The sequence below is a fragment of the Pseudoalteromonas issachenkonii genome, from assembly GCF_002310795.1.
In the GTDB taxonomy this organism is placed as follows: Bacteria; Pseudomonadota; Gammaproteobacteria; order Enterobacterales; family Alteromonadaceae; genus Pseudoalteromonas; species Pseudoalteromonas tetraodonis.
In genome coordinates, this window is the sequence record NZ_CP011030.1 from 2,883,567 (window position 1) to 2,998,909 (window position 115,343).

99 protein-coding genes (2 of these 99 cut by a window edge) are annotated in these 115,343 nt (G+C 40.7%); 46 read left to right on the forward strand and 53 right to left on the reverse strand.

The genetic code is table 11. The annotated features are described in order from the left end of the window. The 15 genes from PISS_RS13390 to PISS_RS13460 form a co-directional block, all read right to left on the reverse strand. Positions 1-864: the 5' portion of a copper resistance D family protein gene (locus PISS_RS13390; protein ID WP_024596191.1), read on the reverse strand. 24 nt of this gene lie to the left of the window's left edge; only the first 864 of its 888 coding nucleotides appear in the window; its start codon is at positions 862-864; the stop codon falls past the left edge of the window. A gap of 19 nt (positions 865-883) precedes the next feature. Continuing rightward, positions 884-1,231: a copper resistance CopC family protein gene (locus tag PISS_RS13395; RefSeq protein WP_004589258.1), complete on the reverse strand. Its 348-nt coding sequence runs from the start codon at positions 1,229-1,231 to the stop codon at positions 884-886. 24 nt (positions 1,232-1,255) lie between these two features. Next, positions 1,256-3,088 (reverse strand): 2Fe-2S iron-sulfur cluster-binding protein, encoded by a 1,833-nt coding sequence (locus PISS_RS13400; RefSeq protein ID WP_058155252.1) that lies wholly within the window; start codon positions 3,086-3,088, stop codon positions 1,256-1,258. Beyond that, on the reverse strand, positions 3,088-3,699 hold the full coding sequence (locus PISS_RS13405; RefSeq protein WP_232311327.1) for a PepSY domain-containing protein: 612 nt from the start codon (positions 3,697-3,699) through the stop codon (positions 3,088-3,090). The genes PISS_RS13400 and PISS_RS13405 overlap by 1 nt, the downstream gene beginning before the upstream one ends. 88 nt (positions 3,700-3,787) lie before the next feature. Then, positions 3,788-6,952, reverse strand: coding sequence for an efflux RND transporter permease subunit (locus PISS_RS13410; protein WP_004589255.1), 3,165 nt, complete (start codon positions 6,950-6,952; stop codon positions 3,788-3,790). A gap of 14 nt (positions 6,953-6,966) precedes the next feature. Continuing rightward, positions 6,967-8,709 carry an efflux RND transporter periplasmic adaptor subunit gene (locus PISS_RS13415; RefSeq protein WP_004589254.1) on the reverse strand — a complete coding sequence of 581 codons (1,743 nt, stop codon included), beginning with the start codon at positions 8,707-8,709 and terminating at the stop codon, positions 6,967-6,969. Further along, on the reverse strand, positions 8,709-10,136 hold the full coding sequence (locus PISS_RS13420; RefSeq protein ID WP_004589253.1) for a TolC family protein: 1,428 nt from the start codon (positions 10,134-10,136) through the stop codon (positions 8,709-8,711). Before PISS_RS13420 ends, PISS_RS13415 begins: the two co-directional genes overlap by 1 nt. Then, the gene (locus tag PISS_RS13425) at positions 10,136-10,633 is read right to left on the reverse strand and encodes a DUF411 domain-containing protein (RefSeq protein ID WP_004589252.1); all 498 of its coding nucleotides are present in this window, start codon (positions 10,631-10,633) and stop codon (positions 10,136-10,138) included. Before PISS_RS13425 ends, PISS_RS13420 begins: the two co-directional genes overlap by 1 nt. Before the next feature lie 107 nt (positions 10,634-10,740). After that, positions 10,741-11,100 (reverse strand): hypothetical protein, encoded by a 360-nt coding sequence (locus PISS_RS13430; protein WP_004589251.1) that lies wholly within the window; start codon positions 11,098-11,100, stop codon positions 10,741-10,743. Between the two features lie 157 nt (positions 11,101-11,257). Then, positions 11,258-11,605, reverse strand: coding sequence for a hypothetical protein (locus tag PISS_RS13435; RefSeq protein WP_016899198.1), 348 nt, complete (start codon positions 11,603-11,605; stop codon positions 11,258-11,260). 12 nt (positions 11,606-11,617) lie between these two features. Beyond that, the gene (locus PISS_RS13440) at positions 11,618-11,935 is read right to left on the reverse strand and encodes a hypothetical protein (protein ID WP_008109627.1); all 318 of its coding nucleotides are present in this window, start codon (positions 11,933-11,935) and stop codon (positions 11,618-11,620) included. Further along, a complete protein-coding gene (locus PISS_RS13445) occupies positions 11,932-12,969 on the reverse strand; it encodes a hypothetical protein (protein ID WP_013465892.1) in 1,038 nt (345 codons plus the stop codon). Before PISS_RS13445 ends, PISS_RS13440 begins: the two co-directional genes overlap by 4 nt. A gap of 208 nt (positions 12,970-13,177) precedes the next feature. Next, a complete protein-coding gene (locus PISS_RS13450; protein ID WP_024595179.1) occupies positions 13,178-13,540 on the reverse strand; it encodes a hypothetical protein in 363 nt (120 codons plus the stop codon). 192 nt (positions 13,541-13,732) lie between these two features. Then, complete coding sequence (locus PISS_RS13455) at positions 13,733-15,115, reverse strand: PhoH family protein (RefSeq protein ID WP_058155253.1); 1,383 nt, start codon at positions 15,113-15,115, stop codon at positions 13,733-13,735. Then, complete coding sequence (locus PISS_RS13460) at positions 15,112-16,473, reverse strand: PhoH family protein (RefSeq protein ID WP_058155254.1); 1,362 nt, start codon at positions 16,471-16,473, stop codon at positions 15,112-15,114. Before PISS_RS13460 ends, PISS_RS13455 begins: the two co-directional genes overlap by 4 nt. A gap of 299 nt (positions 16,474-16,772) precedes the next feature. On the opposite strand from PISS_RS13460, the gene rapA reads away from it, so the two are divergent. From rapA to PISS_RS13475, 3 genes are all read left to right on the forward strand, one after another. Continuing rightward, entirely contained in the window at positions 16,773-19,667 is a 2,895-nt protein-coding gene (rapA, locus tag PISS_RS13465; RefSeq protein ID WP_058155255.1) for an RNA polymerase-associated protein RapA, read from the forward strand. Between the two features lie 142 nt (positions 19,668-19,809). Beyond that, positions 19,810-20,463, forward strand: coding sequence for a bifunctional tRNA pseudouridine(32) synthase/23S rRNA pseudouridine(746) synthase RluA (gene rluA / locus PISS_RS13470; RefSeq protein ID WP_083494664.1), 654 nt, complete (start codon positions 19,810-19,812; stop codon positions 20,461-20,463). 92 nt (positions 20,464-20,555) lie between these two features. Next, positions 20,556-21,485: a DUF3530 family protein gene (locus tag PISS_RS13475; protein ID WP_058155257.1), complete on the forward strand. Its 930-nt coding sequence runs from the start codon at positions 20,556-20,558 to the stop codon at positions 21,483-21,485. Here PISS_RS13475 and djlA read toward each other — a convergent pair. The 3 genes from djlA to PISS_RS13490 are packed head-to-tail and all read right to left on the reverse strand — an operon-like array spanning position 21,468 to position 24,013. Then, positions 21,468-22,325: a co-chaperone DjlA gene (djlA, locus tag PISS_RS13480; protein ID WP_008113211.1), complete on the reverse strand. Its 858-nt coding sequence runs from the start codon at positions 22,323-22,325 to the stop codon at positions 21,468-21,470. The two genes, PISS_RS13475 and djlA, sit on opposite strands and share 18 nt — an antisense overlap. Positions 22,326-22,358: 33 nt before the next feature. Then, entirely contained in the window at positions 22,359-23,015 is a 657-nt protein-coding gene (gene murU, locus PISS_RS13485) for an N-acetylmuramate alpha-1-phosphate uridylyltransferase MurU (protein ID WP_058155258.1), read from the reverse strand. Continuing rightward, positions 23,012-24,013 (reverse strand): aminoglycoside phosphotransferase family protein, encoded by a 1,002-nt coding sequence (locus tag PISS_RS13490; RefSeq protein WP_058155259.1) that lies wholly within the window; start codon positions 24,011-24,013, stop codon positions 23,012-23,014. The genes murU and PISS_RS13490 overlap by 4 nt, the downstream gene beginning before the upstream one ends. Positions 24,014-24,107: 94 nt before the next feature. Here PISS_RS13490 and lptD point away from each other — a divergent pair, with 94 nt between their 5' ends. The 7 genes from lptD (at position 24,108) to PISS_RS13525 (ending at position 33,070) form a co-directional block, all read left to right on the forward strand. Then, positions 24,108-26,354: an LPS assembly protein LptD gene (gene lptD, locus PISS_RS13495; RefSeq protein WP_008464121.1), complete on the forward strand. Its 2,247-nt coding sequence runs from the start codon at positions 24,108-24,110 to the stop codon at positions 26,352-26,354. A gap of 96 nt (positions 26,355-26,450) precedes the next feature. After that, positions 26,451-27,746 carry a peptidylprolyl isomerase SurA gene (gene surA / locus PISS_RS13500; protein WP_008464120.1) on the forward strand — a complete coding sequence of 432 codons (1,296 nt, stop codon included), beginning with the start codon at positions 26,451-26,453 and terminating at the stop codon, positions 27,744-27,746. A 2-nt stretch (positions 27,747-27,748) separates the two neighbouring features. Beyond that, positions 27,749-28,741, forward strand: coding sequence for a 4-hydroxythreonine-4-phosphate dehydrogenase PdxA (pdxA, locus tag PISS_RS13505; protein ID WP_058155260.1), 993 nt, complete (start codon positions 27,749-27,751; stop codon positions 28,739-28,741). Next, the gene (rsmA, locus tag PISS_RS13510; RefSeq protein WP_008113221.1) at positions 28,738-29,544 is read left to right on the forward strand and encodes a 16S rRNA (adenine(1518)-N(6)/adenine(1519)-N(6))-dimethyltransferase RsmA; all 807 of its coding nucleotides are present in this window, start codon (positions 28,738-28,740) and stop codon (positions 29,542-29,544) included. The genes pdxA and rsmA overlap by 4 nt, the downstream gene beginning before the upstream one ends. Beyond that, the gene (gene apaG / locus PISS_RS13515; protein ID WP_008113223.1) at positions 29,528-29,917 is read left to right on the forward strand and encodes a Co2+/Mg2+ efflux protein ApaG; all 390 of its coding nucleotides are present in this window, start codon (positions 29,528-29,530) and stop codon (positions 29,915-29,917) included. Before rsmA ends, apaG begins: the two co-directional genes overlap by 17 nt. A gap of 15 nt (positions 29,918-29,932) precedes the next feature. Continuing rightward, the gene (locus tag PISS_RS13520) at positions 29,933-30,751 is read left to right on the forward strand and encodes a symmetrical bis(5'-nucleosyl)-tetraphosphatase (protein WP_058155261.1); all 819 of its coding nucleotides are present in this window, start codon (positions 29,933-29,935) and stop codon (positions 30,749-30,751) included. 303 nt (positions 30,752-31,054) lie between these two features. Then, positions 31,055-33,070: a methyl-accepting chemotaxis protein gene (locus PISS_RS13525; RefSeq protein ID WP_013465904.1), complete on the forward strand. Its 2,016-nt coding sequence runs from the start codon at positions 31,055-31,057 to the stop codon at positions 33,068-33,070. Between the two features lie 358 nt (positions 33,071-33,428). On the opposite strand, the gene rpmG is transcribed toward PISS_RS13525, so the two are convergent. The 3 genes from rpmG to radC form a co-directional block, all read right to left on the reverse strand. Further along, positions 33,429-33,584 carry a 50S ribosomal protein L33 gene (gene rpmG / locus PISS_RS13530; protein ID WP_004587947.1) on the reverse strand — a complete coding sequence of 52 codons (156 nt, stop codon included), beginning with the start codon at positions 33,582-33,584 and terminating at the stop codon, positions 33,429-33,431. Positions 33,585-33,595: 11 nt separating this feature from the next. Beyond that, complete coding sequence (gene rpmB / locus PISS_RS13535) at positions 33,596-33,832, reverse strand: 50S ribosomal protein L28 (RefSeq protein WP_008464111.1); 237 nt, start codon at positions 33,830-33,832, stop codon at positions 33,596-33,598. A 272-nt stretch (positions 33,833-34,104) separates the two neighbouring features. Then, a complete protein-coding gene (radC, locus tag PISS_RS13540) occupies positions 34,105-34,779 on the reverse strand; it encodes a RadC family protein (RefSeq protein WP_013465906.1) in 675 nt (224 codons plus the stop codon). Between the two features lie 141 nt (positions 34,780-34,920). On the opposite strand from radC, the gene coaBC reads away from it, so the two are divergent. The 5 genes from coaBC (at position 34,921) to PISS_RS13565 (ending at position 42,475) form a co-directional block, all read left to right on the forward strand. Further along, positions 34,921-36,114, forward strand: a complete 1,194-nt coding sequence (coaBC, locus tag PISS_RS13545) for a bifunctional phosphopantothenoylcysteine decarboxylase/phosphopantothenate--cysteine ligase CoaBC (RefSeq protein ID WP_013465907.1) — start codon at positions 34,921-34,923, stop codon at positions 36,112-36,114. Positions 36,115-36,335: 221 nt separating this feature from the next. Continuing rightward, entirely contained in the window at positions 36,336-36,923 is a 588-nt protein-coding gene (gene slmA / locus PISS_RS13550) for a nucleoid occlusion factor SlmA (RefSeq protein ID WP_008113236.1), read from the forward strand. A 344-nt stretch (positions 36,924-37,267) separates the two neighbouring features. Further along, a complete protein-coding gene (locus tag PISS_RS13555) occupies positions 37,268-40,015 on the forward strand; it encodes a S9 family peptidase (protein WP_058155262.1) in 2,748 nt (915 codons plus the stop codon). A 284-nt stretch (positions 40,016-40,299) separates the two neighbouring features. Continuing rightward, entirely contained in the window at positions 40,300-41,388 is a 1,089-nt protein-coding gene (locus tag PISS_RS13560) for a GGDEF domain-containing protein (RefSeq protein ID WP_058155263.1), read from the forward strand. A 157-nt stretch (positions 41,389-41,545) separates the two neighbouring features. Further along, on the forward strand, positions 41,546-42,475 hold the full coding sequence (locus tag PISS_RS13565) for a Fic family protein (RefSeq protein WP_083494665.1): 930 nt from the start codon (positions 41,546-41,548) through the stop codon (positions 42,473-42,475). A 102-nt stretch (positions 42,476-42,577) separates the two neighbouring features. Here the strand turns inward: PISS_RS13565 and PISS_RS13570 are convergent, their stop codons facing one another. Continuing rightward, entirely contained in the window at positions 42,578-43,762 is a 1,185-nt protein-coding gene (locus PISS_RS13570; RefSeq protein ID WP_013465912.1) for a BaiN/RdsA family NAD(P)/FAD-dependent oxidoreductase, read from the reverse strand. A 407-nt stretch (positions 43,763-44,169) separates the two neighbouring features. On the opposite strand from PISS_RS13570, the gene PISS_RS13575 reads away from it, so the two are divergent. After that, on the forward strand, positions 44,170-46,299 hold the full coding sequence (locus PISS_RS13575; RefSeq protein ID WP_028835617.1) for a S8 family peptidase: 2,130 nt from the start codon (positions 44,170-44,172) through the stop codon (positions 46,297-46,299). Between the two features lie 73 nt (positions 46,300-46,372). Here the strand turns inward: PISS_RS13575 and PISS_RS13580 are convergent, their stop codons facing one another. From PISS_RS13580 to rplU, 7 genes are all read right to left on the reverse strand, one after another. Continuing rightward, positions 46,373-46,846, reverse strand: a complete 474-nt coding sequence (locus PISS_RS13580; RefSeq protein WP_013465916.1) for a peroxiredoxin — start codon at positions 46,844-46,846, stop codon at positions 46,373-46,375. 74 nt (positions 46,847-46,920) lie between these two features. Continuing rightward, complete coding sequence (locus tag PISS_RS13585) at positions 46,921-48,861, reverse strand: methyl-accepting chemotaxis protein (protein ID WP_058155265.1); 1,941 nt, start codon at positions 48,859-48,861, stop codon at positions 46,921-46,923. Between the two features lie 183 nt (positions 48,862-49,044). Continuing rightward, positions 49,045-49,419: a DUF3718 domain-containing protein gene (locus tag PISS_RS13590; protein WP_013465918.1), complete on the reverse strand. Its 375-nt coding sequence runs from the start codon at positions 49,417-49,419 to the stop codon at positions 49,045-49,047. Between the two features lie 82 nt (positions 49,420-49,501). Continuing rightward, complete coding sequence (gene folA, locus PISS_RS13595; RefSeq protein WP_024601745.1) at positions 49,502-49,993, reverse strand: type 3 dihydrofolate reductase; 492 nt, start codon at positions 49,991-49,993, stop codon at positions 49,502-49,504. Between the two features lie 71 nt (positions 49,994-50,064). Next, positions 50,065-51,216, reverse strand: coding sequence for an Obg family GTPase CgtA (gene cgtA / locus PISS_RS13600; RefSeq protein ID WP_058155266.1), 1,152 nt, complete (start codon positions 51,214-51,216; stop codon positions 50,065-50,067). Positions 51,217-51,370: 154 nt separating this feature from the next. After that, on the reverse strand, positions 51,371-51,628 hold the full coding sequence (gene rpmA, locus PISS_RS13605; protein ID WP_008114963.1) for a 50S ribosomal protein L27: 258 nt from the start codon (positions 51,626-51,628) through the stop codon (positions 51,371-51,373). Positions 51,629-51,644: 16 nt separating this feature from the next. Next, positions 51,645-51,956 carry a 50S ribosomal protein L21 gene (rplU, locus tag PISS_RS13610; RefSeq protein ID WP_004587921.1) on the reverse strand — a complete coding sequence of 104 codons (312 nt, stop codon included), beginning with the start codon at positions 51,954-51,956 and terminating at the stop codon, positions 51,645-51,647. Between the two features lie 423 nt (positions 51,957-52,379). Between rplU and ispB the strand changes: the two genes are divergently transcribed. Continuing rightward, positions 52,380-53,351 (forward strand): octaprenyl diphosphate synthase, encoded by a 972-nt coding sequence (gene ispB / locus PISS_RS13615; protein WP_058155267.1) that lies wholly within the window; start codon positions 52,380-52,382, stop codon positions 53,349-53,351. 76 nt (positions 53,352-53,427) lie between these two features. Here the strand turns inward: ispB and mdh are convergent, their stop codons facing one another. Further along, positions 53,428-54,360, reverse strand: a complete 933-nt coding sequence (gene mdh, locus PISS_RS13620; protein ID WP_013465922.1) for a malate dehydrogenase — start codon at positions 54,358-54,360, stop codon at positions 53,428-53,430. A gap of 215 nt (positions 54,361-54,575) precedes the next feature. Here mdh and argR point away from each other — a divergent pair, with 215 nt between their 5' ends. Beyond that, entirely contained in the window at positions 54,576-55,043 is a 468-nt protein-coding gene (argR, locus tag PISS_RS13625; RefSeq protein WP_008114955.1) for a transcriptional regulator ArgR, read from the forward strand. Positions 55,044-55,100: 57 nt separating this feature from the next. On the opposite strand, the gene PISS_RS13630 is transcribed toward argR, so the two are convergent. The 11 genes from PISS_RS13630 to ampD all read right to left on the reverse strand — a co-directional run bounded on the left by PISS_RS13630 (position 55,101) and on the right by ampD (position 70,829). Continuing rightward, positions 55,101-56,000, reverse strand: coding sequence for a Dyp-type peroxidase (locus PISS_RS13630; RefSeq protein ID WP_013465923.1), 900 nt, complete (start codon positions 55,998-56,000; stop codon positions 55,101-55,103). Between the two features lie 39 nt (positions 56,001-56,039). Then, positions 56,040-57,092, reverse strand: a complete 1,053-nt coding sequence (locus PISS_RS13635; protein ID WP_058155268.1) for an ABC transporter ATP-binding protein — start codon at positions 57,090-57,092, stop codon at positions 56,040-56,042. Then, positions 57,093-58,724 (reverse strand): ABC transporter permease, encoded by a 1,632-nt coding sequence (locus PISS_RS13640; protein WP_058155269.1) that lies wholly within the window; start codon positions 58,722-58,724, stop codon positions 57,093-57,095. Then, on the reverse strand, positions 58,724-59,728 hold the full coding sequence (locus PISS_RS13645; protein WP_058155270.1) for a Fe(3+) ABC transporter substrate-binding protein: 1,005 nt from the start codon (positions 59,726-59,728) through the stop codon (positions 58,724-58,726). Before PISS_RS13645 ends, PISS_RS13640 begins: the two co-directional genes overlap by 1 nt. Before the next feature lie 884 nt (positions 59,729-60,612). Then, the gene (locus tag PISS_RS13650) at positions 60,613-61,299 is read right to left on the reverse strand and encodes a tRNA-uridine aminocarboxypropyltransferase (protein ID WP_033103968.1); all 687 of its coding nucleotides are present in this window, start codon (positions 61,297-61,299) and stop codon (positions 60,613-60,615) included. A gap of 327 nt (positions 61,300-61,626) precedes the next feature. Then, complete coding sequence (lpdA, locus tag PISS_RS13660; protein ID WP_013465928.1) at positions 61,627-63,054, reverse strand: dihydrolipoyl dehydrogenase; 1,428 nt, start codon at positions 63,052-63,054, stop codon at positions 61,627-61,629. Between the two features lie 163 nt (positions 63,055-63,217). Beyond that, positions 63,218-65,143: a pyruvate dehydrogenase complex dihydrolipoyllysine-residue acetyltransferase gene (gene aceF / locus PISS_RS13665; protein ID WP_058155272.1), complete on the reverse strand. Its 1,926-nt coding sequence runs from the start codon at positions 65,141-65,143 to the stop codon at positions 63,218-63,220. Positions 65,144-65,153: 10 nt separating this feature from the next. Beyond that, the gene (aceE, locus tag PISS_RS13670) at positions 65,154-67,820 is read right to left on the reverse strand and encodes a pyruvate dehydrogenase (acetyl-transferring), homodimeric type (RefSeq protein ID WP_013465930.1); all 2,667 of its coding nucleotides are present in this window, start codon (positions 67,818-67,820) and stop codon (positions 65,154-65,156) included. 84 nt (positions 67,821-67,904) lie between these two features. Beyond that, complete coding sequence (gene pdhR, locus PISS_RS13675) at positions 67,905-68,654, reverse strand: pyruvate dehydrogenase complex transcriptional repressor PdhR (protein WP_008114937.1); 750 nt, start codon at positions 68,652-68,654, stop codon at positions 67,905-67,907. A 490-nt stretch (positions 68,655-69,144) separates the two neighbouring features. Further along, entirely contained in the window at positions 69,145-69,996 is an 852-nt protein-coding gene (gene ampE, locus PISS_RS13680) for a beta-lactamase regulator AmpE (RefSeq protein ID WP_058155273.1), read from the reverse strand. A gap of 287 nt (positions 69,997-70,283) precedes the next feature. After that, complete coding sequence (ampD, locus tag PISS_RS13685; RefSeq protein ID WP_058155274.1) at positions 70,284-70,829, reverse strand: 1,6-anhydro-N-acetylmuramyl-L-alanine amidase AmpD; 546 nt, start codon at positions 70,827-70,829, stop codon at positions 70,284-70,286. 191 nt (positions 70,830-71,020) lie between these two features. Between ampD and nadC the strand changes: the two genes are divergently transcribed. From nadC to yacG, 7 genes are all read left to right on the forward strand, one after another. Next, positions 71,021-71,866 carry a carboxylating nicotinate-nucleotide diphosphorylase gene (nadC, locus tag PISS_RS13690; RefSeq protein WP_058155275.1) on the forward strand — a complete coding sequence of 282 codons (846 nt, stop codon included), beginning with the start codon at positions 71,021-71,023 and terminating at the stop codon, positions 71,864-71,866. A 507-nt stretch (positions 71,867-72,373) separates the two neighbouring features. Beyond that, a complete protein-coding gene (locus tag PISS_RS13695) occupies positions 72,374-72,808 on the forward strand; it encodes a pilin (RefSeq protein WP_157066903.1) in 435 nt (144 codons plus the stop codon). A gap of 73 nt (positions 72,809-72,881) precedes the next feature. Continuing rightward, positions 72,882-74,111: a type II secretion system F family protein gene (locus tag PISS_RS13700; RefSeq protein ID WP_058155276.1), complete on the forward strand. Its 1,230-nt coding sequence runs from the start codon at positions 72,882-72,884 to the stop codon at positions 74,109-74,111. Between the two features lie 197 nt (positions 74,112-74,308). Next, positions 74,309-75,220, forward strand: coding sequence for a prepilin peptidase (locus tag PISS_RS13705; RefSeq protein ID WP_058155277.1), 912 nt, complete (start codon positions 74,309-74,311; stop codon positions 75,218-75,220). Between the two features lie 2 nt (positions 75,221-75,222). Further along, positions 75,223-75,852 carry a dephospho-CoA kinase gene (gene coaE, locus PISS_RS13710; RefSeq protein ID WP_058155278.1) on the forward strand — a complete coding sequence of 210 codons (630 nt, stop codon included), beginning with the start codon at positions 75,223-75,225 and terminating at the stop codon, positions 75,850-75,852. Between the two features lie 133 nt (positions 75,853-75,985). Further along, positions 75,986-77,662 (forward strand): type IV-A pilus assembly ATPase PilB, encoded by a 1,677-nt coding sequence (gene pilB, locus PISS_RS13715; protein ID WP_024601729.1) that lies wholly within the window; start codon positions 75,986-75,988, stop codon positions 77,660-77,662. Between the two features lie 64 nt (positions 77,663-77,726). Next, a complete protein-coding gene (gene yacG, locus PISS_RS13720) occupies positions 77,727-77,957 on the forward strand; it encodes a DNA gyrase inhibitor YacG (protein ID WP_024601728.1) in 231 nt (76 codons plus the stop codon). A gap of 59 nt (positions 77,958-78,016) precedes the next feature. Here yacG and PISS_RS13725 read toward each other — a convergent pair whose 3' ends face one another. Then, a complete protein-coding gene (locus PISS_RS13725) occupies positions 78,017-78,505 on the reverse strand; it encodes a Spy/CpxP family protein refolding chaperone (protein ID WP_036956691.1) in 489 nt (162 codons plus the stop codon). 167 nt (positions 78,506-78,672) lie between these two features. Here PISS_RS13725 and PISS_RS13730 point away from each other — a divergent pair, with 167 nt between their 5' ends. The 3 genes from PISS_RS13730 to PISS_RS13740 are packed head-to-tail and all read left to right on the forward strand — an operon-like array spanning position 78,673 to position 81,701. Further along, complete coding sequence (locus PISS_RS13730) at positions 78,673-79,362, forward strand: response regulator transcription factor (RefSeq protein ID WP_016899750.1); 690 nt, start codon at positions 78,673-78,675, stop codon at positions 79,360-79,362. Then, entirely contained in the window at positions 79,340-80,767 is a 1,428-nt protein-coding gene (locus tag PISS_RS13735) for an ATP-binding protein (protein ID WP_036956692.1), read from the forward strand. The genes PISS_RS13730 and PISS_RS13735 overlap by 23 nt, the downstream gene beginning before the upstream one ends. Beyond that, positions 80,757-81,701, forward strand: a complete 945-nt coding sequence (locus PISS_RS13740; RefSeq protein ID WP_036956693.1) for an alpha/beta fold hydrolase — start codon at positions 80,757-80,759, stop codon at positions 81,699-81,701. Before PISS_RS13735 ends, PISS_RS13740 begins: the two co-directional genes overlap by 11 nt. Here the strand turns inward: PISS_RS13740 and PISS_RS13745 are convergent. Then, positions 81,698-82,579, reverse strand: coding sequence for a cation diffusion facilitator family transporter (locus tag PISS_RS13745; protein WP_470381968.1), 882 nt, complete (start codon positions 82,577-82,579; stop codon positions 81,698-81,700). The genes PISS_RS13740 and PISS_RS13745 overlap by 4 nt on opposite strands. A gap of 106 nt (positions 82,580-82,685) precedes the next feature. Between PISS_RS13745 and trmL the strand changes: the two genes are divergently transcribed. After that, positions 82,686-83,150, forward strand: a complete 465-nt coding sequence (gene trmL / locus PISS_RS13750) for a tRNA (uridine(34)/cytosine(34)/5-carboxymethylaminomethyluridine(34)-2'-O)-methyltransferase TrmL (RefSeq protein ID WP_058155279.1) — start codon at positions 82,686-82,688, stop codon at positions 83,148-83,150. Between the two features lie 70 nt (positions 83,151-83,220). Here the strand turns inward: trmL and gpsA are convergent, their stop codons facing one another. The 4 genes from gpsA to PISS_RS13770 are packed head-to-tail and all read right to left on the reverse strand — an operon-like array spanning position 83,221 to position 85,480. Then, positions 83,221-84,228, reverse strand: coding sequence for an NAD(P)H-dependent glycerol-3-phosphate dehydrogenase (gpsA, locus tag PISS_RS13755; RefSeq protein ID WP_058155280.1), 1,008 nt, complete (start codon positions 84,226-84,228; stop codon positions 83,221-83,223). Between the two features lie 3 nt (positions 84,229-84,231). Then, the gene (secB, locus tag PISS_RS13760; protein ID WP_013465945.1) at positions 84,232-84,720 is read right to left on the reverse strand and encodes a protein-export chaperone SecB; all 489 of its coding nucleotides are present in this window, start codon (positions 84,718-84,720) and stop codon (positions 84,232-84,234) included. A gap of 38 nt (positions 84,721-84,758) precedes the next feature. Beyond that, positions 84,759-85,016, reverse strand: a complete 258-nt coding sequence (grxC, locus tag PISS_RS13765; protein ID WP_058155281.1) for a glutaredoxin 3 — start codon at positions 85,014-85,016, stop codon at positions 84,759-84,761. A gap of 32 nt (positions 85,017-85,048) precedes the next feature. Then, a complete protein-coding gene (locus PISS_RS13770; protein ID WP_013465947.1) occupies positions 85,049-85,480 on the reverse strand; it encodes a rhodanese-like domain-containing protein in 432 nt (143 codons plus the stop codon). 447 nt (positions 85,481-85,927) lie between these two features. On the opposite strand from PISS_RS13770, the gene gpmM reads away from it, so the two are divergent. The 4 genes from gpmM to PISS_RS13790 all read left to right on the forward strand — a co-directional run bounded on the left by gpmM (position 85,928) and on the right by PISS_RS13790 (position 90,734). Continuing rightward, complete coding sequence (gene gpmM / locus PISS_RS13775) at positions 85,928-87,472, forward strand: 2,3-bisphosphoglycerate-independent phosphoglycerate mutase (RefSeq protein WP_058155282.1); 1,545 nt, start codon at positions 85,928-85,930, stop codon at positions 87,470-87,472. Between the two features lie 3 nt (positions 87,473-87,475). Further along, positions 87,476-88,615, forward strand: a complete 1,140-nt coding sequence (locus PISS_RS13780) for a murein hydrolase activator EnvC family protein (RefSeq protein ID WP_058155283.1) — start codon at positions 87,476-87,478, stop codon at positions 88,613-88,615. Positions 88,616-88,648: 33 nt separating this feature from the next. Further along, on the forward strand, positions 88,649-89,914 hold the full coding sequence (locus PISS_RS13785; protein ID WP_058155284.1) for a S41 family peptidase: 1,266 nt from the start codon (positions 88,649-88,651) through the stop codon (positions 89,912-89,914). A 67-nt stretch (positions 89,915-89,981) separates the two neighbouring features. After that, the gene (locus tag PISS_RS13790) at positions 89,982-90,734 is read left to right on the forward strand and encodes a divergent polysaccharide deacetylase family protein (protein ID WP_013465952.1); all 753 of its coding nucleotides are present in this window, start codon (positions 89,982-89,984) and stop codon (positions 90,732-90,734) included. A 58-nt stretch (positions 90,735-90,792) separates the two neighbouring features. On the opposite strand, the gene PISS_RS13795 is transcribed toward PISS_RS13790, so the two are convergent. The 5 genes from PISS_RS13795 to ftsY all read right to left on the reverse strand — a co-directional run bounded on the left by PISS_RS13795 (position 90,793) and on the right by ftsY (position 97,992). After that, positions 90,793-92,664 (reverse strand): methyl-accepting chemotaxis protein, encoded by a 1,872-nt coding sequence (locus PISS_RS13795; protein WP_058155285.1) that lies wholly within the window; start codon positions 92,662-92,664, stop codon positions 90,793-90,795. Between the two features lie 327 nt (positions 92,665-92,991). Continuing rightward, positions 92,992-93,855, reverse strand: coding sequence for an RNA polymerase sigma factor RpoH (gene rpoH / locus PISS_RS13800; RefSeq protein WP_013465954.1), 864 nt, complete (start codon positions 93,853-93,855; stop codon positions 92,992-92,994). 242 nt (positions 93,856-94,097) lie between these two features. Beyond that, a complete protein-coding gene (gene ftsX, locus PISS_RS13805; protein WP_028835596.1) occupies positions 94,098-95,084 on the reverse strand; it encodes a permease-like cell division protein FtsX in 987 nt (328 codons plus the stop codon). Beyond that, positions 95,081-95,758, reverse strand: a complete 678-nt coding sequence (ftsE, locus tag PISS_RS13810) for a cell division ATP-binding protein FtsE (protein WP_013465956.1) — start codon at positions 95,756-95,758, stop codon at positions 95,081-95,083. The genes ftsX and ftsE overlap by 4 nt, the downstream gene beginning before the upstream one ends. 86 nt (positions 95,759-95,844) lie before the next feature. Then, positions 95,845-97,992, reverse strand: a complete 2,148-nt coding sequence (ftsY, locus tag PISS_RS13815; RefSeq protein ID WP_096040839.1) for a signal recognition particle-docking protein FtsY — start codon at positions 97,990-97,992, stop codon at positions 95,845-95,847. Positions 97,993-98,196: 204 nt separating this feature from the next. On the opposite strand from ftsY, the gene rsmD reads away from it, so the two are divergent. The 13 genes from rsmD to PISS_RS13880 all read left to right on the forward strand — a co-directional run bounded on the left by rsmD (position 98,197) and on the right by PISS_RS13880 (position 113,654). After that, the gene (rsmD, locus tag PISS_RS13820; protein ID WP_013465959.1) at positions 98,197-98,802 is read left to right on the forward strand and encodes a 16S rRNA (guanine(966)-N(2))-methyltransferase RsmD; all 606 of its coding nucleotides are present in this window, start codon (positions 98,197-98,199) and stop codon (positions 98,800-98,802) included. A gap of 145 nt (positions 98,803-98,947) precedes the next feature. Beyond that, positions 98,948-99,163, forward strand: coding sequence for a 30S ribosomal protein S21 (gene rpsU / locus PISS_RS13825; RefSeq protein ID WP_002957797.1), 216 nt, complete (start codon positions 98,948-98,950; stop codon positions 99,161-99,163). A 19-nt stretch (positions 99,164-99,182) separates the two neighbouring features. After that, on the forward strand, positions 99,183-99,629 hold the full coding sequence (locus PISS_RS13830) for a GatB/YqeY domain-containing protein (protein ID WP_016899740.1): 447 nt from the start codon (positions 99,183-99,185) through the stop codon (positions 99,627-99,629). 166 nt (positions 99,630-99,795) lie between these two features. Beyond that, positions 99,796-101,547 carry a DNA primase gene (gene dnaG / locus PISS_RS13835; protein WP_058155287.1) on the forward strand — a complete coding sequence of 584 codons (1,752 nt, stop codon included), beginning with the start codon at positions 99,796-99,798 and terminating at the stop codon, positions 101,545-101,547. Positions 101,548-101,671: 124 nt separating this feature from the next. After that, complete coding sequence (gene rpoD, locus PISS_RS13840; protein ID WP_028835594.1) at positions 101,672-103,516, forward strand: RNA polymerase sigma factor RpoD; 1,845 nt, start codon at positions 101,672-101,674, stop codon at positions 103,514-103,516. Positions 103,517-103,587: 71 nt separating this feature from the next. After that, positions 103,588-104,469, forward strand: a complete 882-nt coding sequence (gene prmA / locus PISS_RS13845) for a 50S ribosomal protein L11 methyltransferase (RefSeq protein WP_058155288.1) — start codon at positions 103,588-103,590, stop codon at positions 104,467-104,469. 282 nt (positions 104,470-104,751) lie between these two features. Beyond that, entirely contained in the window at positions 104,752-105,723 is a 972-nt protein-coding gene (dusB, locus tag PISS_RS13850) for a tRNA dihydrouridine synthase DusB (protein WP_024601713.1), read from the forward strand. Between the two features lie 19 nt (positions 105,724-105,742). Then, a complete protein-coding gene (gene fis / locus PISS_RS13855) occupies positions 105,743-106,033 on the forward strand; it encodes a DNA-binding transcriptional regulator Fis (protein WP_002957804.1) in 291 nt (96 codons plus the stop codon). A 332-nt stretch (positions 106,034-106,365) separates the two neighbouring features. Then, positions 106,366-107,952 (forward strand): bifunctional phosphoribosylaminoimidazolecarboxamide formyltransferase/IMP cyclohydrolase, encoded by a 1,587-nt coding sequence (purH, locus tag PISS_RS13860; protein WP_058155289.1) that lies wholly within the window; start codon positions 106,366-106,368, stop codon positions 107,950-107,952. 109 nt (positions 107,953-108,061) lie between these two features. Continuing rightward, positions 108,062-108,880: a class I SAM-dependent methyltransferase gene (locus PISS_RS13865; RefSeq protein ID WP_058155290.1), complete on the forward strand. Its 819-nt coding sequence runs from the start codon at positions 108,062-108,064 to the stop codon at positions 108,878-108,880. A 14-nt stretch (positions 108,881-108,894) separates the two neighbouring features. Next, positions 108,895-110,181, forward strand: a complete 1,287-nt coding sequence (gene purD / locus PISS_RS13870) for a phosphoribosylamine--glycine ligase (RefSeq protein ID WP_058155291.1) — start codon at positions 108,895-108,897, stop codon at positions 110,179-110,181. 95 nt (positions 110,182-110,276) lie between these two features. Next, the gene (locus PISS_RS13875) at positions 110,277-112,817 is read left to right on the forward strand and encodes an EAL domain-containing protein (protein ID WP_058155292.1); all 2,541 of its coding nucleotides are present in this window, start codon (positions 110,277-110,279) and stop codon (positions 112,815-112,817) included. A 21-nt stretch (positions 112,818-112,838) separates the two neighbouring features. Beyond that, positions 112,839-113,654 carry a DUF2797 domain-containing protein gene (locus PISS_RS13880; RefSeq protein ID WP_033103716.1) on the forward strand — a complete coding sequence of 272 codons (816 nt, stop codon included), beginning with the start codon at positions 112,839-112,841 and terminating at the stop codon, positions 113,652-113,654. On the opposite strand, the gene PISS_RS13885 is transcribed toward PISS_RS13880, so the two are convergent. Further along, on the reverse strand, positions 113,627-115,343 hold the 3' portion of the coding sequence (locus tag PISS_RS13885; RefSeq protein WP_167380513.1) for an EAL domain-containing protein. It continues 812 nt past the right edge of the window; only the last 1,717 of its 2,529 coding nucleotides appear in the window; its start codon lies off the right edge, out of view; its stop codon occupies positions 113,627-113,629. The two genes, PISS_RS13880 and PISS_RS13885, sit on opposite strands and share 28 nt — an antisense overlap.

Sequence of the window (115,343 nt, forward strand, 5' to 3'; positions counted from 1 at the left end):
AGTAAGCCCAGCCGTTACAGATAAAATGGCAAAAGCTACTACCATTTCTATCGAGATAGATTTAGATAAAGCCTCTCTGCCTTGACTATTTTTAAGTTGTGGAACGAGTATTAGTTTATGTTTAGCAGCAAGTGCCAAAATAGACACTACAAGGGCCAATTTAAACAACAGTGTTTGTCCGTAACTTGAGCTTATTAGTGCATCAAGACTTCCGACCAATTGAATCACGAGCCAGAGGCCTGCTACCAACAATAGGCTCAATGTAAAACTTGCTTGTTTGCCAAAGCTTTCCATCAGCAAATGAAGTTCTGCATAACTTAGCTGATGGCAAGCCTGTTTTAGTGGCAATAACGCCCCAAACCACCATGCCATAACGAGCACATGCAAAATAAGCAAGCCTTTTTCAATTGTGCCTAACTCAGAAATATGACCCAGTAACGTGAATGAGTATGCAAGGATTAATAAACTCAACATTAAAGCGCTTTGTTTTAAGTACGAGTTCACAGCGAGTTTGAACCTTAAAGCTAAAGCGATTATTGCGGTAACTAGCCCAAGCGCTCGAAGCAAAGCTCCAGTGCCGACAGAGGAGTCCCACATAATAGCCAATATATCAGCGTCTATCGCCCCCTGAATTCCCTCTTCTGCCATTGCACCAGTACTGGCAAAGAACCAAGTAATATTAGCGATCAAAGCCATAACTATATAAGTTCTTGTCCACGTTAAATTCGCTATTACAGCATTAGTATGAGATTCATTATTCTCAAATATTTGCCTGAAAAATGTATAACCAGCAATACAGGCAAAGCCGACGTAAAATACAATTTTTGACAGTACAATGACTGTATTCCAGATATACATTTCCATATCAATCACACCGCCTATTTTAGTGAACCATAAAGCCGAAGCTATGTTTCATTTTATGACCATCGTTACCTAAGAAGGTTACATCCACAGCATAGTTTGCAGGAGCTAATTTAGGTAGTTTCCATGTAAATTTGCTAGTAGCGACTTTAGAAGGCTCGAATCCAAATTTAAATTCTTCGCCTTGTTTATTGGCCAATGAAACTTTTACAACCCGTACCTCTTTGGTGAACACCAAAGTTAACTCTTCTGGAGGATTCATTAGCATTGCATTATCAGCAGGCACACTTTTTTCAAGATGCACATGCGCAAATACCGCACTACTAAAAACGACACTGATTACGGTTAAAAATTTAATTAATGTTTTCATATATACCTCTATTTATTTAATGGATTAACGACTAAATTTATCTTTGAAAATTTTATTACTTGGAATCCCAGCATCTGTAATTATTTTTTCCACTTCACTCATCATTGCTTCTGGACCGCACAAGTAAAACTCAGCCAAAAGCAGTTCTGATTTTTGGTTCATATACGGCAGAAGTACTTTTTGAACATAGCCTGAGTGCCCTTGCCATTCTTCTGAAGGATTAGAAAGAGTAGGAATATAAGAGAAGTTTTTATGCTTCTCACTCAGTGACTTCAATTCATTATGGTATAGCAAGTCATCTTCAGTTCGCGCACCATAGATAAGAGTCAAACCACTTTTATCTTTATGCTTTTTCAACTGTTCAAAAATAATAGACCTCAGTGGTGCAAGTCCTGAACCCGCACCAATAAACACGCGACTAACTTTTTTATTTGAAGTGGCATAAAAATCAGAAAAAGGGCCTTTTGCAGTTATCGTTTCACCTACTTGGAGTGAACCTAAATAACTTGAACCTATTCCTGCTTTAAAACCATTCTTTGCGGTCTGCCAACGGATATTAAACATTAACTCATCAGACTCCTCGTCAAAGTTAACTAATGAGTAGTGGCGAGTTACACCGTTATGAGAAAATTTTCCATGATAGTAGCTATCCCAGTATTTTTCATAGCACTCTGGCATATCATCTGGACGTAAGCTATTAATCCCTGCTGGCACATCAAATTGCATATATGCACCAGCTTTAAATGCCAACTGTTTGCCTGATTTCAGCTTAAATTTCACTTCCTTGATAAAAGGAGTAATGAAATTAGTCGCAACCACAACTAGCTCATGATTTTCAATATTGCGATCAGTATTAACTTCAATCGAACTAATTTCAGAGAACCTATGCTGACATCCAAGCCGATAACCTTCCTTAAGTTGCTCCTGAGATAAATGTTCCTGTTCAGATAGTGTGATAGGTAATTTAGTTGAACTTAAGAACACGCATTTGCCACAAGTACCGCCACCACCGCAACCTGAAGGAAGGTATACATGTGAACTAGCTAGCCCTTCTAGTACAGTTGAGCGACCAACTGCTGAGATGTCAGTAATAGTATTTTCATTGGAAAACGTCACTGCCACTTTTTGCCTGTTAGTGCCCCAACCTAGCTTCAGTAAACCACTTCGATACTGTTGTATCAGCCAAGTAACACCAGTAATTGAAAGGAATAGCGTTGCAAAAGCAAATGCAATGATCAACCAATGGTTAAATCCTCCAGAATTGCCATAGTCCATAAAGTGAAGCTTCATCATCAGATCTTTCAATCTGAAATCATCATTGGCATGGCGAAGTACTTGACCTGTAATACTATCTAAATAAATAGTTGTATTGTTCTCATCCTCAACGGCAACTTGCCACATAGGATTTTGCTGCCTTACGTGATCAGAAAACGGAGGTTGAGATAACACTGGAGTAGTTAACTTACCCTGTCCTGAGTAGGAGTTTTTTGCCAAAGTTAGTACTTGTTCTTCAGACAAATTAAATGGCTTTCCTGTTACAGCATCAAATAGCTTTGAGTGGCGTTCTTGATAGCTATGCTGCCCCTTATCGAACACAAAATGATAGTAAGGCTGATGTAAAACCCATATAAGGTTTACTTCCTGCGGAGCATTACTAGTAATGTCTTTAATAGGGAATAGGTCAAAGCCTGTAATGCTACCTTCATGATGAGAATGAACTCTAAGTTCATTACCACTGGCTTTACTGTGATCCATCAAATTGAAGTAAAGGCCCGTTCCCAACCAAATAAGCAGTTGTAAACCAACAAATAAAGAAAGCCACTTGTGTATCGTTGTATTTAACTTAAATAGTCGCATCAAATGACTCCCTTTTTATTTGGGGAAAGCACTCGGTAATAAGTCAATACTGCGCCAGTAATTGCTCCCATTAGACCTAGAGTTGCGACCAAGAACAAAAACCAGTTAGATACGTTTTCTCCATCATAGTAATCCATAATGTGGAACCGCCACATCCAATCAAACAATCGCCAGTAATCATGACGCTTGGCAACAAGTGATCCTGTTTGTTGACTTATATAAAATGTCGGTGTGGAGAATTGCTCAAACGTCACTCTCCAAACAGGTAAATGCCTTGGGGACAACTCAGCAGGCAAGTTTGTCGCTGACTTAATCAACCTTACGCTGTCGATTTGATGATTCAGCGCATAATGGTATTGTGCGATTTCTTTAGCCTTGATTTCATCTACAAGTGCCTGAACAGCTCCAGTTTTAGCATCTATTGCTACTTTTCCATTTTCTCCATTAATAAAAGAATACAAAGGACGGCCCATACTTTGAGTAAGTGTAACTTGGCTAGCTTTAGGATAATCCGCAGCTAGCTTTACAATGGAGTAATCCATACTTGCTAAATCTATTTTGGCTTCCTCACTCTTAGCCAAGGTTTCGCCGTGTATATAGTGAATATCCATAGTCACCATATACACGCCTGTAATAGACCAGAAGAGGAATTGTATTCCGACAAATGCCATTAGCCATTTGTGATATTTTCTAGCCGTGCTAAGCATTACTTTTTAGCTCCGCCTTAGAAAGCTCCTTGTTAAAGGCGTTTAATTCTGGCTTTTTAACGATTGAGTAAATTACTGGGAGCACAATAAGAGTGAGTAGCACAGCACTTGTCATTCCGCCTACCATAGGTGCAGCAATACGACTCATAATCTCCGAACCTGTTCCTGTACCATATAAAATGGGCATCAAGCCGATAATGATTGTTGCAACTGTCATCATTACTGGACGAACTCGTAAGCCTGCACCGTGCAATAATGCATCTTGATATGCATCATCAGAGATAGGTTCAGCTCGCTCTTCAGCTTTTTCCTTAAGCTCAGCAAGTGCCTGATTGAGATAGACCAACATTATCACACCAATCTCAACCGCTACCCCAGCTAGAGCAATAAAGCCCACGCCAACAGCCACAGAGAAGTTAAACCCTTCCAGATACATCAACCATAAGCCACCAATCATCGCCATCGGCAAGGTAACGATAATGATAGCCACCTCACTAAACGCTCTGAAGTTTAAGTAAAGTAGAATAACAATAATGGCGAGTGTTAAAGGCAATACATAGGTGAGCTTTTCTTTCGCTCTTTCCATATATTCGTATTGCCCAGCCCAAGTAATTGAATAACCTGCTGGTAGTTTTAGATTATTAGCCAAGTGTATTTTTGCACTTTCAACATAAGTACCTACGTCAACACCGTCTATATCGATAAACGTCCAGCCATTTAAACGAGCATTTTCACTCTTAATTCCCGGCGGACCGTTCTCAACTCGAATATCTGCGACATCACCTAGTGCAATGCGTTGACCACTTGGTGTTACAACAGGTAATCGTGATAGCTGCTCAGGAGAGTCTCGATAGTCTTGCGGATAGCGTAAGTTAACAGGGTAACGCTCTTGACCTTCTACCGTTTGGGTAACGTTCATACCACCAATAGCTGTAGAAACCACTTGTTGAACATCTTCGATGTTTAACCCAAAGCGACTTGCCTTATCGCGTGAAATATCAACCTTGATATATCGTCCACCTGCAACTCGCTCTGAGTAAACTGATGCTGTGCCTGTAACTTCGGGTAAAATTTGCTCTATTTGTTGGCCGATTTCCTGAATCACATCAAGCTCTGGTCCGGCGACTTTAATACCCACAGGCGTTTTTATGCCTGTTGCTAACATGTCGATTCGGGTCTTGATTGGCATAACCCAAGCATTCGTTAAGCCCGGAAACTTAACCAATTTATCAAACTCAGCTTTTAACGATTCAGTAGTCACACCCTCTCGCCACTGCTCTCGTGGCTTCAATTGAATAAAGGTTTCAATCATGGTTAAAGGTGCAGGATCGGTTGCAGTTTCAGCTCTTCCTACTTTACCAAATACAGTTTCAACTTCTGGCACAGTGCGAATAAGCTTGTCTGTTTGCTGCAATAACTCCCTTGCTTTACCAATTGAAATACCGGGATAGGTAGTAGGCATATACATGAGATCGCCTTCATCCAATGGCGGAATGAATTCACTACCAATTTTATCGACAGGCCAAAAGCCAACGATAGTCACTAATATTGCTGCTACTATTGTCGATTTTGGAAACTTCATGACTTGCTTTAAAACAGGCATGTAGATAGCAATCAATAATCGGTTTAACGGGTTTTTCTTTTCAGAAACAACTTTGCCTCGAATAAAGTAGCCCATCAAAACAGGCACCAATGTGATCGCCAAACCTGCTGATGCCGCCATTGCATAGGTTTTTGTATAGGCGAGCGGAGAGAACATTCTTCCTTCTTGCGCTTCCAAGATAAATACAGGTAAGAATGAGACTGTAATGATCAGTAAGCTAAAAAATAGTGCAGGGCCTACTTCACTCGCAGCCTTAGCAACAATTTGCCAGCGATTTTCATCTGTTAGTGGTGTTTTCTCCATATGCTTGTGCATATTTTCAATCATCACTATTGCACCATCAGTCATCGCACCAATCGCAATAGCGATACCGCCTAAAGACATAATGTTGGCATTGATGCCTTGCATATACATGATAATGAACGACACCAAGATACCTAATGGCAGAGTAACAACTGCCACAATAGATGAGCGAAGATGAAATAGGAAAGCCACACAGACAATAGCAACGACTGCAAGCTCCTCTAGCAACTTGCTCCAAAGATTATCAACAGCACGATCTATTAACTTCGATCTGTCATAAACAGGGACAATCTCCACCCCCTCTGGTAGAGAAGATTTAAGCGATTCAAGTTTTTCTTTTACCCCGTTTATGGTTTGTTGAGCGTTTTCACCAAAGCGCATAACGACAACACCACCAACAACTTCGCCTTCACCATTAAGCTCTGCGATACCACGGCGCATTTGAGGCCCTAAATTAACGGTAGCAACATCACCAATACGCAATGGCGTGCCTTGTTCGTTAATACCAAGTGGGATTTTCTCTATATCACTAACTGATTGAATATACCCCGTTGCGGTAACCATATATTCAGCTTCAGCCATTTCCACAACGGATGCGCCAGTTTCTTTGTTCCCTTTTTGTAAGGCTATTTGTATTAAACTTAGAGGAATATCGTAAGCTCTCAATTTATCAGGATCTACTTGCACTTGATACTGCTTAACCATACCACCAACGGCGGCAACTTCGGACACGCCCGGAACAGTTTGTAGTTCATACTTTAAGAACCAGTCTTGAATGCTTCTTAATTGGCTTAGATCATGGTTTCCAGACTTATCTGTTAAAGCGTAAATGTATACCCAACCCACACCTGTTGCATCAGGTCCTAATTGAGGTTTTGCCGAATCAGGCAGGCTTGATGCTACTTGGCTTAAGTATTCAAGTACTCTGCTTCTAGCCCAATACAAATCAGTATCGTCATCAAAAATAATGTAGACGTAGGAATCACCAAAAAATGAGTAACCACGAACAGTTTGCGCCCCCGGCACTGATAACATCGCTGTAGTAAGAGGAAATGTCACTTGATCCTGCACTACTTGTGGTGCCTGTCCCGGATAGCTCGTCTTAATTATCACCTGCACATCAGAAAGATCGGGGAGTGCATCTACTGGTGTTTTTTGTAATGAATACAAACCACCAAACGCGATAATTAAGGTAATCAACAAAACAAAGAAACGATTGCCGATAGACCATCTAATAATTGATTCAATCATTATTTTTCTCCCACTTAATGATTAGAATGATCAACAGCAGCTTTATTTTCCTTGCCGTGTTGTTCATCTGATTCAAGAGAAATGTCAGTGATAACTAAGTCATCTCTAACCTCAAAAGTGAAAGTGACATTATCACCGACATTGAAATCAACCATTTCTATATTGTCCGCGACGATAAAATCCATCGTCGCAGCAGGTCTATCCCATTTCTCTATTGGGCCTCTGCTAATATTTAGAATCCGTGTATCAATATCAATCGCATTAATCAAACCAGATACTGTTGCTGATGATACTTCAGGCTCACTCATGATATGAATTCCAGTAATTTCATATCCACCGTCTTCGGTTTTGCTCACTTCAAAGTGCAAAGATTGACCTGACTTTAATGAGTCAATATCGACTTTTTCAGCCACAGTAAAATCCATAACCATTTCAGGCCAATCCCAAGCTTCAGCAGGGCCATGTGAAATATTAACCATGCGGTGCCCTGCCATAACACTATTAACATCCCCTTGCATCCAAACAGAGTTAGGCACTTCATCATGAGTCATTCGTTTAAAGTCAGAGCTTTTACTTGATTCAGAATCAATCAAGAATTGGGCAGATGTCACCACAACATCATCTTCATTTAAGCCGTCTAATATTTCGATGCTGTCGATATCAACCCGGCCAATAGTCACTTCAATAGATTTAAATTGCCCATCACCTAACGCAAGTACTACTCTGTCCTGTTTACCTGTTCTAATAACGGCTTCTTTAGGCACGAGGATGGTGCTATCAGCTTGATTAGCGTGAATAGAGACTTGTGCAAACATATTTGGTTTTAATTGATAGTCTGTGTTATCAAATTTCAATCTCACTCGGAGTGTGCGTGTTTTACTGTTCAATGTTGGATAAACATAATCAACGACACCAGCCCAGTCCTCACCGGGTAAATAATCCAGTGTCATTGATACAGGAAGTCCTTTTTTAATTAAGGCTGCGTCACGTTCAAACACTTCTGCTTCAACCCAAACTTGATCTAGCTGGCCAATGCTTAATAAGGTGTTTCCCGGCTTTACATAAAAACCTTCTCTAACCTTCAAACCATCGACAACACCTGCTTGTGGTGAATAAAAGGTAATTGTTTGCTGAACCTTTCGTGTCTTTTCTAGCTTTTGAACAAAGTCTGCTGAAAGCTGTAACGCTTTTAGGCGATCTTTGGCTGCTGAAATTAAAGAACTATTGTTGCGCTTTAACGCTATTAACAGCTCTTCCTGAGCATTAACTAACTGAGGAGAATATAGTGTATAAAGAGGCTGCCCTTTCTCTACAGGGTTACCTGCTGCTTTGATGTAAAGTTTATCAATCCAGCCATCAACCCGTGGGTGGATATGAATTAGCTTATCTTCATCATATTGAACATAACCTACCGTTGAGATTTCAGTATGCATATTTTTCAGTTCAACAGGTGCAGTGCGAACCCCAAGGTTATTCACTACATGAGGCGCAATTTTTACTGCTCCGGGGCCAAAGTCATCACCAGATGATCCTTCCTCATACACTGGAATTAGATCCATCCCCATAGGCGACTTACCGGGCTTGTCCCGGCGGTAATTAGAATCCATCGGTGCAACCCAATACAGAGGCTTTTTTTCTCCTGATGTTGCTTCATTACTATTACTGTTTGAGCCAGTACCTTGATATAAACTCAATGCTCCAGCACCAAGTGCTGCCCCAATGATGATGGCAATAATTGTTTTTGTATTCGTTGACATTATTTTTCTCCAAATTGCTGACTGGATAAGTGCTGATTAGTTTTGTGTGAAGTTTGCATCGACTTATGTTCAGCATTTGAGTTAGATTGAGAATGCGCAAAGAAATAGTTGATACGAGCAACTGTTTTAAGTGCGTCAACATCAATTCTTAAAGCTGATATTCTGGTATTTAATTCGGCAATTCTTGCTCGAACAACTTCGGCAAAATCGCCATCATCATTTGTGTAGGCTGTCAATGACGCTTCTGCTTGGTCATGAGTTTGTTTAAGGAGTTGTTCTTGATAGATAGATTGTCTATCTGATAAGCGTTTAAGCTGTCTTAGTTCTTTTTCTAAAACACTGATCATTTGCTTTGTCAGTAATAGTTTCTCGGTTTTAATAGTCTCTGAATCTGCAATAGAAGCTGCAACTTGCTTATCTTGTCTGTTCTCGGTAAACAAGGGTAAATCAAACGTTACCCCAACAGAAAATAAATCAGCTCGGCTATCACCAGAGGGCATATTGTCGCGATAGGCATAACTAGCATTAACACCCCATTGCGGCTCATATTGCTGTTTGGCTAACTCAATTCCTTTTTCTGAAGCTTTGCGTTTTATATCAATCGCAAGTATGGCTGGGTGATTCGAAAGCTCCTGAGCCAATAGATTTCTTGAGTAATTAGATGCTTTTAGGACTGTTGGATTATTCAATTGAATCGAAGGCAATTCTTTTGAGACGCTAAACTCTAATGGTTGCGCGTCAAAGTTGAATGATTCATTCAAACGATCCGCATCGTAAATATGAAGCCACTCATTGAGACGAGCGATTGTCGTTTCTAGTTTCTGCTTTTGCGAAGTTAATCTGTCATCTAACTGCACGATTTCCAACTGAGCACGAATAACATCTTGCTGTCTAGTTTTACCAACAACGTTTGAATAGCTAGCTTTAGCCACTTCCGCCATCTGCTCAAAGAGAGACCAATCATCTTCAATCAATTTAATAGTTTGTTGGGCTAAGTAAGCATCTAACCAAAGTTGTGACACTTGGCTTTTCAACTTAGCTTTACGATCCTCTCGTAACAGTGGAAATTTCGTGGACTCAATTTGTAACTGGTCTTTCTTGATCTCTAGACTGTCGCCTCTCGGAAACATTTGAGAGACGCCAACCTTTAGCTGAGTCATTCCTTCCTGATCTAAATCCCAAGTATCTGTTGGTAAATTCATTATCCCTAGCGATACTTTCGGATCAGGCAAAGTACCTGAAGCAATACTTCTATTTTCAACTGCACTTTGTTTCAATCGGCTACCATGAAGCCAAGGATCATTTTGCTGAGCTAAGGTGATAGCTTGTTCAAGCGACACTACTTTCTCAGCTTGAGCTGAGAATACAGATAAGCCGAGTATTAATGCAGTTGAAAGTGAAGTAAGGTTTGAAGAGTTCAATTTCATTAGAATTGCTCCTCGTATGTCTTAACTTTTGCATAGACTTTGCTCGTTCCATCTTTAAATAGAATTAACACGTTGTATGGCATAAAGCGGTCATCGACTTCCATACCGGGAGAGCCAACTGGCATTGCTGGAACTGAAAGCCCAATCGCATTGGGATGTTCTTCTGATAAGAACTGCTGAATAAATTTAGCAGGTATATGACCTTCAAAGGCAAATCCATTTCTACTCACTGCCGTGTGGCATGAACGGTAATTAGGTTTGATACCATACTTAGTTTTGATGTTGCCGATGTTTCGGAAATCTTTGGAATGCGCAACGATCCCTTTGTCTTCAATATGAGTTATCCATTTTTTACAACACCCACAAGTAGGGGTTTTATAAACGATTAACTCCAAAGGTGTTACGTCGTTATTGTGTGCATGGTTATGTTCGTTGGCGTTTGCAAACGCAGGTGAAAGCAGCATTACTACTGCTATTTTTAAATACTTATTGATCATTTTTGCCCCCAGACATCGCTGGAAAATATCTATAGCGCTACGACGCTATATTGACTAACAGAAAAATTAATTACATGTGCGAGAAATTTGGACGCACTAATCCTGTATTAGGCAAAAATTGGTGGACGATAAAGGGAAGTGGAAATTGAATGAGGTTGTTTAGATTGCAGAGCAGCTACAGATTCACTGAATATTTGAATATCTGTCGAATCAATACTGGAATTTAGGACTGTCGTAGATGAGCAAGCATTTGCAGGACAAATACATTCAACGTCACAACAATCTTCTGATTGACCATTACTGCTTTTATTCATATCACCATGATCCATGTTCATGTTCATGTTCATGTGTGATTCGTGAGAACCTGATGACATTTCGCAAGGCATAGCAGAATACGCAAATGCTTGCCCTACAAAGGCAACCAGCATAAGCGTCATTACTAAGACTTTTGAAAATGCTTTAGACATAAAATTCTCTTACAAATATACATCTCTAATACTAATGCAAATTTTTGACTAAGTCAATTGATGCTGTATAAACATTTATGAATATTTGATTATCGTCAAATTTTTCAAAGAGGTAAGTGACAAATAATAATCTCATCAGACTTCTTATCTTCGCTATTCAATGGCTTTTATTTTGAGACTTAAGTTGCTCTCTCATTTCTAAAACTCGATCTGCCGAATAAGCTCCTGCTCTCATAACAACCAGTTCAACAAATGAAATATCAATTAACTTATGGTCAGCATCAATCACATAACAACTCCCACTATGTGTGTATATTTCTAACTTATCCTCATCAGCAGATTTGCTAACAATCTTTGAAGTCACGATTTGCTGAAATGGCCGAAACCTGAATGTTTCATCTTCAATAACCCCCCCTGATAAAAACTCGCCAAGAAATATTTTTTCAAATTCTTTATAGTCGTAAACAGATACTATGTAGGCATCCTTTAAATATATTCTATCCAACGTATTCCCTTACTAATAACTAGCCGGGAGCATATCTCGCAGCTCTAATAACTCATTAGGAGAATACATACACTCATGCATTAAATTAAACTCAAATGCATTTACATCAAACTCTTTAGATTCAGCATCTAAGATATAAAAGTCAACACCAAAGCACTTACTTTCTAGACCATTGATTTCCAAAACCTTTATCGTGAATAAAGCATCTCCTTCTTTACCATTTTCATTTTCGTCAGCAAATGTGCCGTAAAGCACCCGTTCAACTTTTTCCTCTGTATCAGATTGAATTGAGATAAGTTTTGCGTTGGTTAGTTTTACTCTAGGTCTCATGCTTGAACTCCTTTCATATCTTCTACAGAAAAAGGACGAAAAAAACTTAGATATTTAACCCCATCAACTTTAAGCAAATTGTTGTCAGCATCAAAATGTGACAGAACACTAGATTGATACAACGAAATGTATTTTTCATAATCGATTGTGTTAAAAAAGTTGGTATCAACGCGCCTCGCATAAAAAACAAGATCTTGCTGTTCGATACGAACAATGAACTTCTGATCGCCATCTAGATTTTTGACTCGTAGACATAAATCAGGTTTGTGCCAATCAGATACAAAGGAAGGAATCAATGGGAAGCCATATACCAAATAGCGCATACCTTCGATTTTGAAGGTTGTTGGATTGAACTGAGCCTTATTTACTTTGCCGCTACTGAATAATTCAAGTGTCAACACCAGCCAGTGCACATGCTTAGAAAATGTATTTCCTTCAGAAATACAGCCTTCAAACTCACCATTATGGTTTACATGATTGATGTACATGTATTTTCTAATGTCATCCAAGGAAAGCTTTTCAAACGGAAACTTGCAAGCGATTAGCCTGAAATAACAACCATGAACTTTTAAATCTGCATATTGAACTATCAACGGATCATCAAAGGCATCAAAGTATGGTCGCCACTCTAAGCGGAAGTCTGCACCTGTATTTACAATAAACTTGGCATTTTCAGGCAACCCTAAAACTTGGTATATCACTGAAACTAACTCTAATGTTTCGATATCTACCAGCATCAGGCTTTCAATACGGTTTGCCATTGACTCAATTTCTTTATGAAGCGATTCAATAATTTCTTGATCATCGTATTCGTTGATCATTAAATATTTCAGGGAATCGTGCTTTAGAATTGAGTCCAGCTTTTTCTTTTCAAATACTTCAGAGAGATATTTATGGGTATCAGAAAAATGAGGGCAGTTATAAACACCTCTAGCCCACAGGCCTTGGGCGTAAAGATCAGGAAACTCTAATAACTCAGCAAACTCTTTTGCTTGTTTATTGAGCTTATTCTTTAATTGATAAAGTGAGATCACTTAGTTCTCCAAACAACTTTCCAATAAACAATGGCCTACCAACACATTGCTTTATTTATTGTTCAAATAACCAAATTTTTACGGATGCTCCGCTTCACTGTTCACGTTTTTCAAGGCGAAAAACATGTGTAGGCGTAGGCTGTCCGCACAACCTTTCACTCATAATATCGCTAAATTTTTAAATGGCAACTTACGGATTTGTACAAAATCAGTCAGAAATTTTGGCTTTGAACTCATCAAAGCTAAGTCCGAAAAGGGATATGACTAATTCTTCATTTATATTGGAACCGGGAAATTTTTTTTCAAAATTTCCAATGATGCTATCTAGGTGGCTAGCTAATATTTTTACTAAAAATATTTCCGAGTTTGGTGAGAGAGCAGACAGTGCTATCAATGGGTTGTCAAAGGATTCAGCTTTTATTTTTACTAGTAAATCGCTGTAACTGTTACAGTCATACAGACAAATAGCTAGGGCTTCTTGGGCTTGTCCAAGGGGAATAGTTAATAATTTAGATAATCGTTTTGCCTGCCTTTTTATATTTACTAGCAGGTCTTCTTTATTAAAAGACATCAATACACCAAAAAACGGCAACGCTAGGCCACGCACCTATGTCACTCAGTTTTTGTGAATATTTAATCTTTTAGTTCAGAGTAAATCCATTTCGTCCTGTTTTCGTGGGAACGGGCTTCTCTGAAAAGCCACTGCAAAAAGCAGTGGCTATTGTCGCAATATTATAAGGAAATGTGAATTGTAGTTTGATGCCTACATGTTCTTTTCAGTGAATTCAGCCAAGCTACTACGCTCTACTTCATCAAATATCAATACTGAGCCTTTTTCATAGTTTCTATACACGTTAACAGCCGCGCTAGCACCTGAAGATGCGGGTGTGACAAACTTATCATCAATCTGGGCTAAGTTGCCCAACACGATTGTGCGACAATTTTTGCCACCACGGCTTAACATGCCCTTAATTTGCGCTCTAGTCATGTTTTGAGCTTCATCAATGATTAAAACAGCATCGTCTATTGAACGACCTCGGAAGTAAGCCATACTAGTAAATTCTATATTGGCTTTTTCGATCACATGCTCAACAGTTGCACTAATATTACCTTCATTGTTATCACCTGAATGCATTGATATAAGCGCATCTGTTATACCTGCTAATAACGGCATTGATTTCTCTGTCAGGTCACCGGGTAAAAACCCCGGATCATCGTCCATAAAGTCTCTGGAGCGCACCACAACGATTTTTTTGTACTTTTTTAACTCCAATACTTGATGCAGCGCCGAAGCAACTGCTAAAAAAGTTTTTCCGGAGCCAGCAGGGCCAAGGATGATATTTAAGTCATAATATGGATCTGTTAATTGGCTTAAAGCTACTGCCTGACGCTGATTTTTAGGCAAAATGCCCCATACTTTTTCTTGTTTACGAGGCAATAACTTTGTGAATACCTCAGTATCTGTTACTTCTGAAATTCGCCCAATGTGTCCAGCTTCATCGTACCAATACATGTTTGGCTGAACTTCATCATTAAATAGACTTATTGGGAAAGTATAAACTTCTCCTGAAACCTTGAAGTCTTTGTCTGATTTAATTCGATCAAAAAGATCTCCTTTAAAGGCTTGTACCCCTGTGTATAAAAGATCAATATCTGATATTTGATTATCTACGGCAACGTCTTCTGCCATGACCCCTACGGTTCGAGCTTTCAAGCGCATATTAATGTCACGGCTAACAATTACTACGTCTTTATCTAAGTCCTTCTGAAGATACAGTGCATAGTTAATTATTCTATTGTCAGCGTCACTTCCAATACCGTGCTTTAACTCTTTAGCCATATCGAGCTGGGTATCAATTCCAATAAACAGTTTTCCTCGTTTAGCTGTTTCAGTAGAAGGCAGTGGAATACCAGCTTCCATCTCTTCTGCACTGTGCCCATTTATTATATCTTCAAGCATACGAATACATACACGAGCATCAGCACTAACCGATTTGTTAGTTCTTTCTTTTAAGTTATCTAATTCTTCTAGAACTGTTAGACAGATGTAAATATCATCTTGATATGACAGGATACTTTTTGGATCATGAACCAACGCAGACGTGTCAAGAACACGAGGTTTTCGGTTTTCAACAGAGCTTTTCATGACGCAGCCCTCCAAAAGTTTGCATCGTTGCTAGAATGCGTGTTGTACTTACATCCCAAATAACAAATACTCTGTAAAGATTGGCTATTGTGGGAATGCTTAAAGTCGTTACAAAAATCCATGTTTAGAGAAATTCTTTTTACTTTTTCTACAGGCCAATAAAAACAAGGGGGTAAAAACTTTAAAATCTTTCCAATTCGGGGTTGTAAAATCACCACCGCATTTTGAATACTACGTCCGCGCATAAAGTTCACCGACTTAAACTGAATATTGGCTTTTTCCATAATGTAATTACGGCTCGAAATTGGGTTTTCATCACCTTTATGCAGCACTTCTAAGGTATCGGTTATGGCAGCCAACCAAGGCGCCATTTTTTCTTCCTCGGTACCAGGCAAAAAGCCAATTGATTCTGCAATTTCAGGGGTATTACGGGTTACAATGACTTTGTCGTAAATACCTTTTTCAATCACCATCTCTAGCGCACACGCAAGTGCCAGTAAAGTTTTACCACATCCCGCAGGGCCGGTTAAAATAACAAGCTCAATAGATGTGTCGAGCAAGGCATCAAGAGCCATTGCTTGGTAAATATTTTTTGGCTTTATTCCCCATGCACTTTGATGCATCAATCGCTCTGCACCAATATCTTTAATGGTAATATGCTCACCATCATACGATTTAACTCTAGCGGCAAACTGATCGCCATCATCAAGTAAATATTCATTACAAAACACATCAGGAATTAAATCTTTAGGGATATGATGAACTGTTTCACGTCCGTGTTGCTCAGTATTACACTGGCCGACATGCTGCCAAAAATCGCCCTCAATTTTTTTATAACCACTGGTGAGTAAATCAATATCGTCAATTAATTGATCAGTACGATAGTCTTCAACATATTTAAGCCCCGCCCCTTTGGCTTTTAAGCGCATGTTAATATCTTTAGTTACTAATATGACTTTTTTATCGCTGTGCTGGTTTTGTAAATGCACCGCACAATTAATAATACGGTGGTCGTTTTCATTGCCCGGCAAACCAGAAATAGAATCGGCAAATAAATGGTCGTTTACAATAATTAAGCTGCCTGTCGATCCGCCTTGTTTATTCCTTGGCAGCGCCACACCTTGTAACATTTGTTCGGGAGTTGCCTGACTCAACACCCCATCAAGGCCACGAATAGCCACTCGCGCATCGCGGCTCACATCGTGTTTTCTATCTTTTATATGATCAAGTTCTTCCAATACGGTCATTGGGATAACAACTTGGTGCTCTTGGAATGACAAATACGCGAGGGGTTCGTGAAGTAATACATTGGTATCTAGCACATACATTTTACTATCAAAATTTGAAGCTTTTCCCATAGTACTTTCCTTACGTTTTATGATTTTTATGCTATACCCAATAAACTAATCAGTGGTTACTAATAAACTTGATTAATTACTTAGGTATAATTTGAGTTTAGTCTATTTGTCATAAAAGTCTGTTTTATGACAAATATCATTTAGTTTGAATTTTCCACAAAATCGACGCACTAATGAGCGCTTAGGGTTGGTAATAATTCATACTTATAAAATTAATTAAAAGTCAGGCAAATAGCGCCTTGCAGTGGTGTTATCTAACAGGTAACATAGCCGCCTTTTTCTTCATAGACGAGACATACATGAATTTTTCCTTAGGTCAGCGTTGGATAAGTGACACAGAGTCAGATTTAGGATTAGGCACCGTTGTTGCCATTGATGGCCGCCAGGTCAGCATTTTATTTCCTGCCAGTGGTGAAAACCGTGTTTATTCTTCTGCAGAAGCTCCGGTAACCCGCGTAGCATTTAATCCTGGTGATGTGATCCGAAGCGTTGAGGAGTGGGAATTACAAGTTGAGTCAATTGAAGTACAAGGCGAATTACTGTGCTATCACGGTGAACGTGTTGATACCGGTGAAAAAGCACAATTAAAAGAAACCTTTTTAGACCACTTTATTAAATTTAATAAACCGCAAGACCGCTTATTTGCAGGCCAAGTAGACCGTTTTGATCGGTATACTTTGCGCTATCAAACTTGGTTACATCAGTTTGAACGTCAGCAGTCACCTATTAAAGGCTTAATTGGTCAACGCGCTAATCTTATTCCGCATCAGCTTTATATTGCTCAAGAAGTCGGTAAACGTTTTGCACCGCGTGTATTACTGTCTGATGAAGTAGGCTTAGGTAAAACCATTGAAGCGGGCATGATTTTACATCAACAAATTATCACCGGTCGTGCCAGCCGTGTACTTATTGTTGTGCCTGAGAACTTACAACACCAATGGTTAGTAGAAATGCTACGCCGTTTTAATTTACGTTTTTCTATTTTTGATGAAGAACGCTGCGACGAAGCGTTTGCTGATTCACCTAATGTATTTGATACCGAGCAATTGGTGCTTACTAGCCTTGAGTTTTTAACCAAGAAAAAACGCTGGTTTGAACAAGCTACGTTGGCCGACTGGGATTTATTAGTAATCGATGAAGCGCATCATTTAAGCATTAATAACAATAAACCCAGTGCTGAATACCAACGTATGGCTGAGCTGAGCCAAGATATTCCAGGGCTAATTCTTCTTACCGCTACGCCAGACCAACTGGGTCATCGTAGTCATTTTGCTCGTTTACAACTGCTCGATCCAGATCGTTTTTACGACTATGACGTGTTTAAAGAAGAAGAAGCAAACTACAAAGACGTTGCCGAAGCTGCTAACCAGTTATTACAAGAACAAGCACTGGATGACAGCGCAAAAGCCACATTAATTGAGCTATTAAAAGAAACAGATATCACCGATATCCTTGAAAAAGCCCAACAAGGCGACCTTGCTGCACGTAAAGAAATACTCAATATGTTATTAGATCGCCATGGCACTGGGCGCATATTATTTAGAAATAGCCGCAGTGGCATTGATGGCTACCCTAGCCGTAAATTACATGCCTACCCAATGGCATTACCTAAGCAATACAAAACAGCAATGACCGTACTGGGTAATATGAGTGGCATTCAAAATGCCGAGCTCAGTGCGCAACGTGCACTTTTCCCAGAAAAAATATTTCAAGAATTTGAAGGTGAAAGCGCAAGTTGGGGATTATTTGACCCTCGCGTAGATTGGTTAATTGAAACGCTAAAAACACTCAAGCGTGAAAAAGTACTTCTTATTTGTGCTAAAGCCGAAACAGCGATTAGCCTTGAGCAAATATTACGTGAACGCGAAGCAATTAAAGCGTCTGTGTTCCATGAAGGTATGTCGATTATTGAACGTGACCGCGCTGCGGCATTCTTTGCCGATGAATACGATAACGCACAAATATTACTGTGTTCAGAAATTGGTTCAGAAGGTCGTAACTTCCAGTTTTCACATCACTTAGTGTTATTTGATTTACCACTCAACCCCGATTTACTTGAGCAACGTATTGGTCGATTAGACCGTATAGGGCAAACACAAGATGTGAACATTCACGTGCCTTATTTTGAAAACACGGCCCAAGAAGTACTACTGCGTTGGTATAACGAAGGCTTAGATGCGTTTGAAAGCACATCAACCACTGGGCAGTTGCTGTATAAAGAGTTTAGCGAAGATTTACTTGAGTACATTGCAGCTCATAATTGTGATGAAGATGAGCTAGATCCACTCCTTGAGCAAGTAGCACAGAAAAATGCAGTATTACGCAAACAAATGGAAAGTGGCCGAGATCGCTTACTAGAGCTACATTCATCGGGACAAGGTGCTGCTGACTCACTTGTAGCTGACATTGAAAAGCTCGATAACCAGTTTGAACTGCCAAGCTACATGATCAACGTGTTCGACACCTTTGGTGTAAGCCAAGAGGATAAAGGTGAAAACACCATTATTTTAAAACCTACTGAGCACATGTTAAACGCTTCGTTCCCATCGCTAAAAGACGATGGAATGACAGTAACCTTTGACCGCGATACCGCGCTTTCTCAGGAAGATGTGCACTTTATTAGTTGGGATCACCCTATGGTGCAAGGCACTATGGATATGATTTGTGATGATGATTTTGGTAGTTCATCGGTGGCGTTACTTAAAAACAAAAAGTTACCACCAGGCACCTTTTTTGTTGAGCTAATATTTGTTGCCGAAGCCATGGCACCAAAAGTCCTGCAAGTGGGTCGCTTTTTACCCCCTACGCCAATTCGTATTTTACTCGATAAGAGCAGTAATAACTTAGGTGAAAATGTTGGTTTTGATGGCTTTAATCAGCAACTATCTGCGGTAGGTCGTCAAACAGCAAGTAAATTAGCCGGTGCATTGCAAAGTGCGGTTCATCCAATGATCAATACCGCAAAAGACATGGCGCAACAAAAGCTGGATGTTATTCGTGCCGAGTCATTAGCAAAAATGCAAACATCGTTGAGCGAAGAGCAACAGCGATTAGTTGCACTGAAACAAATTAATCCAAACATTCGCCAAGAGGAAATTACCTTTTACGATAAACAACGCAATGAGCTCACCGCACATATTGAAAAAGCGCAGTTAAAACTCGATGCGATTCGTTTGATTGTGGTTTCGCACTAGAGAACCTAGCTGTCAGTCGTTAGTTAAAGATTACTAACGTGTGTGTATAAAAAGAAAGCGCGATATTTATATCGCGCTTTTTACTTGAGCCTTTGCCCTCGCTCCACTAAAATAGCGCACTTCAAAATCACTGAGGTCTGCCGTGTTAGTTAACTACAATCCCCCTATGAGCCCGTATTTAACTATACTGTTTCAAGATGATGATTTACTTATTGTAAATAAGCCTAGCGAATTACTCACCGTCCCAGGTAAAGACCCAAAACATGCCGATAGCTTAATAAATCGCGTCAACCGTGTTTTTCCTAGTGCTAAAATTGTTCACCGTTTAGATATGGCTACCTCAGGCATACTTTGCTTAGCAATGAACAAAGCCGCTCACCGCCATTTAAGTATGCAATTTCAAGAGCGCGAAACAGCAAAACGTTACATTGCACGAGTATACGGACAACTTGAAACTGAAACAGGCTCCGTTGACTTACCGCTTATTTGCGACTGGCCGAACCGTCCTAAGCAAATGGTTGATCATGACAATGGCAAACCTTCGCTCACTCATTTTAAAGTCCTTGAACGTGAAGCACAGGCAACCCGTGTAGAGCTTACTCCTATTACAGGGCGCTCACATCAGCTGCGCGTGCACATGCTAAGCTTAGGCCATCCTATTTTAGGCGATCGCCTCTACGCCCATAAAGACGCACTTGCTGCTGCTCCTCGGTTACAATTACATGCACAAATGCTACAACTCAAACACCCTGTAACGGAGCAAGTACTTACTTTTGAAGCTGAGCCCGAGTTTTAACACGGTTTAATCTTTTAGCTATTTACAGTAAATAGCTAAACTTTAAGAGCACTACGCCGATACATAAATAAGATTTAAATTAAAAGCTTATTATGTTTATTACGCAGATGTTTAAAGTCATTATTACTACTCTTGTGCTTGGCTGTACGTTAATCAGTTTTCAAGCGCTTAGTGCTGAGTATATCGCTCCCCCTCCTTTTTCAAAAAATATTGATGCGGATATCTCTCGCCTAGCCCAAAGTGATGAAGTAAAGCCTATTTTAGCTGGTGATACTGAGTTTTTAACTTTATACAGTGAATATATGAGTGCCGACTTTAGAGGTGTTGTAATACTTATTCCTGACTGGCAATCAACGCCAACAAACAATGCAGGCATGAACTTTTTACGTAAAGAACTGAATAACCACGGGTATACCTCTTATGCGATGACAGTGCCTGATATTGATTGGCAAGCAGCTCAAGATGATGCAGCAAAAACGATTAATGATCCTGTGGGCACAAATAATGAAACAGCCAACGCAAATACTAAGCCTGACACCAGCACACAAAAACAGCCCCATCATGCTGACTATGTTGAACAAGTAAATACTAAAGTGGTAGATAACTATAAATTAAAACTAGTCGCTCGCTACGAAGCTTTATACCAACAAGCTGCGATGGAGTCTGAGAATATTGTTGTTATTGCACAAGGCACCAGCGCTGGGGTGTTGTTGGAGCACTACGCTGAATTTTCAGACTCAAAAATAAGCGCCTTCATTAGTTTAAGTAGCTACCTTCCTAATACAAAACGTAATGCAAAGTTAAGCCAAATAACATCCTTGGTCACCCCCGCTTTGTTGGATATTTATTTTGCTACAGACAGTAATGATATCTTAATGAACCTTAAAAACCGTCAGCGTTGGGTTAATCGAAATGCAAAGTTTGATTATCGCCAACGTCAGTTGTTTGGATTACGCGATGCGCCGCAGCAACATGCACGGCTAAGCAAAGAAATAGACGGGTTTTTACGCCGCCTTTTTTAAATACTCGTATGCCGCTTGAATATCTTGGCTTTTTTTAACCGCGACTTCCATCATATGCTTAGGTAAACCTTGCGATACGAGCTTATCAGGATGGTGCTGAGCCATGAGCTTTCGGTAGGCTACTTTAATATCACGTTGCGATGCGTCTTTATTTAACCCTAATAAGGCCAATGCTTGCGAACGGTTCATATCATTACTTGGTGGTACATGATGTCCTGAACCTTCACGGTAGCTGCTACTTTGACTTTGCTGCTGTTTAAAACGCTGTTGTTGCTGCCTAAAGTTAAACTCTGCTTGATAACGTTTTAATACAAAGGCAAAGTGTGCTTTAGACACACCTAGCTGCTTACTAACTTCTTGCAGTAATTGCTTTTCTTGTGCAGCAAGTACCCCGTCAGAAAACGCCATTTGAATTTGAATTTCTAAAAATAACTGCAGTAAATCGTAACGTTTAGCAAAACGTTCTTTAAAATCATAAACCGTATCTTTGAGTGAAAAGTCGCTGTCTTTACCCGATTGAAACGCCTGCTGCGCTTCACGGCGCTCTTCGCCTTTTAAGCCCATTTCATCCATAAACAGCGTCGCTGCTTTAATGTGGGTTTCGCTAACACGGCCATTCGACTTGGCAATATGTCCCATTACCGCAAAGCAACTCGAAAAAAACAACGCTTGGCGTTCGTTAACATCATCGCCTTTAAAAAGGTTAGAAAAGCCGCCAGCTTTATCAAAGTCTTTTTTTAAGCTTTTATCAAACATATGGCCTAGGTATAAGCCTAAAATGGCACCAAATATTTTGCCAAACATAAAACCAAAACAGAAACCGAGAATTTTTCCCCACATTTTAAAACTTACCTCTAATGTTTTATATTTAGCTTATGGCGCTAGTTGTTGGTTAAGAGCCGATAAACGCTCTGGTGTGCCTATATCGTCCCATTGGCCAATATAGAGTTCAGTGGAGACTAAATGTTCATTTAATTTTTCACGTAGCAAAGGGCCTAATGGCCGAATGCCTGGGGCTAGCCCCTCAAAAAAGTCAGCTTGATAACGCCCTATCCCTGAAAAGGTATACCGCTGGCTATTTGTCGGTAAGTGGCTCAGTGCAAAATCGCCATCAGGATTATGCGCAGGGTTTTCAACCAATACAATGTGCGCCTCTTTAGGCTGTAAATGTAGCTGCATTAATGCACTGATATCGTAGTCGCTGTAAACATCCCCATTAATCACAATAAATGATTCACCAAGTAAAGGAAGCGCTTGAATAATACCGCCTGCGGTTTCAAGCCCGCCCGTCACTTCTTGGCTATAGGTTATAGTCACGCCCCACGCGCGCCCATCTGCAAAATAGGTTTTTATTTTATCTCCTTCCCACGCAAGGTTAATTATTATTTGAGTAATACCTGCAGCCTTTAGGCGCATAATATGATGCTCAATCAGTGGTTTTCCCGCTACACATAACATAGGCTTAGGTAACTCTGCGGTGAGCGGCATCATACGTTTACCGCGCCCAGCGGCTAATATCATCGCCTTCATGGTTGTTCCTCTTTTAACCGCTGTTGCACCTTTGGCACCACGCTAGTTTTTATCAAAGCCGATAAGTCGCTAAGCTCAGGGTATTGTGCCGCCACCTCTATTACGTATTCAAGTGTAGGGAGTATATTTGCTAAGTAACCTTGTTTACCATCACGCAAATATAAACGACAAAAAATACCCGCCGCTTTTAAATGGCGTTGCAAACCCGTTAAATCAAACCAATATTTAAATTCTGCAAATGACTCGTTAGTTATTAAACCTTGGCGTTTAAATTCGTCGTAACCAAACTCAAGTAAATGATTCAGCTCGTCTTTAGGCAATTTAAAGTAGCAGTCTCTTAAAAGTGAGACTAAGTCGTAACATAATGGGCCTTGTACCGCGTCTTGATAATCAATAATCGCCCATTGCTGCTCGCAGCGCATAATATTACGACTGTGATAATCCCGGTGCATTGTGACTGTGGGTTGCTCAAGCAGTGTATTTATTAGCAGCGCTGTGCTTGTTTGCCAAGTCTGTTGCTGCTCTGCACTGAGCTCTGCGCTAATAAAATCATTAACCAGCCAATTTTTAAAAATATCCAACTCTAATGCAATAAAGTCACGGTCATACGGATTCATTGACGGCGCGGCTGGAATTTTTGCCCACTTGGCACTTAAACTGATCAGTTGCTGGTAATACTCGCTGCGATTGGCATCATCAAGCAAGTCAGCTAAATGGGTGCTACCTAAATCACTTAGAATAAAAAAACCTTGCTGCTCGTCACTATGAATAATGGATGGTAATAAAAACCCCTGCTCAGAAAACACCTTGTTTAATGCAATATAAGGGACGTTGTTAACTTTTTTTGGATCGGAGTCCATCACAATAAAGTTTTTATTTTCAGCGTTTAACCTATAATAACGGCGAAAACTGGCATCTGCAGTTATTGCATTAAGCGCATAGGATTGCTCACCAAAGTGAGTATTAATAAACTGTTGTAAACTCTCAAAGCGTGTCATTTTATAAGCTATCTATTTTTCACTAATTACTTTGCCATTGTTTTCCTTTATTATGTATAGCTTGTAACTAATCACAGAGCATAAAGGTCGATAAATGAGCAAAACCTGGGGCATTTTGATGCTAAGCGTACTGAGCGCACCATCGCTTGCCGAAACTGAACTGACACACAACTTTTGTGGCACTTCAATGCAAACCAGAGCTTGGCAACCGCTTGCTGGCCTTGAGCTTGGAACGGTTGATATCAGCGCTGATGACGTTGAGCTTTTAGGCACACAAAGCGCTGAATTTACTGGCAATGTTGATATTAACACCGTTAACATGAGTTTGTCCGCACAATCAGCACTGATTGATAAACAACGTGGCCTGCTTAATGCCACTGGCCCAATTACCTATCGCGATTATGTAAGCCACGTACAAAGTTCGGGCTTAAATGCCGATTTAAATAACTCAGCATTTAGTTTATTAGGCGCACAATACAGCCTAACACAACAACAAGGTAAAGGCGGCGCGGAAAAGCTCACCATCGATAAGTCTGGCTTAATGCTGATGAATGCAAGCTTTACTGCGTGCCCAGGTAATACGCCTGTGTGGGCTATTGAAGCCGATGAAATAAACTTATCACGTGAAGAAGGCTGGGGCGAAACCTACAATGCCGTGCTACGTATTTTAGATACGCCGGTACTCTATTTACCTTATTTTACTTTCCCACTCGATGAGCGCCGTAAGTCAGGCTTATTAACGCCCAGCTTTTCAAGTTCAGATCGCTATGGGTTAGAAACGATTACGCCTTATTATTGGAACATTGCCCCTAATTATGATGCCACTATTACCCCGCGTTATATGTCACGTAAAGGGCTACAGTTACAAACTGAATTTAGATATTTAACCCCAGAGCACCAAGGTTTAGTGGCTGTAGAATATTTAAATAAAGATGACTCAGAGCCTGAACTTAACGAGCGCTTTTTGTTTCATTGGCAACAAAAAAGTTATATTGGTGAAGACTGGCGAGCCAGTATTGATATTACCAATGTTAGTGATGACAACTACCTAACTGATTTAAACTCCGCTTATGCCAGTAAAACCGATACGCAGCTTTATCGTACCGGCTCGCTAACCCATATGGGCGAAATGTGGCGTACTGATATAAAAGTGCAAAACTTTGAAGTACTAGGTGACCACTTAGAATCATACACGGCGTTACCACAAATTAGCTTTACCCAAACTACCCCATGGAAAATTGATTATTTCGATTTTAGTGTTTCAGGCGAGCTGAGCCATTTTACTAACAGCTCAGCGGTAATTGACCAAGCTACTCGCGTGCACATCGAACCTAAAGCACGCTTTGATTACAAAGAATATGCTTGGTCGTTTTTATCTGAAGTAAGCTTGCTTCAAACTAACTATAAACAAGACGGTGATTTACAGGGTACACAGTATAGCGATAATGTTTCGCGTACTTTGCCTAAAGTGCGCTTATATTCTCAGCTTAACTTTGAGCGCGACACCTCAATTTTTATTGACGATGGTATTCAAACTCTAGAGCCACAAATTCAGTATTTATATACGCCTAATAAAGATCAGTCTGACATTGGCTTATACGATACCACCAAGTTACAAGATGACTTTTTTGGTTTATTCAGGGATGCGCGTTTTTCAAGTGTTGACCGAATTGCCGCAGCTAATCAATTTACGCTCGGGGCTACAACGCGTTTATTTGATAAGAAAAATGAAGAAGTATTTAACTTCAGCGCAGGCCAAATATTTTATTTAAGTGATTCAGCCAAGCCTACAGAGCAAGGGCTTAATAGCGATAGTAACTACAATGCCTTGTTTGCAGCGCAAACCATGTTACATTGGCACCGCCGCTGGTATTTATCGGGTGGTATTCAGTACGACACGGATGGCAAGCAAATTATCCAGTCAAATTTAACCTTAGACTACAAAGGTGACGATAATCAGCTGGTTCAATTGAACCATCGCTATGCAAATGATGTCTCAGGAAATACAATCGAGCAAGCGGGCTTATTTACAAGCATCCCTATCAGTGACGAGTGGCAATTTATTGCAAGTTACCATCGCGATCTTGATAATAACCGCAGTATTGAAGTATTTAGTGGATTACAGTATGAATCGTGCTGTTGGGCGTTCCAAATTACTGGCCATCGCCAAATTGAAACTGATTTAAATCAGTCAATTGGGCAACCCCAAGCCACTTTTGATTCGAGTATTCGTTTGAATTTTGTATTAAAAGGGCTTGGTAGTAAAAGCCGTTACGATGCTCAAAAATTATTACAACAAGGTATTTTTGGTTATCGTAGGCCGTATTTTCTTAATGACTAAACTGCTTTATTTATAGTAAAAATTTACAAATAACTATATCAATTTAGCCGTATTTAGCATTACAACAGTACTATTAGTAAGAGTAGTAAAAAGAATATGAATTTAAAAAAATTATTAACATCAGCAGTTTTAACGTTCAGCTTATGCCAAAGTGCATTTGCCGCCCCTGTCGAAATAGATAAAGTAATTGGTATTGTAAACCAAGGCGTTATTTTAAAAAGTGAAGTAGACACCATTGTTGATCGCGTAAAAAAACAAGCAGAAGAACAAAACCAACAGCTGCCAAAAGACGAAACACTGCGTGTTCAGGCGATTGAGCGTTTAGTAAATCAAACCTTGATGATGCAGATGGCTGAGCGTATGGGCTTAGAAATTTCAGATAGCCAGCTTGACCAAACCCTTGCCAACATGGCTAAAGAGCAAGGCGGTACAATTGCTGATTTGCGTCGTACTATTGAAGCGTCGGGTGAGAGCTTTCAAGCTTACCGCGAAGAAATTCGTAAAGAGATAACCACGCAACAAGTTACGCGTGCAAACGTAGACCGCCGTATATATGTAAGCGATCAAGAAATTGATAACCTACTAAAAATTATGGATAGCCAAGGCCAAAATGCCGAAGAATATGATATTGGTCATATTCTTATCGATATTCCAAGTGGTGCAAGTGCAGACGACGTAAGCTCAGCAAAAACACGCGCAGACAAAGTTATTGAGCTGCTGCAAGACGGCCAAGAATTTAAGCGTATTGCCATTTCATCATCAAGTGGCTCAAAGGCCCTTGAGGGCGGCCAATTAGGCTGGATGGGCATTAACGAAATGCCATCGTTATTTGCAGAAGCTGTAAAAGGTAAAAAGAAAGATGCGATTATTGGTCCACTTCGTTCCGGTGCGGGTTTCCACATCATTAAAGTACAAGACGTACGTGGGCGTCAAGTAGTTGAAACCACCGAAGTTAAATCTCGTCATATTCTTATTAAGCCTTCAATCATTTTAAGTGAAGAAAAAGCACGCACTATGCTAGCTGGCTTTGTTAAAGATTTACGCGCCGGCGATGCTGACTTTGCAGAACTTGCTAAAGAATACTCACAAGACCCCGGTTCAGCACTTAAAGGTGGTCAATACGATTGGACTGATCCAACCACCTACGTGCCTGCGTTTAGAGATACGTTACTATCACTTGATAAAAACGAAATCAGCGAACCATTTAGAAGTCAGTTTGGCTGGCACATTGTGCAGTTACTAGATAAACGTGTTGCAGATAAGACCGAGCAAGCTAAACGTAATCGTGCACATGGCATGTTGTTTAATCGTAAATTTAAAGAGGAAAGCTTTAACTGGCAGCAAGAAATGCGCGAACAAGCCCATGTTGAAATTTTCCCAATAGACGAATAATTATGACCTTAAGAATTGCGGTAACCCCAGGTGAGCCTGCAGGCATTGGCCCAGACTTGCTATTAAAACTGGCACAGCATAGCTGGGATGCGCAACTAGTAGCGATTGCAGATGCATCGCTACTAAAACAGCGCGCTAAGCATTTAGGTTTAAACATTAAATTAATTGAATTTGATGAACAAGCCAAAGCAATGCCAACAGCAGCAGGTAGCTTATATATTAAGCAGATTGATTTAGCAGAGCCCGTTGAGCTTGGCGTTCTTAATGACGCCAATGGGCAATACGTTTTAGATACATTACGTATTGCCAGCGAGAAGAATATGGATGGCACATTTGATGCCATTGTTACGGGGCCTGTTCATAAAGGTATTATTAACCAAGCCGGCATTTCTTTTAGTGGCCATACTGAGTACTTTGCTCAGCAATCAGGTACAGCCGATGTGGTTATGTTATTAGCCACTGAAGGTTTGCGTGTTGCCCTAGTAACTACACATATTCCGCTTGCTTATGTCTCTCGTGCTATTACGCAAGAGCGACTAGTTAAAGTGGCTAATATTCTTAATCATGACTTAAAAACGAAATTTGGCATTGAGCAACCACGTATTTTAGTCTGTGGCTTAAACCCACATGCCGGTGAAGATGGCCATTTAGGCCGCGAAGAAATCGACACGATTACGCCTACGCTCGACCTACTAAGAGCTGAGGGGATGAACTTAATCGGACCTTTACCAGCCGATACCCTATTTCAAGATAAATACCTAAATGAAGCCGATGCAGTGCTGGCTATGTATCACGATCAGGGATTACCTGTGCTAAAATACAAAGGATTTGGTAAGTCAGTGAATATAACTCTCGGCCTTCCATTTATTCGCACCTCAGTCGATCACGGTACTGCGCTTGATTTAGCCGGTACAGGCGATGCTGATGTTGGCAGTTTTGAATTAGCGATCCGCGAAGCAATTAAGCTCGCCCATGAAAAAGCACAGAATCAATGACCGATAAAGTACACTTAGGACACCGCGCCCGTAAACGTTTTGGCCAAAACTTTTTATTCGATGAGTCAATCATCGACAAAATCGTCACCGCTATCGATCCTAAACCGCAAGATAATTTAGTAGAAATTGGCCCAGGTCTAGGCGCTATTACCGAGCCTGTTGCCGATTTAAGTGGCCATTTAACGGTTGTTGAGCTAGATAAAGATTTAGCCCAGCGTTTAATTGAACACCCATTTTTAGGGCCAAAATTAACCGTTAACCAAGGCGATGCAATGAAGTTTGATTTTGCAAGCCTAGTTAAAGATGACAAAAAACTAAAAGTATTCGGCAACCTGCCGTACAACATTTCAACGCCTTTGTTGTTTCACCTGTTTGAATTTGCCGATCATATTGAGCACATGCACTTTATGCTGCAAAAAGAAGTGGTAAAGCGCATGGTAGCAGGCCCTGGTAGTAAAACCTTTGGCCGCTTGAGTGTAATGACTCAATACTACTGTCATGCGATGCCTGTGGTAGAGGTACCGCCTGAATGCTTTAAACCGGCACCTAAAGTCGATTCTGCGGTTATTCGCTTAATCCCTAAAAAGGCACAGCAGCGCACCGCTAAAAGCGTTAAAATATTAAACACCGTTTGTTTAGAAGCGTTTAATCAGCGCCGTAAAACGTTGCGTAACAGCCTTGGCAACCTTCTAACCGCTGACGAATTAACCAGCATTGGCATTGATATTACTTTGCGAGCTGAGAGCCTGTCGTTACAACAATTTATTGATATAGCTAACTGGATTTATGACAACAAGCAGTAATATAGGATCACCTGTAAAGGTATCTGTTGAAACGTTTTATGTAGAAGAGCAATCGCAACCTGAACTAGATAAGTTTGTGTTCGCCTACTCCGTTACTATAAAAAACCACAGTTTATGCAGTGCAAAGCTACTTAGCCGTTATTGGCTAATTACTGATGCCAATGGCAAAGAAGTAGAAGTGCAAGGCGAAGGTGTGGTGGGTGAAACCCCAGATATAGCCCCAGGTGAAAGCTACAAATATACCAGTGGTGCAATAATAGATACACCGGTAGGCACCATGCAGGGACATTACACTTTACGTAACGAGTTTGGTGCTGAATTTAAAGCACCCATAAACGTATTCCGCTTAGCCTGCCCTAATATCCTACACTGATAAAAACAGGTAACAATGGCCGACTACGCAATAGGTGATTTACAAGGCTGCTTTGACGAATTTAGTTTATTGTTAAAGCAAGTCGACTTTAACCCTAGCAAAGATCACCTATATTTAGTGGGTGATATTGTCGCTCGCGGCCCAGACTCTAAAGCGTGCCTTGATTATATTTATCAACATCAAGACAGCGTTAGCGTCACATTAGGCAATCATGACTTACACATGATTGCCTGTTATTTAAATAACGTTACACCTAACCCCAAAGACAAACTCACTGCACTGTTTAACAGTAGTAAACTGCCCCACTACATCGCGTTTTTACAAACTCAGCCTTTAGCGCTTTATTTAGAACAATATAATTGTTTTATCTCTCATGCAGGACTTAACCCTGATTGGTCGTGCGCACACGCTATTGAACACGCACAATTTGCGCAGCAATGTTACAGTCAAAACAATGCCGAGTTCTATTTTAAAAACATGTATCAGCCTCACCCGCTAAAATGGAGTGAGCAACTTGATGATGCTGCTAAATTTCGTTACATCGTTAATTATTTCACTCGCATGCGCTTTATTACGCCTGATAATTTGCTCGATTTTAATGCAAAAGAAGCAACAACAAATTCATCATCACTAATTCCTTGGTTTTCTCATCCTGCCATTATGAACGCTCAACATGACCTAATTTTTGGACACTGGGCAGCACTTGAAGGCAAAACGCCCTACAACCACCTTTATGCTCTAGACACGGGTTGCGTATGGGGTGGCTCAATGACACTAATAGAACTGCAAAGTAAGCAAAAATTTTCAGAAAAATCACAACTTTTGTCTAAATAAACTGAAAAAAGTTAATACATCTGTTAAGTTTAAGAGTGGATGTTAAATTGCATAATTACAAAACATTCACAATAATGTGTAAAAAATAGCAATACTCTTATAATTGAGTTAAACATAGACAGTAAACGAGTATTATTGCCTAAATTATTTTTTATCTTTAATAAAAGCTTAGTTTGTAATTAAGTTTTGCGGTAAATTTAGCAACTAACTATTAACAGTAAAAATTAATTATTTTTAATTACTTAACTTATTGTTGAAAGCGCCGATAAGTTTTAATAGACGTATTTTTGAATGGAAAACCATATGAATCTAACAGTGAGTCAACGTATTTGGGGTGGTTTTATATTTATCACTTTATTACTTTTAATTATTGGCGGTAACTCTTTAATAAAAATAGCAAATATAGATCGTTCAACTCAAAAAGTTAATCAGCTATCGCTTCCTGCATTAAACAAGAGCGCTCAGTTACAAGCTGAATTTATTTTGATGAGTAAAGCCGCTCAAGCTAGTTTCCATATAACATCGGCTCAAGAACTCGCCACGTTAAAAGCGCAAATAGAAGAGCAAAAACAAATATTTAATAAATTGCACCGCGAACTACAACAAGTTGTTAAAGACGATCCACAGCTAAACAAAAGCAGCCTTGAAGTTGAAAAAACCTACCAGAGCTTTTCAAATATCATAAACAGCCTGCTTAAAGATAAAAACACCCAGCTAGTGCTTAACAAAAAGCTCAAAGCGCAACTAGAAACCGTTGAGCTCGCGGCAGAAGATGCCAACTCTATGGTACTTGATATTATTGATATTGATGGTTTAGAGGATAATCATCCACGCGCTTATCAAGCAGCTAATAATCTAGAAAATAACTTTATGTCCGTGGTTACCAGCAGCACCGACATGCTAACCGTTAAAACGCTTAACACGCTCGATATTATTAAAAATGAACAAGTGTATTACTTTGAAGAAGTCGTTCGTACCGTTTCATTAATAAAGCCGGCGATAGAGCAAAGTCACAGCAGCTTGTTTAATGACTTAAAGGGTTATGTAGATACCCTAGAGAGCAATATTTTAGGTAACGATAGCCTTTCAGCGAATAAAAAACGCCTTATTGACGCAATAAGCACAACCGAGCGTGAATTAGCAGAGTCTGAAAAAGCGACTAAAACAGCGCTTAGCCAAATTGACGAATTAGTATTACAAGCCAGTGGCGTTGCATTTACATTACAAGAGGGCGTACGTAGTGACGTAAACTCAGCTAATTTATGGACATGGATAGGTATGATCATTGCGACTATTATCGCTGTGCTTGTAGCCATCATTACGGTTAACCGTATTACTAAGCCATTAGCGGAAGTAAATCGTATTCTAGATATTGTTGCCAGTGGTGATATGACTCAACGCTTAGATGACAGCGCAAAAGATGAATTTGGTGAATTATCGAAAAGTTGTAATACCTTAATCGATAGTTTACGTAGCTTAATCACCGGTATTATTTCACGTTCAACACAACTTGCAGCCGCTTCTGAGCAAACCTCAACAATTACCGGTGAATCAAGCAAAGCAATCAGTAATCAGCAAGCGCAAGTAGAGCAAGCAGCAACCGCAACCACTGAAATGAGCAGCACATCACAAACAGTGAGTAATAGTGCACAACAAGCACTGAGCGAAATTAAAAATGCCGATAAAGAAGCGGAGCGCGTTAAAGGTATTTCAAATCAAAATAAAGCAACCATTGAGCAACTCGCCTACGAGGTAGACGAAGCATCAAGTGTTATCAATAAACTACACAAAGATAGCGCATCAATTGGTAGTATTTTAGATGTTATTCGCGGTATTGCCGAGCAAACTAACTTACTCGCACTTAATGCAGCGATTGAAGCCGCTCGTGCCGGAGAGTACGGCAGAGGCTTTGCTGTGGTAGCTGATGAAGTAAGATCACTTGCAAGTAAAACACAAGAGTCGACCCAAGAAATTCAATCTATGATTGAGTCACTACAGTCGGGCGCTGAAGAAGCGGTTAAAGCTATGGAAAAAGGTAAAGAACGCGCGGTTTCGTGTGTTGAGCAAAGTGACTTAGCCAACAGTGCACTGGATTCAATTACCCTTGCAGTATCACAAGCGCATAATGTCAGTGAAGAGATATCAACAGCAGCACAAGAGCAACAACAAGTATCACAAGAGATCAGTGAGCGCTTAGAGTCTATTGTTGCTATTGCCGAGCAAACAGCAGAAGGCGCTGTACAAACGAATATTTCAAGTTCAGAAGTGGCTAAATTAGCCGAAGAACTAAGAATATCAGTAGAGAACTTTAAAGTATAAATATCGCGCTGTAAGTAGCCTTAGAGCTACTTACAGCTCATACCCCAGTAAGTCAGCGTAAAGCCTCCTTCTTCCTCTTCAGGCATACTTAAACAGCTCATAACCGCACTCTAAATACACAACACCAAACGACTTAGCTCGTAAAATTATTTAATGCTCATACTCTTTATGTTTTTTAGTTATAAACAACTGATGCCATTATCTACGGAATAATTCGTGGTGCTTAACAAAAGCCAATTAGCGATTTAATTCAATGGGTATCATTACGGTGATATGGTTTCGGTGGATGATAGAGCAGATTTTAAAAACAAAAAACCCAGCATAAGCTGGGTTTTTACATTTCTGAAAGAAAACTAAATTACTTGATTTTAGCTTCTTTGAAAATCACATGTTTACGAGCCTTAGGATCGAATTTTTTGATTTCCATTTTTTCAGGCATGTTACGCTTGTTCTTGTCGGTAGTGTAGAAAAAACCAGTACCAGCAGTTGAAACTAAACGGATCTTATCGCGCATAATTCAGTTCCTTAAACTTTTTCGCCACGAGCACGGATTTCAGTAAGAACCGTGTCAATGCCTTTTTTATCGATAATACGCATACCTTTAGTAGTAGTGCGTAATGTTACAAAACGTTTTTCACTTTCAACCCAAAAACGGTGTGTTTGTAGGTTAGGTAGGAAACGACGTTTAGTCGCGTTTCTCGCGTGTGAACGGTGGTTACCAACCGCTGGACGCTTACCTGTAACTTGACATACTTTAGACATGTCTATATATCTCCAATAACTTCGCTCGAGCTTAATTTTCCCTAAGGCCATGTATTGTGCCCTAGAGATAAATCGAAAGGGCGCTCTTTATACAGCTTTTACAGGCAAAGATCAAATACTGATCTTATCCAACCAGCTCATGTGTAAATTTGATAGCGGCTAATTATAAAGATCGAATGCCCTTAGGGAAAGTAAAAACTGCATTTAAATTAAACTAATTTGCCAAAACGCACTAAACCGCTCATTTTTAGCACATATCTGAAGCGATAAACTCAAATCAGTCCCCGTTCGGCAAACGAAACACTGCTTTCACCACCAATAATAATATGATCCAACACATTTATGTCGACTAATTGCAGTGCTTGGCACAACTTATTGGTAATGAGCTTATCGGCCTGACTCGGTTCTGCAATACCACTGGGGTGATTATGTGAAAAAATAACCGCCGCCGCATTATTTTTCAGTGCCGCCTTTACCACTTCACGCGGATATACACTGGCCGCATTAATTGTGCCGTAAAATAATATTTCATCTTTTAATAAACGATTTTGACTATCAAGATACAACACCATAAATACCTCTTGCTGCAATCCACGCATTTGCAGCGTTAAATAGTCATAAACGGCTTGTGGAGAGTTAAAAACGGCGTCGCGTACAAAGCCTTCTTGCATGTAACGCTGGCTTAGCTCAAGTACTGCTTGTAGCTGAACATATTTAGCCATTCCCAAGCCTTTTTGCGCACAAAATTCATCCATACTGGCATTAAACAAATTATGCAGGGTTTTATTTTCGTTGATCAGATGCTGCGCCAACTCTATGGCATTCATGCCGGGTAGGCCCGTGCGCAAAAATATAGCTAATAGTTCAGCATCAGAGAGTGCCTTTGCGCCCTTTTCTAGCAGTTTTTCTCGCGGGCGGAGCGAATTAGGCAGTGACGTTAATTGCATGATTCATCCTTGAAAGATTACTGTACTGTATAACTGTAATGCAAAATCAAAAATTAGCGCGATAAAACGCATTTTATCTTAGCTGTCACGCTCAAGATTTGTTATTTTAGCCACCATATTTTATAAAATTGATGAACAACCATGATTAATTTAACAAATAAAAAAATAGTGCTGGGTATTAGCGGTGGAATTGCAGCGTATAAATGTGCTGAACTCGTAAGACGCTTAAAAGACCATGGTTGTGACGTTAAAGTAGTAATGACCGAATCAGCAAAACATTTTATCACCCCGCTAACCATGCAAGCTGTGAGTGGTGAAATGGTGTCTGACTCATTGCTAGACCCATCAGCCGAAGCCGCTATGGGACATATTGAATTTGCCAAATGGGCTGATTTAATTTTAGTTGCCCCTGCCACCAGCAATATTATTGCGAAAATGGCCGCAGGGATTGCTGACGACTTGCTCACGACTTTATTACTGGCGACCCCCGCAAAAGTTGCCATCGCACCAGCTATGAATCAGCAAATGTACGCACACCTTGCAACGCAAACTAATATAGCCACTTTAAAGGCTCGTGGCGTTGCTGTTTGGGGACCAGGTAAGGGTGAGCAAGCTTGTGGTGATGTCGGTGCTGGGCGAATGCTTGAACCGCATGAATTAGTGAGTTTATGCACTGAACCTGCGCAACCACAACTCTTAGCAGGTAAAACAATTACAATTACCGCAGGCCCAACCCGTGAACCTCTCGATCCTGTTCGTTTTATATCAAATCATAGCTCTGGAAAAATGGGCTATGCACTGGCGCAAGCTGCGTTATCATTTGGCGCACACGTGAACTTAATTTCAGGCCCGGTAACTATTACAGCACCGCAAGGTGTTAATTTAATTAATATAGAAAGTGCTGAACAGTTACTGCATGAGTCACTCAAATATGCGCCTCACTCAGATGCCTTTATTGGTTGTGCCGCTGTGGCCGATTATCGTGCAGCAAGTATCGCCACGCAAAAAATGAAAAAACAAGGCGATGAACTCACTCTTAGCTTAGTTAAAAACCCAGATGTAATAGCCGCGGTTGCAAACCTCACACAAAACCGCCCTTACACCGTCGGCTTCGCCGCAGAAACGCAGAACGTTGCTAATTACGCAAAGGGGAAACTAACCAATAAAAACCTCGATATGATTTGTGCCAACGATGTATCGCACAGTGATGTAGGCTTTAATTCTGAGCGCAACGCACTCACCCTGTATTGGCAAAATGAACAACTCGACTTACCTGAAACCAGTAAAATAGAAATAGCGGTTAAAGTGATCGAGCAGCTCGCCAAACGATTATAAAAAGGCTGGAAACAAACTGAATAAAACATTAACATGATGACGCCTTGTGACCTTTTAGTGTAATTTTACTGCGCTAAAATAGCTTAACGCTTGCGCAGTACTAGTGCATCGCTGTAATACGTGCAAAACACCCCATTGAGTATTGCGCGCTGTAACACTTGGCAGAAAGCTGTGTTATCGCACATTTATGTTGAAAAAATAACTATTAAAAAGGAATGTTCATGCCTGCGACAAAAAAAAGTAATCGCAAAGAGCAAATACTGCAAGCACTCGCACAAATGTTAGAAACCAGCCCAGGCCAGCGTATTACAACAGCCAAACTTGCCGCAGAAGTTGGCGTATCTGAAGCCGCTCTTTACCGCCACTTTCCTAGTAAAGCGCGCATGTTTGAAGGGTTAATTGAATTTATTGAAGACACGCTGCTATCACGTATTAATCTTATTTTAGATAACGAGAAAGAAAGTAAAGCACGTGTATACAACACCCTATTACTGCTGCTAACGTTTGCCGAAAAAAACCCAGGCATAACCCGTATATTAACAGGCGATGCTCTACAGGGTGAACAAGAGCGACTTCGTGAGCGTGTACAAGGCTTGTTTGAAAAGCTAGAAACCCAATTCAAACAGATTCTTAGAGAGCGTAAATTACGTGAAGGTAAAAACTTTCAAAGTGATGAACTGACGCTAGCTAACTTTTTACTTGCCTACGTTGAGGGTAAAATGAACCAATTTGTGCGCAGTAATTTTAGTGCACGACCTAGCGAGCAATTTGAAAAGCAATGGCCAGAGCTTCAAAAAATTTGGTTATAAGGTTTTAGTTAATTTTGCTAGCAAGGTTATTAAATTAAACTATTTAGCCATTTCTTATAATCTATTCCACATAAACTCTGTGTTCTTTTTATAAATTAGACTTAAAAATAAATTTGAACACAGAGCTGAAAGTAAAAAAATTGAAAACCACAATTAAACTTCCGCTTCCCTAACTTTTTACGGATGCTTAGTACCTCGCATCCCGTAGCCCGAAAGTTTTACCTTTTACCTTTTACCTTTTATTTTTAACCTCTCATCTCTGCCCTGCTACCACTTATCGTATCTACTCGAATTGTTATTAAAACTCGTTACAATAAAATAATGTTAAAAAACGAGAATCTATAATGAAAACACAACTCACTCTTGTTGGCTGTGCACTTATTAGCAGCTTAACGAGCGCCAGTGCTTTAGCTAATAAGCCACTAGAATTTAAAGATGTATTTGATTTTAAATCTGCAAAAGGCACGCAGCTTTCTGAAAATGGTCAAATCCTTTCTTTAAGTGCAACCCCTTATCGCGGGAATGCTACAGGGAAAGTCTACTCACTCAATAGCAATAAGCTTATTGCTGAAGTGGAACGAGGAACCCGTCCTACCATTAGCAAAATGGCAAACTGGGTCGCATTTACGCAGGTGCCTACTCTGCTTGAAAAAGAAACCACTAAGAAAAAAAGTGACTTAAAAAATAACTTAGTATTAGTGAACACCCAAACCGGTGAGCAGCAAAGCTTTAATAATGTAAAAGATTACGTGCTAGCTAATAACGGCCAGTGGCTGGCCTATCGCAAAAATGAAAACGCTGAAGAAGACGATAAAAAGCTCGACAGCGACAGCGCTATCACTGCCGACAAAAAAGATAAAAGCTATCCGCTGGTTATCATCAACTTAAGTGACAAACGCACTCATACTCTTGAAAGTGCCTTTACCTATGGCATTAGTGCCACCAGCGATCAACTATTGGTGAGTCAAAGCTATGTTGATGGCGGCAATAATCAAATTACCTTATTTTCACTCGATAATTTTACCAGCACCGTATTAATTGATGAGCCTGGTGTGGTTGCTAGCAAAATAGCGTGGCACCCAATCGAAAAAACCGTTGCGTTTACCTTAGGCAACTATGTAAACGATGATAAGCGTCGTCGTCAGTACGAATTAACGCTGTGGCAAAACGAGACGCTTACAACTGTGCAGTCACCTAACCCAGAATGGTTAATGGGCAAAACCGCGACATTAACTTGGGCCGAAGATGGTACACGTTTATACTTTGAAAACCGCCCAAAACTCGCTGCAAAAGTTAAACAAAAAGAATACACAGATGAGTCATCACTGTATGACTTTGAAGTAATTCGCGACCATAAAGGGTTAAATGTATGGCACAACAATGACGCGCAAATTAAACCTCGCGAAGAGCAGCAATGGAATGAAAATAATAAAAACCGTCATTACACTGCGGTATACCATGTAAACTCACAGCAAGTCGTTCAGTTAAGCACGCCAAATATGCCTGAGCTGGCGCTTAATACTGAGCGTGCCACGTCATTGTTAGGCTACTCAAATTTAGCGCATCTTGAAAAAGTAATGTATGGCGGTTTTTTTGCTGACTACTTTGCTGTTGATATAAACACGGGTAAACAGACTCCTATCATTAACGACTATCCATTTAGACCGAGCCTTGCGCCCAATGGGCAGTTTGCTGCTTACTTTGATAATAACCAAGTACAGCTTAAAAACTTAGGTAATAATAAAGTGAGCGTACTCAGCAAGGCGATTAACGCCACGTTTGCCGATGACAAACACGACTATCCATCCAAGCAGCCTGGTTATGGTTTTGCAGGCTGGCTGAACGATAGCAGCGAAATACTGGTTTACAGCAAATACGATATTTGGTCATTTAACGTCAATACCAAGCAAGCTAAACGCTTAACTAATGGTAAAAAAAGTAACACGCAATACAGAGTGATCAAACTTGATAAAAACCAAGTAGCCTTTAACAACAATGATACGCTCCTGCTTTCTGCAATTAATTTACAAAGCAAGCAAAGTGAAGTGGCAAAACTTAATTTAGCAACTCTTGAAGTCACTAAATTACTTACAGGTAATAAGCGCTTTGATGTAATTAAAAAGGCCAAACATGCCGATAAATACTTATTTACTGAGCAAACCTATCAGCAATTTCCAGACATTTATCAAACAGACTCTAACTTTAAACAACCACAACGCGTAACTAACCTTAACCCTCAGATAAGCAACTTTGCTTGGGGACAAGCACCTGAACTCATTAGCTATAAAGGCTTTGATGGTGAAGATTTACAAGGGGTATTAATCAAGCCTGCCGGCTACAAAAAAGGCGATAAAGTGCCTGTTGTGGTGTACTTTTACCGCTACATGAGCCAGCGCATGTATGACTTTCCAAAAATGGAATTAAATCATCGCCCTAATTTCCCGATGTTTACATCAAATGGCTACGCCGTCTTTTTACCTGACATTCGCTTTGAAATAGGTCACCCTGGTAAATCCTCAACGCAAACCATGATCAACGCCACCCAAAAGCTGATTGATTTAGGCATTGCCGACCCAGATAAAATAGGTTTACAAGGCCACTCTTGGGCGGGTTATCAAAGTGCATTTATGATCACCCAAACTGATATGTTTAAAGCAGTGGTATCGGGCGCGCCAGTGTCTAACATGACCAGTGCTTACAGTGGCATTCGCTTAAAATCTGGACTTGCACGCCAATTTCAATACGAAACAGGGCAAAGCCGTATTGGTAAAAATTTATTTGAAGCACCTGAGCTTTATATTGAAAACTCACCGGTATTTTTTGCCGATAAAGTAAACACTCCTATCTTAATTATGTTTGGCGACAAAGATGATGCGGTGCCATGGCATGAAGGCGTGCAATATTACTTAGCGCTTCGCCGCGCAGGTAAAGATGCAACCTTTTTACAATACGAAGGTGAACCACACCACTTGAAAAAATTTCCTAATCAGGTCGATTTTTCAGTGCGTATGATGCAGTACTTTGATCATTATCTTAAAGGCAAACCGGCCGCTAAGTGGATGAAAGAAGGTGAAGCGTTTATCGAAGAGTAACCACTAGAAGTAAAAAAACCCCGATAGCACTGCATGATATCGGGGTTTTTAACTATGTAACTATCACCACTTTAAAGAGAGTGTCCAAAGTAATAATGTGCCCGTCAGATCTTTAGCTGAAGATCTACTCGCTATCACTGCAATGCAGAACTGTATTTTGCATACAAAAATAGCGCAAGCTAGATAACCCTTTATTTTATAGTTATTTACTCGGTACTTTTATATGAGCGGGTTATGAGTAATAATCAGTCAATAAAAAAGACACAGTCTAAGAGAAGTAGAGCATGCTAGATTTTTGGTACAAAGGACTACCACAGTATCCAAAAGATCATAAAGACTTTTGGCGCACACGCTTAATTGCTCATTCATTATTAACGGCAACCTGCTACTTTTTAGTTTTAACCCTACTCAACCTGTTCTACTTTCACAGTTACGATATTGCCGCCATTGATGCATTAGGCTTAGTTATATCATTAGCTATTTATGGCTGGTTTAGTAAAACTGCAAATGTAAGTGCTGCGGCATGGGCAGTTACATTTATGGTCGTTAGTTTAATAATGACATTTGTTATCTCTGTCGGTGGCCTTGCTCACTCTTTATTTTGGGCAACACTTATTCCCCCTTTTGCGTTTTTTTTAGTGGGTAGAAATTGGGGAAGCATTTTTAGCGCCATTGCTTTTTGTATTTGTGCTTACCTAACTTATAAGCAACAACAGCTAACCGTCACTATAGGGCTGGGCTCTTTATTTAATATCATTGAGGTCAGCATTGCCCATATCTTAATTTTCAGATTTTATGAAAAAACACGTTTTTCTGCATATGCGCATTTAACAACCCGTAATATAGAGATTCAACATCTCGCTGAAACAGATAAACTCACAGGGCTTTATAATAGGCAAAAATTTGATTATGCATTGTCGCAAGTCATTACCAGCAGCAAAGAAACAAAAACCACAAACTGCTTATTTATTTGTGATATTGATCACTTTAAGAAAATAAACGACGCCTATGGTCATTTAGTCGGTGATAAAGTGTTAGCTGAGTTTGCTAAACTGATTAAAAGTAACATGCCCAACCATTCATTAATTGCGCGTTGGGGGGGAGAAGAGTTTACTATTATTTTACCAAACACCTCACTGACCAATGCATTAGCACAAGCAAACGCGTTAAAAGACTATATTTCAACACACCCTATTGCCAACATTCAGCTAACCATAAGCATAGGGGTAGCTACCATCAGTTCTGATGATTCAGTTATTAGCGTGTTAGAACGTGCCGATAGCGCACTATACGAAGCTAAAAATAATGGTCGTAATTCAGTTTATTTTAGCGACAATAAACTAACGATAGTCGCTTCAGCTAGCCTCTTATAACTAAGTAAGATAGCCAATTAATGTATCAACACACACCAAACTAATTATAAAGAACCAATAACAGCACAAAAAACCAGACTAAAAACCCATTAAAACTGACTTTTAAACTCAGTTCGCGTATTCTTAATTCCCTGATTTGAATAACCCTTGTAGCAAAATGAGCAACGCCACTCCCCCCTTCTCTATTTCAGCTAGCATGACTCACAGTATGGTAAATATTAGTGAAGCGTTAGGTAAGATCAGTGCCTTTTATTCTCCTGCAATGCTTGAGCACTATAAGCAACAAAAACTCACCTCTATACAAATGAAAAACTCTGAGTTTCAATCAATATCATCTGACCTATCAACCCCAGATAGCTTATTAGCCTTGCATCGAAGCTTAATCAAAGATCTGAGTGAAAAATCGGGCAGTTATAGGCAGCAAAGTTTAGCGTTAAAAAGTGGTTTGCAAATGGCACCACAAGCAATGCGAGTACCACAAATGGTAGAGGAGTTATTTGCTTGGTTTAAAACAACCGCGCATCATCCTTTAATCAGTAGTGCAGTATGCCATTATGAATTACAGTTTATTCAACCTTTTGCACAGGGTAATACTGAAATAGCGTGTACGTGGCAAACCCTGCAATTATCGCAGTGGCATTCGCTATTTTCACTAATAAATATTAACAATGTTATAGCGACAACTCGCCGACATTATTTTGAAAGCATTAACCTGAGTACCAAGTCCGGTGACTCATCCGTGTTTATTGAGTATATATTGGAAGCATTACTAGCGGCACTAAATTCATTAGAAAGTGATTTAAAATCAATAACAAAAACCAAAAACCCCCAACAACCCCCTCAAGTTAAACAGGCTATAAATGTAGACTTACAAGCCCCCCAAGCCATCGCTTTAATTAATGTATTTACCCAAAGCGAAAAGCCATTAAACCGACAAGAGCTACAAAATAAGCTTGGATTAAAAGACCGTAAACATTTTAGAGAGCGCTACTTAAAGCCAGCCATTGATGCTGGAATTATAGAAATGACTATTCCCGAAAAACCAAATAGCAAAATGCAGCAGTATAAACTTACCCAGACGAGTTAAAAACTTAAGTTATAAACAGAGCAGGAATAAACGCCACCTCAAAGATGAAGTGGCGTGTCAATACGCAGTTTGCAGCTAAATTTTATAATTGTTTAAAAACAATTACGCGTACTGCCCGGCGGCAAATCCACAGCTCCACGCATATTGGAAATTATAGCCTCCTAGCCAACCCGTTACATCGGTTACTTCGCCAATAAAGTATAAGCCTTTGGCTTTTTTAGCCTCAAATGTCTTTGAGCTCAACTCGTCGGTATCTACGCCGCCTAAAGTAACCTCTGCGGTTCTGTAACCCTCGGTACCATTTGGTTTAATTTGCCACGCATGAATATAATCAGCAAGCGCGTCTATTTGGCCATGCGTCAGTTGATTAATATTACAATCGGGAATGGCGTTACTGTCGTGGAGTATTTCTACAAAGCGCTTAGGTAGGATAGTCGCAAGGCTATTTTTCAACGATTTTTGCGCTTGTGTTTCTCGCCAATCAGCTAGCTGTTGCTTTAAATCTATTTCAGGCAGTAAATTGATCGTTACCGCCTGACCTGCTCGCCAAAATGAGCTTATTTGCAATATAGCAGGCCCAGATAGACCACGATGAGTAAATAAAATATTCTCTTTAAATACGGTGCCATCTTCGCTTGCAACTTCACAAGGAATACTAATACCCGAAAGCCCTTCAAAACGGTCTTTATCGTGCTGATGTAAGGTAAAGGGAACTAAAGCAGCCATAGTCGGCAATATCTTTAAGCCAAATTGCTCTGCAATTTTATAGCCGATTGGCGTAGCACCCAGTTTAGGCATGGTTAACCCACCCGATGCAACCACAAGCGACTCACAAGTAAGTGTTTCTTGTTCAGTGGTCACACTATAGCCGGTAGCTGTTTTAGCGACATTTAACACTTCGCTGCGCAGTTTAATAGTAACGCCCGCCCACTCACACTCGGTTAGTAAAATATCAACAATGTCTTGTGCGCTATTGTCACAAAATAATTGCCCGAGTGTCTTATGGTGATATGCCAAACCATGTCGGTCTACAAGCTCTACAAAGTCGTGTTGCGTATAACGACTTAAGCACGATTTTACAAAATGGGGGTTTGCGCATAAATAGTTGCTAGGGCTTGCATTTTCATTGGTAAAATTACAACGCCCACCGCCACTAATTAAAATTTTACGTCCTGGCTTTTTACCCATATCAAGTACTGTGACGCTTCGGCCGCGATACCCTGCTTGTGCAGCACACATTAAACCAGCGGCTCCGGCACCAATCACTATCACATCAACGTGAGTCATTTAGTTATCTCTTAAAAACTTTTGTGAATTATAACAAAGTTTCAATAATAACCAGATAGCCAGAACGTGTTTATCTTGAGCGTAAACAGGGCGCGGTAGCTTTGCTCGATTTGTTACTTAGCCTACAAGGCTTGTTTTAACCCGCAAAGGTCAACCCCCCTTTTGTATTGTTTTTAATTTATCAATAAAAGTTAATTAATGATAAAAAACACCAAAAAAATCTAATACATTAGGATCGTCAATAGCAATAAAACAAATACAAAACAACTGAAAGCGCACTAAATACGCGGTTATAACTAAATGAAATAGGTACATACGTATTTAATATTTCAAAATAGTTAACAGATCATTTACCTTTGTACCCGCTTTGTGGATTTTCACAAATAATAATAAAACTAAGGGTAATTATGACTTCTAATAATTCATTCAAAAAATGCGCTGTTGCGCTAACAATAAGTACACTCTTTGCTGCCAGCTCAAGCATGGCAAACCCAGCGCAAGCAATCGCACCTTCAATGGCAGAAACCTCAGCTAAGTTACAAAATCAAGGTGGTTTTGAGACTCAATTCATCATTAAATATAAGAATAACAACGATATGATGAGTACCTCAACCGCTGATGTATCACCAGCAATGATGAATAAAAAAGCGCAAAGCTTTGTAAAAAACTTCACCTCAAAAAAAGGCAAAGTTAAAGCCAAGTATGTTCGCGCAATGGCACTCAATAACCATCACGTAATGCGTGCCGATAAAAAACTAAACGCTGAAGAGGCCCAGCAGTTCATGCAGGAAATGGTTAATTCGGGTAATGTTGAATATATTGAAGTCGATCAAATGCTAAAACCATTTGCGACACCAAATGACCCGCGTTTTGATGATCAATGGCATTACTATGAGCAAGCCGGTGGACTTAACTTACCAACAGCTTGGGATACGGCAACAGGCAGTGGTGTGGTTGTCGCTGTGCTTGATACGGGCTACCGCCCTCACGCTGATTTAAACGCTAATATTTTACCAGGCTACGATATGATCTCTAATCTATCAGTCGCCAATGATGGCAATGGCCGTGACAACGATGCTCGCGATCCAGGGGATGCGGTTGCAGCTGGTGAATGTGGTAATAACGGTGCACAAGGCTCTAGTTGGCATGGTACTCACGTTGCAGGCACTGTCGCTGCAGTAACGAATAACGGTGAAGGCGTTGCTGGTGTTGCTTATGACGCCAAAGTAGTACCAGTGCGTGTGTTGGGTAAATGTGGCGGTTTAACCTCAGATATTGCTGACGGTATCATTTGGGCCTCAGGTGGTAATGTATCGGGTACATCAGCAAATGCTAATCCAGCCGATGTAATTAACATGAGTTTAGGTGGTGCGGGTGCATGTAGTTCAACCACGCAAAATGCCATTAATACCGCTCGTAACAACGGCACAGTTGTTGTTATTGCTGCAGGTAACGATAACGATAATTCTGCAAACTACAACCCAGGTAACTGTAATGGTGTTGTTAATGTTGCATCAGTTGGCCGTAATGGTGGCCGCGCTTATTACTCAAATTATGGAAGTAATATTGATGTGGCAGCACCGGGTGGCGCGCAAAGCTTTGCCAATGATTCTGAAGGTGTGTTATCAACTTACAATTCGGGTTCAACAACACCATCAAGCGACAGTTATGGCTTTTCGCAAGGCACCTCAATGGCGGCTCCTCATGTTGCGGGTGTTGCTGCACTGATCAAACAAGCAAAACCAAACGCGACTCCTGATGAAATAGAAAGTATTTTAAAAACAACCACTCGTCCATTCTCTGCCACGTGTACCAGCTGTGGTACAGGTATTGTTGATGCGGCCGCTGCGGTTGCTGCAGCATCTGGTGGTACACCGCCAACAACGGGTGATAACGAACTTGTTGATGGAGAAGTCAAAACCGGTTTAAGCGGTGCGGCAAGTGCACAAGACTTTTACACTATGACAGTACCAAGTGGTGCAACCAATGTTACTTTCACTATGAGTGGTGGCACAGGGGATGCTGACTTGTATGTACGTGCAGGTAGTAAACCAACCTCAACCACTTATGATTGTCGTCCATATAAAGGTGGAAACAGTGAAGAATGTTCTATTGATAGTCCAACAGCCGGCACTTACCATGTAATGCTGCGTGGTTATTCAGCCTACAGTGGCGTGAGTTTAGTCGGTAACATTACGGGTGGTTCAACAGGTGGTGGTTCAGGTACACCTCAAGCAGGTGGCGGCACAGTGTCTGATATCACAGCAAATGCAGGTCAGTGGAAACATTACACGCTAGATGTACCGGCGGGTATGGCAAACTTTACTGTTACAACGTCAGGCGGCACCGGTGATGCAGACTTATTTGTAAAATTTGGTAGCCAGCCAACAAGCTCAAGCTATGATTGTCGTCCATATAAAAATGGTAACGCCGAAACTTGTACTTTTAGTAATCCTCAAGCGGGAACATGGCACTTAAGTGTTAATGCGTATCAAACATTCTCTGGTTTAACGCTAAGCGGTCAATACCAGCCATAAAACATCCTCTCTTTAGATAAAAAAAGCCGATACACTGTATCGGCTTTTTATTCTCTGATTAAAGTCGTCAGTGTTAAAGCGTTGCTAAAACAGCTTCAGCACTGCTTATTACAAACTCTTTGTCTTGTTCTACAAATAGACCAGTAACAACACCATTATCAACAACCATCGCGTATCGTTTTGAGCGTATTCCACCAAAGCCTGCGGTATCTTTTTCAAGCCCTAAAGCACGGGTAAAACTAGCATCACCGTCTGCAAGCATATCTATATGCTCTGCATTTTGTGACTCACCCCACGCTTTCATCACAAATGCATCATTTACCGATACACAATAGATAGCGTTAATACCTTTAGCCTTAATTTTATCGGCTAGCGCGATATATCCAGGTAAATGAGCATTCGAACACGTTGGTGTAAAAGCGCCTGGCACTGCAAATAACACGACTTTTTTATCTGCAAATAATTCATTGCTTGTCAGTGTTTGCATACCGTCATCGGTTAGCTTAGATAGACTAACTGCGGGTATTGTTTGACCTTGTTCAATCATGTTAAATCCTTTGGGTAATTACGTAGACTTTTAGCATACAGGTTAATATTTACGGTTTCGAGTTTATACCGCGATTAAACTGCATCACTGTCTAAACCCAATCCCTTTCTAATTGTTGCCATTTGCAGCTCTAGCTGCGAGCGAATATCAGACACCAACTCACTCGACTCATTTACTTGGCTTTTCATATTATGCATTGATTGGGTAAAGTCACTAAGGAAATTGCTTTGCTGTTTTGCAAGCTCCATTGCTTCAACTGCAACTGTGTTTGCCTGCTGAGCATTATTTGCGACCCCTTCAGAGTTTGCTTGAAGCTCTTGGGCATTTTCGGTTTGTAGCTGTGCATCCTCAGTTAACGCATTAATTTGTGAATAGACCATTTGAGAGTTCTCACTTAATAACGCCAGCTGATCGTTAATCTCTTTTAACGAACCTTGGGTTTGCATGGCTAATTGCCTTACTTCATCAGCAACCACCGCAAAACCTCGGCCTTGCTCACCGGCCCTTGCTGATTCTATTGCAGCGTTCAGTGCTAATAAATTGGTTTGTTCAGCTATGGTGCGAATAACCGTTATTATATTACTCACTCCTTGTACGCCGCTCAGTAACTCTTGCACACTGTGCATACCTTGTTCAATACGTTGCTGTGTATCAGAACTCGCATTAAGCATATTTTTAGCAAAACCAACACTTTGCTGCATTGCCTCATAAGTACTTTGAGCATTTTCAGCAGCTTGAGCGTTAATATGATTAACCTGCTCACCTATGTGTTGAATATTTACTAGTAAACTTTCATTTTTAACAACTTGTTCGTAGCTAGTCGCGCTTTTTGACCCTATTTTTTCTAAATGCTCACTCATTTGCTCCATGAAGTCACTAACGACACCAAGCATACTCGCTCTTTCTTGCGCCTCCAGACGCTGGCGCTCAATTAACTGGTTAAAATACTGCGCTATTTCACCAACCTCTGTTTTAGGATTATTCACTGTAATATTTTTTAACTCATTACTTTCGATTAAAAATGCAAACCCATCTCGCAGTTGCCGCAAAGGCTGTAAAACCTGTTTACGTTGCACCCAATAAACACCAAAAGCTAATATTACTAAACCACCTATTGCAATTCCAAACACCCAAAATACTTGTTGTTTAACGGTATCTTGCTGCGCTTTTAATGTTTGCTCTGCCTCAATCACTGTTTTTGATAACACGCTAATTTGTTTACGTAACTCATTCGTTCCAGAATTACGCTGCTTTGCTTGCGATAAAGTACTGCTTAAATCACGTAAATAGCGCTTAGGCCAACTAACCAACTCCGATTTTATATCAGCAGCCAAATCCTCTGGCTCCTCATCTACAAATAAAGCAAATTCATCAACCTCAGTCATCACTCCTAAATTAGGCAACTGTGCAATTTTTGCAGCGAGTAAGTTTAAATTTTTTACGCTTTGTTGCAGGCTTTTTTCAATTTCAGGCTGGTAATCATTTAGCAGTTGATAGGTCGATAAAGATAAATTAACCACTTCACTATAATAATCACTCGCCAACTTATTGTAGCTTAGAGCATGACTACTTTGAGTTGATGCTTTTTGTACATAATTTATAAGCGATGACGCTGAGCCCGCCATTTGTCTCAGAGCATTGTCTAAAAGCGCAGTTTCGTTACCTGAGAGCTTTCCTAGTGCTCTGTATTTACCGTTAATGTCTTTATTTAGTGAAAATAGCTGTGTTGAAAGGCGCACTTCTAACTCAGAGGGAAGTACCGTTAGCTGCTGCGCTTTAAGTTGCTCAATTAAAGCTGAAGATTGCGTCAGGTATTGGCTATTGCCTCGTGCCAAGTAGTCTTCTAAAAGGCCAGCAAGATCGACCATTATGGTATTTTTTAATTGGCTATAAGCAATATCTTGTTGTTGAATTTTTAGTAATGTATGACTTGCCCATAACAAGGTAGCGGCGAGCAACACACTGGCTAACGTTAATAAAATAGCTAAAAGACGGGTAAAAAATGATACACGCATAAACATATCTCAAAAGTGACATTCATACAGAGTATTGAATTTTTATGACATTTTTATGTAAAAGACTTAATTAGGGTAATAGTCAGGTGTATTGAGAGATAGATAAAGACTCAATAGAAGGATGTTTTAAGTAACTAATAAAAAACCGCGTATAAACGCGGTTTTTTTAAATTAAGCTTTTAATTAAAGGCCTGCGCGGTCTTTAATAATAGGGATTAAAGCTGAACCAGCATGATTTGCCTCAGCCCAAGCGATATCTGCGCCATCTTCAAGTGAGCTTTTTGATAAGTTTTTAACAATGTACTCACCCGTATCAACCGCATTACTTGCAACAGCGTGACGCAATAAGTTGTTACCATTACAGAAAACTGCATCATAGATATTACGTACTTTCACACGTGAACTTTTTAGTTTGCTACGCAGACGATTTTTATCATCAGCGGCAATGTATTCACAGACTGAAACAGCTAACTGATCATCAGCGCTTACAGGCGCAGTATAAGCGAACGAACCCGCTGCAATAGCAGCAATTACAACTAGCTTTGGTAATTTAATCATTGATTGGACACCCTATATTAATACTTTTTTCGTACTCGACTGTTTAATATTGTACCAACACGCTCAGATTTTCGCAATAATGTTAAGAAACTTTATTCAAAGTTACGAACTTATAACTATATTTATTTTTATCATCGGGCGTCATCAACATTTCATCTTCAATTTGCCAGTTTGCAACACTTTTATAATCAGGAAATTGTGTATCCCCTTCAACATCTAAGTCTATAAAGGTTAAATACAAGCGCTGCGCCTGCGCTAAAAACTGCTGGTAGATGTTTCCGCCACCAATTATCATCACCTCTGCAACATCATTAACAAGCTCAAGTGCAGCTTCTGGTGTGGTTACTGTTTCAATTCCTGATGCGTGATAGTCTTTATTACGAGTAATAATAATATTACGTCGCCCAGGTAACGGTCGGCCTATTGATTCAAATGTTTTGCGCCCCATAATAACGGGTTTACCAGAGGTTACTTTTTTAAAGTGCTGAAGGTCACCAGGTAAATGCCATGGCATTTTATTATCTAAGCCAATGACACGGTTATTTGCCATTGCTGCAATCATTGAAATTATCACACTAAATACCCAATACTTTATTATTAATCAAAGAAAAAGGAGCGTTAGCTCCTTTTAAATATAAACAATTATTAACGCTCGTAGACAACTTCTACGTCGTAATCATCTTCATCCCAATCATCCCAGTCATCATCATCGCCTTTAGTGGCTTTTTGATGGTAGGTATCCCACTTAAATTCAACCTCTTCGTCTGCCACTTCAACAAACTTCTCTTTAGGCATGTTATCAAGTAGCGTCATGATGTCGTGAATTAATGGCTGCGTATTTAATTTATTAATTGCAGCAATACTGTAAATATTTTCAGACTCACCCAACTCTTCTGCAATTTGCTTACATAAGGCTTTGGCTTCATCTTCAGGCAATAAATCAATTTTATTAAATACTAACCAGCGTGGCTTTTCAGCAAGCTTAGGGCTGTACTGGTGTAGCTCGTTGATGATTGCAAATGCATTATCAACAGGGTTAGAGCCATCAACTGGCATTACATCTATAATATGTAAAAGCACACGACAACGCTCTAAATGCTTTAAGAAGCGAATACCTAATCCCGCACCCTCTGACGCGCCTTCAATCAAACCTGGAATATCAGCAATTACAAATGATTTGTTTGCTTCAGGACGAACAACCCCTAAGTTAGGAATCAGCGTAGTAAATGGATAATCAGCTACTTTAGGTTTTGCAGCTGACACACTGCGGATAAAGGTTGATTTACCTGCATTTGGTAAGCCTAGTAAGCCGACATCAGCCAGTAGCATTAGCTCTAACTTAAGGTTACGTACTTCACCCGGTGTGCCAAGTGTTTTTTGACGTGGAGCACGATTAGTACTTGATTTAAAACGCGCATTCCCCAAGCCATGGAAACCGCCTTTTGCAACCACAATTCGTTGACCATCTTGGGTTAAATCCCCTAATGATTCCTGTGTATCAACATCAATAATACGTGTACCAACAGGCACTTTAACGATCAGGTCTTCACCTTTTTTACCCGTACAATTACGGCTTTGACCGTTTGTACCGCGTTCTGCTCTGTGAAAACGCTCAAATTGATAGTCAATAAGGGTATTTAAGTTTTCATCAGCTTGTAGATAAACACTACCACCGTCTCCACCGTCACCGCCATCAGGTCCACCATCTGGAACATATTTCTCACGACGAAAAGACACGATGCCGCTGCCACCGTCACCAGCTTCTGCGCGAATTTCTACTTCATCTACAAACTTCATGATTACTCACTTTAGGGATTGGCTTGTTAATAACTCTATTATATACCTAAGTGGCCTATAGAGCACACTGAGCATAAAAACACTTGGGTATATATTTAAACATGCTTAAAACAAAAAACCCCGCAAAGGCGGGGTTTTTTAACTACCTTACTGATTACTCAGCTACGATAGTTACGTATTTACGGTTTAAAGGACCTTTTTGTTCAAACTGAACTTTACCATCTGCTTTTGCGAAGATAGTGTGGTCTTTACCGATACCTACGTTTGCGCCTGGGTGGAAACGAGTTCCACGCTGACGAACAATGATGCTACCCGCTAGAACTGATTCGCCACCAAAACGCTTAACACCTAGGCGTTTGCTTTCTGAATCGCGACCGTTACGAGTACTACCAGCTGCTTTTTTATGTGCCATTTCTAAGTACCTCTAATTAAGCGCTAATGCCAGTGATTTTAACTTCTGTGAACCATTGACGATGGCCCATTTGCTTACGAGAATGCTTACGGCGTCTAAATTTAACAACCTTAATCTTCTCACCGCGACCGTGTGAAACAACCTCAGCTGTTACTTTACCACCGTTTACGAACGGTACACCAATCTCGATCTTCTCACCATCAGCAACTAAAAGTACTGAATCAAATTCAACTGCTGCACCAGTTTCAACGTCTAATTTCTCAAGACGAATTGTTTGACCTTCAGTCACACGGTGCTGTTTACCACCACTTTGGAAAACCGCGTACATAATTAACTCCGTCTGTGCGCCCTCAAATCGACGCAACTAAAATATTCTTCAATAGGGCGCGAAGTTTACGCTAATGCGTAAAAACTAGCAAGCCTCTTTTTGTAATTAAATGAATAAAAAGTAGCTGCATTGAGAGCAATTCAATATTTCCTCTATTTTATATTAAAATCCCCCTTTGCCAAGCGCTTTTTAACGGTTACAGAAAATAAATTAGCAATAGCAAAGCGAGCCTATGTAGTTCAATTAACCGCCAAGGGTGATTCAAAATTAAACCAGGGTGTTTAATCAATTATTCACAAGGTTAATAGGTCATTTAACCTACTTAAGGGTGTTTTTTTAAGGAATCATCACAAAATATCGAGCTAATGCATTTTTTGTTGTACAATCTGCGCCGTTCACACATTAAAATTGGCTCGGAGATCAATGGATATAAAAGCTATCCAGGCGTTAATCGAAAGCGATATGAATGACGTCAATCAACTAATACATGCGCAAATGCGCTCAGATGTGGCGTTAGTTAATCAACTTGGTTTATATATTGTTAACAGCGGTGGCAAACGTGTTCGCCCTATGTTGGCTATTTTGGCGGCTAAAGCGCTAGGTTACCAAGGCAAAGATCACATTACGCTAGCAACTATCATTGAATTTATTCATACCGCAACGCTTTTACATGATGATGTTGTAGATGAATCTAATTTGCGCCGTGGCACACCTACAGCAAATGCTGAGTTTGGTAATGCTGCTAGCGTACTGGTGGGTGATTTTATTTACACCCGCTCGTTTCAGCTAATGGTGGGTCTTGGTAAAATGCAAATAATGCAAGTACTGGCTGATGCAACCAACATTATTGCTGAAGGTGAAGTGCTGCAATTAATGAACTGCAACGACCCTGATACCACTGAAGCCAGTTATATGCAGGTTATTTATTCTAAAACCGCCAAGCTATTTGAAGCAGCGACGGGTCTTGCGGCCATTATTACTGAGCAAGACGATAGTGTACTAGAGGCACTTAATTTGTATGGCATGCATTTAGGTACTGCTTTTCAGTTAGTGGATGATGTTTTAGATTACAACGCTGATGCCGACCAACTTGGTAAAAACATTGGCGACGATTTAGCTGAAGGTAAGCCGACGTTACCTCTTATATATGCAATGCAACACGGTAGTGAGCATCAAACACAGTTAATAAGAGACGCTATTGAGCACTGTAATGGTATGGAGCACCTTGACGAGATACTGGCTGCGCTCAAACATACCAATGCCCTTGAGTTCACAATGAAAAAAGCCGAGCAAGAAGCTAATAAAGCAATTGCCTGTTTAGATTGCTTAGCTGAGTCGAGTTACAAGCAAGCACTAATTAGCTTAGCTAGAATAGCGGTTGACCGCGACCACTAAGTAATACTGTGTAGATAATTCCGAGCAATAAAAAAGCCTGCAAATGCAGGCTTTTTTTATGGGTTAATTTTGGCTATTACGCCATAAAATCAACACCTTCTTTGATATCTTTTTTCAGCGTTTCAAGCATGTCATTTTTAGCTTGCTCTTCAAATGCGCTTAGAGTGCCGTAAGAAAGAATTTCTTCTACGCCATTTTTGCCTAAACGTACCGGGTGTGCAAAGTACTCTGCATCGCCATTTTCAACAGCAACGTATGCATAATCTACAACGTCTTCACCTTGTAAGCCTTTAACTAAAGACATACAAAAACGTGCTGCAGCAGCACCCATAGATAATGTTGCAGAACCACCGCCCGCTTTAGCATTAACTACTTCAGTACCTGCGTTTTGGATACGAGGAGTTAGTGTAGCTACTTCTTCATCAGTGAAAGTAACACCTTCAACTTGAGAAAGTAACGGTAGAATGGTTGTGCCTGAGTGGCCACCAATCACTGGTACTTTAACACTTGCTACGTCTACGCCTTTAAGTTCAGCAATAAACGCTTCAGAACGGATCACATCTAAAGTTGTAATACCAAATACACGCTTAGCATCGTAAGTACCTGCTTTTTTGAATACTTCAGCAACAATCGGTACAGTTCCATTAACTGGATTAGTGATAATACCTACAAGCGCTTTAGGACAGTTAGCAACAATGCCTTCTGCTAATGTTTTAATGATACCAGCGTTAACATTAAATAAATCAGCACGATCCATACCTGGCTTACGTGGCATACCCGCTGGGATTAAAACAATATCACAACCTGTTAATGCTTTATCTAGTGCATCTGCACCAAAACCTTCAACTTTTACATCTGTTGGGATATGAGAAAGGTCAACAGCAACACCAGGAACTACTGGCGCAACATCATATAGTGATAATTCTGAACCAGCTGGTAAGCCTGTTTTTAATAATAAAGACAACGCTTGACCGATACCACCTGCAGCACCTAATACAGCAACTTTCATTGGAATTCTCCGTGATTTGAGGAAGGAAATATTTGTGGTTTATAAGATAAAGAAATTAGCGACTAAAAACAAATTTATCCTGCCTATTTTAGCTATATTTTCGACCATAGTTGTAAACTTTGCTGTTTAAACGCAGCAAAACCTAAACAACTGCTGCATAAATATGCATTTTTGTGTAGAATTTGCAGTATCGACAACATAACTAATTAGACACTATGCAACCACAAGACAAACAAGAAGCATTGGTAAAAGCCTTTAAAGCACTTTTAAAAGAAGAGAATTTTGGCTCACAAGGCGAAATAGTTGACGCATTAAAAGAACAAGGCTTTGATAATATTAGCCAAAGTAAAGTGTCGCGGATGTTAAGTAAGTTTGGCGCGGTACGCACCCGCAATGCAAAACAAGAAATGGTGTACTGTTTACCTGCCGAAATGGGTGTACCAACCGCTAAAAGCCCGTTACGCCAGTTAGTTATTGACATTATGCATAACGAAATGATGATTATTATTCGCACCAGTCCTGGGGCTGCTCAGCTAATTGCCCGTTTACTTGACTCATTAGGTAAAGCAGATGGCGTATTAGGAACAATTGCCGGCGATGACACTATTTTTATTGCGCCAGCGAAAGTATCAGAAATAGACCTCACATTAGAGCGTGTGCGTATTTTGTTTGATACGGTTTAAACTCGTTTGGTTATCACTGTTACGGCTATACTAATACGTAGCCGTTACTGGCTTGTTTTATAGCTGCTTTAGAAATCGCACTGAGGGTGCAAAAAACGCAGAGCCCATATCTGCTTGAGTAAAATCAAGCCAATGGTCGTAATACTCCCCCTGCCCTAATCGGCTATTGAGTACTTTCTCGAACGCATCCCCTTTAGCCGAGCACGTAATCATTAACATCCCCTGCTCATACACGTCGCCATAAGGCATACTTTGATTTAGTAATAATGCTTGCCCCTGTTCATCTTTTAATTCACTTCGGGTTGCATGGCTGCTTTCAAGTGCGGGGCTTATTAGGGTATTGTCGAGACGAGTACGCCCCATTATTTGTTCTTGTTCTTGCAACGACAAGTGCTGCCATAACGTTAAGTCATGCTTATAGCGCTGAACATGAATATAGCTGCCTTGATCTTCAAAGCTATCAGGCTTATTAACGAGGGCCGTTACCCGTTTTTGACGACCATGCGGAGTATCGCCCGCATAAATAAAACCATTAAAATCACGGCCATCTAGAAAACGAAAATTACGAATTTGCTCCACCAGCTCAACATCAGGGTTGAAAAGTTTTAATATTTGCAATGCAAACAGGTGGTTTACATCTTCTCTGTCTGAGCGGATTTGTACAAATAAATCGCATGGCCTTGCACTCATCACAAAATCGCTATGGGTGATATTAGGAAAGCTTTGCAGCTCACTTGGCATATAATCGGGCAGAATGTGTGGCCAATATTGCGCGCCAATGGCGACCATACAAGAAAGCATAGATTCAGAGAACTGATCACTAAACTCATCTTCAATATCGCTCACTTTTTTAAGCTTAGCGCGAAGTGATTCGTCGTGACCATCAAGTACATTAAAAAATAAGTGCAAACCGTGTAAGTTTGCTTCAGCACAAATCCCTGATTGCGCTTGCGCCATTGTTATTCCTTACTTTTTAGAGCAAAACACAGCGATTAATTACGATTCAAAAAAATTCACCGTGTGCGGTTTTATTTTTATTATAACCTGTTCATTAATTTCAAATGACTGGCCATACTGGGCTGCAACTTCTATTTCTTGCTCAGCAATAACCACAGTGTATACATAAGCAGAGCCAATAAAGCGACTACTTAATATACTAACCCGCTCAGATTGCTGTTGAGTATCGTTATTACTAGCAAGTTCAAGTTGATGCGGACGCACATAAATAACGCCCTTATCGGCCACGCCATACTGCTGTGGCTGTATTGATTCAACCACCCCAAACTGCGTTTGATATTCAGTGGCGGTTAATACGGTTGCGCTTAAGTATATGCCCTGACCCAGAAACTCTGCAACATCCTTTGAACGTGGTTTAGCAAAAAGCTGTTCTGGCGTACCTTGCTGCGCAATTTTACCTTGGTGCATAACCGCAAGTGTATCTGAAAAAGCAAACGCCTCTTCTTTTGAGTGAGTAACAAACACAGCCGATACTTGCTGCGCCTTAATAATGCGCCTAATGTCGGCAATTAACTCAAATCGTACTTGGGTATCAATATTAGAAAATGGCTCGTCAAGTAACAGTAAGCTAGGTTTATAAGCTAATGCGCGTGCAATCGCTACTCGTTGTTGTTGCCCACCAGAGAGTTGATGAGGGTACCTATCGGCGCAGCCCACCAAATGTACCAGCTTTAGCATTTCACTAACGCGTGCGTGTTTATCTGCTTTGCTCATGCCGCTTAGCCCAAACGCAATATTATTAGCCACCGTTAAATGCGGAAATAACGCATAGTCCTGAAACATCATGCCAATATTACGATGCTCTGGTGAAACAAACGTATTAGCATCACTGACTAGCTTACCATCAATAAATACCTGCCCTTGTTTGGCCTCAATTAAACCTGCAATCGCTTTTAATGTGGTCGTTTTACCGCAGCCACTGGCACCGAGTAAACACACTATTTCGTCTTTACCTAAGGTTAAATCTAAATTATCTATCACCTTAGTCCCGTTATATGCATAGCTCACGCCTTGTAAAATCAAACTACTCATTTAGCTACGTTGCTCCATTGAACGGTTAATAAAATATAACGGAATAAACCCCACCACCACAATAAACAAAGCCGATATAGAGGCCAGCTCTAATTGTTCATCGCTTACATACTGAAACACATGAGTTGCTAAGCTTTCAAAATCAAAAGGCCTTAACAACAAAGCTGCGGGTAGCTCTTTCATACACTCGATAAAGACCAATAAACCGGCGGTTAATAAGCCTCGGCGTAATAAAGGTAAGTGCACTAAGCGTAATGTGCGCCCTTGGCTTTTTCCCATTGACTGGCTTGCCATATCAAGGGAGGGACTAATGCGTGAAAAGCTCGACTCAATAGCTCCGTGTGCAACGGCGTAAAACCGCACTATATAAGCAAAAATAATAGTGAGTAAGCTGCCAGTAAGTAATAAACCAATATCTAAATCATAAGGAGCTAAAGTGCGGTTGATAGTATTTTCTAATAGGGTGAGTGGCAACAATACCGCTATCGCTAATACTGTGCCGGGTAACGCATAGCCCGTACTGGCCAAACGCCCGGGTATTAATGGATTTGTTTGTTTAGCAATGCGCTGATAAAACACCACTAAAACACTCAGTATAATAGTCACCGCACTGACTACAGCCGCCACTTTTAAACTTTGCCATGCATAGCTAAAAAACTCACTATTCCACGCTTGATCAAAATACATAACCGCGTATTTGAGCAATACAACCATTGGAATAATAAACGAAATAATTAAAATAAAGCTACAAAACCCCGTTGCTAGCCACGCAGATTTGCCTTTGAGGATATAAAGCGCTTCACTGTTCACACTCGATTGACGCTCAAATACCGCTTGGTTACGACGGCTAAAACGCTCGGTGATCAATGCTAAGAACAGCAATAACAACATCACCCCTGAAATTTTTGCTGCTGCAGTTAATGAATAATAGCCAAACCAAGTATCGTATACGGCAGTGGTTAATGTACTGACAGCAAAATAGCTTACGGTGGCAAAATCAGCCATGGTTTCCATGCTGATCAAAGCAAGTGCCGCTACAATGGCACCGCGGGATAATACAAGGCTGACTTTAAAAAAGCTTTTCCATGCATTTAGCCCCATTAACTGACTGGCTTGGACTAACTTAAAAGATTGTTCTCGCAGTGCAGTTTTAAAAATTAAATATAAATACGGGTAGAGTACCAGCGCAATCATAACAATAGCCCCTGGTAAGGTGCGTATATCAAAAAACCAGTAATCACTTGGCGACTGCCAACCAAACCACTCTCTTAGAGTTATTTGTACCGGCCCCGCATAATCGAGTAAATCGGTGTACACATAAGCAATAATATAAGTAGGCATGGCAAGAGGCAGCATCAGTGCCCATTCAAATTGTTTTTTACCAGGAAAACGGCAATAAGCAGTTAACCAACCCAGCGGCAATGCAATGGCGCAACTAAGCAGCCCTACACCTAAAACAAGTAATACTGTATTGCTTATATAGTCCCACAGTACGGTATTCCACAGGTGGGTAAATACCTCTGAGTCGCCTTGTAAAGATTCTAATAGTAGGAAAAACAACGGGGTCGACAGCAATAACCCCGTCGACCACGCAATAAGCTGCCATTTTGACAGCTGAAATTTATAAGTCATTAAAGATCGAACTTCACCTCATCAATTAGCTTAAGGGCTAACGGACGATATTTGCTAATTTCATCAAGCGGTAAGCTGTCTTCCTTAAAGCTTCCCCATGATGCAACCAAACTAGAAAGTTTCACACCTGGCTTAACCGGATACTCCATATTGAGCGAGGCATACATATTTTGCGCCTTATTGTCTGTCATATACTCTATGAGTTTCAAGGCATTTTCAGGGTTTTTAGCATACTTAGTAATAACCGCACCCGATACATTTATATGTGATCCTCGGTCAGTTTGATTTGGAAAGTTAATATGAACGGCTTCAGCCCATGGTTTTTGTGCTTCGTCTTGCAGCATTTTGCCCAAGTAATAACTATTACCTAAGGCTAAATTACATAAACCTTCTTTAACCGCTTTAACTTGCGCTCGATCGTTACCTTGAGGTTTACGCGCTAAATTAGCTTTTACACCCTCAAGCCATGTTTTCGTCTGTGCTTCACCATGATGAGCAATCATAGAAGCCACAAGGCCTAAGTTATATGGGTGTTTGCCAGAGCGAGTACAAATTTGTCCTTTGTATTGCGGCTCAGCAAGCGCTTCGTAGGTAAGGTTAGGCAATGCGCCTAAACGCTCTTTTGAAGAGTAAACATTACGCACGCGCTTAGTGAGCGCTACCCACTGACCATCGCCATCACGAAATGCCGCCGGGACATTATTATTAACCAGCTCGCTTTCGATGGTTTGCGTAAGATTTAGCTCTTCTAATTGAATTAAAGCACTAAAGTTTGAGGTTAAAACTAAATCGGCTTTGCTGTGTTTACCTTCACGCTTAACACGTTCTATTAAGCCTTTTTTAGCAAACACCACATTGGTTTTAATGCCCGTTTGCTGTGTAAAATCGTCTAAAATAGGTTTAATTAAAAAAGGTTGTCGAAATGAGTAAATATTCACAATATCGGTTGCAACAGCCGGTGCTGAGGCAATTAACCCAACAACAAGCGCGAGTGTTTTTTTCATATTGTCTTACCTAACTAATAATTATTATCATTAATTTTACCGCGATGAACTAAAAAGTGCACACTTTATATAATCACTTCGTGATAAATACGCCCAAAAAAGAAAACCCTTGTAAGACATCTCTTACGCTTATGACAGCTAATGAGTAAAAACACTCTGTATAACACCACAAAAACATAGCAAGTTATTGTATTTTATATAATTTAAAAATATTTCATTTGTAAGAACCAAAACCATAAGCGGTTTTATCCTACATTTACTGCAAATCACTCTCTATAATTAACCCATAAATAAGCAACGACGCTTACCGAGTAAATGGGAACGGACTAACTACTCGAATACCAAGGTTTGGTTTTTAGGATAACAGGGATTTAAGGACAGGCTCAGGATGAGTATCGCAATGGAATGTTGCATAAGGGATAGCATCAGGATGATGCGTAATGGATAACAACACGGAAAAGTTGTTGCTAAAGGATAAGGAATAAAACGGACAGGCCTTAGGGCAACACAACGGAATGGTAGCAAAAGGAATGCACTCGGATGTGCAATAAGGATTGGTAATAGATTTTACCTTACAGGATGTTTTAGGGATTTATGGAGACAGGCCCGGATAGCCTATATTACATAGAACTAGAAAGTAATATTGTAATAACACGGAATGTAAAAATTGGAGTTGATTAGGTTCAATTGCAGGATGCAACAAAGTTAGAAGATTCCGCAAGCGCGACTAGAGATGGTTCGCGCTTTTCTTTTGCCTGAAAATCAGCGGTCAGCGGTCAGCGGTCAGCGGTCAGCGGTCAGCGGTCAGCGGTCAGCCAAGATTATATACATTCAAACTATGAACAAACATTAAATCCAGCCTTTTCGTATCAACATCTTGCAGTTTATTCCGGCCTGCCTTTGTTGCGCTTACCGAGTAAATAGGCGTCGCGAAATTTGATAAAATGCTGTTCTAATTTAGTACTCGCATCAACTTCACCAGCCAATGCCAATACCATAATAGCCACTTCTGCCGTACCTAACTGGTGAGCATGGGGTGCTACACGTAATCGGTAATCTGAGAGCTTTTGTGCGGTAATAGAAAGCACGGGCAAATTATCTAGATAAGGACTTTTGCGGATCATTTTTTTAGCTTCACGCCATGTACCATCTAAGAATATAAATAAAGGCGTTTTACCTGCAACAGGCTCTACTTGCGTTACTACTCTATCTGTTTCAACATCTTCTGCAGGAAAAATCACAAAAGGCTGATATTTATCATTATTCAATAATGCTAATAAAGCAGGATCTGGGGAGGTTCTATCCCAGCGAAACGCATAATTATCAGGGACTATTTCAGCAATTAAACGCCCTGTATTAGACGGTTTAAAACTTTCATTATGATACATCAGTAAACAAACCGCAGCGTCGCAACTTGCATACTCAGCGCCCTCACAAATACAGTAATGCTTGGCAATTAAGCATTGCTCACAGCGGTCCATCTTACCGCCCCGGGCATTAAACTCGCGTCGAGATTCACTTATTTGCTGGGCACGTAACGCTAAAACTGAATTTTTGAAACCTTGAGTCACTGTGGTTTATTACCTATAAATTGATGGCTGCGCATTGTAGCTAAAATAAAAGGGAATAGATATCTGCGGGCTGCGGGCTGCGATAAAACATCGAGCTTTTTACAAGCATAATTTTTATATTGCAGGCGTGAATTTATCTCGCGCAGGTTTAATTTTGAGGCTTTAAGCCCGTTGCCCGGCACTCGCAGCTCGACATGCTTTAGTCTTTGTTTTTGCACCATAGAGACGCTGCGCTACACAGAACAATCTTTTGCTAAACCCTGAGGCTATAAAAACAAAAAACCCAGGCCGAGGCTTGGGTTTTTTATCGCGATTAACTAAAAGAAATTACTTCTTCTTTTTAACTGCTTTTTTGTTTGGTAAATCAGTGATTGAACCTTCAAAAATTTCAGCTGCAAGGCCGATTGATTCGTTCAATGTTGGGTGAGCATGAATTGTTAGCGCTAGGTCTTCACCATCTGCACCCATTTCAATACCTAGACCGATTTCGCCCAGCATTTCGCCTGCGTTAATACCAATCATAGCACCACCGATAATACGGCCGCTTTCTTTATCAAAAATAAGCTTAGTAGAACCTTCAGTACGTGAAGAAGCAATTGCACGACCCGATGCAGCCCAAGGGAATACTGCTGTTTCAATGCTTAAACCTTGCTCTTTCGCTTCTTTTTCAGTTACACCCGCCCATGCAATTTCAGGGTCAGTGTAAGCAATTGAAGGAATACACTTAGGATCAAAGTAATGTTTTTGACCAGAGATAACTTCTGCTGCAACATGACCTTCATGAACCGCTTTATGCGCAAGCATAGGCTGACCCACTAAGTCACCAATTGCAAAAATATGTTCTACGTTAGTACGTAATTGCTTATCAACGTTAATAAAACCACGCTCATCAACATTCACACCCGCTTTATCAGCGTCTAACATATTACCATTTGGTGTACGACCTACAGCAACAAGTACTTTGTCGTAACGTACTGGCTCTGCTGGTGCATTTTTGCCTTCAAACGTAACATATAAACCGTCGTCTTTTGCTTCAACGCCAGTTACTTTAGTTGAAAGCATCACGTTAAACTTGTCTTTAACATGCTTTTGGTAAATTTTTATGATGTCTTTATCAGCAGCAGGAACAAGTTGGTCTGCAAATTCTACAACATCAATTGCAGAACCTAGTGCACGGTAAACCGTACCCATTTCTAGACCAATAATACCACCACCTAAAACAAGTAGCTTTTCAGGAACATCTTTAAGCTCTAGCGCACCCGTTGAATCAATAACGCGATCATCTTCTGGGATGAAAGGTAAGTTTACAGGTTTAGAACCCGCAGCAATAATTGCGTTATCAAAGGTAATGGTTGTTTTACCGTCAGCGCCTTCAACGTCTAAAGTATTGCTACCAGTAAATTTACCGTAACCAGATACAACTTTTACTTTACGCATTTTAGCCATGCCGTCTAAGCCACCTGTAAGCTGGCCAACAACAGACTCTTTCCAAGAACGAACTTCATCTAAGTCAATTTTTGGTGCGCCAAAAGTAACGCCGTGAGATGACATTTCTGCAGCATCATCAATCACTTTAGCTACGTGTAAAAGTGCTTTAGAAGGAATACAACCAACATTAAGACATACACCGCCTAATGTCTCGCGAGATTCTACTAATGTAACTTCTAAGCCCAAGTCAGCAGCGCGAAAAGCCGCAGAGTAACCACCAGGACCACCGCCTAGTACAACAACTTGAGTTTTTAATTCGTTGCTCATGCTATTACCTTTATTGTTTGAACGGGACACAGCCCCAAAATTTAACTGCCATGTTTCTGCAAGGCAGAAAAGGGCATTTGTGCAAATATTGTATCATTGCAAATGATAAAAATCCCAGCTAAAAACAACTGGCTGGGATTTGATTTTACTCACTCTGTAGTGATCACATCACTAACTGGCGTATATCACTCATGTAACTTGCAAGAGTAACAGTAAAGCGTGCAGCAAGTGCACCGTCAATCACTCTATGGTCGTAAGACATTGAAAGTGGAACCATTAGCTTAGGTTCAAACTCTTTACCATTCCACTTAGGCTTCATTTCAGATTTAGACACACCTAAAATAGCCACCTCTGGTGCATTCACAATCGGCGTAAATGCCGTACCGCCAATACCACCTAGGCTTGAAATAGTAAAACAACCACCTTGCATATCTGATGAACTTAACTTGCCATCACGTGCTTTAACAGATACTTCCATTAGTTCACGAGAGAGTTCAATAATGCCTTTTTTATCAACATCTTTAAATACTGGCACAACCAAGCCATTAGGCGTATCAACCGCTACACCAATGTTGATGTACTTTTTAAGGATTAAGCTTTCGCCATCCTCAGAAAGTGATGAGTTAAATGTCGGGAACTCAGCAAGCGCTTTAGCTGCTGCTTTCATTACAAACACGAGTGGCGTAATTTTAACACCCAGCTTTTTCTTCTCGTTAAGCGCGTTTTGCTCTTTACGGAACTGCTCAAGGCTCGTGATATCCGCTTCATCAAACTGGGTAACATGTGGGATTTGCACCCAGTTACGGTGTAAGTTTTTACCTGATAGCTTTTGAATACGAGAGAGTTTTTTCTCTTCAATTTCACCAAACTTAGCAAAATCAACTTTTGGCCACGGAATTAATCCAAGCTCACCGCCACCGGCATTGCCTTTAGCTGCAGGTACTTGACCGGATTCAACTTGCTTAACCAGTTGCTTAACATAGTTTTGCACGTCTTCTTTAACAACACGGTTTTTACGACCTGTGCCTTTTACGTTCGCAAGGTTAATACCAAACTCACGTGCTAAACGACGAACAACTGGCGATGCATGAGCATAAGCGCTGTTGTTTTCAAAGCTTTCGGCACTTGCTTTTTCAGGCGCAGCAGTTGGTTTTGACACTGCTTGAGCCGCTGGCTTAGATTCAGCCTTTGGCTCGTCTTGTTTTGCAGGCGCGTCACTTGGTGCACTACCCGCCACTTCAAATACAAAAATCAGGGAACCCGTTTTAACTTTATCGCCTGTTGCTACTTTAATTTCTTTTACAGTACCAGCAAACGGCGCCGGTACTTCCATAGCAGCTTTATCGCCTTCAACGTTTAAGATAGATTGCTCTTCTTCTACGCTATCGCCAACCGCAACCATGACTTCTGTTACTTCAACTTCGTCATCACCAATATCCGGTACGCTAACTTCTTTAGTGCTTGATTCTGACGCTTTAGATGAAGCAGCTTTTTCAGCAGGCTTCTCTTGCGTTTTTGAATCACTTGCAGGTGCAGTTTCGTTACCACCACCAGCGACTTCAAAAACAAACACTAATGAGCCCGTTTTCACTTTGTCACCAGTATTTACTTTAATTTCTTTTACAGTGCCAGCAAAGGGTGCAGGTACTTCCATGGCGGCTTTATCGCCTTCAACGTTTAAGATAGATTGCTCTTCTTCTACGCTATCGCCAACCGCAACCATCACTTCAGTCACTTCAACTTCATCATCGCCAATATCTGGCACAGTCACTTCTTTGGTTGACGAGCCCGATGACGCAGCCGGTGCTGCTTCCTCGGTTTTTTCAGCTTCTTTAGAGTCAGCAGCAGGGTTTTGCGCTTCACCTTCAAAGATGAACACTAAACTGCCTGTGGTTACTGTATCGCCCACATTTACTTTAATTTCTTTTACCGTACCCGCTTGTTCAGCAGGTACTTCCATCGCAGCTTTATCGCCTTCAACACTTAATAGTGATTGGTCAACTTCAACTTTATCGCCAACGCTCACTAGTATTTCGGTTACTTCTACTTCATCGCCACCGATATCAGGTACTTTAATTTCAATACTCATTGCAAACCTCTTATGCGTACAGTGGATTAAGTTTGTTAGTGTCGATGTTGAACTTTTTAATTGCTTCAACAACCACTGACTTTTCAACTTCACCACGTTTAGCAAGTTCAGATAATGTCGCAACTACCACGTAGCTTGCGTTAACTTCAAAGTGACGACGTAGGTTTTCACGGCTGTCTGAACGACCGTAACCATCTGTACCCAATACTTTGTAGTTACTGCTTGGGATAAATGAACGTGCTTGCTCTGCGTAGTTTTTCATGTAATCCGTTGCAGCAACAGTGACTGAATCGTTTAATACGCTTGTAATGTAAGCTGTTTTTTGCTCGCTTTCTGGATTAAGCATGTTGAAACGCTCAACATCTTGTCCATCACGCGTAAGTTCATTAAATGAAGTTACAGAGTAAACATCAGATGCAATACCATAATCTTCGCTTAAAATTGCCGCCGCTTTACGCACTTCAGTCATGATAGTACCTGAGCTTAATAGCTGTACGTTGGCTTTTTTACCTTCGTAGCTTTCTAGCTTATAGATACCTTTACGAATACCTTCCTCAGCGCCTTCTGGCATTGCTGGCTGATGGTAGTTCTCGTTCATTAACGTTAGGTAGTAGTAAATGTTTTCTTGATCTTCACCGTACATACGACGAATACCGTCTTGCACAATAACCGCTACTTCAAATGCATAAGTAGGATCGTAAGAAATACAGTTAGGTACCGTGTTTGCAAGAATGTGGCTGTGGCCATCTTCGTGCTGTAAGCCTTCGCCATTTAGCGTTGTACGACCCGCCGTAGCACCTAATAAGAAGCCACGTGCTTGTTGATCCCCTGCCATCCACGCCATGTCACCAACACGTTGGAAACCAAACATAGAGTAGTAAATGTAGAATGGAATCATCGGTAAGTCGTTGGTGCTGTAAGATGTTGCAGCAGCAACCCATGACGACATTGCACCTAGCTCATTAATACCTTCTTGTAGTACTTGTCCTGACGTTGCTTCTTTGTAGTAAGAAACGATGTCACGGTCTTGAGGCGTGTAGTTTTGGCCGTGTGGGTTGTAAATACCGATTTGACGGAATAAACCTTCCATACCAAAGGTACGTGCTTCATCGGCAATAATAGGCACGATGTTTTTACCAATGCCTTTATCTTTTAATAAAATATTAAGAGCACGAACAAAGCCCATAGTCGTTGAAATATCACGCTTTTGTTCTTCAAGTAATGGCTTGAATGCGTCAACTTCTGGCAACTGTAACTTTTCAGAGAACTTAGCAATACGTGTTGGTGTGTAACCTTGTAATGCATCACGACGAGCATGTAGATACTTGTACTCAGGTGAATCTTTTTCAAGCTCTAAGTAAGGTAGCTCTTTTAATTGCTCTTCTGATACTAAATCATCTAAGCCCAAGCGTGAGCGTAAGTGAGCCACATGCGACATATCCATTTTCTTAACTTGGTGCGCAATGTTTTTACCTTCAGCTGCTTCACCCATGCCGTAACCTTTTACAGTTTTAGCTAGGATCACTGTTGGACGACCTTTCGTCTCTTCTGCCTTTTTAAATGCGGCATAAAGTTTTGAAGATTCGTGACCACCACGCTTAAGCGCAAAAATTTCGTCATCCGTCATATCAGCAACTAATGCTGCAGTTTCAGGGTAACGACCAAAGAAGTGCTCACGTACGTACGCACCATCTTTTGCTTTATATGTTTGGTAATCGCCATCAACAGTTTCGTTCATTAGTTGCAGTAATTTACCTGTGGTGTCTTTAGCAAGGAGAATATCCCAACCGCTGCCCCAAACAAGTTTAATAACATTCCAGCCAGCGCCTTTAAATAGCCCTTCTAGCTCTTGAATGATTTTACCGTTACCCATTACAGGGCCATCTAAGCGCTGTAGGTTACAGTTAACTAAGTAACATAAGTTGTCTAGCTTTTCACGTGCAGCGAAAGAGATAGCACCACGTGATTCTGGCTCATCCATTTCACCGTCACCTAAAAACGCATATACACGTTGGTTTTTAGTGTCTTTTAAGCCACGACCATCTAAGTATTTTAAGAATCGTGCTTGGTAAATTGAAGAAATTGGACCTAAACCCATAGATACCGTTGGGAACTGCCAAAACTCCGGCATTAATTTAGGGTGAGGGTAAGAAGGTAAGCCTTTACCATCTACTTCCTGACGGAAATTATCAAGCTGCTCAGCGCTTAAACGCCCTTCAACAAATGCGCGCGCATAAATACCCGGAGAAATATGACCTTGGTAATAAACTAAATCACCACCATCAACATCATTTGGCGCTTTAAAGAAATGGTTAAAACATACTTCATAAAATGCAGCAGACGATTGGTAAGACGCCATATGGCCGCCTAAGTCGAGATCTTTTTTCGATGCACGCAATACAATCATAATCGCGTTCCAACGAATAATTGAACGAATACGGCGCTCAAGATTTACATCACCTGGGTAGGCAGGTTCTTGATCAACCGGGATCGTATTAACGTAGTTTGTGTTAATGCCAGTTGGCATATCAACACCGTCTAAGCGGGCTTGCTCTAACACTTGCTCAAGTAAAAACTGAGCTCGTTCAACACCTTCTTCGCGCACAACTGATTCAAGAGCTTGTAACCACTCTTGTGTTTCTAGCGCGTCTACGTCAATTTTATTGACTTCAGACATATGGAGGTTTCCTTATGTTTAAAATACTAATTTTATGTATTGAATACTTCACTGTTAAATCAAGTTAACAGTGAATGTACTTGCTTAATTTTGTTTGGTGCGCCTTAAACTACGTTCAATTCGCGAATGCTCTTTACCCGCTTCAAGCAATGCTTCTTCAATATAGGCTAAATGCGCATTACTCGCTAAGCGAGCTTGTTCAGGATTACCGTCAATCACTGCATCCATTAATAAACGCCTGTGTTCGGCTAATTGGCTGCTTATGTCTGACTTTTTAAGTAACACTGTTAAATTTTGTAAAACATTCTGCTCAAGTAAGCTTTGCATCCCTCTTACTAAATGCAGTAACACTACGTTATGAGACGCCTCAGCGATGCAAAAATGAAAGTCATTAATCGCTTTGGCTTTTTGCTTTAATTCATCTTTAGCTAATGCAATCTGATCAAAGCTCTGTTTTACTTTTGCAAAATCGTTACTTGTTCCGCGAAGTGCTGCGTAATAAGCCGCAATTCCCTCTAGCGCATGACGAAATTCTAATAAATCAAATTGCGATTCGGGGTGTTTACTGATCAAATCAAACAACGGATCAGTCAGCCCCTCCTCCAATTGATTTTTTACATACGTTCCACCACCTTGACGACGGGTTACGAGCCCTTTTGCCTCAAGCTTTTGAATGGCTTCACGCAACGACGGACGCGACACTTCAAATTGCTTGGCGAGTTCACGCTCCGGTGGTAACTTTTCTCCTGGTGCTAACGACCCCTCAAGAATCATGTTCTCAAGTTGTTGTAAAATAACATCAGATAATTTTGCCGCTTTAATTTTTAAAGACATCAATCAACGTCCGCGTTGTATAAGTGCTAGCAGCCCATTAAATAAGGCTTTTAACTGAATGACCTGACCAAAAGGTAAATTGGTCATACCAAATTTTGCCATACGTTATCAAAAACCGTAATTACTGTCAATTTACAGCAGTTTTAAAGCCCTAAGGCCAGCGTAACGTAATTTAAACAAAGTTCAAATAATACACAGAATGCAGAGGATAAAGAAAGGTTAATAAGATGAAAAACAAATGGTCAGACCAGCTAACTTGGGTTTTCGGGGTTCGGGGTTCGGGGTTCGGCAGTAGGGTAAAACGTAGCGTCTCATACAAACATACCTTTATTTTATTGTAATCGAGAGTTTATCTCCCGCATATTTAGGGTCTAGGTTAAAGATCAAAGGTTTTAAGCCCGTTGCTCATTGCTCGTAGCCCGCCGACACCAAGCTAAGCACAGTGCTTGGCTTAATTTCTACCTAATACCTAGAACCTAACCACTGCTTTTTAACTTAAACCACCAAATAAAGTCATCAAGGCAATTAACACTAAGTAAAAAAGTACATTTCGCTTAACCAGTTTGATCATACAGGTGGCTTCAAAGGTGTAACCATAATAGCGCTCTTCAACTTGCTCGGCGGCCAATGCAGTATAAGTAACCACCTTGCGATTAGGACTTGAAAAGTCAAACACGTAATGAAGCCAACAGCTAGTTCCTTTATTAAAGTTACCAATCACTAGATAGCCAAAACTGGTAATACGCGCAGGGAGCCAATCAAGCCAAAATAGTAAACGATGGAGGAGTTTAAAATGCTTAGCAATGACTTCATCACGGTTATCACTCACTAAGTCGGCAAAGGTACGTACTAATGCATAAAAAACAGCACCAGCAACGCCCAATACCACAAACCAAAATATAACCGCACAATAAAATCGAAAGTTAACCCAAGCCAGCGTTTGCCCTAAGGTTTCGCCGCCTTGTTGCTCTTGGGTGCGTTTTTGCCCTAATTGCAAAGCATACAAAGACGCAGCGGTTTGATCCCCTCGGGTCAGTGCATTTAAATACGATTTATATAAAGCGCGTTGCTTAGCACAACCAAAACAAACGAGTAACACCGCCACATTAAAAACAAGCTGCCAAAGTGCAAAGTCAGATAAAAAATACACACACCCTACGGCAATCACAGGCAGTAATAACCAAATTAAAAACCCTGTTGCAGTGCCAAATAAACCTTTATTGGTCAATAAATTAACAGAGCGAGTTAAGTAGCCATTAGCGTAATAACTCATTTGCCAATGCGCAGAGCGAGCACCTAAACGCTCAAGTATCAGTGCAATTATTATTGAAACCAAAATCATGTTGTTACTCGCTTAATTTAGGGTCTGTTGACCTTTGCGGATTATAATTTGTTCAAACTAGGGGCGATTTAATCGCGGCGCGAGGTTTGTAACCTAGTGGGCTAAGTCAAAACCGAGCAACAAAGAGTAAATCGTCCCTAGGCAGAACCCGAAGGGCAGCGCCTGTTTGGCATTGATGCTACGTTATCGCCTATTTATGGGGAATAACCACACCACATAGGCGCTGCCTTGCCTAAATACCAAACAGACTGCTGCAAATTCAACCTTGAAAGGTCAACAGACCCTAGTTATTTAATTAGGTTAAAAAATTTACGCCAGTTAAAACTCTCTCCAGGGTCGGTTTTTCGCCCAGGGGCAATATCGCAGTGCCCTACTATATTACTGGCTGTTATTTTTGGGTAACGCTGCATAATAGCGTGCGCCAATGCAGCTAAACTTTGATATTGACCATCGGTATAATTAGTTGTATCTGTGCCCTCAAGTTCTATACCTATACTAAAATCATTACAATTTTGTTGTCCAGCAAAGCAGGAACGCCCCGCATGCCATGCACGTTTTTCAAAAGGCACATACTGTATAACTTCGCCGCAGCGCTTAATAAAACAATGCGCTGACACCTTAAGCCCCTCTAGGTCACTAAAGCTAGAATGTGCATTACAATCAATACACCCCATAAATAAATCATCAACGTACGGAGTGTTAAACTGCCCTGCGGGCAATGAAATATTATGAATAACCAACAGCGAAATATCGCACTGAGCAGGTCGCTCGTCAAAGTGGCTACACGCCCGCTGGCTAATATTATTTATAACGCCTAAAGAATCTATTTTCATAACTAACCAAAATTGATGTATATCAAGATGCTAATAGATTTAACCCTATAAAGATAGCGTAATACTAAACGATAAAATATGATCAACGTGTAAATTAAGCGCTGGCTGATTAGTTTAGTTGTTAGCTGCTTCTATTTAGTAATTAAACAGAGTAAAATTTAGTTAATTTATTATCTATTATGAGCTTTTTCATGTCTATTTCGCATACCCTAATTAGTCAACTTGTTACCTTAGCACTTGATGAAGATCTAAATTACCAAAGCGCCGAACAAGGCGATATTACCGCACAGCTTATTCCTCAAGCAGAGCAAGCCAATGCGAAAGTGATCACTCGTGAAGACTGCATCTTTTGTGGTAAAGACCTAATCATTGAAGTGTTCAAACAAGTCGACCCAAGCGTGGTTGTAAATATATGCGTGAACGACGGCGACTTTGTCAGTGCCAATAGCACTTTATTTACCGCATCAGGTTCTGCTCGCGCTATTTTAACAGCCGAGCGCACCGCACTTAACTTTGTACAAACGCTTTCTGGTACGGCCACAACTACAGCGCACTATGTAAAAGAGTTAAGCGGTACTAGCACGCAACTGCTCGATACCCGTAAAACTATTCCAGGGCTTAGAGCGCTGCAAAAGTATGCAGTTAAATGTGGCGGCGGTGCAAACCACCGAATTGGTTTGTTTGATGCGTTTTTAATTAAAGAAAACCACATAGCAGCCTGTGGAGGAATTAATAACGCAGTAGCTCAAGCTAAGCTAAATCATGCCGATAAACCTATAGAGGTTGAAGTTGAATCGTTTGATGAGCTAGAGCAAGCCATTAACGCAGGCGCCGACATTATTATGTTAGATAATTTTAATCCTGAGCAAATACGCCAAGCAGTTAGCATTACAGATAAGCGCGCTAAACTTGAAGTGTCGGGCAATATGACTCTAGAAACACTAAAAGCATACTCGCAAGCTGGGGTTGACTTTATCTCAAGTGGTGCGCTTACAAAAAATTTACAATCAATCGATTTATCGATGCGATTTGAGTAAATAATGTAAAATTTATTTATAGTTTCTTGCGCTAATTGATTGACAGCTTTTAAAAAAGGGCATTAAATAATCCAAAAGGACTATTTGTAACAAGTTATTAAATTAATGCGTTTTTTATAAAGTTTTTACATACAAAAGCGCAATAAACAGTGTTAGACTCGTTCATATTGACTAGTTTTAAATATTTAATTAGTTATAAAGAGTGAAAAGGTATTTATAAGGGACAGAGTAAAAATAAGCGATAAGGTTTATTTTTATAATCAGCTTGTAACTTACGCGGGCTATAACTAACTTTTAATAGTTAGATTTATGCTCAAGTAAGGGACGAGTAACGAATAACCGCCATGCAGTGCGTAACTTTAGAGTAACGGCTACCAATAGTGTTTATGCACAATTTGGCAAAATGATTTTATTTTTGTAGTAACAGGTTAAGTGAACACATAAGTTATAGTTTAAAAACTTATACCCGTTTGGCTTACCACAACATTATCCTTTAGGAGAGGAAACATGCAAACAATGACACAACAAAACCAAAAGGGTTTCACCCTAATTGAATTAATGATTGTAGTAGCAATCATCGGTATTTTAGCAGCAGTAGCACTGCCTGCTTATCAGGATTATACACAAAAAGCACAGGTTGCCTCTTCTCTGGCTGAAATCTCAGGTGCGCGTAGCGCCTACGATGTAGCTGTTTCAGAAGGCCGTGATGCTGGCTTTTACACTGCCGCAAATTTAGGATTAACAGCACCAACATCTCGCTGTACTGCATTTGTGATAGGAGCGCCAGTAGGAGGCGCAGGCTCTATTGCCTGTACTATGACTGGTTCAGGGACTGTAGAGGGAGGCACTATCACTTTAGCGAGAGCTGCAGCCGGTACTTGGGCATGTACAACAACTGTAGAAGATAAGTTAGCGCCTGCAACTTGTACAACAGTCCCATAATAAACTTTTAAAGTTTAACTGTATAAAGGTAGCTATATGCTACCTTTATAATTTGTAGGTAGGTAACAAGGTAATGGCTAAAAAACAAGAAGATAAAGGCTTAGACACCTTCCAGTGGATTGGTGTGAGCGCTCGCGGCAAAAAACTCGAGGGAGAACTTACCGGCTCAAGCATCGCTTTAGTCAAAGCGCAACTGCGTAAACAAGGCATTACCCCCTCAAAAGTAAAACGTAAAGCTAAACCGTTATTTGGTTTGCAAAGTGTACAAAAAATCACCCCAAAAGATATTGCTTTAGTGACCAGGCAAATCGCGACTATGCTCATGGCGGGTGTGCCGCTGATTCAATCAATTGAAATGATAGGTTCTGGTTCCACCAATAAAAGCGTGAGCAAGCTGATGGAAACCATTGGCGATGAAGTAAGAGCTGGCCAGCCGCTATCAACCGCGCTTAGAAAGCACCCTCGTTATTTTGATGATTTATATTGCGACTTAGTGGCCTCAGGTGAGCAGTCGGGCGCATTGGATAAAATATTCGACCGCGTTGCGCTCTATAAAGAAAAATCAGAGGCACTAAAATCAAAAATCAAAAAAGCCATGTTTTACCCGATTGCGGTATTAGTAGTAGCGCTGATTGTAACCTCCATATTACTTATTTTTGTGGTACCACAATTTCAGGATATTTTTAATGGCTTTGGCGCTGAGCTGCCTGCTTTTACCTTATTTGTTATTGCTATTTCTGAATTTATGCAAGAGTACTGGTGGATGGCGCTAATAGCTGTTGTTGCTTTTGGTTATGTATTCAAAGAAACCCATTTAAGAAGTTTAGCACTTAGGGATGCCACCGACCGAGCTATACTCAAACTGCCTATTATAGGTATGATACTTAATAAAGCAGCGGTAGCACGCTATGCGCGTACTTTATCGACCACCTTTGCTGCCGGTGTACCACTGGTAGATGCGCTTGATTCTGCAGCTGGTGCCTCAGGAAACGCAGTTTACCGTTATGCTATTTTAGAAATAAAAGCCGAGGTAAGCTCAGGTAACCAAATGAATTGGGCGATGCGTAATTCAAAAATATTCCCTGATATGGTAATTCAAATGGTTGCCATTGGTGAAGAATCAGGATCGCTTGATGGCATGCTGGCTAAAGTGGCCACTATTTATGAGCAAGAAGTGGATGACGCCGTAGATGGCCTATCTAGCCTATTAGAGCCATTAATAATGGCGGTACTCGGCGTATTAGTGGGTGGCTTAATTGTGGCCATGTACTTACCTATATTCCAACTAGGTTCAGTTATTTAGCTTCGAGTTTCTAGGCCCGTTACCCGAAGCCCGTTGCCCGCAACTAAAGTGCGCGGCATAAAGCCTCGCCTACAGAACAATTAAAGCGCAGTGGTTCCACGCAACTCGTCGCTCGAACCTAACATCCTAAACCCTAACTTTGCACTTATATAAAACCACTGTATTATCAACACAGAATTTAGTTTTAGGTAAAATAAATGCAAAGTCTTTTTATTGATATCACCGCCGCGATGCAAAACCATTTATGGTTTTACTTAACCACTATTGGACTGGTGAGTTTATGTATTGGTAGCTTTTTAAATGTGGTGATATATCGCTTACCGCTGATGATGCAAAAAGAATGGCAAACTGAATGCCGCTTATTATTAGCCGATGAACTAACCAGCCCAAAGGCTAAACAGACCACTGAACACACTACTGACACGTTTAACTTAGTTCAACCCAATTCATGTTGCCCAAAGTGCAAAGCGGCCATTAAACCGTGGCAAAATATCCCTATAATTAGCTGGTTATTATTAAAAGGTAAATGCGCAACCTGTAACAACCCAATATCAGTACGTTACCCTCTCGTTGAGGCCATTACCGCTATTTTAAGTTTAGTGGTTGCCCACACCTTTGGCGCTACAGAGCAGGCTTTATTGTACATTGTAGTTACTTGGGCGTTGGTAGCACTGACTTTTATTGATATTGATCACATGCTACTGCCGGACCAGCTTACTTTGCCACTTTTATGGTTAGCACTAATAGCCTCAGTTATGGGTCATACCATTGCCCCTAGCGATGCCATTATTGGCGCAGCATGTGGCTATTTAAGCTTATGGAGTGTGTTTTGGTTGTTTAAATTAATAACCGGCAAAGAAGGCATGGGCTATGGCGACTTTAAATTACTTGCGGTGTTTGGCGCATTGCTAGGTTGGCAATCGTTATTGACCATTATTTTGCTCTCAAGCGTGGTTGGCGCAGTAATTGGCATTGCTCTACTGAGCATTCAAGGTAAAGACAAAGCAACCCCTATTCCTTTTGGCCCTTATTTAGCAATAGCCGGTTGGATCACTATGCTATGGGGAACGCAACTGCAAAACAGCTATTTTAATTTCATTGGCTACTAACTATGAGCAATACACAACATCATAAAAATAACTGGGTATTGGGACTAACTGGCGGAATTGGCTGTGGTAAAACCGCAGTTAGCGATATGTTGGCAGCACTAGGAATTACTATTGTGGATGCAGATATAGTGGCTCGCCAAGTGGTTGAACCCGGCACTGATGGCCTAAAAGCGATTATTGCGCATTTTGGCAATGATATACTCGATGAACATGGCGCTTTAAATCGCAGCACGCTAAGAGCGCGCATTTTTAGTAACCCTGAGCAAAAAACATGGCTCAATGCCCTGCTGCACCCATTAATACGCACTCAGCTTATTATTGATTTAAAAAACGCGCAAAGCGACTACGTGGTGTTAGTTGCCCCACTATTATTTGAAAATGGGCTTGATGGCTACTGTCATCGTACTTTGCTAATAGATGTTCCCAAAGAGGTGCAAATTACACGTACTACACAGCGCGACAATATAAGCATTGAACAAGCAGAGCAAATTATTGACGCACAAATGTCTCGAGAGCATAAACAACAAAAAGCGGATGATATTTTAAATAATAACCGCGACCTAAGCGATGTAAAACAAGACTTACTTAAACTGCATAATTATTATTTACAGCAAGCTAAGTCTACAATATAAATAAATTAACCCAATCGCAGCGCAATTTACTGATATTTTTATCAGTATAAATCGCTTGGATTGGTACGATTAATGTATTCCTTTCTTTTTTCTGATAAATTGCTGACTAAAGAAGGATTAAATCAGGTGCGCAATGAATATTAACTCACCGTTATTAAGAAAATTTATTACCCTCGGCCGGGTTGATACTGATACCGTAAAAACACGGCAGCAAGATTTTGCCTCAACTGCAGAGCTTATCTCTAAATGTGGAAAAATAGACAGTAAAGATTTAGCTGAGCAATGCATTGATTTATTTAGAGTGCCTTTTTTTGATTTAAAAGATTTTAATGTTGCACAAATATCAGCTGAGCTGGTTAAAGAAAAACTGATCCGCAAACACCATATTTTGCCTTTGGTACAAAAAGGCAGAAAAGTGTATATTGCCGCCTCAGATCCTACCGATTATGGTGCCTTTGAAAACTTTGAATTTAGCACGGGTTTATCGTGCGAAGTAGTTGTGGTTGACTACGTCCAGCTCGATAACAAAATTGAGCAATTACTCGATGCCACTGGCAGTTTAAATTTAAGTGAAGACGAATTTAAAGAGTTCGCTGAACTCGATTCTGAGCAGCACAAAGAACACACTCCTAAAGACGATGACAAAGACGACGCCCCGATAATTGTCTACATTAATAAAATTTTAATGGATGCAATAAAAAAAGGCGCCTCAGATTTACACTTTGAACCTTATGAACACAAATACCGTATTCGCTTTCGCATTGATGGTATTTTGCACGAAGTAGCCAGCCCGCCAAATACATTGGCCAGTAAGCTATCGGCGCGAATAAAAGTAATGTCGCGACTGGATATTGCAGAAAAGCGTAAACCACAAGATGGCCGTATTAAGCTTAAGATAACAGAGCGTAAAAGCATTGATTTTCGTGTTAGTACCATGCCAACTTTGTGGGGCGAAAAAATTGTAATGCGTATTCTTGATTCATCCAGTGCCATGCTAGGTATTGATGTATTAGGCTATGAACCCGAGCAGAAAAAACTATACCTCGATGCACTTGAGCAACCGCAAGGAATGATTTTGGTTACCGGCCCAACTGGTTCAGGTAAAACGGTTTCTTTGTATACGGGCTTAAATATACTCAATCAGCCGGAGCGGAATATTAGTACCGCCGAAGATCCGGTAGAAATTAACCTCGAAGGGGTTAACCAAGTACAAATAAATACTAAAGCAGATATGACTTTTGCTAATGCACTGCGGGCGTTTTTACGTCAAGATCCCGATGTGGTGATGGTGGGTGAAATACGTGATTTAGAAACTGCAGAAATATCAATTAAAGCGGCGCAAACAGGTCACTTGGTGCTGTCAACACTGCATACCAACTCAGCGCCAGAAACGATTACTCGTTTGTTAAATATGGGTGTACCCGCGTATAATGTGGCCAGTTCTATTAGTTTAATTATAGCTCAGCGTTTAGCCCGAAGGTTATGCTCTAAATGTAAAACACCAGAGCAGTTACCTCGCGAAGAGCTTATACGCCAAGGCTTTAGTGAACAACAAATTCAAGACATGGTTTTATACGCACCTAAAGGCTGTGAAAACTGTACCGATGGCTACAAAGGCCGTGTTGGTATTTACGAAGTAATGAAAATTACGCCTGAAATAGCGCAAATTATAATGCGCGGCGGTAACTCATTAGAAATTGCTGAGGTATCACTTAAAGCAGGATATAACAATTTGCGTTTATCGGGTATTCGTAAAGCCGCAGAGGGTGTGACCTCACTTGCTGAGATTAATCGTGTCACTAGTTTTTAAATAGAAAGCTTAGCCGTTTATTATAAATTGAGTCGCAAAGCCTATATTAATGTGAGAGTAAATTATGCCAACAGTGGTTAACTGCCCAACCTGTAAAGCAAAAGTAGAATGGTCAGCACAAAGTCCGAATCGCCCTTTTTGTTCAAAACGTTGCCAACTTATTGATTTAGGTGAATGGTCGTTTGAAAATAATAAAATTTCAGCGCCGATTACATCTGCAGATGAGTTCAGCCAAGACATGATTGAAGATATTGAAGCAATGATGGCAAAAAACGAAGATGACTTTTTTAAGTAATAAAACGACTTAAAAACAAAAGCCAGCTAAAAGCTGGCTTTTTGCTTTACTTGAAAGCGTTATGCTCTTTGTTTGCGATGCTTTTTATCTTTACGTTGTTGCATTTTTTCAAGCTGTTCACGTTGCTCAGCATTTAAGACCTGCCAAATTTGATGTTGCGTTTTAAGTTTAATTAATCCCATTTGCTCAGCTTTTACTTGGCGCTCGCCAAGTAGCTCTTTGGCTGCGTTTTCATCAAATGTTGATGCTGATAATAACACCTCTTTTTTTTCTTTATACGCTTCACGTATTGCTTTACGGGCTTCTTTATTAGCCCCTCTTAGTGCTTGGAGCTGTGTTTTTTGTGTTTCAAAAATCGCTTTTAGTTGTGTTTGTTGATCTTCAGTAAGCGCCAGTTTATCTGCTGCTCGCTCAGAGAGTAAAAAGCGTGCTTGAGAGTGGCCTTGTTTATGGCCATCACCTTTTGCAAGTGCGCTGCCCGCACTGAGCGTTGCTACTGTTAAGCCACAAATAAGTACTAATTTTGATAGCGTGTTTATCTTAGTCATAATCATCACCTTAATATTGAGTTGGTTGTTGGCTGCTAGCCAGTGTGTTCACTATAACCGGCTCAATGCAAAGTAACGCAAAGCAGTGTAAAGGTTATGTAAAGACTAACTTTTAGTACATTAAACGCGTAAAATAAAACCATAAAACAGCGCGTAAGGCTTAATGTATGAAACTATTAATGATTGATGATGACACAGGTTTATGTGAGCTATTAAGCGAGTATCTGAGCGCACAAGGCTTTAGCATACAAACCGCACATGATGGCCAACAAGGCTTAGAGCTTGCTTTACAAAACGATTACGCGCTTATATTACTTGATGTTATGTTGCCCTCTATAGATGGCTTTGAAGTACTCAAACAACTGAGGCAAAGTAAATTAACGCCGGTGATTATGTTGACCGCTAAAGGTGAAGACTTTGACCGTATTTTTGGTTTAGAGCTCGGCGCTGATGACTATATTCCAAAACCGTTTAACCACCGCGAACTCCTTGCCCGCGTTAAAGCCATTACTCGCCGTATTGAACACATTAATAGTGTAAGCAATAACAATAATAAAAAGCTCTCTTTAAACGGTATTACTATTAACTTTGCCACGCGTGAAGCCAGTGTAAATAACACCACACTCACGCTTACGGGTACCGAATACGAAATATTGGCTTTATTAGTAAAACACGCTCCTGATGTTATAAGCAAAGAGCAAATAAGCGAAGAGGTACTAGGACGGCGTTTAGCGTCATTTGATCGCTCTATTGATATGCATGTGAGTAATATTCGAAAAAAAATAGCCGAGCATATCGCGGGTGAAAAAATTAAAACTATTCGAGGGACGGGTTATGTCTTTATCCAAGGAGAGTAAATTAACGCGTTTTAGCTGGTTAAGACACCCTCGACATTATTTGTTTTTTAAAGTCTTTGCTTGGTTTTGGCTAACGATCATTGGCACTTTTACTGCGCTATTTTTCTTAAGTAATATTTCGCTGATCAATGCTATTAGCCATGACCCCCTAAAAGGGCCCATGCAAAAAAATCTAGAACACTTGGCTCGAGGTATCGAACGTAGTGCACATAAACACAAACGCTCTATTCATGACATTATTACTCACCCGCGTTTGAGTAAACGCAAGTTACTTTATTTAAATTCACTAAGTAGCGATGAGTTTTTGATCAGTAAAAAAGTTGAGAATAATATTGATTTTAGCTTACTGAACTTTAGTGAAGGCATGCCACCTCAAATTATTTTTACTGAATATTACCAAGCTTTTGGCCCTGTGCGCATTCGAGTACCTGAAGGCGAATTTGCGTTATATGAAATCGATATAAATCAACAGCGACCGCTCTTTATTCGCTTAAGATTGTTGCCGGTTTGGTTAAAAATTTCTATCGCCATTATCGCCTCACTTACATTAAGCTTTTTATTTAGTCGTAACTTAATTGCCCCTATAAATAGTTTAAAACAAGCTGCAATTAGACTCTCAAATGGCGATTTAAGTGCGCGCGCGGCAATAAATAGTCAGCGAAAAGATGAGCTTGGAGTTTTAGGACGCGATTTTAACCGTATGGCTGATCAATTAGAGCAACTACTTAGCGCTCAAAAGCGTTTACTTGCCGATATATCCCATGAATTGCGCTCCCCACTAACCCGTTTAAAAATGGCTACGGGGTTGGCACAAATGCAAGCAAGTGAAGCAAGCCAATCGTATTTATTGCGTATTGAAAAAGAAGCTAATCAGCTGGATAAAATGATAACCGATGTACTGCAGGTATCGCGCCTAGAAGCTAATAGCCAACCTTTATCGCTGCAAATACAGTCGTTGCAAGTGATTGTTGACCATGTGATTAATGATGCTCAGTTTGAAGCAAAACAGCACAATAAAACGCTGCATATTCAAGGTGATGCTCAGGTAAATATAGAGTGCGACGAAATGCTGATTGCCAGTGCTCTAGAAAATATTTTACGTAATGCAATTAAATACGCACAACATACTATTAGCATCACCTTAAAACACAGTGATATCATCACTATACAAATATGTGATGACGGCCCTGGCGTTCCCGCAGCGCAACTTGATAAACTATGTGAGCCATTTTTTAGGCAATCAGACGCCCGCGACCGAGTCAGCGGCGGCACTGGGCTGGGTTTAGCCATTGCAAAAAATGCGGTGATTGCCCACGGCGGAAATTTAGCTTTATCAAATAAGGACGCTGGCGGGTTATGCGTTGAGATAAGCTTACCAATACAAAAGAGAGACCATGTTCTATAGCAATGAAAGCGAGCTTAAAAGTAACCTGCCTGCCATTAATGAGTTTTATACTAATACACTCAAAAAAGCCTATTTAAGCACGGCTGCCGGTAAATTATTTTATGCTTACGCTAAGCCTAAACAGGCTCACACTGCCATTGTTATTAGTTCTGGGCGCATTGAAGGACTCGATAAATACAAAGAGCTGCTTTGGGAGCTTTATTGTAATAATTTTGCTGTTTTTATTGTTGATCACCAAGGCCAAGGGCGCTCTTATCGGTTATTAAAAAACCCACATAAAGGCTATGTCAAACAATTTGAAGATTACAGTCACGATCTTAACCAGTTTAATGAAAAGGTGGTGCAGCAGCACTGGCAAGGTAAAAAACTACTGCTTAGCCATTCAATGGGCGGCGCCATTGCGTTTGATTACTTAGCACGTTACTCACATGACTTTAGTGGGGCGTTTTTATCTGCGCCCATGTTTGATATTCATACTAAAGGAATACCAAAACCCGTAGCACAGTTTATCGCTGCCAGTGCGTCATTATTAGGGTTCTCAGGGTGTTATGCGTTAGGACAAAGCGATTATTCAGCTGAAGAGTTTGCGCTTAATACTTTAACCAGTAGTCAATTACGTTACGAGCAATTTAGGACAACTTATCAGCAAACCCCACTGTTACAATTAGGTGGTGTGACTTATGGTTGGCTGCATACCGTTTTTTCGTTCATTAAAGCACTCGATAAACTATCTATAACCACTCCACTATTTATAGCCAGCGCAGAAAATGATGAAGTGGTTGATAATCAAGCCCAATACAAGCTTGCAAGCCGGCATAAAAATACGCTAATCAAGCAGTTTAAAGGAGCTAAGCACGAGCTGTTTTTTGAACGTGATGATATCCGCCAATCACTGCTAACTAGCCTGTATAAATTTTGCGAGTCTGTAGGTTAACTACTCAGTGACAGTGGATCTAGGTGAATCAAAATATCAACTTCAGATTCAAATTGCTGAGTGATCATCAGCTCCACTTCATCTGCCACTTTATGGGCACGAATAAGCGGTAAATTGTCATCAAGCTCTAAATGCAGTTGAATAAACTTAACTTTACCGCCCTGTCGAGTGCGAATACCGTGCACCCCATAAACATCATTATGGTTACGCGCTATTTCAAAAATACTTTGCTTTTCTTCATCGGATAGCTCTTTGTCCATTAAATGCGAGGCACTTTCGGTTGCTATATCCCAACTGTTATACAATAAATAACCTGCCACACCGATAGCAAACAATGGGTCGGCATACAGTACGCCATAATAGGCGAGTAAAATAGCAAGCAATACCGCCGCATTTAAAATTAAATCGCCCTTGTAGTGAACGGAGTCGGCTTTTATAGCGATTGATTCTGTGTGCTTCACGACTTTATTTTGCACAAATACAATTACCAAAGTACAAGCAATGGCAAAAATACTCACCCATACACCTAATAATGAGTGCGAAAGCTCTACTGGGTTTATTAATCGCTCGATACCGTGAAACATTAATAAACAGCCCGAGCCCGCAATAAATGCAGCTTGGCCTAACCCTGCAAGCGCCTCCGCTTTACCGTGACCAAACCGGTGGTCATCATCCGCAGGACGCAGTGCATACGATAGAACCAAAAAGCTCATTAGCGTCGCGGTAATATCCATTAATGAATCAGTGAGTGAGCCAAGCATCGACGCCGAACCCGACGCCAGCCAAGCCCATGCTTTGGTCGCAATCATTAGGCTCACCATGACCATGGTCACTATGCTTGAAGCTTTGACCCAAAATTCATAACTGCGATTATGCACGTATCTGTCCAAGTGTAAGATGTATTTAATGTTTGTAGTATATCATTTTTTATTCATTGTTCGTGTATACTGAGCCAGTCAAATTAAAGATTTTATAGGGCTTATTGTGCTGGATATTGTTTTATACCAACCTGAAATTCCGCCTAACACCGGGAACATCATTCGTTTATGTGCCAATACTGGCTATTCATTGCATTTAATTGAACCGTTAGGGTTTGAGTGGGATGACAAACGTGTAAAACGCGCTGGACTTGACTATCACGAATTTAGCCATGTACAACGCCATGCCTCATTTGATGCTTACTTAGAAAAGTGCCAACCTAAAAAAGTGTATGCGTGCACTACTAAAGGTAGTCAATTTCATCACCAAGCACAGTATGAAGCGGGTGACTGTTTGGTATTTGGTCCTGAGACTCGAGGTCTGCCTGATGAGATGATTCAAGCACTGCCAAACGAGCAACGCGTGCGTATTCCTATGCAAGCCGATAGCCGTAGTATGAATTTATCTAATGCGGTCGCTGTGTTTGTGTATGAATCTTGGCGTCAGCTTGGTTTTCCAAACGCCCAATAAGGTTTTAGGTTTTAGGTTTTAGGTTTTAGGTAAACAAAAATAACTGTCACCTAAAACCTAGCAGTTCGTTTTATTCTGACTTTTGTTCACGACCTAATAAGGCCATAGCAGCTGCTTTCATGTCTTTATTTTCATAAAGTACTTTGTATATTTGCTCAGTGATTGGCATTTCAACACCAGCACGCTGCGCGAGTAAATATACTTCTTTGGTATTTCTAAAGCCTTCAACTACTTGGCCGATTGATGCAATCGCATCATCAACACTTTCACCTTGACCTAAGGCTAAACCAAAACGGCGGTTGCGCGACTGATTATCGGTACAGGTAAGAATTAAATCGCCTAATCCAGCCATCCCCATAAAGGTCTCTGGCTTTGCACCTAGAGCACAACCCAAACGCGATAACTCTGCTAAACCACGGGTAATAAGCGCGGTACGTGCATTTGCACCAAAGCCGACACCATCAGAAATCCCTGCACCAATAGCAATTACGTTTTTAACCGCACCACCTAGCTGTATACCAATAAAATCATCATTGTTGTACACTCGAAACGAGCGACCGCAATGTAATAAATCGGCAATTTGTTTCGCAAATGCTGATGACGTTGATGACACCGAAATAGCGGTTGGTGAGCCCTTAGCCATTTCTTTGGCAAAAGTTGGCCCGGAAAGCACCGCTAATGGTACTTCTTCACCGAGTTCTTGCACTGCCACTTCTTGTAACAAACGCCCAGTATTTGGCTCTAGTCCTTTGGTGGCCCATGCTATTTTTGCATTTGGGCGCAAAGCAGGTTTGATTTGCTTTAATGTGTCAGCAAATGCGTGGCTTGGCACAACAACCAAAACAATATCGCTACTTTGCGTTGCACGCTGTAAATCTGCTTCAAGGATTAAGGTGTCAGGAAAAGGAATATCAGGTAAGTAACGTTGATTTTTTCGCTCAGCTGCAAGCGTCGCAACGTCTTGGCTATTGCGTCCCCATAAAGTCACTTTGTGACCATTTCGGGCTAAACAAATAGCAAGGGCGGTGCCATACGACCCCGCCCCTAAAACAGTAACAGCTGATGTGGCTGTATTCATAAATTAAGCGTCTGCTGTAGCCTGCTCAGCTTGCGCTGTGCGTTGCTGCATGTACTGTGCAAATAATGCGTCAAAGTTAACTGGCGCAAGATTAAGTTGTGGGAACGTACCACGATTTACTAAGTTAGATACCGCTTCACGTGCATACGGGAATAACACGTTAGGGCAAAATGCACCTAGCATGTGCGCTAATTGCATTTCTTCAACGTCAGCAATCGTAAAGATACCTGCTTGTTGAATTTCACATAAAAACGCAGTTTCTTCACCGATAGATGCCGTTACAGTTAGTGCAAGCACTACTTCGTAAACACCTTCATCAAGTTTGTTAGAGCGTGTATCTAAATCTAATTTTACTTCTGGAGCCCACTCTTTTTGAAAAATAGCTGGCGAATTTGGCGTTTCAAACGATACATCTTTAGTGTAAATACGTTGGATAGTAAACTGTGCACCTGCATCAGCTTCTGCTGCTGCGTTTTGATTTTGTTCGTTCATTGTTATTCCTAACCTGTTATTTATTATAATTAATTAAATTAAGCACTGAGCTTAGCATCAAGGTGACCTTGTGCTTCTAGTGCCATCATGTCGTCACAGCCACCGATGTGTTCATCGTTGATAAAAATTTGTGGAACCGTGCTTGCGCCACCGGCTTTGGCGATCATTTCATCGCGAAGCTCTGGCTGAACGCCAATATCAATATTTGTGTATTTTACACCTTTGCTGTCTAACAGCGCTAATGCGCGATGACAAAAAAGACAATATCCTTTGGTGTATAAAACAACGTTACTCATAATTAATCCTTAATCGGTTTAGCTAAGAGATATTAGCGACCGCTTGTTGTTGGCAGACTTGCTGATTGCCACGCACCCATACCGCCAGATAAAACATAAACCTGTTCATAGCCTGCTTTATGCATTGCGGTTGCAACACCTGAAGCAGTCATGCCTGCAGCACATACCACTATAATGGGTTTGCTCTTATACTTTTCAAGGGTCGAGAAATCAGATTCTTTAGCTTTTTCTGGGTTTAAGTGCACAGCACCGGCAATATGGCCGGTTTTAAACTCTTTTTGCCCACGCATATCAACAACCTGGCCGTCTTCGCGGTTAATAAGTAACGTTAACTGCTGAGGATTGATTTGACGAATTGCTGAAAATTTACTTTTTATTGCGCCACTAATAATAAGAAACGCAATCGCAACCCAAGCTAGGCTTAGAATTGGATGGTTTGAGACAAATTCAATATATTGATCCATTCGACTTCCACTATAAAGTTACATACTAAAACGGATGTTTTAGATATTTTAAATTCTTACCAATTGCACTTGCACAATGAGCAGTCACTCATCAGCAAATCAATAGAGCGCTGTTAGGCTACTCTGAATTTTCACCTACAAGATAGGCTTAACTTACCCCACAACCCTATTCAATACTTGAATAAAATAGAGATTAGCCGCGCAAGTATACCCAAATCAGCTAAAAATGCGAGTTTAAGCACACTTGAAAGCCACAATGCCCTGCTCTTTTTAACTGAAAAATAACCTAGCCCTTTAAAGTTTTCAATTTAGCCAATCCTAATTGAAAATTTTTAATATCTTCTTTTCATTGCTGATCCTAGCTATAAAACGCGGTATGCTAAGACTTGGCATGTTGGCATTAATGTTAGCGTGTATTTTAGCAACGCTAATTTTTCAGGAGTGACTATGACAGAGCATAAAAAACCACTGGTATTAATGATTTTAGATGGCTGGGGATACAGAGAAGATGAGCAAAGCAATGCTATTTTAGCTGCTAACACCCCTGTATTAGATGAGCTTTGGGCCACACGTCCTCATACATTAATTTCAGCATCGGGTTTAGATGTCGGCCTTCCTGATGGCCAAATGGGTAATTCTGAGGTGGGCCATGTTAATTTAGGCGCAGGCCGTATTGTGTATCAAGATTTTACCCGTATCACCAAAGCCATTGATGATGGCGAATTTGATACAACCCCTGCACTTGTTGAAAACATTGATAAAGCCGTTCATGCCAACAAAGCTGTACACATTATGGGGCTGTTAAGTCCAGGTGGCGTGCATAGCCACGAAGATCATATTGTTGCCAGTATACAACTGGCTGCAAAACGCGGCGCTAAAGAGGTGTACTTTCATGCCTTTTTAGATGGACGCGACACACCACCGCGTAGTGCTAAAGCGTCTATTGAGCGTATTGAAGCCTTATTTAGCGAACTTAAATGTGGTCGTTTAGCCTCACTAATTGGCCGTTACTATGCTATGGACAGAGACAACCGCTGGAATCGTGTTGAAAAAGCCTATAATTTAATCACCTTAGGTGAAGGCGATTTTGATTATGAAGAAGGCGTAAGTGCACTAAATGCCGCTTATGAGCGCGATGAAAATGACGAATTTGTAGCAGCCAGCACGATCACTCCTAAAGGCAGCGAATCTGTAAAAGTAAATGATGGCGACACCATTATATTTGCAAACTTTAGAGCAGACCGCGCACGCGAAATAACCCGCGCCTTTGTAGAGCCTGGCTTTGACGGCTTTAATAAGAAAAAATCGCCTAAGCTTAGCGGCTTTGTGATGATGACTGAATACGCAGCCGATATAGATGCGCCTGTTGCTTTTGGCCCCACGCCGCTTAATAACGTACTTGGCGAATGGTTTGAAAAACAAGGTAAAACTCAACTGCGTATTTCTGAAACTGAAAAATATGCTCATGTTACCTTTTTCTTCAGTGGTGGACGAGAAGATGAGTTTGACGGCGAAACCCGTGAACTTATTCCATCACCTCAGGTTGCAACATATGATTTGCAGCCAGAAATGAACTCAAAAATGCTTACCGATAAGCTAGTAGAAGCAATAAAAAGTGGAAAATACGATGCCATTATTTGTAACTACCCTAATGGCGACATGGTCGGTCATTCAGGTGTATTTGAGGCTGCAGTTAAAGCCTGTGAGGCAGTAGATAACTGTATTGGCCGTGTAGTGGATGCATTGAAAGAATATGGCGGCGAAGCACTTATTACCGCCGATCATGGCAATGCAGAGCAAATGGCAAACCTTAAAACAGGCCAAGCGCACACAGCACATACCAGTGAGCCCGTGCCGTTTATTTATGTAGGTCGCGATGCACAAGCTTATTCAGGCAAAGCCTTGAGCGATGTTGCCCCAACCATGCTGCATTTAATGGGGTTAGAGCAACCTGCAGAAATGACAGGGTCGCCAATTATGGTGTTGAAATAACCTATGAAAAAAAGCGCATACCGCGTCATTGCGTGTATTTGTGTACTGCATTCATTAGTCACTGGCGTTGCCGTGGCTAATGAAGATCGTACTAAAAAAGACCTATCCCAAGTTCAAGTGGCTTTAGAGCAAAGCCAAGCTGAATATCAACAACAGCAAAAAGAAATAGCTAAACAGCAGCAAAAGCTAAAAGCACATGAACTCGCTATAGCGAAAAACGCTAAAGCACTCAATATGGCTGAGCAATCCGTTAAAAAAACACAACAACAGCAAGCAGAGCAACAACAACGCGCGGTAAAGCTTGAAAAACAACAAGCCCAATTTCAGCGTGTGTTAGCAGCACAGTTAAAAAGTGCTTATATGGCAGGTAGTGATGACTATTCAAAAATGCTGCTTAACCAAGAAGATACCGCTAAATTTGAACGTACGCTTAGCTATTACAACTACTTAAATAAAGCCCGCATAAAGCAGCTTGATGAACTTAAAGCGCTGCAAATAGAAATTGCGAAAAACCAAGCTGAGCTTGAAAAAACAAAAGAAAAGTTAGTTGCTTTATTTGATGAACAAAAAAGGCGACAAGCAGCGCTTCTTGACGCTAAAAATGAGCGCCAAGCCAGCCTAAAAAATCTAAAAAAGCAGTTAAATAAAACAAAAAATTCAATTAGTTACTTAGAAGAGAACGAACAAACGCTGATCGCAACTATTAAAGAACTTGAAGAAGAAAAAACCACAAAAATTGAGCTATTGGGCCTAAATAAAAATAAAGGAAGATTAAGCTGGCCGAGTAAAGGCAAACTAACGCACAAGTTTGGCCAACGTAAGCACGGCGGAATTAACTGGAAAGGCGTGTTAATTTCTGCTGCAGAGGGCACTTCAGTAAATAGCATTCATAACGGTCAGGTGGTATTTGCAGATTGGTTAAAAGGTTACGGCTGGGTGATTGTTGTGGACCACGGAGAAGGCTTTATGAGCTTATACGGGCATGCACAAACCTTACTCAAAGATGTGGGTGATATGGTCAGAGAGGGTGAAAGCGTTGCTTTAGTTGGGCAAAGCGGTGGACAAGCCGATTCTGGTCTATACTTTGAAATACGCCACAAAGGGCGTGCTGTTAATCCCATAAAATGGTGCAGACGTATTTAATCTTAAAATAACTGCATCCTAGTAGAGGCAGTTATGATAAACACACACATTTGCCAAAAAAAAGTATCGCAAACAAAACCAATGTTTTGGTTTTGTTTGCAGTTATTTTTTTTATTGGCACTTTTTGGCTTTATAAATAATGCTCATGCCAGTTCGGTCAAAGATTTAGAAAGCCAAAAAATAAATGAAATACTGTTTAATATCCATACCTACTACGTTGATGATTTGGCACTGCATAACAGTGAATACATTGAATACAACACCTCTCAATTTGAACGCTTATACTCTAAACTCGATCCCTACTCTAAATATTTAGATAAAAATGAGCTAAATGCGTTATTTGATAATACCAATGGTCGCTATACTGGCTTAGGCATTGAGGTCAAAAATATTGAGCAGCGCACCACGATTGTTAAAGTAATTAATAATTCGCCTGCTAAACAAGTCGGCCTGCGAGCTGGCGATATTATTACAGCAGTTAATAATCAGCAGATTAAAAATAGTCCTATTGATATAGTCGCGCAGCAAATTAAAGACAGCCCCAACAATAAAGTACAACTAAGTATTATCCGAAATAACAATCTAACACCGCTCATATTTAACCTCAGCAGAAAACAAATAAAACTGGCCAGTGTAACTAAGCAACTACTTGATGCTGGTAGCGGTTATATTGCTATAAATACCTTTTCAAATCACACCTTGCATGAAGTTGCCTTACAAATAGCCGCTATGCAAAACCATTACGGCCACGCATTAAAAGGCTTAATTATTGATTTACGAGACAACCCTGGCGGGACTTTAAAAAGCGCGGTTGCTGTGGCAGATCTCTTTTTACAAGATGGTCTAATAGTAACAACCAAAGGACGTTTTTATGATTCTAATCAGTCGTTTTACGCTAAACGCGGCGATATTTTAAAAGGCGCACCTATTGTCGTACTGATTAACGAAAACTCAGCCTCTGCAGCAGAAATACTGGCTGCAGCACTAAAAGAAAATATGCGTGCAAAAATAGTGGGGAGTCAGTCATTTGGCAAAGGGTCGGTACAATCACTCATTCCATTAGGCGATGGTGATACCGCCTTAAAACTAACTACCGCACGCTACTTTACGCCATCAGGTGAATCGATTGAAGGTATTGGCGTGACCCCGAATGTGGCGATTAATCAAACAACGCTTCCACAAACAAATAAAGCCGTTATAATAAAAAATGAACAATTAGAACAAAACACCGTTTTTAGCACTGAAGATTTAGCCGATATCCAGTTAACTAAGGCAAAACAGCTACTCAACATGCACTAAATTCGGTAAATTATTTTAAACACGACAAAGATAATAAAAATTATAAAACGTGAAAACTATAAATTTAATGGTGTTAGCTGGGCTGTTTTTAGCCTTATTTGCAACATCGAGTGCTGTTAAAGCCAAGCAAATAGCCATAGTGATCGATGACATAGGTTATCATCAACGTGATTTAGAATTCCTGAGTTTACCTGGGCAGTTGTCCTATTCAATATTGCCCCACACCCCCTATTCTCAAATATTTGCAACCCTTGCTAGTCAGTCAAATAAAGAGCTCCTGTTGCATGTTCCTATGCAGGCTTTAAATGGTAAAAAACTCGGGCCTGGTGCGCTCACTTTAAATATGGATAAAGCACAACTTCAACAAACGCTCGGGAATGCGCTGGCCAGTTTACCGCAAGTTAAAGGAGTTAATAACCATATGGGCTCTGCGCTGACTCAACAAAGCCAAGCAATGAAATGGACCATGGAAGTACTCAAAAAACGCCAGCTGTATTTTCTTGATAGCCGTACAACTGAATTAAGCCAAGCTCAGAATGCAGCCAACTTTTTGGGAGTGGAAAATATTAGTCGACATGTATTTTTAGACAATATAACGACCACAGAGCAACTACAATTAAGATTAGAAGAGCTAAAATCAAAAGCAACTAAGTATCAGTTTGCCATTGCAATAGCGCATCCCTACCCCGAAACCATCGATTTTTTACGCCACGCTTTGCCGCAATTAAGTGAGCAAGGATTTGAACTTGTGCCAGTATCGCAACTGGTCGAACGTAAATATGTACAAATAGCTCAGCAAGAAGCTATTTCATTAAACTGATGGGGTAAGTAAACCCCCTAACCCATCAGTTAATTTAACTCACTTATGCGCATTATATTTATAAAATAAATGTTGCTACTTTGGCATTTAAATCTGTAGCTCTGTCTTTTAATACTTCAGCTTGGCTTAAATGCGCAGTGGCTGAGGTAGTAATTTCATCGGTTACATCTTTAATGGCGACCGTATTTCTAGTAATTTCATTAGTCACTTGCGTTTGCTCTTCTGCTGCAACCGCTATTTGACCCGCCATATCAGAAATTTCATTCACTGCTAAGGTGATTTCCTCTAGTGCATGAGCTGCTGCATTAACATCATCCACACTATTGTTAGCATACCCCTTACTGCTGTCCATCAAGCTCACTGCTTTTTTGGTCGTATTTTGTAAGGTTTCTATGGTGGTGTAAATTTCTGCTGTGGAGTTTTGCGTTCTTCTTGATAGTACACGCACCTCATCGGCAACCACTGCAAAGCCACGCCCTTGTTCACCAGCACGGGCAGCCTCTATTGCGGCATTGAGTGCTAAGAGATTTGTTTGCTCAGCAATTTCTTGAATGGTAGTCAAAATACTCGATATAGCCTGAGCATGTAAGCTTAGTTCGCCAATGACGGTGGTTGTTTGGTCTATTTCACCCGCAAGTGAATTAATCGTATTTCTGGTTTTATCAACTAACAGCTTACCTTCACGGCTACTTTGCGCTGACTGCTGTGATGCCGTCGCGGTATTTTCGGCATTAGCAGCAATCTCATGGGTTGCACTCGCCATTTCTGTGACCGCAGTGGCAACCATCGCCACTTCTTGCTGCTGACGCTGCAACTCACTGACACTGTTTTGATTGGTGATTAAGCTTTTCTCTGCATCAAAATCTAAATCAGTAGCTAACTGGCGAATATGGCTTATAAGCTCATGCTGGCTGCTTACAAAGCGATTAAAACTATCAGCCAGTACCCCAACTTCATCTTGTGTATCAACACTAATACGCTGGGTCAAATCACCGTTACCATCAGCAATTGTTGATAACGCTTGTGATACTCGGCTTAACGGCGCAAGTAACACACTTAATAACCATGAAATAGCCAACACGCTCAACAAAAGTGCCACACTGACTAATACGAGTTGAGTTACTAATAAACTAATTAGCGGTGCCTCTAAGGTTTCTTTATCCAGTACAAATAGCAACTGCCAATCGGTATTATTTATATTTTCACCCCAAACAAGCTTCTCTCGGCCTTCATCTTTAAAATAAAGGGGAGTAAATTCACCGTTTTGACTATTAGATAAAATGAATTGGTGATTTATTTTCGAGTCAATATGCGTAATATCTGCCATTACTTTTTTAGTGTCTTTATAGGCAATCACAGTGCCATCTTGATGCATCATGATGGCATAGCCATTTGCCGGTAAAGACATAGTATTAACATCATTAACCAAAGACTCAATCGATAAATCACCCGCTACCACGCCACTTTGTGTGGTTTTAGCAATAGAAACAACCAACTGATTAAACGCAGTATCTAAATAAGGTTTGGTAATTACGGTGCCATTTTTCAGCTGTGCTTGTTTATACCATGGACGAGTGCGCGGGTCGTAGCCGGTTCGATCAATACTTGGATCAGAGTCAGTCATTTTCCCGATACTATCTCCAAAGTAAGTTAATTGAAAACCACCAGACACTTGAGCTTGCTGTAATGAGCTGAGCGTATTGCCCTCAACCTTACTCGCAACTGACTCTACGATCTGCTGACGACTAGCTAGCCAATCTTCAATACTCGCAGCTTGTTGCTTACCAGACTGACTTACATTATCAATACTGCTTTTTAACAGTAACGCTTTTTGAGAGGTGTAGCTATTCCACGATAGCAATACAATAATAACGGCTAGGGCAAGAACCACCGATAGCAAGATCTTTTTCTTTAGTGAATATGAGTTCATATTGAGTGTAAATACTCGCGTTAAATGAAATTGAAAGGCAATAAGCACAGCAATTAATAATTTAATTTAGGCTACGGTTTGAACGACAAGTCGCTCAGGTGCGCGAATATTTTCATATACCCAAATTAAAAACAAACTAAAATCATGTATTTAAATTAAAACCAAACTTATTCATTAACTTTAACTAGGGTATATTTAATTAAAAGATATACAGATGTGACTAGAGGTAAGCAAAATAAGAAAAACGATACTTTTTGTTAACCTCTTTTTTTAACTAAAAAAAAGCCCCGCATTTTCATGCAGGGCTTTATAACTTTTTAAGTGCGATTAACTCATCGCACTTTGTAATTTTTTCATTGCTGTTTTTTCCAGCTGGCGAACACGCTCTGCTGATACGCTGTATTTTTCAGCCAACTCTTGCAGTGTTGCTTTATCATCTGACAACCAGCGTGCGCTAACGATATCTTGAGAACGCTCATCGAGGGTTTTCAAAGCGCTAAATAATCGCGTATGCGACTGCTCTTGCCATTGTTGCTGCTCAATATCATCGGCTAAGTCAGCAGAACCATCGGTTAAGTATTGTACCGGTGAGTAAGTACTGGTTGGCGCATCGTCGTTATCGTCGCCCGTTAAGTCAAAGCCCATGTCTTGACCGCTCATACGCGATTCCATTTCACGCACTTCTTTTTCACTCACACCTAGCTCGCTCGCTACTGTGCTAACTTCGGCTTGATTAAACCAGCCTAAACGTTTTTTGTTTTTACGAAGATTAAAAAACAGTTTACGTTGCGCTTTGGTTGTCGCAACTTTTACGATACGCCAGTTTTTAAGCACAAACTCATGAATTTCGGCTTTGATCCAATGAACCGCAAATGAAACCAAACGTACACCCACTGATGGGTCAAAACGTTTTACTGCCTTCATCAGTCCAATGTTACCCTCTTGAATTAAATCAGCTTGGGGTAACCCGTAACCCGAGTAGCTTTTAGCTATGTGCGCTACAAAGCGCAAATGCGACATAATGAGTTGCTTTGCAGCACTAAGATCGCCTTCTTCCTGAAGTTTTTTTGCAAGTTCCTGCTCTTGCTCAACTTTAAGCATAGGAATAGTACTAACAGCTTGAAGATAGCCATCCATACTTGCGCTTTGTTGCCCAACTGTAAGTGCCATTGCGTATAAATCTTTACTCATTTTTCACCTCGGTGATAAACATTTGAAACCATCTTAGCACTCTTTTAGCAAGAGTGCTAACTTGAATTTAAAACTTTTTTGAATCATAAATCAAGTGGTTTTTTTAGTGTTAAGTCAGTCTACACTAGGCGACTGAATAACCTATGAATTGGTTTAGCCAAAGCAAAGATTAATCTTTTTGCTTTGGCTTTTTTATAATTTTAAACTTAAAACATGACAGTTTTAAGAATTATATTAGGGCCCTAAACCTTATCGGGTTCTATTTCTGAGATGTAACGGTTAACCGATAAGTAAGAACCAATAAAGCCTAAGCTAGTGGCCAACAATACCAACGCGCCAAATTCATTAAGGCTAAGCCCTATTAGCGTAAAGCTGGTTTGATATACCCCTGCAACACTGCTTACCGCAGCAGATAGCCACCACATCATTAATGCTACGCAAATAAAAGCAAACAACCCGCCAATCACGCCATACCAAATGCCAGTCCATAAAAAGGGGGCATGAATAAAGGTATTAGTTGCCCCTACGAGCTTCATTACCTGTATTTCTTCTTTTTTATCCATAATAGATAAACGAATTGTGTTGCCTATAATAAGCGTCACTGAGGTAAGTAATAATAGCGCAATCGTAATTACACTTTCTTTTAACAAACTGAGTAATGCATTTAAACGTTCAAGCCAAGCAATATCAAGCTTACCAAAATCAACTTCGCGTTCACCTTCAAGTTTTTTAAGCAATAGCTTAGCCGCATTAGGTTGGCTATGTCGCTGGGTTGGTGTAACTAAAACCACATTCGGTAATGGGTTACTATCTAGGTATTCTAAAGCTTGACCAAACCCAGACATTTCTTTGAATTCATCCAAAGCCTCAGTGCGAGAAATAAAAGTCACACTTTGTATTTCAGGATATAGCGCTAAGCGTTTAACTAAAGTTTGTGTTTCTTGCTCGCTCATATCCTCTTTTACAAACAAGGATATTTCGCTGGCTTGCTCAAAACCACTGCTCACTTGCTGCACATTTTTAACCACTAAGTATAACGTTGCGGGCAAGGTTAAACTCAAACCCAGAACAGCAATAGTCATCATAGAGGCTAATGGCGTGCGCCACATTTCTCCTAGGCTGTACACACCTTGGCGAAAAATATTAATAATGAAAAAGTAACCGCCAGAGAATACGGATTTTTTTTGTTTATCATTACTATTTTGACGGCTTTTGAACAGTAAACTCATAATACACCCTCAGCCAGTGGATCTTGGCTCATCCGCCCATCATGAAGCGTTAAGCTACGATACTTCATTCGTGATACTAACCCCAAGTCATGGGTGGCAATTAAAACCGTGGTGCCATGCTTATTAAAATCTTCGAACAGGCGTAATATTTCCATCGATAACTCAGGATCAAGGTTACCGGTAGGTTCATCAGCTAATAGTATAGGAGGAGAATTAACAATGGCTCGTGCAATCCCTACACGTTGCTGCTCACCGCCAGAGAGTGTGGAGGGATGACAGCGTACTTTATCTAACAAGCCCACTTTATCGAGCGCGCCATGCACACGCTTGGCAATTTGCTTGTGGTGAGTCCCTTCAATAATTAAGGGCAAAGCAACGTTATCGAACACCGTGTATCGTTCTAATAGACGATGATTTTGAAAAATAATACCAATGTCGCGGCGTGCATACGGAATTTGTCGTGAATTTAACTTATTCAAATCCACGCCATTGATAAACACATTACCCGCAGAGGGGCGTTCCATCAAGCTAATAAGCTTTAAAAGTGTACTTTTACCGGCACCACTGTGGCCCGTTAAAAAAGCCAGTTCGCCTGGTTTTATATGAAAACTCACTTTTTCAAGCGCGCGATGCCCACCGGCATAGGTTTTACTTACTTGCTGAAAATTTATCATTTTTTTATTATGCCAACCTCATTAAACGTCCTAACGCAATTGGTATTCCTTGCAATTAAAAAGGGAGCAGGCTCCCTTTTGGTAAATTAAACGTCGTCCTCATCTTGGCTAAATAGCGCGTCAATAAAGTCATCGCTCTTGAAGGTGCGTAAATCATCAATACTTTCACCTACACCAATGTAACGAATAGGAATATTAAACTTATCAGCAACGGCAAAAATAACCCCGCCTTTAGCGGTGCCATCAAGCTTTGATAGTGTGATACCTGTTAAACCTACACATTGGTTAAATAAGTTTACTTGGCTAATAGCATTTTGGCCTGTGCCAGCATCAATTGTCAGCATCACTTCATGCGGTGCATCTGGGTCTACTTTTTTCATCACACGGGCTATTTTTTCAAGCTCTTGCATTAAGTTATCTTTATTTTGCAAGCGCCCTGCTGTATCGGCAATTAACACGTCAACATTACGCGCTTTAGCGGCTTGAAAGGCATCAAATACCACTGAGGCGCTATCAGCACCAGTGTGCTGAGCTATAACAGGAATACTATTACGCTCACCCCAAACTTGAAGCTGCTCTACTGCTGCGGCTCTAAATGTATCACCGGCAGCAAGCATTACCGATTTACCTTGGTTTTGAAATTGTTTCGCCATTTTACCAATGGTGGTGGTTTTACCTACGCCGTTTACACCTACCATAAGGATAACGAAAGGTTTTTTGTCTGCTGGTATTTCTAAAGGCTGCTCTGCTGTTTTCAGCATAGTTGCCATTTCTTGCTTCATTAATTCATAAAGCGCATCACCATCTTTAAGCTGCTTGCGATCAGCGGCGTCGGTCAGGCTATCGATTAGCTTCATGGTGGTATCAACACCAAGATCGGCAGTGAGTAACTGAGTCTCTAATTCTTCAAATAACTCATCGTCAATTTTTTTACCGCTGAAAATTGAGGCAAAGCCAGAACCAATATTAACGCGTGTTTTCAGTAAGCCTTTTTTGAGGCGAGAGAAAAAACCTTCTTTTTTAGGTTTTTCCGCTTTTATAGCTTCTTCCTTTGCAAGCTCTGCGGTCAGTCGCTCTTGTTCTAAACGCTCGTTCTCAGCTTGTTCTGCTGCAATGCGCTGTTGTTCTAAACGCTCATTCTCAGCTTGCTCTGCTGCAATGCGCTGTTGTTCTAAACGCTCATTCTCAGCTTGCTCTGCTGCAATGCGCTGTTGTTCTAAACGCTCATTCTCAGCTTGCTCTGCTGCAATGCGCTGTTGTTCTAAACGCTCATTCTCAGCTTGCTCTGCTGCAATGCGCTGTTGTTCTAAACGCTCATTCTCAGCTTGCTCTGCTGCAATGCGCTGTTGTTCTAAACGCTCATTCTCAGCTTGCTCTGCTGCAATGCGCTGTTGTTCTAAACGCTCATTCTCAGCTTGCTCTGCTGCAATGCGCTGTTGTTCTAAACGCTCATTCTCAGCTTGCTCTGCTGCAATGCGCTGTTGTTCTAAACGCTCATTCTCAGCTTGCTCTGCTGCAATGCGCTGTTGTTCTAAACGCTCATTCTCAGCTTGCTCTGCTGCAATGCGCTGTTGTTCTAAACGCTCATTCTCAGCTTGCTCTGCTGCAATGCGCTGTTGTTCTAAACGCTCGTTCTCAGCTTGCTCTGCTGCAATACGCTGTTGTTCTAAACGCTCGTTCTCAGCTTGTTCTGCTGCAATACGCTGTTGTTCTAAACGCTCGTTCTCAGCTTTTTCTGCTGCAATGCGCTCTTGCTCTAACTGCATTTGCGCTTCTTGTTCTGCTAAACGTTTGGCTTGCTCTTGTCTTTGCTGCTCTGCATCTGCCTGCTGTTTAGCTAATAGCTCTGCGTTAGCGTGTTCAATCGCTTGTTTTTCTTCTGCCGCTGCGCGCTGTGCTTGCGCCTGTTTCTCTTGCTCTAAACGCTCGGCCTCTGCTTCAACTTGTAAACGCTCTACCGCAGCTTGCTCTGCAGCTAAACGTTCTTGCTCAGCTTTTTCAGCTTGCTCTTGTGCTAAACGATCTTGTTCAGCTGCAATTCGTGCTTGTTCTATACGCTCGGCTTCTGCTTCAGCTTGTAAGCGCTCTGCCTCAGCTTGCTCTGCGGCTAAACGCTCTTGTTCGGCTTTTTCTGCCTGCTCTTTTGCGAATGCTTGTTGTTTATCAGCTTCTGCTTGTTTTTTATCTGACTTGCCAAAACCGAGCCACGACATGAATTTACTTTTTTTTGCCATACTTGCTAATAACCACTTATAAAAATCTGATAAACTAACGATAATGATAGCGTGCTTTTAAGTCTAAATAATTGCTTTTAGCAACACGTTATCCTCGAGGGTGCATAATAGTAACACTTTTAGCGCAGTTGAAAAATGACACGCCGTGATATGATTGCAATATTATCTGAGCTAGATCATAGATACCAATTTTTAGTGAGTTAAATGAGAAAAAAAACCACACAAAATAACACCACTCATAAATCAGCTGATGGGGTTATTAGAATCATTAGCGGCCAATTTCGCGGTCGAAAACTGCCAGTAAAAGATGTTCAAGGTCTGCGTCCTACAACCGACCGAATTAAAGAAACGGTGTTTAATTGGTTGATGCACGATACCCGCGATGCGCACACTCTCGATTGCTTTGCCGGTTCCGGTGGATTGGGATTTGAAGCATTGTCGCGTTTTGCAAAACACACCACATTCATAGAGCTTGATTCACAAGCAGCAAAACAATTAGAGCAAAACATTGCGACGCTTGATGCACAAAACGCGCAAGTCGTTAATACCAATACACTGACGTTTTTAGAGAGAAAAAACACCAGTGACACATTTAATTTGGTTTTTATTGACCCGCCATTTCGCAAAAATTTAGCTCAATCATGCTGTGATTTATTGGAAAATAATCAATGGCTCGACCCCGAAGCATTGATATATGTTGAGGTAGAAACTGAGCTAACCTCGTTTAAAGCACCAAATAACTGGTTGTTAATTAAAGAGAAAAAGGCAGGTCAGGTTTTTTGTAGACTGTACCAACGCCATATAAATTAACACTGTTTTAGCTGCTGTGTTTCTGTTAATATTATCCTTTACATGTGGTGTTGCTTCGGATTACAATACCGCACCATTTTTGAACCACTTGATCAATGTTTGATCAACTTGAGCAACGCTCATAATTTAGGTAGGTGAATTTTTAATGCCAGTAATTAAAGTAAGAGAGAACGAACCGTTTGACGTAGCACTTCGTCGCTTCAAGCGTTCATGTGAAAAAGCAGGTATCCTTTCAGAAGTTCGTCGTCGCGAGCACTATGAAAAACCAACAGCTGAGCGTAAGCGTAAAAAAGCAGCTGCTGTTAAACGTCACATGAAAAAACTTTCTCGTGATAACGCTCGTCGCGTTAAATTATACTAATATATTAGGTCTTGTATAAATGAGCCTTTTAATAACGCTAAAAGATGCGCAAAAAGATGCGATGAGAGCCAAAGACAAACAACGTCTTAACCCTATTCGTATGGTACTTGCTGCAATCAAGCAACGTGAAATTGACGAGCAAATAACACTAGACGACGCAGGTATTACCTCCGTTATAGTGAAGCTTGTTAAACAACGTCGCGACTCTTACACTCAGTACAAAGATGCTGGGCGTGATGATTTAGCTGATATTGAAGCCAATGAAATTACAGCACTTGAAGCTTTTTTACCTCAACAATTGAGTGAAGAAGAAATTATTGCTCTCATTGACGCGGCTATTGCTGATACTAACGCAGCAGGTATGCAAGACATGGGTAAAGTAATGGGTATAATCAAAAGCAAAGCCGAAGGTCGTGCCGATATGGGCAAAATCTCAGGTTTAATTAAGCAACGATTAACTGCCTAATACCCCCACATACATTTAGTATGATTGAAGTAAACCGAGCCTTGAGCTCGGTTTCTTCGTTTAGATATTTAGTACTTCAAAAAATTATGCATTTGTGTTCAAATCTTTGCGTATTATAATTCGTTTTCATCACTTTTCTATTTATCTTAGGGCTGTACTTTAAACAATGGCTGGAAAGATCCCACGCAACTTTATCGATGATTTATTGGCACGAACCGATATTGTCGACCTGATTGACTCAAAGGTAGGGTTGAAAAAAGCGGGCAAAGACTATCAAGCTTGCTGTCCTTTTCATAATGAGAAGTCGCCTTCATTTACCGTATCGCAAGATAAACAGTTTTATCATTGCTTTGGCTGTGGCGCTAACGGCAATGCTATTTCTTTTGTAATGGAGTATGACAAACTCGAGTTTGTTGATGCAATTGAGGAACTAGCCAGTTTACTTAACCTTGATGTTCCTCGCGAACAAGGGAGCAGTAATGGACCAGAGCGCACAGCGGCACAAAAACGTTCAGACTATGATCTAATGCTGCATGCAGCACGCTTTTATCAACATCAGTTAAAACATCACAGTAACTCTGAAGCGGTAATCGATTACGTTAAAGGTCGCGGCTTAAGCGGTGCAACCGTTAAAAAGTTTATGATAGGTTATGCGCCCAGCGAATGGGAAGGGCTCTGCCAACAACTTGGGCGAAACCAAGAACAAAAAGAACAATTAGTTGAGCTTAAACTCGCATCTGAGAAAACCCCAGGCAAACAGTTCGACTTTTTCCGTGATCGCTTAATGTTTCCAATTCGTGATAAACGCGGCCGCGTTATTGCTTTTGGTGGGCGAGTAATGCAAGCCGATCAAGGGCCTAAATATTTAAACTCTCCGGAGACGCGCATATTTCATAAGGGCTTTGAACTCTATGGGCTTTATGAAGCTAAACAAGCACACAAGAAGCTTGACCATGTACTGATTGTTGAAGGCTACATGGACGTAGTAGCGCTGGCAGAACAAGGTATTGAATATGCCGTAGCAGCCCTTGGTACAGCGACAACCAGCGAGCACATGCACACTTTATTTAGAACCACAGATAAAGTTATTTGTTGTTACGATGGTGACCGTGCAGGTAAAGATGCTGCGTGGCGCGCACTCGAAAATGCGTTGCCTTACTTAAACGATGGCAAAGCACTGCATTTTGTATTTTTACCCGATGGTGAAGACCCTGATTCACTCGTACAACAAGAAGGTAAAGCAGCTTTTGAGCAACGCCTTGAAAACGCAGATGACTTCACTAAAGTGCTGTTTAATAAACTAAGTAAAGAGATTGATTTAACACTAGATTCCGGTAAGGCTAAGTTACTCAGTGCGGCACTGCCCCTGATTGAAAAGATCCCAAGTGAGTTTTACCAAGAAAATATCCTAGAGCAACTTGGGCGATTGATTGGCCGCACCCGTGAGCAACTCAATAATCACTTAAAAACGCCAAAACAGCAGCAAGCAATTGAACGAAAATTTAAAATTACACCCATGCGCCAAGCAATAGGGATTTTAATTCAGCACCCTAACTTGGCTAAAAGTGTGCCCTATTTACCCGATTTAGCTCAAATGAATATTGCGGGTATTGGCTTATTATTGCGACTACAACATCAAGCATTACAAAAAGATGGCATTACCACCGCACAAATTCTTGAATCATTTCGGGACACCGATGACTACGAGCCATTAACTAAGTTAGCGACATGGCAACATCAAATAAATGAAGAGCGTTTAGAGACTGTTTTCCAAAATACTTTCAAATTTATTGAAGATCAGTGTTTAAATTATCGACTAGAGACCCTATTAATAAAAGACAAGACACAGGGCCTAAATAGCGACGAACGACTAGAATGTCATTTACTAATGACAGCGTTAAAAGCAACGAACAGCTAGTCAGATTTGATTTAGGCTGTTATACTGTGCTATTCACTGCGTCACATTATTCTGGTTAGCCTTTGAGCAAACTCCATGATGGCGCCTGTTGTATCAACTTATCAGAGTGGAAGAAACAATCTCTATGGATCCAACTCCTCAGTCACAATTAAAACTTCTGATTCAAAAAGGTAAAGAGCAAGGTTACTTAACTTTTGCAGAAGTTAATGATCACCTTCCACAAGATATTATCGACTCAGATCAAGTAGAAGATATCATTAGCATGATTAATGACATGGGTATCAAGGTTAGCGAAAACGCGCCTGATGCCGATGAATTAATGATGCAAGAAACCACGACAGACGAAGACGCAGCGGAAGCTGCCGCTGCAGCCCTTGCTACTGTAGAAAAAGAAATTGGCCGTACAACTGACCCTGTTCGCATGTATATGCGTGAAATGGGTACTGTTGAACTTCTTACCCGTGAAGGCGAAATTGTTATCGCTAAGCGTATTGAAGAAGGCATTAACCAAGTTCAAATTTCGGTTGCTGAATACCCAGAAGCGATCACTTACCTACTTGAACAGTGGGATAAGTTTGAAGCAGAAGAGATGCGTCTTAGCGATATTATCTCTGGCTTTTTCGATCCTGATGCAGAAGAAGCACCACCTATTGCTGCCACCAACATTGGTTCTGAATTAAGTGAAAAACAACTTGATGACAGCGACGATGATGACGATGACAGCGATGATGAAGACGAAGAAGAAGTAGATACAGGTCCAGATCCTGAAGAAGCGCGCATCCATTTCGAAAATTTACGTGATTTATACACCAAAGCACGTGAAACATTCGATAAGAAAGGTCGCTCTCATCCAGAGTCTCAAGCCGCTATTTTAGAAATCGGTGAGCTGTTCAGAACCTTTAAACTCGTGCCTAAACAGTTTGATCGCATGGTTAATAACATGCGTGAAATGATGGACAGAGTTCGCGTTCAAGAACGTCTTATCATGAAGCATGCAGTTCAAGTTTCAAAGCTGCCAAAGAAAACCTTTGTTAAGCATTTTGCAAACAACGAAACTGACACAGCATGGCTTGATATTGAAATTGCAGCAAACGAAAAGCATTCAGCTAAACTTGAAGAAGTGAAGCCTGAAATACTTCGCTGTATTAGCAAACTTACTTCAATGGAAGAAAGCACAGGCTTAAGCATTGAACGTATTAAAGATATAAACCGTCGCATGAGTATTGGTGAAGCGAAAGCGCGCCGTGCTAAAAAAGAGATGGTAGAAGCAAACTTACGTCTTGTAATTTCAATCGCTAAAAAATACACCAACCGTGGTTTACAGTTCTTAGATTTAATCCAAGAAGGTAACATTGGTCTGATGAAAGCGGTTGATAAGTTTGAATACCGTCGTGGTTATAAGTTTTCAACTTATGCTACGTGGTGGATCCGTCAAGCAATTACGCGCTCTATTGCTGACCAAGCAAGAACCATCCGTATTCCAGTACATATGATTGAAACGATCAATAAATTGAACCGTATTTCACGTCAAATGTTACAAGAAATGGGTCGTGAGCCAAATCCAGAAGAATTAGCTGAACGCATGATGATGCCTGAGGATAAAATCCGTAAGGTACTTAAGATTGCAAAAGAGCCAATTTCAATGGAAACACCTATTGGTGATGATGAAGATTCGCACTTAGGTGACTTCATCGAAGATACCACTATTGATTCGCCAATCGATTCGGCAACAATGGAGTCTCTTCGTGGCGCAACTAACGACGTGCTCGCTGGCTTAACAGCCCGTGAAGCGAAAGTACTACGTATGCGTTTTGGTATTGATATGAATACCGACCACACGTTAGAAGAAGTAGGTAAACAGTTTGACGTGACACGTGAACGTATTCGTCAAATTGAGGCGAAGGCACTGCGTAAATTACGTCACCCTTCTCGCTCTGATTTACTGAAAAGCTTTTTAGACGCTAAATAATCTAGCGTTACATTATAAGTTAATTTAAAAGGCCGCTGTAGCGGCCTTTTTTCTATTTCAAGGAAATAAACATGGCTTGGATCCAAATCCGTATCAATGCCAATGCTGCAACCGCTGATGCAGTAAGTGACCTATTAATGGAAGCAGGCAGTGCTTCTGTTACTTTTATTGATGCTAAAGACACGCCTATCTATGAGCCTAAAATTGGCACTGTTGTATTTTGGGCTGACACCACAGTAATTGGCTTGTTCGAAGCTAATCACGATATGAACGCAGTGGTTGCGTTATTAAAACGCCATGATGAGCTAAAAGACAATTTAGTTTACAAAATTGAGCAACTCGAAGATAAAGACTGGGAACGTGAGTGGATGGATAATTTTCACCCTATTCAATTTGGCGAAAAACTCTGGATTTGTCCTAGCTGGCGCGACATTCCAGACCCAGACGCAGTCAATGTACTACTTGATCCAGGTCTTGCTTTTGGTACTGGCACACACGCCACCACGGCACTGTGTTTAAAATGGTTAGAAAGCCAAGACTTAACTGGTAAAACCGTGGTCGATTTTGGCTGTGGCTCAGGCATATTAGGCATTGCAGCAATAAAATTGGGTGCTGAGCGCATGATTGGGATAGACATTGACCCACAAGCGCTGGAAGCAAGCCTAGATAACGCTAATCGCAATGGTGTTGCTGACAAGCTTGAAGTGTACCTGCCAGAAAATCAACCTGAGTTTACTGCTGACATTGTAGTAGCAAATATTTTAGCGCAACCACTGCGTGAGCTTCATAGTGTTATTTTAGGATTATTAAAGCCAGGCGGTAAAATTGCGATGTCGGGAATTTTAGAAGAACAAGCACAATCGGTTGCTGACATATACACGCCCTTTATTGAGCTTGATGAAATTGCCATTGAAGGCGATTGGACCCGAGTAAGTGGCACTAAAAAAGCGTAATAGTGCGTTATTAAAAAATTTAGAGTATTAACTCAAAAGTCTTATCTAAAGCCTGTATTTAACAGGCTTTACTATTTTTTTACATAATAAAAAATAAAGATTTTTTATTATAAAAGTAACAGCCGTTCAAAATTCACACAAATAAAGCGCTTCGTCATACGGTTATCAAATGTCAATACGAAAAGAGCAAAAAAAAGTCACTTTTGTTCAATTTATAGCCTTTGATTTTTGCGTAAAAAGCCGTAAACTTAGCGCCCCTTGAAAAGAGGCCTATTGAATATCGTGCGTATCGGTTCATACCAACTTGAGAATAATGTCATTGTCGCGCCTATGGCGGGCATAACGGACAGACCATTTAGACAGCTATGTCGTCGTTTAGGCGCTGGCCTTGCTGTGTCTGAAATGCTGTCGTCTAATCCGAAGGTTTGGAAAACCGAAAAGTCGATGAACCGAATGGATCATTCTGGTGAGTCGGGTATACGTGCGGTGCAAATTGCAGGAGCAGACCCTGAGCTTATGGCACAGGCCGCACAATTCAATGTTGCAAACGGTGCACAGATCATAGATATCAATATGGGGTGCCCAGCAAAAAAAGTGAACAAGAAACTTGCAGGCTCAGCCTTATTACAGTTTCCAGAACTCGTGGAAGAGATTATTGATGCCGTAGTAAACGCGGTTGATATACCTGTGACACTTAAAATCCGTACCGGATGGGATCAGGACAACCGTAATGGTGTAGAGATTGCAAGAATAGCTGAACGTTATGGCATTGCATCACTGGCTGTACATGGGCGCACGCGCGCATGTATGTATAAAGGTGATGCTGAGTACGCCACAATTAGGGATATAAAACGTTCAGTGTCGATACCTGTCGTTGCTAATGGTGATATTACATCACCTGAAAAAGCAAAGCAGGTTTTGGACTATACGGGTGCAGATGCCATTATGATTGGTCGAGCCGCCCAAGGTCGCCCTTGGATATTTAGGGAGATAGACCACTATTTGCGAACTGGTGAACATATGCAGCCACCTGCTATAGCAGAGGTGCGCAGTATTTTAATGGAGCATTTAACCAACCTCCATGTGTTTTACGGTGAGCCAATGGGAGCACGAATCGCTCGCAAACATGTATCTTGGTATTTGCAAACCCATGACAGTGACGGTCAGTTTAGGCGAGTATTTAATGCGCTCGACAATTCAGAGGCACAGGTCGTCGCATTAGAGCAATACTTTAAAACACTAGCAGCTAACTAAGAAAGAAAGAGACTTTATAATGTTCGAACAAAACGTGACTTCTCCATTTATCACTAACCCTCATGTTCAGTCACACGAGAAACCGCAGCCATTGCGTGATGCAGTGAAAAAAGCTGTTCACCACTACTTAAAGCAGCTTAACGGTCAAGATGTGCAAGACGTTTACGACCTTGTTCTTTCTGAGCTAGAAGCGCCATTGCTTGAAGAAGTAATGACTTACACACGTGGCAATCAAACTCGTGCGGCAATTTTACTAGGTATCAACCGTGGTACTTTACGTAAAAAGCTTAAAAAATACGGTATGAACTAATACCAGCTATATTGAAACCGTAATCATTCTAACGAGCTAAATAAGCCCCTAACTGCGTTAAAAATTTTTTATGTAGAATAACTACACAGCAAAATTTTTGCCTTGTTATTGACTTATTTCTTTGTCGTTATAATTGCTTACTAATCCAATACAGCTGGTATAAAGTATTTTGAGTAAAAAGCACCTTAGGGTGCTTTTTTTATTTGTAAAATTTATTAACGAAATTGCAAAATGCTCACGCTTTATGGGTCGTTATAAGTCGTTTTTTGAGTCGTAATCAGTTAAAATACGCGCTTCTAAGCTAGCTCATTAACTGAGGAAATCAAACTACAATGGATACACATCGTCCTATACGTCGCGCACTTTTGAGTGTGTCAGACAAAACCGGTATTGTTGAATTTGCCCGTGCACTAGAAGCACAAGGTGTTGAAATACTTTCAACTGGCGGCACGTGTAAACTACTTGCTGACAATGCAATTAAAGTAACTGAAGTATCAGATCACACCGGTCACCCTGAGATCATGGATGGTCGCGTAAAAACCCTACATCCAAAAATTCATGGCGGCATTCTTGCTCGTCGTGGCCAAGATGAAGACGTAATGGCAGATAACAATATCTCTGCTATCGACATCGTTGTAGTTAACTTATACCCCTTTGCGAATACTGTCGCTCAAGAAAACTGCAGCCTTGAAGATGCTATTGAAAACATCGATATTGGTGGCCCAACGATGGTACGTGCGGCAGCTAAAAATCACAAAGATGTGACGATCGTTGTTAACGCAAGCGACTACGACCGTGTTATTAGCGAAATGCAAAATAACAACGGCTCAACAACCTACAAAACACGCTTTGACTTAGCTATTGCAGCGTATGAGCATACAGCGCAGTACGATGGCATGATTGCTAACTACTTCGGTAAAATGGTTCCTGATTACACAGAAGAAGCCGCTATCGATACTAAGTTCCCGCGTACTATTAATATGCAATTCACTAAAAAGCAAGATATGCGCTACGGTGAAAATTCGCATCAAGATGCCGCGTTTTATGTTGAGAACGACATCACTGAAGCGTCAGTGGCAACAGCCACTCAACTGCAAGGTAAAGCATTATCGTTTAACAATATTGCCGACACCGATGCTGCACTTGAGTGTGTAAAAGAATTTGATGTACCTGCGTGTGTTATTGTAAAACACGCTAACCCATGTGGTGTTTCAATTGGTGATAATATCTTAGAAGCGTACGAGCGCGCCTTTAAAACAGACCCAACGTCAGCATTTGGCGGCATTATTGCTTTTAACCAAGAACTTGATGCTAAGACTGCACAAGCGATTGTTGAACGTCAATTTGTTGAAGTTATTATTGCACCAAGCGTAAGCCCTGAAGCGGCTCAAATAGTCTCGGCTAAACAAAACGTGCGTTTATTAGAGTGTGGTGAATTCTCAGCTAAAGGCACAGGTCACGACATTAAGCGTGTAAATGGCGGTGTACTTATTCAAGACCGTGATTTAGGCATGGTAACGCAAGGCGACTTAACGGTTGTGTCTAAGCGCCAACCTTCTGAGCAAGAGCTTAAAGATTTATTATTCTGCTGGAAAGTGGCTAAATTTGTTAAATCAAACGCCATTGTTTATGCCCGCGACGGTATGACTATAGGTGTAGGTGCGGGCCAAATGAGCCGCGTTTACTCAGCTAAAATTGCCGGTATTAAAGCCGCTGATGAAAGCCTTGAAGTAAAAGGCTCAGTGATGGCATCAGATGCATTCTTCCCATTCCGCGATGGTATTGATGCAGCTGCAGAGGCTGGCATTACTGCTGTTATCCAACCAGGTGGTTCAATGCGCGATGAAGAAGTGATTGCGGCCGCTGACGAAGCTGGAATGGCAATGGTGTTTACCGGTATGCGCCACTTCCGTCATTAATCGCATAAAGAGCTAACGGGTTCAGTTAGCTCTTTTTGTTTGCACCAAATTCACGTATTCTGCTTATTCTATAACCATGACTAACAATTATAATGTGAAGGATTAGACGATGAAATTTGCACTAAAATCTCTACTGGTTGCCACACTGTCATTAAGCTCAACAATGGCGTTGGCACATAACCATGGCCACGACTCAGCATTAACAAAAGCAGTTAAAGCAAGCGAGCGTAGCAGTGAGCGCGATCAATACCGCAACCCTGTAGAAACACTCGAATTTTTTGGCTTTAAACCATCTATGACCGTGGTAGAAATTGCCCCAGGTGGTGGTTGGTACAGTGAAATTTTAGCGCCAGCGCTGAAAGAGCAAGGCACCTATTATGCTGCGCACTTCCCTGCTGATTCATCGGTTGGTTATTACCAACGTTCTCTTGCTGGCTTTAAGGCTAAAATCGCTGAAGATGCCCGCTTTAGTCACGTTAAACTCACTGAGTTTGCCCCATCTACACATTTAGATATTGCTCCTGCGGCTAGCGCCGATATGGTACTGACTTTTCGTAATGTCCATAACTGGTACATGAGCAAAGATAAAGAAGCTGCAAGCAATGCGTTTAAGTCTTTTTACAAAGCACTTAAACCAGGCGGCACTTTAGGTGTGGTTGAACACCGCCTACCAGAAGAGCAAGATGATGAGATGCAAAAATCATCAGGTTATATGAAGCAAAGTGTGGTTATTGCACTTGCTGAACAAGCTGGTTTTGAACTTGAAGCAAAAAGCGATATTAATGCAAACCCTCTTGATACAGCCGATCACCCTAAAGGGGTATGGACCCTTCCACCGAGCCTTAGACTTGGCGAGCAAGATGCCGCTAAATATAAAGCCATAGGTGAAAGCGACCGTATGACGCTGAAATTTAAAAAACCGCTTTAAATAGGATATTCGCCATGAATGTATTAGTCATTGGCAGCGGCGGCCGCGAACACGCACTTGCGTTTAAGGCCGCTCAAAATACAAAAGTTAACACTGTTTATGTTGCTCCAGGTAATGCGGGCACAGCTCTTGAGCCAAAACTTGAGAACGTAGCAATTAACGTTGAAGACCTTGATGGACTGCTAAGCTTTGCACAACAAAATAATGTTGAGCTAACCATTGTTGGCCCTGAAGTGCCACTAGTATTAGGGGTTGTTGATAAGTTCCGTGAACACGGCTTAGCTATTTTTGGCCCAACCGCGGGAGCGGCACAGCTTGAAGGGTCTAAATCGTTCACTAAAGACTTTTTAGCACGTCATGCTATTCCAACCGCTGATTACCAAACGTTTGAACAAATCGACCCTGCGCTTGCTTATTTAAAAGAAAAAGGCGCACCGATTGTTATTAAAGCCGATGGTTTAGCGGCTGGTAAAGGCGTTATTGTTGCTATGGACGAACGCGATGCTGAAGAGGCTATTCGCGATATGCTTGCGGGTAATGCCTTTGGTGACGCCGGTAGCCGTGTAGTCATTGAAGAGTTTTTAGAAGGTGAAGAAGCGTCGTTTATTGTCATGGTTGATGGTAAAAACGTACTGCCGTTTGCAACCAGCCAAGACCATAAACGCGCTTACAATGGCGATCAAGGTCCTAACACCGGTGGTATGGGGGCATACTCACCAGCGCCTGTAGTAACCGATGAAATTCATCAGCGCATTATGAACGAAGTGATCTACCCAACGGTAGAAGGTATGGCTAGCGAAGGCCATCCGTACACTGGCTTTTTATATGCAGGCTTGATGATAGATGAGACAGGTACACCAAAGGTTATTGAATATAACTGTCGTTTTGGCGACCCTGAAACACAACCTATGATGCTACGCTTACAATCAGACTTAGTTGAATTGATTGAAGCTGCTAACCGTGTAGAGCTTGATAAAACCACCATTGAGTTTGATTCACGCGCTGCAGTAGGTGTTGTTTTAGCCGCTAAAGGCTACCCTGATAGTTACCCGAAAGGCGATGCTATTAGTGGCTTGAAAGTAACTTACCCTGAAGGCGAAAAAGTCTTCCATGCAGGTACTAAGCAAGACGGCGATAACGTAGTGACTGCCGGTGGTCGTGTACTGTGTGCTACTGCACTGGGTAATACAGTTACACAAGCGCAGCAGCGTGCCTATAAACTGGTTGATGAAATCAACTGGGATGGCATGGAATACCGTACTGACATTGCTTATCGCGCAATTGCTCGTGAACAATCATAACGATTGATAACTAACGAGTAAATTTTATAAAAGCGCAGATTATCTGCGCTTTTTACTGCTACACTATAAAAAAGTAATCTGGACATAGATTAATATTGGAATTTAAAACCTTGCGCTACCATGCGGTAGCAGTTGTAATACTTATTTTTATCTTTTTTATTATCAGCACATTGGCAACAAACTTTGTGATGCCATCACGCTATACCATAGATAAAATAACCCCTGTTTACCTCGATCATGCGTATTACATAGACAAAAGCAAAACACAAAGTTTTGAAGAAGTAATGACCAAGCAGGCGCTATTTACACAGCAAGAATTTAACGATATACCTTGGAGCTTTGAACAGCAAAATTATTGGTTACGCCTCGATTTAGAAAACAAAAGCAGCCAACAAGAAGATGTGGTTGCCCACTTTGATAACCCGATGGTAGATCATCTCACCATATATCGGCTCAATAGTAACAACCAACTACTCGACACTTATAAGCTTGGCGATAAAGAGCCACGTCTTACTTTATTTAAGTACAGCGTGCCCCACATTCGCTTTAACCTCGATGGCCAATCTACACAACGACTAATTATAAAAATAGATACTGTGGGGATCAGTAAAACTCCAATTCACTTATATCGCCATAATGTATTTGTTGACTTAGTTCGCTCACAAACAGGCATTTGGGGAATTTTCGCGGGTGTCTTATTAATGGCCTCACTATATAACCTATTACTCTATTTTGGCATTAAAGACCGCGTGTACTTAGTTTATATTGGCTACATTATTAGTGCTATAGCATTAATGGGCACCGTTCTGGGGTTTGGTTTTTATTTATGGCCGCTAGAATGGCAGTTGTTTATTCACGAAAAAATAATTGTCGTTAATTACACTATTGCGTTTTTCACTCTCGCTTTTTGCACCATGTTTTTGCGATATCATAAAGACCGTTGCTGGCGTTATAAATTAAGTGTTGGTTTACTCTGGCTAATGCTAGTGCTCGGTACATTAAGCTTTTTTATTCCCGAAAATATAGCTGCCCCCATATTTTTTGTAATTTTGGGATTACTTTATATCGTCTGCTTTATTTTAATTTATAACAAATTAAAAAGTGGCTTTAGATGGGCTAAGTTTTACGTATTTTCATGGGTGCCATTGATTATTGGTGCAGCCATTCAGCCTTTAGAGCTTACAGGCGTTATCACTTATAGCTTTTCAATACGTCATGCTTTTTTAATGGCCATTTTGTGTGAAATTGTCCTCATGGCCATGGCACTTGCCGATCGGGTTCGTTATCAGCGTGAGCGCGCTTTATATCATGCCACGCATACCCAGCAAACAAAACTGCTCAATAGCGCAAAGTTAAAGTATGCCTTTATGGCACTCAAAGCCCAGCAACGTTCCACCACTTTATGTTTGGTTAAAATACGTCATTTTAACTCGCTAAATACCATTATTACGCCCTCCCAAGGATATGAATTAATTAAGCATGTTGCGCACGAATTAGAATGCCAATTGAGCTTTGAGAGAGAATTTTTTAACTTAAGTAGTGGCATTAATCAACCCGCTAAAATTGCTGATTTAGGTAGCGGTGTTTTTGCCTGTATCTCGACTAAAAACCAAAGCCCGCACACGCTCGAAGAGTTATTAAAAAGGGTAGTAAATAAGTTACCAAAAACTTATCAAATCAAAGGGCTAGACTTACAACTCAATTACAGCGTGGGGATTAGTGCCTTTGGTAAACGTGATGACTTTGAATTTTGGTTGAAACGAGGCTACTTGGCATTACATAACGCTAAACATAGTCTAAGTAAGGTAAGCTCATCATCTGCGAACAGCAGTTTAGCTATGGACGTTGCGCTTGCTGCTAAGCTTCAACAAGCGATAAGAACGGATCAGCTCGCTCTGTTTTATCAACCACAAATTAGTTTAAAAGATAACAGTGTCAATGGTGCCGAAGCTCTACTACGCTGGCCTAATACTGAGTTTAAAAACATTTCCATAGAAAAACTAATTCTACTTGCCGAACACACCGGTATTATTAATGAATTAACACTTTGGGTGATAGAGCAAGCCTGCAAAGACATTGCAAAACTGGCAAATGAGGGCATAACTGAACATAGTATTAGCGTTAATTTAAGTGCAAAAAACCTAGCCATTGCCAATTTAACCGAAAAAGTAGAAAACCTTTTAATAAAGTATCAGGTTGCCCCTCATTTATTGAAGTTTGAGCTGACTGAATCAGCGTTTGTCGAAAATCAAGATGCGTTAGTCACTTTAGTTGGTGAACTTGCCACACTGGGCGTTAAGGTGGTGTTAGACGATTTTGGTACTGGTTATTCATCGCTTAGCTACTTAGTTAACTATCACTTTAGTGAACTTAAAGTAGATAAGTCGTTTGTGTTTGATTTAACCGATAACCGGGCTCATCAGGTCATTGTGCAAACAGCCATAGATATGGCACATAACTTGGGCCTTACTATCACGATTGAGGGCGTAGAAACTCAAGAAGTTCACCAGCTGCTCAACACCATGAAAGCTGACCGTACCCAAGGCTATTTGTACGCAAAAGCACTCTCTTATGATAATTATTTAGACTTCTTGAACAGCCAATACCGCCTAAAAATGTTAAGCTCCCCTTTTTAACATCTTTGGGGCCAAGTAAAGATGCAAGGTACACTGCGTAAATTAAAGTCGAGCTTAACAGAACCCGTTCAATATCATTTACCTGTAGGTGATGAACTGGTTGATTTAAATGCTTTAATAGGTAAACAATTGACTCTCACTTTTAGTGGCACAATTTTGTGTTCTAACTGTGGTAAAAAAACAAAAAAAAGCTATTCTCAAGGGCATTGCTTTGTATGTATGCGCAAGCTTGCAAGTTGCGACATGTGTATCATGAAACCTGAAACCTGCCATTACGATCAAGGCACCTGCCGCGAGCCACAGTGGGGTGAAGAAAACTGCATGATCCCGCATTATGTGTATCTAGCTAATACATCAGGGTTAAAAGTAGGCATTACTCGCCACACCCAAATACCTACCCGTTGGATTGACCAAGGGGCAACCCAAGCATTACCTATTTTTAAAGTACAAACTCGTTTACAGTCGGGCTTAGTGGAAGTGGCGCTCGCGCAGTTTATTGCTGATAAAACCAATTGGCGCAATATGCTCAAAGGACAAAACGACGTTCTTGATTTAAAAGCAGCGGCTGCTGAGCTTATTCCACAAATTAGCGAAAAACTAACCGAGCTGAGTGAATTATTTGGCGCAACCGCTATTGAACAGCTTGATCAAGACGTTGTGAATCTTGATTTTCCTGTAAGCGAATACCCAAGTAAAATTAGCTCATTTAACTTTGATAAAAACCCCGTTGTTAGCGGTATTTTACAAGGCATTAAAGGCCAATATTTAATTTTTGATAGCGGCGTTATTAATATTCGTAAGTTCACCTCTTATGAAGTGAGTGTAGGTACAGAGTAACCGTTAGTAGCTTGGTTATAAAATGCTATCCATTGCTGCTGCGTTAATGGATGGCAATAATAATAGCCCTGAATAACATTGCAGCCTATTTCGACTAAGTGTGCCTCTTGCGAGGCATGCTCAACGCCCTCAGCAACCACATCCAATCCTAAACTTGTCGCCATGGCTATAATGGCCGCCACAATTTGGCTATTGCCATACTCATCAGGAATCTTAGCAATAAAGCTCGCATCAATTTTTAATGTGTTAAACGGTAATTTGGTTAAATAACTGAGTGCAGAATACCCCGTACCAAAATCATCCAGCGCAATATGCACGCCCAGCGCTTTGAGCTGTTGTATTTGCTCTTTTGCCTGTGAAAACGAGCTAATAAAGCTACTTTCGGTCAGCTCAATTTCAAGTAAGCTGCCAGGTAATTGGTAACGAGTAAGCATCGCTTTAATATTATCAGCCAACTTACCTTGGCTTAAATGACACGCAGAGACATTAATCGCTAAACGTCCGGCATCAATCCCCTGCGCTTGCCAAAGGGTTAACTCTTTACCTGCTTGGTTTATAACCCATAAATCTAAACGCACCACTAAACCTAGCTCTTCAGCAAGCGGAATAAACTGCGCTGGTGAAATAGTGCCTAAATCAGGGTCATGCCAACGCAGTAGTGCTTCAGCTCCCATAATCAACCCTGTTTTTAAACATTGCTTAGGCTGAAAATAAAGCTCAAACTCATTATTTTCTAGCGCATGTTGAAAGCGACTCATCATCGCTAAACGCTCTAAAGATCGGGCATTCATTGAGGGTTGAAACAACTGAAACGAATTGCGACCGACATCTTTTGAGCGGTACATGGCAATATCAGCATGCTTTAATAATGTTTCACTGTCTAAGCCATCATCAGGGTAAACAGCCGCCCCTATAGACGCGGTAACACCAACCTCAAATCCTTCAAGCTTAAACGGTGTATTTAAGTGATTTAAAATACTCTCAGCAAGGGTGATAGCACCTTCTACATTGTTTATTTCGCACAATACAATAAACTCATCGCCCCCTAATCGCGCCAGCGTATCTCCCTCATTGAGGGTGTTAATAATGCGCTCAGAGACTAATTTTAATAAGGTATCACCGGCATTATGGCCTAAGCTGTCATTCACCTCTTTAAAACGGTCAAGGTCAATAAACATTACCGCTAGCATCTGTTTATCTCTGTGCGCTGAGGCGAGTGCCATAGAGAGTCTATCGTTAAATAAACGCCGGTTAGGTAAGCCAGTTAGCTCATCAAAATACGCTAACTGCACCACTTTTTCTTCTGCGCTTTTTCGCTCAGTTATGTCACTAAAAATAGCGGCGTAAATCACCTCACTATGACTTGGCTCTTTTATTTCTATAATACTGAGCCACTCAATATAAATATCACCACACTTTTTACGATTATGAATTTCCCCCTGCCATACCCCTGTTTTGGCAAGCGAATCCCACATTTTTATATAAAAGTTTTTATCATGACGCCCTGAACTCAACATATTGGGTCGCTTACCTATCACCTCATATTCTTTGTAACCGGTTAGATGAGTAAATGCAGGGTTTACTTGCATAATCACTCCATTCGAGTCGGTGATCATGATGCCATCTAGGGAGGAGTCGATAATTTTATTGGCTAAAAATAAGTTACGCTGCGAATGCTGCAATGCAATA

Excerpts from the sequence above, each read along its gene's own strand:
- PISS_RS13395 (WP_004589258.1), bottom strand. The coding sequence starts at position 1,231 with ATGAAAACATTAATTAAATTTTTAACCGTAATCAGTGTCGTTTTTAGT.
- PISS_RS13400 (WP_058155252.1), bottom strand. The coding sequence starts at position 3,088 with ATGCGACTATTTAAGTTAAATACAACGATACACAAGTGGCTTTCTTTA.
- PISS_RS13405 (WP_232311327.1), bottom strand. The coding sequence starts at position 3,699 with ATGGATATTCACTATATACACGGCGAAACCTTGGCTAAGAGTGAGGAA.
- PISS_RS13410 (WP_004589255.1), bottom strand. The coding sequence starts at position 6,952 with ATGATTGAATCAATTATTAGATGGTCTATCGGCAATCGTTTCTTTGTT.
- PISS_RS13415 (WP_004589254.1), bottom strand. The coding sequence starts at position 8,709 with ATGTCAACGAATACAAAAACAATTATTGCCATCATCATTGGGGCAGCA.
- PISS_RS13420 (WP_004589253.1), bottom strand. The coding sequence starts at position 10,136 with ATGAAATTGAACTCTTCAAACCTTACTTCACTTTCAACTGCATTAATA.
- PISS_RS13425 (WP_004589252.1), bottom strand. The coding sequence starts at position 10,633 with ATGATCAATAAGTATTTAAAAATAGCAGTAGTAATGCTGCTTTCACCT.
- PISS_RS13430 (WP_004589251.1), bottom strand. The coding sequence starts at position 11,100 with ATGTCTAAAGCATTTTCAAAAGTCTTAGTAATGACGCTTATGCTGGTT.
- PISS_RS13440 (WP_008109627.1), bottom strand. The coding sequence starts at position 11,935 with ATGAGACCTAGAGTAAAACTAACCAACGCAAAACTTATCTCAATTCAA.
- PISS_RS13450 (WP_024595179.1), bottom strand. The coding sequence starts at position 13,540 with ATGTCTTTTAATAAAGAAGACCTGCTAGTAAATATAAAAAGGCAGGCA.
- PISS_RS13455 (WP_058155253.1), bottom strand. The coding sequence starts at position 15,115 with ATGAAAAGCTCTGTTGAAAACCGAAAACCTCGTGTTCTTGACACGTCT.
- PISS_RS13460 (WP_058155254.1), bottom strand. The coding sequence starts at position 16,473 with ATGGGAAAAGCTTCAAATTTTGATAGTAAAATGTATGTGCTAGATACC.
- rapA (WP_058155255.1), top strand. The coding sequence starts at position 16,773 with ATGAATTTTTCCTTAGGTCAGCGTTGGATAAGTGACACAGAGTCAGAT.
- PISS_RS13475 (WP_058155257.1), top strand. The coding sequence starts at position 20,556 with ATGTTTATTACGCAGATGTTTAAAGTCATTATTACTACTCTTGTGCTT.
- djlA (WP_008113211.1), bottom strand. The coding sequence starts at position 22,325 with ATGTGGGGAAAAATTCTCGGTTTCTGTTTTGGTTTTATGTTTGGCAAA.
- murU (WP_058155258.1), bottom strand. The coding sequence starts at position 23,015 with ATGAAGGCGATGATATTAGCCGCTGGGCGCGGTAAACGTATGATGCCG.
- PISS_RS13490 (WP_058155259.1), bottom strand. The coding sequence starts at position 24,013 with ATGACACGCTTTGAGAGTTTACAACAGTTTATTAATACTCACTTTGGT.
- lptD (WP_008464121.1), top strand. The coding sequence starts at position 24,108 with ATGAGCAAAACCTGGGGCATTTTGATGCTAAGCGTACTGAGCGCACCA.
- surA (WP_008464120.1), top strand. The coding sequence starts at position 26,451 with ATGAATTTAAAAAAATTATTAACATCAGCAGTTTTAACGTTCAGCTTA.
- pdxA (WP_058155260.1), top strand. The coding sequence starts at position 27,749 with ATGACCTTAAGAATTGCGGTAACCCCAGGTGAGCCTGCAGGCATTGGC.
- rsmA (WP_008113221.1), top strand. The coding sequence starts at position 28,738 with ATGACCGATAAAGTACACTTAGGACACCGCGCCCGTAAACGTTTTGGC.
- apaG (WP_008113223.1), top strand. The coding sequence starts at position 29,528 with ATGACAACAAGCAGTAATATAGGATCACCTGTAAAGGTATCTGTTGAA.
- PISS_RS13520 (WP_058155261.1), top strand. The coding sequence starts at position 29,933 with ATGGCCGACTACGCAATAGGTGATTTACAAGGCTGCTTTGACGAATTT.
- PISS_RS13525 (WP_013465904.1), top strand. The coding sequence starts at position 31,055 with ATGAATCTAACAGTGAGTCAACGTATTTGGGGTGGTTTTATATTTATC.
- rpmG (WP_004587947.1), bottom strand. The coding sequence starts at position 33,584 with ATGCGCGATAAGATCCGTTTAGTTTCAACTGCTGGTACTGGTTTTTTC.
- rpmB (WP_008464111.1), bottom strand. The coding sequence starts at position 33,832 with ATGTCTAAAGTATGTCAAGTTACAGGTAAGCGTCCAGCGGTTGGTAAC.
- radC (WP_013465906.1), bottom strand. The coding sequence starts at position 34,779 with ATGCAATTAACGTCACTGCCTAATTCGCTCCGCCCGCGAGAAAAACTG.
- coaBC (WP_013465907.1), top strand. The coding sequence starts at position 34,921 with ATGATTAATTTAACAAATAAAAAAATAGTGCTGGGTATTAGCGGTGGA.
- slmA (WP_008113236.1), top strand. The coding sequence starts at position 36,336 with ATGCCTGCGACAAAAAAAAGTAATCGCAAAGAGCAAATACTGCAAGCA.
- PISS_RS13555 (WP_058155262.1), top strand. The coding sequence starts at position 37,268 with ATGAAAACACAACTCACTCTTGTTGGCTGTGCACTTATTAGCAGCTTA.
- PISS_RS13560 (WP_058155263.1), top strand. The coding sequence starts at position 40,300 with ATGCTAGATTTTTGGTACAAAGGACTACCACAGTATCCAAAAGATCAT.
- PISS_RS13565 (WP_083494665.1), top strand. The coding sequence starts at position 41,546 with ATGAGCAACGCCACTCCCCCCTTCTCTATTTCAGCTAGCATGACTCAC.
- PISS_RS13570 (WP_013465912.1), bottom strand. The coding sequence starts at position 43,762 with ATGACTCACGTTGATGTGATAGTGATTGGTGCCGGAGCCGCTGGTTTA.
- PISS_RS13575 (WP_028835617.1), top strand. The coding sequence starts at position 44,170 with ATGACTTCTAATAATTCATTCAAAAAATGCGCTGTTGCGCTAACAATA.
- PISS_RS13580 (WP_013465916.1), bottom strand. The coding sequence starts at position 46,846 with ATGATTGAACAAGGTCAAACAATACCCGCAGTTAGTCTATCTAAGCTA.
- PISS_RS13585 (WP_058155265.1), bottom strand. The coding sequence starts at position 48,861 with ATGCGTGTATCATTTTTTACCCGTCTTTTAGCTATTTTATTAACGTTA.
- PISS_RS13590 (WP_013465918.1), bottom strand. The coding sequence starts at position 49,419 with ATGATTAAATTACCAAAGCTAGTTGTAATTGCTGCTATTGCAGCGGGT.
- cgtA (WP_058155266.1), bottom strand. The coding sequence starts at position 51,216 with ATGAAGTTTGTAGATGAAGTAGAAATTCGCGCAGAAGCTGGTGACGGT.
- rpmA (WP_008114963.1), bottom strand. The coding sequence starts at position 51,628 with ATGGCACATAAAAAAGCAGCTGGTAGTACTCGTAACGGTCGCGATTCA.
- rplU (WP_004587921.1), bottom strand. The coding sequence starts at position 51,956 with ATGTACGCGGTTTTCCAAAGTGGTGGTAAACAGCACCGTGTGACTGAA.
- ispB (WP_058155267.1), top strand. The coding sequence starts at position 52,380 with ATGGATATAAAAGCTATCCAGGCGTTAATCGAAAGCGATATGAATGAC.
- mdh (WP_013465922.1), bottom strand. The coding sequence starts at position 54,360 with ATGAAAGTTGCTGTATTAGGTGCTGCAGGTGGTATCGGTCAAGCGTTG.
- argR (WP_008114955.1), top strand. The coding sequence starts at position 54,576 with ATGCAACCACAAGACAAACAAGAAGCATTGGTAAAAGCCTTTAAAGCA.
- PISS_RS13630 (WP_013465923.1), bottom strand. The coding sequence starts at position 56,000 with ATGGCGCAAGCGCAATCAGGGATTTGTGCTGAAGCAAACTTACACGGT.
- PISS_RS13635 (WP_058155268.1), bottom strand. The coding sequence starts at position 57,092 with ATGAGTAGTTTGATTTTACAAGGCGTGAGCTATGCATATAACGGGACT.
- PISS_RS13640 (WP_058155269.1), bottom strand. The coding sequence starts at position 58,724 with ATGACTTATAAATTTCAGCTGTCAAAATGGCAGCTTATTGCGTGGTCG.
- PISS_RS13645 (WP_058155270.1), bottom strand. The coding sequence starts at position 59,728 with ATGAAAAAAACACTCGCGCTTGTTGTTGGGTTAATTGCCTCAGCACCG.
- lpdA (WP_013465928.1), bottom strand. The coding sequence starts at position 63,054 with ATGAGCAACGAATTAAAAACTCAAGTTGTTGTACTAGGCGGTGGTCCT.
- aceF (WP_058155272.1), bottom strand. The coding sequence starts at position 65,143 with ATGAGTATTGAAATTAAAGTACCTGATATCGGTGGCGATGAAGTAGAA.
- aceE (WP_013465930.1), bottom strand. The coding sequence starts at position 67,820 with ATGTCTGAAGTCAATAAAATTGACGTAGACGCGCTAGAAACACAAGAG.
- pdhR (WP_008114937.1), bottom strand. The coding sequence starts at position 68,654 with ATGTCTTTAAAAATTAAAGCGGCAAAATTATCTGATGTTATTTTACAA.
- ampE (WP_058155273.1), bottom strand. The coding sequence starts at position 69,996 with ATGATTTTGGTTTCAATAATAATTGCACTGATACTTGAGCGTTTAGGT.
- ampD (WP_058155274.1), bottom strand. The coding sequence starts at position 70,829 with ATGAAAATAGATTCTTTAGGCGTTATAAATAATATTAGCCAGCGGGCG.
- nadC (WP_058155275.1), top strand. The coding sequence starts at position 71,021 with ATGTCTATTTCGCATACCCTAATTAGTCAACTTGTTACCTTAGCACTT.
- PISS_RS13695 (WP_157066903.1), top strand. The coding sequence starts at position 72,374 with ATGCAAACAATGACACAACAAAACCAAAAGGGTTTCACCCTAATTGAA.
- PISS_RS13700 (WP_058155276.1), top strand. The coding sequence starts at position 72,882 with ATGGCTAAAAAACAAGAAGATAAAGGCTTAGACACCTTCCAGTGGATT.
- PISS_RS13705 (WP_058155277.1), top strand. The coding sequence starts at position 74,309 with ATGCAAAGTCTTTTTATTGATATCACCGCCGCGATGCAAAACCATTTA.
- coaE (WP_058155278.1), top strand. The coding sequence starts at position 75,223 with ATGAGCAATACACAACATCATAAAAATAACTGGGTATTGGGACTAACT.
- pilB (WP_024601729.1), top strand. The coding sequence starts at position 75,986 with ATGAATATTAACTCACCGTTATTAAGAAAATTTATTACCCTCGGCCGG.
- yacG (WP_024601728.1), top strand. The coding sequence starts at position 77,727 with ATGCCAACAGTGGTTAACTGCCCAACCTGTAAAGCAAAAGTAGAATGG.
- PISS_RS13725 (WP_036956691.1), bottom strand. The coding sequence starts at position 78,505 with ATGACTAAGATAAACACGCTATCAAAATTAGTACTTATTTGTGGCTTA.
- PISS_RS13730 (WP_016899750.1), top strand. The coding sequence starts at position 78,673 with ATGAAACTATTAATGATTGATGATGACACAGGTTTATGTGAGCTATTA.
- PISS_RS13735 (WP_036956692.1), top strand. The coding sequence starts at position 79,340 with ATGTCTTTATCCAAGGAGAGTAAATTAACGCGTTTTAGCTGGTTAAGA.
- PISS_RS13740 (WP_036956693.1), top strand. The coding sequence starts at position 80,757 with ATGTTCTATAGCAATGAAAGCGAGCTTAAAAGTAACCTGCCTGCCATT.
- gpsA (WP_058155280.1), bottom strand. The coding sequence starts at position 84,228 with ATGAATACAGCCACATCAGCTGTTACTGTTTTAGGGGCGGGGTCGTAT.
- secB (WP_013465945.1), bottom strand. The coding sequence starts at position 84,720 with ATGAACGAACAAAATCAAAACGCAGCAGCAGAAGCTGATGCAGGTGCA.
- grxC (WP_058155281.1), bottom strand. The coding sequence starts at position 85,016 with ATGAGTAACGTTGTTTTATACACCAAAGGATATTGTCTTTTTTGTCAT.
- PISS_RS13770 (WP_013465947.1), bottom strand. The coding sequence starts at position 85,480 with ATGGATCAATATATTGAATTTGTCTCAAACCATCCAATTCTAAGCCTA.
- gpmM (WP_058155282.1), top strand. The coding sequence starts at position 85,928 with ATGACAGAGCATAAAAAACCACTGGTATTAATGATTTTAGATGGCTGG.
- PISS_RS13780 (WP_058155283.1), top strand. The coding sequence starts at position 87,476 with ATGAAAAAAAGCGCATACCGCGTCATTGCGTGTATTTGTGTACTGCAT.
- PISS_RS13785 (WP_058155284.1), top strand. The coding sequence starts at position 88,649 with ATGATAAACACACACATTTGCCAAAAAAAAGTATCGCAAACAAAACCA.
- PISS_RS13790 (WP_013465952.1), top strand. The coding sequence starts at position 89,982 with ATGGTGTTAGCTGGGCTGTTTTTAGCCTTATTTGCAACATCGAGTGCT.
- PISS_RS13795 (WP_058155285.1), bottom strand. The coding sequence starts at position 92,664 with ATGAACTCATATTCACTAAAGAAAAAGATCTTGCTATCGGTGGTTCTT.
- rpoH (WP_013465954.1), bottom strand. The coding sequence starts at position 93,855 with ATGAGTAAAGATTTATACGCAATGGCACTTACAGTTGGGCAACAAAGC.
- ftsX (WP_028835596.1), bottom strand. The coding sequence starts at position 95,084 with ATGAGTTTACTGTTCAAAAGCCGTCAAAATAGTAATGATAAACAAAAA.
- ftsE (WP_013465956.1), bottom strand. The coding sequence starts at position 95,758 with ATGATAAATTTTCAGCAAGTAAGTAAAACCTATGCCGGTGGGCATCGC.
- ftsY (WP_096040839.1), bottom strand. The coding sequence starts at position 97,992 with ATGGCAAAAAAAAGTAAATTCATGTCGTGGCTCGGTTTTGGCAAGTCA.
- rsmD (WP_013465959.1), top strand. The coding sequence starts at position 98,197 with ATGAGAAAAAAAACCACACAAAATAACACCACTCATAAATCAGCTGAT.
- rpsU (WP_002957797.1), top strand. The coding sequence starts at position 98,948 with ATGCCAGTAATTAAAGTAAGAGAGAACGAACCGTTTGACGTAGCACTT.
- PISS_RS13830 (WP_016899740.1), top strand. The coding sequence starts at position 99,183 with ATGAGCCTTTTAATAACGCTAAAAGATGCGCAAAAAGATGCGATGAGA.
- dnaG (WP_058155287.1), top strand. The coding sequence starts at position 99,796 with ATGGCTGGAAAGATCCCACGCAACTTTATCGATGATTTATTGGCACGA.
- rpoD (WP_028835594.1), top strand. The coding sequence starts at position 101,672 with ATGGATCCAACTCCTCAGTCACAATTAAAACTTCTGATTCAAAAAGGT.
- prmA (WP_058155288.1), top strand. The coding sequence starts at position 103,588 with ATGGCTTGGATCCAAATCCGTATCAATGCCAATGCTGCAACCGCTGAT.
- fis (WP_002957804.1), top strand. The coding sequence starts at position 105,743 with ATGTTCGAACAAAACGTGACTTCTCCATTTATCACTAACCCTCATGTT.
- purH (WP_058155289.1), top strand. The coding sequence starts at position 106,366 with ATGGATACACATCGTCCTATACGTCGCGCACTTTTGAGTGTGTCAGAC.
- PISS_RS13865 (WP_058155290.1), top strand. The coding sequence starts at position 108,062 with ATGAAATTTGCACTAAAATCTCTACTGGTTGCCACACTGTCATTAAGC.
- purD (WP_058155291.1), top strand. The coding sequence starts at position 108,895 with ATGAATGTATTAGTCATTGGCAGCGGCGGCCGCGAACACGCACTTGCG.
- PISS_RS13880 (WP_033103716.1), top strand. The coding sequence starts at position 112,839 with ATGCAAGGTACACTGCGTAAATTAAAGTCGAGCTTAACAGAACCCGTT.